Source organism: Mesorhizobium sp. M0923, assembly GCF_040319365.1.
In the GTDB taxonomy this organism is placed as follows: domain Bacteria; phylum Pseudomonadota; class Alphaproteobacteria; order Rhizobiales; family Rhizobiaceae; genus Mesorhizobium.
The window spans coordinates 57,201-172,543 of the sequence record NZ_JAMYNW010000006.1 but is presented as its reverse complement, the minus strand read 5'-3'; the positions used below and the strand labels follow the sequence as shown (position 1 = coordinate 172,543).

Below are 115,343 nucleotides of genomic sequence, written 5' to 3'. Positions count from 1 at the left end.
ACCTTCGGCAAGAGACCGATCGCCGCGCCGACGGAAAGGCCGAAGACGGCGCCGAACAGGAAGCCGACGAACACCCTCCTGAGACTCTGCACCGTATGGTCCAGAAGCGATCCGTCGCGCAGGAGGTCGAGGAAGGTCGCCCAGACGAGGCTCGGAGCTGGCAGAATTTGCTGCGGCAGCCAGCCATAGCGGGAGGAGAGGGTCCAGGCGAGCAGGAGAGCGAGAGGAAAGGATGCGCCGAGTGCAATGTTGGTGAGGATGGGAGGCACACGCGACGCCGCGTCGCGGGCCGCGAGGGGACGGCCTTCCGAAAGAATGAGGCTCATGGGCTTCCCGTCTCGATATGCGTAGGCGAGCCCTCGGCCTGTCGCGGACGACGGGCCGAGAAGATCGTCAGTTGATTTGCTTCTTGTCGAGCTCACCGAGGCGCGCGACAGCGCCTTTGGCGTCGTAGCTCGACCAGAAATTCTCGAGCTTCAAATCCTTGAGCGCCTGGTTGAGATATTTGGGTTCAAGCCACGCATCGACGTCGACGTCGCCCTTTACGAGGCCATAAGCCTTGGCTCCGGCGACCTGGTCCTTGTAGCGGGCGATGACGAAATCATCGATGAGCGGATTGAGCCGATTGGCGAGCGTGTCCCCATCGAAATCGGTCGCGAAGGTGTCCTTCGGAAAGCCCGACAGGGACCAGCCATCGAACACCTCGTCGCGATTGGCCGGCTCGGTGGCGAAAGCGGTCGCCTTGATGAAGGTGGTCACGACCCGCTGAGTCACCTCCGGATTGGCCTTTTCGAATTCCGTCGTCACCAGGTAAGACGAGTTGCGGCCGAGCGTCGGATCATCGCCCTTGGTCGAGTAGACGATCTTCACGATGCCCTTCTTGGCGAGCGCCAGATATTCCGGCCCGCCGAACACCGCGTCGACATTGCCTGACGTCAGGGCCGGAACGGCCGCGTTGGTGTCGAGATTGATGAAACGGACATCCTTCTCGGTGAGGCCATGCACGGCGAGCACGCGGTCTGTGGCCAACTGGAGATTGGTACCCTTGAAGAGCGCCACCTTCTTGCCTTTCACATCCTCGATCGACTTGATTTCGCTGGCCGCCGGCACGGCGAGATAGATCGGCTGGTGCCGGCCTGTGGCGAACAGAAATTTATGATCGAGGCCACGCGAGCGGCCGACGATGGCCGGCAGATCACCGAGCAGGAAAAAGTCGAGCTGACCGGCCGCCACCGACTCATTGAGGGCGGGACCAGCGCCGCGGAAGTAGGTCCAGGTGACCTTGATATTCTTGTCGTTGGCGAATTCCTTCTCGATCCACTCGCGGGCGCGGGCATAGGAGGTCGCGTCGCCCTGCGAATACTGGCGGTTGTCCAAGCCGACGCCCGGATAGCCGAAGCGAATGGTCAGTTCCTCGGCCGATGCGGATGCGAGCGAGGCCAAAAGGGCGGCTATGGTCGCGGCGATACGCAGTTTCATGATCGTGATTCCTTTGTCGTGGGTTCAGGCAGCCTTGGCCGTCGCGGGCTTCGCGACCTTGACTCGGGTGACGCTGCGGCGGCCGTCGACGCTGACTGGAACATCGCCATCGACCGTGGCGCGCCGCACGACACGGTGCTGATCGCCATAGTCATTGACCGCGTAGTGCTGCGTGGCGCGGTTGTCCCAAATCGCCACGTCGCCGGCCTTCCAACGCCAGCGCACGGTGTTTTCCGGCGCGGTGACGTAGGATTGGAAAACCTCGTAGAGCCGTTGCGAATCACTCTTCGAGAGGCCGACCAGGCGCTGAACGAAGTTGCCAAGAAGCAGGGTGCGCTCGCTGGTCTCCGGATGCACCCTGACCACCGGGTGCTCCGTCTCGTAGATCGTGCCGGTGAAGACTTCGTCGAAGTGCTTCCTCTCCTCGGCGGTCGCGCGCGGTCGAACTGCGGCGTAGTCATAGACGTTGCTATGTACGGCCCAGAGCGTGTCGGCGAGACGCTGCAACTCGGTCGGCAGGCTGTCGTAGGCCGCAGCGGTGTTCGACCAGATCGTGTCGCCGCCTGCCGCCGGGATGACGACGCCACGCAGAATGGAGAATTTCGGATAGGCATCCACGAAGGTGACGTCGGTGTGCCATTGATCGGCGCGGCCGCCGCCGCGACTGGAATCGAGATCCAGGATGGACGCCGTTCCCTTGATGGCGCCGACGGTCGGATGGGGGACGAGATCACCGAGGCGCTGGGCAAAGCTTTCCTGCTCGGCATCATCGAGATGCGCCTGATCGCGGAAGAAGACGACCTTGTGCCGCAACAGGATCTGGTTGATCGCAGTGACTGTCTGCGCAGGCAGATCGCCGGCAAGGCGGACGTTTTTGATCTCAGCACCGACACGGCCGGTAAGCGGGATGACATCGGTGTCCGGGATGATCTGATCGACGAGGGTGGGCTTAGTCATGAAAGTCTCCAATCTGTTGAACGGCACGCTGCTTGCAACGCTCCGCCGTGCACCGGCCGCGCAGCGATCGGCGGATGGGATTTGGTGACGTGGGTAACCCGCCGTCATAGGTAATGGCGGGCTGTCTTGCTCGGCAGCCGAAATCGCTAATTGCGATTTGGCCAATCAGGTAAGGGCCCGCCAGGACGCAGCGGGCAATGACGAGTTCTCATCCAAGACTAAATTCTATAAATTCCATAGAAATAGACGTTTAAAGTTCTGCGTCTGGGGGGAAAAGACTTCCGCTGAAGCTCGTTCCCAGAGCCATTCGCTGGCCCGATGTTTCGACGCCAGCGGACGCGACCCTGATCCTGGTCGATAACGGTTCCGCAGATCGAACCTTGGAGGTAATGGAAGCGATCCAACGCGCGAGTCCAGACAGGGTGTTCCTCGCACACGAAACCGAGCGCGGCTACGTCCCACCCCGGCGTCGCGGTGTTCTCGTCGCCAGTGAACGCGCAGCGCGCGAGGTGTTATTCTGCAGGCGGATGCCGATACGCTTTATGACCCTGCCTATGTTTCAGCGATGAGGAAGGCTGCTAGGGCCGCCCCCGGGGCCATGATTGAGGGGGTAGCACATACGGCAAATGAGTTCATCGCCGCCCACCCCGGCTATTACCGACTTGCCGACGCGGCGGATCGCGCGGCCGACCAATTCAGTGTAACCGAGGCCGACGAAGTCATCATCGATGATAAGGTCGCCGGCTACCGACTTTCGGATTACCTGGCTTGGAGCGGCCACCGTCGCGAGTACGACCGCCAGGGCGACGAAACCCACACGGAAACGTCGAGGCTCTATTTACCAGGCAAGATGCAGGGCGCAGATCGCGTACGCGCCGGTGGTGCTCTCGCTTTCCCCTCCCGGCGCAAGATCGATCTGGATCCGCTGCTTTATTTCGCAGCAGCCGGGTTTCCGCGGGAAGAAAGCTGGCGCCGGCGGTGGCAAACCGCTCAAGGCAGCGATGTAAAGCTTGACGACTTCGAGCGGGCGGATGCCGGACAACGCTTCGAGGAGGCCGTTTTCGTCCGACAGGCCCACAGCCTAGTCCTATTCGGCTTGATAGCCGCGGACGAGGACCCCGGGCGACAAGCGCGTCGCGCTGAACTCACCGCACTAAAGGACCAGCAGTGGCTAGCGGGCGTCGCCGAGGACCTCATCGCGGAGATCGAGCGGCGCAAGCAGATCGATGCTTTGGAGAACGCGCTCAAAACACAACCTCCACCGCGATCACCAAGCTCAACACAACGCTCTCGCAAGGGCTGATCACCGATCGGCTGCGCGCTCGCTTTGCCCAGGAAATAAACGACCTCAAGCTGGCCGGGCTCGCGATCGAGCAGACCAAGTCCAATCTGGGTGTCGCCCGCAATTCAGCTTGGCGCTGGAGTACCAGAAGACGGCCGATACCTCACCTTTCAGCGACGCAATCCGGGCCTTTGCCGTCTGCTCGCGCGCTTTCAGGCCGGCTACGACCTTTGCACCACGACCGGAGACATTGAAGATACGCGCGATCTCTTGGATTTCCTGATAGGTCAGTTGCATCGAAAACTTCGGCGGTTCGCCGGTGGCCTGCTTGCCCTTGAGATGGCAATCGGCGGGCGCCGTATAAACCGGAATACCCAGTTCCTCGAACTGTTCGACCTTTGCCACCACGCCTTCCGAACTGATCTGCCATTGGAACTGCGTCGTGATGAAATCAGGCTTCGTTGCCAGGATTCCCTCGAAACTAGGATCGAGTTCGGCAATGCGGGGAACGCGCGCGTCCACCTCCTCGAACCCCTCGAGCACCGGCCCGATCCAAAGGGCGGTGCCCACCACCTTGTCGCCGAGGCCTAGAAGGTAGAACACTTCCGCCGAATTCTGTCCATCCGCGACGGCGCGCTCTGGCGCCTTGTCAAAGATGAGCGTGCGGCCGCAGTTCTCGATCGTCAACGGATAGTGCGTTTCCTGGGCGAACCCCGCCGAAGGATACAGAGTCGAAGCGACAAATGCCGCTGAAATGTATGATGCAAGACTGTATTTCACGTAAGAGCCTTTGTAACCGTCAGCGAGTGAATTCTGGTTGTCCTGGCGCTGTGCCGATAGGACGTGAAGCAACGAGAATGAAGCGACGGTAGAACAGGGTCCGAAGCCTGTTCCTCAGGTCCGCGGTCTTCCGTTGAGCGATGGCGATCGACCGGTGCGAGGGAAGCCCCACGTTTTCGAAGCCTGCAGCTTGCACCAGGGGCTGAAGGCGTTCCGCCGTCAGACCCTCGCAGAAGGGCAGACGTGTCATGACGTCAGCATGCTTCTCGCTCATGGCACCGTCATAATATGGATCGTGGCCGATGAAGTGCTCTATCCACCGGACGGCCAGCGAAGCCAGCCGTCCGACGCGCGTCGGTTTCGTCCAGTCACCGTCGAAGACGAGCAGCTTTCCGCCCGGTTTCAGCACCCGGAACCAGTCGGCGAGCGCCTGTTCGGGCTCCGTCAGCGTCCAGACGAGATGCCGGCAGATAACCGCGTCATAGCTGTCGTCGGGTTCCATGGTGCGCTCGGCATCGGCGAGAACGAAACGTACCCGCGCGTTGCCGGCGTGCTTCGCACGGGCCACGCCGAGCATGGCTTCCGAGAAGTCGAGCGCCGTCACTTCGTGGTCCAGCGAGAGCAGGACATTCGTCACCTCGCCTGTGCCGCAGGCGAGTTCCAGCACCTTCTGCGGGCCCGGCCCGATCGCAGAGTCTACCGCCGCCGCCCAGGCGTCCAATTCCGGGCCCGGCGGAATGCGGTGACCGAACGCGAGATCAAACGTCGCTGAACGCTTTGACCAGTATTCGCGAATATCTTCCTTCAGGTGATAGTTGCGCATCTCCATCGCGTCAGGCTCCCACGGCGGCACGCCTTGCCGAACGGACGACATCGGACCGTGCCTGCGGACGCCGCGCCCGAAAACGGATATGGCAGACGCCGTCGCAATCCTGTTCGATCTCGACATCCACGCCGAACACGTCCCGGACACGGTCCTCGGTCAGCACCTCCTGGGGCGGGCCGAGCGCCACCAGCCGGCCACCCTGCATGACTGCGATCCGGTCGCAGAACATGGCGGCGTGGTTCAGATCGTGGAGCGCCGCGACCACCGTCAGGTCCTGGCGCTGGACCAGATCGAGAAGACGGATCTGGTGACCGATGTCGAGATGATTGGTCGGTTCATCGAGCAGAAGGATCTTCGGCTCCTGTGCAAGCGCGCGGGCGATGTGCAGGCGCTGTCGTTCGCCGCCGGAAAGCGTGTGCCAGAGCCTGCCGGCGAGATGCGCCATGTCGACGTTTTCAAGCGCCGCATCGACGATGTGACAATCTTGCGACGACCATGGCGACAACGGTCCGAGATAGGAGGTACGACCGAGTTCGACCGCCTGCCGCGCCGTGATCCGTTCCCCGGTTTCCGCCTGTTGCTCGACCAGTGCAAGACGTTGCGCAATGACACGCCGGCAAAGAGCCCCGATCGGCGCGCCCTCCAGGAGGACCTCGCCCGACTTCGGTTTGCGGATGCCGGCAAGCAACGACATCAGGCTCGTCTTGCCGGAACCGTTCGGACCGACGATTCCGAGAAACTCGCCGGCCTCCACGGTCAGCGAGACATTCCTGAGTATCTCCATTCCACCGGCGGACCACCAGACGTTTCTGGCCGAGAGCGTCATGCGCGGCCCCTCCTTTGTCCGAGAATGAGTGCGAAGGCGGGAGCGCCGACGAGCGCGGTGATCACGCCGATCGGCAGCACCTGGCCGGGAATCAGCGTCCGCGACAGAATATCCGCAACGATCATGAAGACGGCTCCGATCAGCGCGGCTGCGGGAAGCAAGACGCCGTGGCGGACGCCGACGAGCATGCGCGCCGCATGGGGGATGACCAGACCGACGAAGCCGATCGAACCGACGATGGAGACCATGACGGCGGTCATCATCGCCGAGACGCCGACCAAAGCCAGATAGGTGCGCCTGACCGAGATGCCGAGCGAAGCGGCCGATTCCGAGCCGAACGTGAAGGCATCCAGAGCGCGCGCATGCCAGAGGCAGACGACGAGGCCGACGAGCGCGGCCGGTACAGCCAGCCAGGCATCCGGCCAGCGCACGCCGGAGAGGTTTCCGATCAGCCAGAACATGATGCCGCGGGCTTGTTCCGCCGTCGCCGCCTTGGTGACGATAAACGAGGTGAGCGCATTGAAGAGCTGCGAGCCGGCCACGCCCGCGAGAATGATCGTCGCCGTGCCGCGCCCTGCCTTCACCGCCAGCACGCTGACCAGCACGAAGGCGATGATCGCACCGAGGAAGGCGCCGAGTGGCAACGTCAGCATGCCGGCTCCGAACCCGAGGATCGCAACGCTGACAGCACCCGTCGAGGCGCCGGCGGAGATGCCGAGAGTGTAAGGGTCGGCCAGCGGATTGCGCAGCAGCGATTGCAGCACGGCGCCGGACAGTGCAAGTGCGGCACCGCAGGCGGCGGCGACAACCGCCCTGCTGAGGCGATAGCTCCAGATGATGCCTTCGTCGATCGGCTCCAAAGGATAGCCTGCATTCCAAAGCCGGTTTGCTACCGTCTGTGCCACGGTTGAGAACGGAACGGCCGTCTCGCCGATCGCCGCTCCCATCCAGAGGGCCGTCAGCAGGATGGCGAGCGCGGCGAAAGCCGCGCCTGTTCGTCCGATCGATGTCAGCGTCAGGCTCATTTGGCGAGGCCCGCTTTGGCGATAGCATCGGCCAGCGCCTCAATGCCCTCAATCGTGCGGATCGTGGGGTTCATGGCCTGTGCGTCCATGTCGAAGACATGGCCATCCTTCACCGCCGGCATCAGGGTCGTAACAGGATCGCTCTTCAGGAACTCGAGCTTGGCCTCAAGGCTGTCGAGCGGATAGCGGCGGCGCCCCATCGAGCCTGCAACGATCATCGTCGGATCAGCCTTGGCGATCGTTTCCCAGCCCACCGTCGGCCATTCGTCGTCGGCCTTGATGATGTTTTCGATACCGAGTGCCGACATGATGTAGCCCGGCGCGCCATTCTTCCCCGCGACATACGGATCGGCATCGGCGGCACTCGAGAACCAGAAGACGGCCGAAAGCTTGCCCTCGGCTGACGCGCCCTTGGCACGGGCCGCTTCTTCACGTTCCTTCAGGTCGGCGACCACCTCTTCGCCCTTGTCCTGGACGTTGTAGATTTGCGCCAGTTCGCGGATCTCCTTATAGACGAGATCCATGGTGAAGACCTGGTGGCGCACGCCGTCGCTTGCCGCAGAGTTCTCCTTGCCGACGCAATCGGACGGCGAAGTGTAGACCGGAATACCCAGTTCCTCGAACTGCTCCGGCTTGGCCACCACGCCCTCCGGACCGACCTGCCACTGGAACTGGACGGCGATGATGTCCGGCTTCTTGGCGAGCACGCTCTCGAAGCTCGGATCGTTGTCTGCCAGACGGTCGATCTTGGAATTGACCTCCTCGTAGTCCTTCAAGACCGGGCCGACCCAGAGCGCGGTACCCACGACTCTGTCAGCGAGGCCCAGCAGATAGAGGATTTCGGTGCTGCTCTGGCCGATCGAGACGGTTTGCCCCGGCGCCTTCTGGAAGGTGATCTGGTGGCCGCAGTTTTCCAGCGTCAGCGGATAGGTGGTTTCGGCAGCTTGGGCCTGGGCGGCAAAGGTAGCTGGCGCGAAAGAAGCGACAAGGAGAGCCGCACGCAGCGGCGTCTTGAAAAACGATGTCATGGACTATCCCCGAATACGGATTGGAAGCCGCGCGAGTCGTGACGATCGGAAGGACGGTCAGGCCGTCCGCACGATCGAACAATCGACAGGTTTCGGGAAAGGCAGCGTCGGTCCACGCCGCGAGGCGCTGGTGATCTTCATTTCATGCTCCTGTTCCGGGCTTCCCCGCCCGTGACGATGGATCGATATGTGACGGCAGGTCTCCTGGCTCGCGAATATCCGCCGTCCATCTTCCTCCCGCACGACATGGTGCAGTGGCATGACGCATTCGGCCACGACAATTGGGCGTTTCCAACGTTTACCTCGCGCTCGTATCTTGGAACTGCTTGTTGGTCGACCGAATCGGCATTGCTTTCTTAGCGCGCTCCGCAAATAAGGCAGCACAAAGCACCGTGAAGTGGCACATGGCACACCATCGGCCACTCAAAATCATTGCGGCATAGACCAGTGGCTGGTCGGGCATGGCGATGGCCGTCAGGCCCAGCATTATCGGTGCATTGCGTGCCGCCGTGGTCATGGTCAGCAATGCATGCTCCGGATACGAAGCCCGGTGATCTTCGAGACGACTTCCCCGACGACGAATGTGGCGACGAAGAACAGGAAGATCGCCGCCAGCATGATTGCAAAGATGGAGGCATGTTCGATCATGACACCGATATTGCGAGCGAATATCTCCATTATGAGAAGCGCGATCACGAAGGGGATCGCAACGCCCACCCATGCGAGCAACCGGGAGAAGAGTGCCGGCAGTAGGACGGCTTTCAAGATCTGATGAAGCACAATGGCGGTCGCAAACGGGGCGAGGAACCATTGAAGTAGCGTATCCTCGTTCGCGCTGGCGCCGACCGGTGCGACGCCCTCCGCGAAGAGGTAACGGTAGACTGGATAGAGCAGGAGCTGCGTGATCATGTTGATCGGCAGCAGCACGGCACCGAGCGCCGTGTTTCCCTTGGCAAGGCGGGTGAAGCCGAGGAACCAGTCGGTACAGGGCGCCATGAAATAGATGACCAGCCCGGTGAAGAAAAGCGGCTGCCCGGACAGGAACAGGGATGCGATCACAAATCCGATTGCAGGCACGAAAACGAAGTTCGATATCCAGGCGATCGAGAGAAAGCGGATATTCGACCGGCCCTTGCGCAGCGTCTCGAACCGAACCTCGAGGATCAGAAGGCCGACGAGCAGCAGCACTGTATAGTCGACCTAACCGCCAAGGACCTCGCCGGTCGTCGGAGAGATGCGCCCGAGCATTGCGCCGGTGAAGATCGACGCCACCAGAAGGATGGTGACGCCAAACCCCGCAGGGAAGCGGCGCATTGCCCGACCGATGCCTTTCTTGTGAATGGTTTCGGTCGATGTCGGACCCGCCCCTCCGGCAATCCTGGTCATGCTGCCTGTCTTTCCCAGCTTGGAAATGGATCCGGGAGGTCGCGCCACCGCCCAGGTGAAAAGTCCTTTTCCTCGACGAGGCAGGCATCCAGCTCCGCACGGATTTGCTGCTCGTCCATCGGGTCGCAGCCGATGAACACGATCTCCTGCCGACGGTCGCCCCAGATCGGGTCGAGATAGGGCTTCATGCTGGCCTTCCATTCAGGATGGTCCGGCCACTGGTGCTTCGGCACCGAGGCCCACCACAGGCCGCGCTTGCCGGTGCGAATGAGCGCGCCGGCCTGGCTGATTTCGCCGACATAGTGCGGACGTGTGGCCAGCCAGAAGAAACCTTTCGCGCGCACGACGCCAGGCCATGACTTATTGACAAAGGCTTTGAGTTTCATCGGGTCAAACGGCCGCCGCTCGCGATAGACGAAAGACCGGATGCCGTATTCCTCGGTCTCGGGAACGTGGTCCTTGAAGCCGTTCAGTTCCTTGAACCAGAGCGGGTGCTGCTCGGCCTTCTCGAAATCGAACCGGCCGGTGTTGAGAACCCTGTCGAGCGGCACCTGCGCGAAGTCGACTTCGATCAGCTCCGCATCCGGATTGAGCGAGCGGACGATCTTGCGGGCAAGGTCGAGATCGTGCGGCTCGGCGTCCGAGACCTTGTTCATCACGACGACGTCGGCGAACTCGATCTGCTCGACCAGCAGGTCGACCAGGGCGCGGTCGTCGCCCTCTCCGGCCGTCTCGCCGCGGTCGCGCAGAAAGTCCTGCGAGGAATAGTCCTTCAAAAGGTTGGCCGCATCGACGACCGTCACCATCGTATCGAGGCGGGAGACGTCCGACAGGCTTTCGCCGTTGTCGTCGCGGAAATCGAAGGTGGTGGCGACCGGCAGCGGCTCGGCGATGCCAGTGCCCTCGATCAGCAGATAGTCGAAGCGACCTTCCTGGGAGAGGCGACGCACTTCGTTCAGGAGGTCGTCGCGCAACGTGCAGCAAATGCAGCCATTGGTCATTTCGACCAGCTTCTCATCCGTCCGGGAGAGATTCGCGCCACCATCGCGCACGAGCGAGGCATCGATGTTGACCTCGCTCATGTCGTTGACGATGACGGCGACACGGCGACCTTCTCGGTTGTTGAGGACGTGGTTCAAAAGAGTAGTTTTCCCGGCGCCGAGAAAACCGGAGAGCACGGTGACGGGAAGACGGTTTTGAGGTTTGGCTGTGTCGAGCATGGCGGCCTCTTGGACTGACGGACGTATGGAAGGAGCGCGCCCGGCCTGTGTGGCGCGGGCGCAAACGAGAGCGAAAGACGCTGCGGTCAGTGCGCCATCATCTCGCTCACGATCTCCTTCGCGTTCAGGGAGGATGGATAGTAGGTCGGCCAGTTCGTCACTTCCTCCAGCAGGGCCGCACGATCGTTGCCCCAGTAGAGGTGATAGTGGTCGGCTGCCTCGGGCGCGATCTTGTGGTCGCTCAACTGGATGTATTCTGGCGCTGCTGCGTCACCTTCGGTCTTCTTGAAGATGAAGCGAACGCCACGATTGCCCTTCTTGTAGGTCAGGATCTCATGGCCATCGCTGACATAGCGGGCTTCGAGCGGCTTCCCGCCCTCGAAGAAGGTTACCGTGTCGCCATCGATTTTGATCCGCTCGACGTTGGTCCGATAGCCGATTTCGTAATAGGCGCGATACTCGTCGGCGCTCTGGTCGCCGCCCTCTGCCTTGTGCGCCATGACCGGATCGAGTGTCCCATCCTGCAGATAGGGATAGACCGACTGCCATTCCCCGGCCCAGTCCGACAGGGCGCGGTCCTTCACCTGCCCGTCCTCAAAGTAGCCCTTATAGATCTGCTGGACCGCCGGATCGTGGCTATGTGCGGGATCTTTCTCAGCTTCTTGATCGTGGACCTTGCCGCTTCCGCCGACGGCCACGATGTTGTAGGGCTTGCCTTCGACGGCGATCTCGCCTGCCTTGGCGAAGGTAGCAGCATCGACTAGGTGCAGGACGCCCTTCAGCGGATCGGTGACAACGACTTTGTCGCCGGCGACTGCGACACGCGGACGAGGATCGTTCCAGTGACCCTCCATCGAGTATGGACCGGTCAGCTTGAGCGACTGGGTGATCGTGCCGGACACCACATCGAGCTGGTGCAACTGGCCGTCCTCGGTAAAGACATAAGCGAACTTCGCCCGGATCGGATCGACGGCGAAATGCACGCGGCGCGTCGGCAGCTCGATCAGGCGGAAAGCGTCACTTTTAGCTGTCGGGTCGATCAGCACCACCTTGTCGGGGCCGTAATTGCCGAGGAAATATTGCAGTCCGCGACCACCGATCAGCGTCGTGGACTTGCCGTCCGGCAGACTGTCCGCATAAGGTAGATGCTGGATCTCCGGCGCTCCGTCCCCATGCGTGACGACGAGCAGACCCGTTGCACAGGCGAAGGCCAGAATATTGCCCGACGAGGCCTCGCCATGGAGGTCAGGGCAGGCGGCAGTCTCGTCGACCTGATTGCCGGTGGCGTCAACGGTCCCGATACCGACCGGGAGCTCGTCCGGCTTTTCCTTGTTCGGCACCGACAACAGCACATGCGAGCCATAGGCGACTGCGACGCCGTGCTGCGGCGCGGCGGTCTTCACTTCCCTGAACTCGGACTTCCCCTCCAGCGCTGCCTTCTCCGAAATGATCCTGCCGACACCTTCACCGTCGAAGAAAGCGGCGAACACGCCGTCATGCTCAACGAAGTGCGAGGGCTTCTCACCTGCAATCTCGGTGCCCGTCAGCTTCGGCGCCTCGACGTCGATGTCGCCGTGGTCACCATGGTCATCGAAGGAGATGCCGCTCGAGATCGACGTGACGCTGCCAGCATCGCCCTGCACCGCGAACACGGTGCGGCCGCTCGTGCTACGGTAGAGCGATGCGGGACCCTTGAGCGCAAAAGTATCGAGCACCTCGCCCTTGACGGCATCTATGACGGTCACCTTCGGCTGTTCGCGGTCGGTGACGAAAAGACGCCATGCGGTGACGTCCTCCGCATGGGCAGTTCCTGCCGACAGTGAAAGGACCAGAGCGACTGCCGTGGCTGACGCGAACTTCAACTTCATCTTTCTCTCCTTAATGTTATTACATAACCGAGTTGATCCGAAGAAAAAGGCGGATTTGCTCCGCCTTTTCCAATCGCGCGCAAGCGCTCAGCTTCCGAGGATGGCGCCTTTGATCGTCCTCACATTGTGCTTGATCATGTCGATGTAGGTCGGTGCCGGTCCGCTCTCGTCCGACAGCGCATCGGAATAGAGTTCACCGCCAACCTTCAGGCCAGTCTCGCTGGCGATCTGCTCGGCCAGGCGTGGATTGGTGATGTTCTCGACGAAAATCGCCGAAGCCTTGTCTTCCCTGATCTGCTTGATGAGTGCGGCGACGTCGGCGGCTGAGGCTTCCGATTCCGTCGACACACCTTCGGGCGCGAGGAACTTGATGCCGTATTCATGCTCGAAATAGCCGAAGGCATCGTGCGAGGTGATCACGACCCGCTTGCCTTCGGGGATATCGGCCACGGCCGCCTTGATCTCCGTCTCCAGTGCCTCGAGCTTCTCGCCATAGGCCTCGGCATTGGCCCTGTAAGTGTCGCAGCCGGCCGCGTCGGCCGTGCAGAAGGCATCGGCGATGTTCTTCACATAGACCTCGGCATTATGGACCGATTGCCAAGCATGCGGATCATATTCGCCATGATGGTGATGGCCATGACCTTTCTCATGGCCGTGATCGTGCCCTTCTTTTTGCCTCCTCGGCGGCGTGGTCGTGGCCCTCTTCGCCCTCCTTGGCTTCCTCGCCGCCGTGATGGTGTTCTTCCTCGGCGTTACGCAACACCTCGCCGCCCTCGGTCAGTTCCACGACCGGCGCCTTGGTGCCGCTCGCCTCGACGAGACGCTGCAAAAAACCCTCGAACTGGAGGCCGTTGACCAGCACCACGTCGGCGGCGCCGACGGCGGCGGCATCTGCCGGCTTGGGTGAGTAGACATGAGCGTCGCCGTTCGGTCCCACCAGCGTGGTGATGTCGACGCGGTCGCCGCCGACTTGTCTCGCGAAGTCGGTGATGATCGAGAAGCTGGCGATGACCTTCAGATTCTCGGCCGAGGCGGTGGCAAGTCCGGCGGGAAACGATGTTATGACGCTCACGGCGGCGGCAAGCTTCAGCATTCTGGACATTCGATCGACTCCTTTGTTCAGGCGGTGCGGTGGGATGAGTGCCGGACGCGCGTGGCGAGAACGCCACGCGTGCCGGCAAAAATGGAAAGCAGATAGACCACACCCGCCGACAGGATGATCGCCGGCCCCGAGGGCAGCGAGGCGTGGTAGGAAAGGAGTAGGCCGGAGATGCAGGAGGCGGCGCCGATCACGACCGCCAGCAGGCACATGGGCTCGACGCGCGAGGTCCAGAAGCGCGCGGCCGCGGCCGGCAACATCATCAGGCCGACCGACAGCAGCGTGCGAGCGCCTGGAAGCCGCCGACGAGGTTCAGCACGACCAGTCCCAGAAAGATGAAATGGACCGGCGGTCCGAGACGCGAGACCGAGCGCAGGAACAGCGGATCAAGGCATTCCGCGACCAGACCGCGCCAGAAGATCGCAAGGGCCGCCAAAGTCACAACCGTGATCGTGCCGATCAGGCTCAATGCATCGTTGTTCAGGGCCAACACCGTGCCGAACAGCACGTGCATCAAATCGACATTCGAGCCGCGCAGCAATACGATCAGTACGCCAAGCGCCAGCGAGATCAGATAGAAGGCGGCCATCGAGGCATCCTCCTTCTGTATCGTCAGGCGGGATACGGCACCGGCACCGAGCGCCACGATGACGCCGGCGGCCAGTCCGCCAAGCGTCATCGGAACGATTTGCAGGCCATAAAGCAGGAAACCGGTGGCTGCGCCGGGCAGGATCGCGTGGGCCATGGCGTCCCCGGTAAGGCTCATGCGCCGAAGCATCAGGAACACACCGACCGGGCAGGCGCTGACCGACAGCATCAACGCTCCAGCGAGTGCCCGCTGCATGAAGGCGAACTCAACGAACGGTGCGATCAGGTAGTCATAGACGGCAAGCATCAGGCCGCGCCTCTGTGACCGGCATTGCCCGCTTGCGCCGGCTGCTCGACGGGACCGGGGTGCGGCAGATCGTGATGACCATGCGCAAGATGATGATCGTGGGCATGCGCGTCGCTGGGGACATGTTCTTCGGGCGCGCACCATGGCGCATCCTCATCCCATGCCTCGTGGAACTCCCACGCGCGCAGTAGATTCTCGGGTGCGAGCGTTTTTCGTGCGTCGCCCCAGGCCACGGGACGGCGGGCCAAGAGCAAGGCGTCCGGAAAATGCTGCCGCACGAGATCGAGATCGTGGACAACGACCATGATGGTGCGCTGTTCTCCCTGCCAGCGCTTGATGAGATCGATCAGGTCGGACACGGTTCGCGCATCTATTGCGTTGAACGGCTCATCGAGCAGGATGAGGTCCGCATCCTGCACCAGCACGCGCGCGAACAGCGCGCGCTGCAACTGCCCGCCCGACAGCGTGTCGATCGGCCGCCTCTCGAAACCTTCCATTCCGACCGCCGACAGCGCCTGCGAGACCGCTTCACGGTCCTCCGGACGATAGCGGCCGAGAAGACCGCGCCGTGGCCACAGGCCGAGCGACACCAAGTCGACGACACGGGCAGGAAAGGAGCGGTCCAGTTCCGATTGCTGGGGCTGATAGGCGAGCTTCACGCCCGGCGCGACGGTGCATGCGCCGGCCATCGGCTTCAGGATGCCGACGATGCCTTTCATCAGAGTCGACTTGCCGGAACCGTTGGCCCCGACCACCGCCGTCAGCGACCCCTTGGCGACCACCCCGTTCAGGTGATGAACCGCCGGGTGGCTGTTATAGCCCAGCGTCAGGTTCTCAAAATTCACGCATGCAGACATTCGTTCCGTCCCTGCGGAAGCCGATGCGGCTCCCGCTCTTGACGGTCGACTACGTTATGTTATTACGTTCGTCAAATCGAAAACGTTATATCATCACCCCATGAGCACCACCATCACAGCCCCGCCTGAAGCCACGAACCGCAGACACGGGCGGAATCGTCAGCTCGTGCTCGAGGCTTTGGAGCAAGCCCAAAAGCCGATGAGCGCGTACGAACTGCTTGAGCTTCTGCGTGAGGATGGGCTGCGCTCTCCGCTCCAGGTGTATCGCGCCCTGGAACAACTCATCGAAGACGGCACCGCCCACAAGATCGAGAGCCTCAGCGCCTTCGCGCTCTGCACGCGCGCCGGGTGCGGCTCAGACGGTCATGCGATCTTTGCGATCTGCACGAAATGCGGGCGGGCCGAAGAGTTCCATGATGATGCGCTGGAGTGCGTGCTGCGCCGACTTGCCAGGAAGGAAGGCTTTCGCACGAAGGCCGCCACCGTCGAGTTGTCGGGCCTGTGCGTGACCTGCGCCCATGGATAAGACACCGGTCTTCGTGTTGACCGGCTTTCTCGGCGCCGGAAAGTCGACGCTTCTCAACCGGCTGTTCGCCGATCCCGCCTTTTGCGACACGGCTGTCATCATCAACGAATTCGGAGATGTCGCGCTCGACCATGATCTTGTGCGCGTCGGCGAGACGCAGGTTGCCCGCACGACAACAGGATGCCTCTGTTGCACGATCGGCAGCGACATTCGATGGACGCTTCACGAGCTTCACGTCCTTACGCAAGCTGGCGAGGTCTTCTTCAACCGTGTCATCATCGAGACGACCGGGCTTGCCGATCCAGCGCCGCTTGTGAATCAGCTTATGCCGGGCGGCGCGCCGGCTCTTGGTCTGCGCGATCATCTTGTCGCTCGAAACTACGAACTCGCGGGCGTCGTCACCCTCGTCGACATCGTCACCGGTGAACTGTCGATCGAAAACCATTTTGAGGCAGCCAAGCAGATCGCCTTCGCCGACCGCATCGTTCTGACGAAGTCCGATCTGGCGCGCGATCCGGCCACGATCCGGGATATAGAGAGCCTGAGGGTACGGTTGACCGCGCTCAATCCGGCTGCGCCGATCGACGACTCCCACCAGGGCGGATTCGATCCAGCCGGGCTCTTTCAGCGACGCGTCTATGCACCCGCATCGCTCGGCGATGACGTGATCGGCTGGCTGGCGCTCGAGGAAGCCATCCGCGGTGATGGCGGTCACGGTTCGAACGGGACCGCCAAGCCGGGAGCATCTCCGTTTGCACGTCACGGCGGACGAATCCGCACCTTTGCGATCACCCGCGAGCTGCCGATCGGACGAGACGCATTCCGAAGGTTTCTAGACCTGCTGTCGATGTCCGCGGGACCCCGACTGCTGAGGGTCAAGGGTCTTGTGCACGACCGCGATGAGCCGGAACGCCCCCGCGTCATTCATGTGGTCCAGCACGTCATCTACCCGCCGGCAATCCTCGACGCCTGGCCAAGCGCGGATCGCTGTACCCGCCTCGTCTTCATCACCGACGGCATCGACCCTGAGCCGGTTCGGGAGCTCTTTGAAGCCGCTCTCGACGGCAAGCCGATCAAGGCAGGCCGGGCGCTGAGGCAGCTCGCCTCGGCTGTTGCAGACACTTTCAGGACGGGCGCGACCCAATTGGCGCGCGCCCTGACCAACTGACCAAACGAACAACAGGAGATGACCATGTCCGCCCAACCTGCTGAACAAACGCCCGTCACGGTGCTTACCGGCTACCTCGGCGCCGGCAAAACGACATTGCTCAACCGCATCCTCTCCGAGCAGCACGGCAAGAAATACGCCGTCATCGTCAACGAATTCGGCGAGGTCGGCATCGACAACGACCTCATCGTCGACGCCGACGAGGAAGTGTTCGAGATGAACAATGGCTGCATCTGCTGCACCGTCCGGGGTGATCTGATCCGCATCATCGAGGGGCTGATGCGGCGCAAGGATCGGTTCGACGCGATCCTTGTCGAGACCACCGGTCTCGCCGACCCCGCGCCCGTCGCCCAGACCTTCTTCGTCGACGACGACGTTCGCCAGAAGACCAAGCTGGACGCCATCGTCACCGTGGTCGACGCGAAACATTTACTTGGCGAGATCGACAAGGCTCACGAGGCGCAGGAGCAGCTCGCCTTCGCCGACATCGTCATTCTCAACAAGACGGACCTGGTGACGGCCGAGGAGTTGCCCGCGGTCGAAGCCCGCATCCGCAAGATCAACCCGACTGCGACGATCAGGCAGTCGACGCGCTGCGACGTACCGCTCGACCAGGTGCTCAATCGCGGCGCCTTCGATCTCGATCGCGTCCTGGAGATCGAGCCGGATTTCCTCGATGGCGATCACGACCACGAGCATGACGACCATGTGACGAGCTTTTCGCTGGTGACCGAGCAGCCGCTCGATCCGAGGAAATTCCTGCCCTGGGTGCAGATGATCACGCAGCGCTTCGGCCTCGACATCCTGCGCATGAAGGGCATCCTGTCGTTCAAGGATGATGACGATCGCTTCGTCGTTCAAGCCGTTCACATGCTGCTCGAAGGCGACCACCAACGCCCGTGGAAGCAGGACGAGCCGCGCGTCAGCCGTCTCGTCTTCATCGGCCGCAACATGCCCAGGGACATTATCGAGGACGGCTTTTTGAAGTGTCGGGCGCAACCTGATCCCGCCACCGCGCTGAGCGCATAGGATCAAACACCTGAGCTTGCGGTCTCCCTACGCGGCGGCAGCGACCACGATCATTGAAAGCCACCAGTTGAGCCTCTTTGCAAATCCTTTTGCGCCGCGCCGGGCGCTTCCGGAGAAGTCCCGACAGATCAAGGCCTGGGTCCGGGAGCTTCGCAAGCTCCACGACGACGTCGTCGTCTCCATCACCGAGCTCGCCTGTCGCGACAAGGATTGTCCTGACATCGAGACCGTGATCGGCATCATGCGCCCGGGCGAAAAGATCGAAACGATCCGAATTCACAGGCCGATCACCGAGGTGACAAGTGAGGATGTCTCTGATGCTGGCGGCGGTCCGAATTGAGCTGCCCCAGCCTGAAGGAATCAATCATGCAAATACGACGTCATCGTCATCGGCGGCAGCTATTCCGGAATGGCGGCCGCCCTGCAATTGCTCCGCGCGCGGCGCCAGGTCCTCGTCATCGATGCCGGGCGGCGTCGCAACCGCTTCGCCAGCCACTCGCATGGTTTTCCTGACACAGGACGGTGCCGATCCTGCTGAGATCGCCAATCGTGCACGTGAGCAGCTGTTAAAATACAAGACGTTGAGCTGGATGGACGGAACGGCCGAAAGGGCAGAGGGAATACGTGACGCCTTCAAGGTGACGCTGGCCGACGGGAACATGGCTGAGGGCGACCGACTCTTCTTTGCCACTGGGGTTTCCGATGCGTTGCCGGAAGTTGAAGGGCTAGCGGATCGTTGGCGCGTTGGTGCACGGATCGTTAGGGGTCTGGGTTAGGCAGGACGGAACCGCAACAGCCCTTGTCGTTTAGTCATTTCTTTCAAACACAATAGCGCCCGCCGTCATTGTATCGAGAAGATGAAGTTCAGGGTGACGAACTGGCCAGAATATGAGGCAGGACTTCGTCATCGGGGCAGTTTGACCCTGTGGGTGACGCCGGAAGCCCTGTCCAGGTGGCAAGCGCCAAGACGCAAGACATGTGGCGGCCAGCACCGCTATTCTGATCTGGCGATCGAGACCACCTTAACGCTGGGCCTTGTGTTTGGCCTGCGGCTACGCCAGGCAGAAGGTTTGCTGGAATCGGTGCTGCAGCTGATAGGGCTGGCGCTCGCTGTCCCCGATCATACCACCCTGAGCCGTCGGGCGCGGACATGGCAATCGCCCAACAAACGGCATGATCGCCAGGTTCCGCCGGAGGGACCAGTGCATGTTCTTGTCGACAGCACCGGCCTGCAGGTCTACGGTGCCGGCCAGTGGCTGGAGGAGAAGCACACGGCGCCAGATCCCGTCGCAGTTGGCGCAAGCTGCATCTGGCACTGGATGCCGACAGCGGCGAGATCATTGCCCATACCCTGACTGATCAGGACACTGGCGATGTCTCTCAAGTTGCGCCACTACTCGACCAGATTGGCGGTCCGATCGGACAGTTTACTGCCGACGGTGCCTATGATGGAAAGTCAACTTACGACGCAGTCATCAATCACAGCGCGGCTGTCGCCATCGTCATTCCGCCTCGCGTCAACGCGGTCGAACGGATCGACGATCGACCTTCCGACCAAAGGGACCAGCATATCGCTGCAATTAGCAGAGACGGCCGGATGAAATGGCAGGCCTCCAACGGTTATGGCAAACGCTCGCTCGTCGAGACCGCCATAGGGCGATACAAGTCGATCATCGGGCGGCGTTTGCGGGCACGATCGCTTCCGGTTCAGCAGACCGAAGTCGCCATCGGCTGCACCGTCCTCAACCGCATGCTTGCCTGCGCACGCCCGAAATCCGCCCGCCAGGCAAAGGAAGCGTAGCCCGCGCGTCATCAAAGATCGAGATCCGTCATGCTCCAGATCCGTGCACCAACGCCCCGTTTACCGGGAACGGCACGAGATGCTTGCGGACGCCATCGCGAATAGTTTCGCCGACCACCTGGAGCTCATTCCGTCAGCAACGGGGCTGCATCTCACCGCCCTGGCTCGAACAATGTCAGTCGACCAAGTGACAGCGGTCGCCCGTCGCGCCGCTGATTGCGGCGTCGCTGTCCAGATGCTGTCGTCGTTTGCGGTGAGTGGGACCCCACGAGCCGGGATCATGCTGGGATATGGTGCCATTCCCACGGCAGACATCAAAGAGGGCCTGCGGTTGCTCCAGGCCTGCTTCGACGCCGTGTAAGAAATTCCACCCCGGCACGACTATCTGAACATGACCATGATACACCAAGACACGACAGGCGATGCCGAGCCGGCCGTGCCGGAAGACGTCGATCGACGCTACGCGCTGACGGTAGAGATGCTGGGCAGCGCGCTGGCGCGGCTGGCGGCAGGATATGAATCCGATCCCGCCGAGCAGCAGGACCTTGTGCAGGACATCCATCTTCAGGTCTGGCGCAGCCTGAAGTCTTTCGACGGACGCTGCTCGCTGAGGACCTGGGTCTACCGCGTGGCTCACAATGTGACCGCCGATCATGTCGGGCGAGCCCGACGCCGGAAAGACATGATCAGCCTCGATCAGTCCGCGGCAGAGATTGGAGCGGACCCGCGTCCCTCTCCGGAGATAGAAATCTCCGACAGGCTGGCGCTGGCGCAGATCCACGCAATGCTCCACCGCCTGCGGCCGGTCGATCGGCAGGTGATGATCCTCTACCTGGAAGACGAGAGTGCCGCCACCATCGCCGAGGTCTCCGGTCTTTCAGCGGGCGCCGTAGCGACCCGCATCAGCCGCATCAAACGCCTTTTGGCCGGCCAGCTTACCCTGGAGGCAACGCGATGAGCGACCGATCCCAACATTCATGGAAGGAACAGCCCGTGACGACCGCGACCATCAATCTCAACGAGATCAAGGCGCGACACGCCGCCCTGAGCCGGACCACAAAGCGTCGCAACACCTTGGAATATGTTGCGGGAGGTGTCGCAGTGGCATTTCTTCTGGTCATGAGCGTAGTCACATTCCTTGCCGCCCGTACCGTGGCTGATTGGGTCGTGGGCGCAGGATTTGCGACGCTGGCGCTCGGCATGGTGATCGTCGGGCTGCTTATCTTCAGGAAGAGCACACGCACCGACGCCGACATGGCGGCAAGCGGAATAGACTATCTGACGTTCCGGCTGGAGCGGGAGCGCGACCTTCTTCGCTCGGCCTGGCTCTGGTATGTCGGGCCGATGGTGCCCGGGTTTGTCCTGGTCTATCTCGGCTACTGGATGGCAAATCCCGAGCGTCCGATCTTTGCGCTTGTCGGAGGAAGTCTGACCTTTGCCTTCCTTGTTTTCGTGGTCATACTGAACCGCCGCGCAGCTCGACGGATCGAGACCGAAATACGCAGCCTGAGGAAATGACCTTTGCTTGTTTCACAGGACAAATTCGACAGGGTCGCCGAGTGGTTACCCAAAAGGCGAGCAGGGCTGGTGACCTGCGGCGTCGGCTACAATGGGAGCAGTTCGTTGTCGACTGGCGGTGCGGTGCGGCACCAGAGATCTCTGTGGAACATGGTTTGTTGGTGGTTCTCTTCGGTTATAGGGCGCCTTGCTATCGTAGGTGGCGCGCTGGCTGGCATGAGCTGGAGTTCACACGCGTCGGATGACGTGGAGCCTCGATGGCAAGAAGATCGGATCAAGCTGAGGATCGTGGCGCCGCCCGAGTGTGCACAATTGGCGCTCGAAGGACTGGTGCGACGCACCGTGTTGGGCATCACTATACGCTCTCGCTCAAGAATTGCATGTGGCTGTATGCGAATGCAGTACACCGTTCGGGCAAAGCCGTCGACCGGCGTCGCATCAGATGCCGGGGACGCGGCCACACTGCCCGGGTGGAGTGCATCGCGCCGAGGCACTGTCGCCCAAGGCACTTTCATGGCGCTCAGGGATGTAGATCATCTTGAAATTGTATTGCCGCGTAAACCATCGTTCGAGAACCCATGGCTTGAAGTCTCGATCGGCTGCTTCTCAGTCTCGCCGGACATTTAAACGCTCAACAGCGCCTTGTGGAACAATAGCCTTTTAGGCGGTGCGCGAGTTTTGGCCTGCTGTACATTGCAATAATCACCAGCCACGAAGATGCGTTCATCCATGCAGCCGATTGGTCGCCACCTCGCCACCCTTGCCGAAGAAGACGAAGCCGGTGGCGCGTTCGGATGATCCAAGATCGACCGTTTGCGGCAAAAGGGATTTGATTTTTGGCGGCAAGGTAGGCAAGTGTAGCATCCGGCGGAGGCGTACTGTAGGGGATGCAGATCATCTGAACCATGATTTTATATACCTACTCACTTGAGGCTGAGCCGAGCGAAGACCGCTGGAAAGACACCGGAATCCCAGGTTTCTTCTTTACAGAACTGGACGAGGTGCGGCAGGTCGTCCGCGAGCTCCGCGACGAAGTCACCTCGGATGAGGATGAGGAGCCTTCATGGAGTCCGGTTCGCATCGAGCGGATTGAACTTCTCGCACCGACGACCCAGAACGTCCTGACCCTGCTCAACGAGGGGATTGGGCCGCTGATCCAGCGCTATGAGATCGTGGAAACCATTGCCTAATAACTAAGCCGATAGCTTTCCGGCAAGTCCATGCCCGGACACTTTGCTGACCTTCTGTTGGCCGTTTTCGCAGCGACGTGCGCACTGGGCCACTGGGTGATCGGCTCGAGCGAAAAGCATCTCTCCCGCATCTATGACGCCCTGAAGCTGCGGCTCAGATCGCAAACCCTCATCCATGGCGACGAGACGACTGTTCAGGTCCTGAAGGAAAAGGATCGAGAGGCCGCCAGCACCTCGTATTGTCCTTCGTGGCGCAGTCGGTTGGAGAAACGTAGCTCGGTATGCCGAGATCGGAAAACTGCTCGCGCGTGCCGATCCGGCCCTTCGGGCCGACTGCCGTCAGAAACTGTGCCGCCAGAAAATCCGGATTGCGGGCGACGACCGCTTCGAAATTCGGCGTATTGTTGGCGATGCGCTCCACCTTCTTGTTCTCGGTTTCCAGTTCCGGGAGCACCGGCGACACCCAGATCGCGCTGCCGGCCATTCTGTCGGCGAGGCCAAGCATGAGCATGATCTCGGTGCTGTTCTGCCCCAGGCCCACGGCGCGCTGCGGGGCATGGTCGAAACGTGCTTCGATGCCGCAATTCTCAAGAACCAACGGATAGGTGGTGGGGGCTGCCACGGCAGCGGCTGGAATTGCCGCGACCAACGCAGCGAGAACGATAATCTTCATGTCCTGTCCTCTCTTGAAACTCGGCGATGCCGGGCAGAAAGGCAGGCTGGATCAGTGCCCCTGACACGGACTGATTGCATAACGGGCGATGAAGTCGCTTGCGTCACGGCCCTGCCGGAACCCTCGTCCGGTTTTTGGTTTCTCGCGTAACGGCAGGTCTCCTGACTCGCGGCTCATGCGCTTCACACCTCCTTCCCGTATCCCCGCGGGGGTACAGTGGCTTTAGGCGTGAAGCTCGCCGCTTACAGTTGCGAGGGCAGTCGTGGCATTGGTCAAAAGACCTCACCACATTCCCTTTTAATCTGCGGATGCAGAACCGTAACGCAGCCTTGATAGGCAACCCTGCGGCGCTTGTCAAAGCCAGGCGATCCAATCCTCATCCCAAAAGCGTTGGGTGGATTTTGGCGGGGTTCGACTCGGGTCTCCAACAGCACGGCGGCCCTTCGAAAATTCGGCGTTCGGTCAACGCTGGGGCAAAAATCATGGTGCAGTGCGGTATTGAACATAAATTCCGCTCTGTCGGTTTCATAATTCCGTTACGTCAGCTTCGTAAATGAACGAGACGGCATTGAGCAAGGCCGTCCAAAAAGGATGGAAAACATGTCCAAGATCGCTGACAAGACCACTGACACCATCGAGAACGCCGCATTTCCGACCTTCGACCCGTCCAAGGCTACCGACCAGTTCCGCGCTGTCGCCGAAAAGGGCGTCGAGCAGTCGAAGGAAGCCTTTTCGAAATTGAAGACCGGCGCCGAGACGACCCAGAAGGCTCTCGAGTCGACCTTCGAGACCGCCAAGACCGCCGGCAACGAGCTGTCGCTCAAGACAATTGCCGCTCTGCGCGCCAATGCCGAAGCCGACTTCTCGCACCTCGAAGCCCTGATCGGCGCGAAGTCGCTGTCGGAAGTCGTCGAGTTGCAGACCGTCTTCCTGCGCAAGCGCGTCGAGATGACCGTCGAGCAGGCCAAGGACCTCCAAGCCGTGACCGCCAAGGCCGCCGAGGAAGTGTCCAAGCCGGTCAAGGAAGCCTTCGAGAAGGCTTTCAAGGAACTCAAGGTCGCCTGACATTCTTGTTGGACCGCGATCTTTTCCGAAAACCGGTATCCGCGTTTCGGGATCGTGGACTGAGGCGACGGGAAAAGTACCGGCAAGGCGGCATATCCACCCGCCGTCTTCCGGGGCTAGTAGTGGCCAGCACCTCCTGCCGCCGGTCTTTTTCTTTTTGGCTGGCGGGCTTTGTTCAGCCGGACACGCAAACCCTGCCCGTACCGTTTGAGCAAGCATCATTTTGTCCAAACGTTTGAAGAACTGTCGCGTCGTGTTCGCGATGACGGCGACTGGTTCAGGTGCACGAGCATCGTGACGCCATAGAAGCCGACAGCGCGCGCGGCCCTTTCATTCGGCCGCAATCCGTTTCGGAGTCACGGCATCCGACCGGCGGCTCCATGAGTTGACGCTTCTCCGTATGCCACGCCGAATCTCTTCGTGATTTCGCCGGCGTCAAACAGCCGACACGTACCAGTGCTACCTATCGCTCGAATTTGCACGGAGGTCCGAAGATGCTGCACGTCGACCCCAAGATGCCGGCGACGGTTCTCACACTCTCCCCAGTTCACGGCAATAGAACCGTGACGACACACGTCCGCGGCACGAGCCTCAAGAACGCCGTCCGGTTCGTCATGGAACGCCTGCCAAACGCGGAAAGATCCCGGTCTCTTATCCGGACAGCGACGCATTCACTCTATTTTGCGGAGATCGAAGCGCTCAACCGGCGACCGGAATTTCTCGGTGAGAACACCGGCCCGACATCGGCGCCTATGAGACCTGTTGGAGGAAGAGAGGACATGGGAGTGGGAAAATTGGGCACTCCGGGGAGGAGCACGAAGCCGAGGTTTGAGTTAGGCTGTGAAATCGGCATCCACGGTGGACCGCTGAAGGCGACTACCGTTAACTGCATGAAGTTGCAGGCAAATTCATAACGCTGGCGGGGTCATCATCGGCGCTGACTATGACCCCCATTTCAATTTTCTGGTCTGTAAGTCAAAGCCCTAAGGTCCAATTGCGTGGCGTTGACCTGCCACCGAATTTTCATCCGGCGGCAATTAGAGCCTCGGCGGGTTGTACGCCGTATGGCGCGGGTTGAGCAACGGGCGATCGGCGGAGCTGGTCGGGGTTGTGCAGCTGATCGCCCGTTGCGGTGAGATTGGCGGAATAAGCCGCGGGCGTGATGTAGCCGAGCGCCGAATGTGGGCGCGATCGGTTGTAGTCGTCCGCCCATTCGGCGATCGTCGTCCGGGCATGGTCGAGGCCGAAGAACAAGGTTTCGTTCAAGAGTTCGTCGCGCATCCGGCCGTTGAAGCTCTCGCAGAAGCCGTTCTGCATCGGCTTGCCCGGCGCGATGTAATGCCATTCCACCTTGTGATCCTTCGACCAGGCGAGGATGGCGTTCGAGGTGAACTCGGTGCCATGGTCGGAGACGATCATGCCCGGCTTGCCGCGGCGGGCGACCAGTTCCGTCAGTTCGCGCGCGACACGCCGGCCTGAGATCGAGGTGTCTGGGATCGCCGCCAGGCATTCGCGTGTCACGTCGTCGACGATGTTGAGCACGCGGAAGCGCCGGCCGCAGGCGAACTGGTCGTGGACGAAATCCAGCGACCAGCGGGCGTTCGGCCTTGCCTCGACCAGGATCGGTGCGCGGGTGCCAACCGCGCGTCGTCGTGACCGTCGCTTGCGAACCGTCAGCCCTTCCTCGCGATAGAGCCGATAGATGCGGTTGATCCCCGACGGCTCGCCCTCGCGTCTGAGCAGGATGAACAGCCGCCGATAGCCGAAGCGCCGGCGCTCATTGGCAAGGTCTCGCAAGCGGCAGCGCAGTTCCGTCTCAGGGGGCCGGCAGGACCGGTAACGGATCATCTTGCGGTCGGCAGCGACGATCGAGCAGGCCCGCCGCTCCGACAGGCCCATGGCGGCCCTCAGATGCGCGACGGCTTCGCGCTTGGCGACGGGCCCTACCATTTTTTTGAAAGAAGCTCGCGCAGCGCCGAGGCTTCTAGCAGCTGGTCGGCAAGCAGCTTCTTCAGCTTCGCGTTCTCCTCCTCCAGCGCCTTCAGCCGCTTGGCGTCCGACACCTCCATCCCGCCATATTTGGCCTTCCAATTATACAGCGTCGCCTCCGAGATCCCGTGCTTGCGGGCCAGATCGCCCGCCTTCGCCCCCGCCTCGTGTTCGCGCAAAACCGCGATGATCTGCTCTTCCGTAAATCGCTTTCTCTTCATCAGTCCGTCCTTCAAACGAGGCCGGACTCTAATCCCAACTGGAGGAAATTACCCGTGGCAGGTCAGCGTCAATCTTCGGTGCCGATTCACACGCCGACAAGCGCCTTGCGTTCATCGGCTTTGAGAAGACCGCGACGCGCCATCCACCTCACACGATCGCCCACCCCTCGCTCGCCGAGCGATCATGCACTCTGTCCGAAATCAGCCGGTTCCGTTTAGGGCTCGCGCAGCCCTGTCCACAAATCACAAATTGCTTTGACGGGCGGCAGTCCCAACTTGCATTCGTGCGATACCTTGTGTGGTGGCCTACCTACGTCGGGTCAGGAGCGAAAGTTCACTGTCTGCTCGACCTTGGCGTGTCACCAGGAACAGTTCTTGTGCTCGCCCCAAGGTCCTCGTCAGCCCAGTTCGAAATACTTGGCCTTGGGGACTTCACCGTTCAGCGCACATCCGGCCTTCTCCCCTGCGCTAGCTGTGACGGCCTCATCGATTGAAAAGTGGCGGCGAACGATCGCCAGCCACCCAGATTTCGTGCGCTGGTTGGCTCCTCGAGAATTTGCGTGTGGCCGCTACGCCACGCGCACCTTCTCGCCTCTGCCGTTCCTCATCGTTTATGCAAATATGAGGTTGATCTTGGGGACGAAGTGGATTTGATTGGATCAGTCCTGATTTATTCTTCCAAGAGAAATATTCGTTGCGGCGCCAGATCGCCGGCTCAAAAAATCCTGCAGTGGAAATCATCAGCCCAATTCGGCGATCGTGCAAAGCGCTCGCTCGAGCGAGCCCGTAGGTAAAACGCAAAGGCCTAAAAAAAATGAGCAGAGTGGCGCGCGCAAATCCGGACGCGGTGACGCCAACCACGTTTTCCCCCCTCAAGAATCGAACGTTTCGCTCGATCTGGCTGGCAACTCAAGTCTCATCCCTCGGCTGGATGATGCACACCGTCGCCATCGGCTGGCTCATGGCCACGGTCTCGACTTCCGATCTGATGGTCGCGCTGGTTCAGGCCTCCTCCACTCTGCCGGCCTTCATCTTGTCTGTATTCGCTGGGGCCATCGCGGATAATCTCAGCCGACGCGGAGTCATGCTCGCCGGCCGGTCACTGATTGCGGTGGCGTCGCTCACACTGACTGTTCTCATAGCGCTTGGCTTTGTCGACCCGTGGATCATCCTCGGTGTCAGCTTTTTGATCGGATGCGGCTTCGCCCTCAACGATCCCGCCTGGCAGGCGTCAATCGGCGATATCGTGGAAAGGCGCGATCTTCCGGCGGCCGTCACGCTCATCAATATCGGCTTCAACACCGTTCGGAGCGTGGGCCCGGCGCTCGGCGGCATCGTCGTTGCTTCCTTCGGGCCTCTGACCGCTCTCGTCTTGAGTACGCTCAGCTATGTGGTGCCGTTGGGCGTCATTTGGCGCTCCAAATGGACTGTTCCATCCTCAGCGCTCCCGCGCGAGCGGATGACCACTGCGATCTATGACGGAGCGCGTTTCACGGCGATATCGTCCGAAATCAAGGCAGCAATCGCTCGGGCGGCCCTTCTCGGTCTGGCGGGTATCGCCATTCTCGCGCTGCTGCCTCTCGTTGTCCGTGATCATTTGAACGGTGGTCCGTTCGACTACGGTGTCCTGATGGCCGGCTTCGGGATTGGCGCCTTTTTCGCAGGCGTCACCGCCGGTCGCTTGAGACGGCTCATGTCTCAGGAATGGTTGATCAGGCTTGCATGCCTCGCTTGCGCAGCCTGCTCAATGTCCCTTGCCGTCGCCCCTACCGTTGCGGTGGCAGCGACCGCCCTCGCCCTTGGCGGCGCTGGTTGGGTCATTGCCTGGTCCGGGCTTGGCGTGAGTGTGCAATTGGCAAGCCCGCGGTGGATCGTTGGCCGCACCATCTCGATTTATTATGCCCTGACCTATGGCGGGATCGCGGCCGGCAGCTGGCTGTGGGGCACGGTGGCCGAGAACTATTCACTGACCTGGGCGCTGGTGGGCTCGGCCGGCGCTCTGGTGCTGGTTTCCGCGACCGGGTTCCTGTTGCCGATCCTCGAGAACCAGGAAACGGACCACGATCCCCTAGAGGGATTCAAGGCGCCAGCGGTCGCTGTCGAACTCAGACCGAGAAGCGGACCGATCGTCGTCAAGATCGAGTATCAGATACCGGGCGAGTACACAAAGGCGTTCCTGGCCCTCATGCAGGAACGCCGCCGCGCCCAAAGTCGCGTCGGTGCCCGGAACTGGACCGTCGAGAGAGACCTTCAGGAACCGTGTCAATGGACCGAAAGTTTTCGCACGCCGACCTGGACGGACTACCTTCGCCTCAATCACCGGCTCACGACGGCCGACAAGGAACTGGACGACCGTCTCCAGGCGTTTCACACGGGAGAGCATCCGCCCCGGATGAAACTTTCGATCGAGCGGCCGACCGGACATCCCCGCAAAGCGGACCACATCACGCCCTTTGTCGCTCGAATTTGAGGCGGGCTGGATCATGGCTAGCGCTTCCCGTTGCTTTGAAGCGACACCATCTTCGAGCGCGAACTTGCTGCAATCGCCTCTGCCGGGGATAGACGCTGCTATGCGTGTCGCAGCGATGACGCTAGCGTTCTACCCCGGCGGCAGCAACCTTCAGGCGATCCGCTACGCGATCATGCCACAGGCACTGCCAGTGATTCTCTCTGTCATACTTTACAATTTCGAGTCGAATGCTCGATCCGGCATGATACTGGGTATCGTTGGTGCCGGCGGCACTGGTTTTCTGCTGGCCGACCGCATGCATGCCTTCCGGTGGCCGGAAGCCTGGTCGATCATTTTCATGATCATCGCCATGTCTACGTGATCGATGCCGCCTCGGCCTGGATTCGCAGGCGGCTGATATAATCAGGCGTCAAGGCGCGTAACCGAGCGGTCGGCATATTTGTTGCCCACCATGCCACGCCTTCCGGTGGTGGTGCCGGTAACGAGACTTGGGAAGGCCGAACGGGTCTCGCTTAGATAAATAGTCCGGTGCTCCAACAGCCCAACAGCGTGACGCCCAATGACTGCAAGCGGCAGAGGTTCGGCGTCAGATCGGGAGAGACAAGGTCGGGCCGCAGGCCGTCGAAGCTGACGATGACAAATCGCAGATGTCTTTATTCTAGTCGCGGGGGAGGGATGAGCACAAAAGCCGTCAGTCGCAGATCGCCAGTTCACGCGGCAATGTCCAACAAGCATCCACCGATTGCGCGCCAACAATGAACTGGTCTTCCAGCATGAATGCGCCAAGGCCGCGGATGTACCAGGGCAACTCATAGGCCAGCACCATGCCGGGTTCGATCTCCGTCGGTTCATCCGCCGCGATGAAGGGCCATTCCTCAACGAAGACCGACGCACCAAGACCATGGCCAAAATGGCCGCGGCAATACATGTCAAAGCCGCGAGCATGCATGGCCTTCATCGCCGTCGCGTGGACCTCGCGCAAACGGACGCCGGGACGGAGGCGTTCCAAGTCGGTCTCGAAGGCGTTGCGCAGGGTCATAGATCGCCCGCTGATCCGGATTGGCTCTGTCGCAAACCTTTCGGTAAGCGGAGCATGGCAAGAAACACTCCTCAGCTGTGGAGGAGCACGTGATGTTCAAGGGCCGCCATTTCGACCAGTCGGTGATCCTGCTGTGCGTGCGCTGGTACCTGGCCTACAATCTGAGCCTGCGCGATCTGGAAGAGATGATGGCCGAACGCGGCTTGAAGGTCGACCACTCCACCGTGCATCGCTGGGTCGCCCACTTCTCGCCGCAGCTGCTGGAGCGCTTCAACCGGCGCAAGCGTGCGGTCGGCAGCAAGTGGCATATGGACGAGACGTACATCAAGGTCCGCGGCCAATGGATGTATCTCTACCGCGCCATCGACAGCCTCGGCGACACGGTCGAGTTCTTCTTCAGCGAAAACCGTGACCTGGTGGCGGCCAAACGCTTCCTCCGCAAGGCGCTGACGCGCCATGGCCGGCCGGAGCGCATCGTCATCGACGGCAGCCAGACCAATTACGAGGCGATCCTTTCCTGCGACGCTGAAAGCCGGCTGCGGCAGCGATCGCGGCGACCGCTGAAGCCGATCCGCATCCGCAATAGCCGGTATCTCAACAATCGGATCGAACAGGATCACCGGCGTATCAAGCGCCGCATTCGAGCCATGCTCGGCTTCAAGTCGCAGGCGAGCGCCCTGGTTATCCTCTCCGGCATCGAGATGATCCACATGATGCGCAAGCGACAGGCGAGGTATGCCTACAATCCCAGTCTGTCGATCGCTGAGCAATTCGATATCCTCGCTGCCTGACGGACAGGCCGAAATGGCCGTTCACAACCCCATTTCCAGGTTTGCGACAGAACCGCGCGCTTACGGAGCGCTTTGACGACAGCTTGAGGAAGAGGCAACTGGCGAAGCAGAGCGATAGGCTATGAACGACGCCCTTCAAAGTTCAATCAGGTGCCGGGAGCGAGGTCCTCCACTCCATCAGGTCAAAGTTCGCCATGTGCCCGAAGGAGGCCTGGCTCACCGCAAGTGACATCGACCACGCCTGGCCGATGTTCGGGCGACCGCGGTCGCTGGTCACTGATTCCGCGAGTTCAAAGGACATGCCTTCTATGGCGCAATGCCGGCTCCGGCGGTGGCAGGGTTTGGGATCAATGGCATGATCAAAGATACCTGAAGCCGTCGGGCATTGCCGCACAAAACCACGGTTCATGGAATCGATGACAAATCCACTGCACCGCAAGACGTCGACCATCGAATTTTTGTTCCAAGTGCCGCCGATAGGTCAGTCAATTCGGTCCGTATCGCATCCGTGTCTCCTAGGCTCGGCGTCCCCCGACGAGCACGCGGCTTGTCCCGACCAAGATCAATCGGATAGATCAGTATTTTTGTCAAATCTTCCCCTGAGAAATCGCATACTGGTACAAACGATCGCCATACTCCCGGAATTTTTGTAAACCCCTTTGTTTCCATCGCAGTGCGTTTATCGAGAGCTTCTGCGGGCGACGAACCAACCGGCAGATCAAGAAAATCATAAAACTCCTGCGGAAATTCGTCGATGCTAAAATACTCGAACATGAAATTCCCGAGACTGTAGAATATCGGCTTCTGACGGTAGATTTCTATCCCTCTCAGCTCATGCGATCCATGACATACAACTACATGGGCTCCGGCCTCAATCATGGCGTGTGCAGCATCAACCAAAAACTCCGCTGGTCCGCATGGGTCATTCCACTGCAGCTCATGAGAATGCAGTGACACAACAACATAGTCCGCCTGTCGTCTGGCCTCGCACACCGATGCGATAATTCGATTCAAGTCTTCGGGATTGGGAGTCGTCCTTGGACCTGGCTTCGGTGAGGCCGTAAAATTGAGGGGACCAAACGGCAAGATTTCGGGTGCTGACTTTGTCCCGAAACCCTGGTTAGCAAACCATTCCCGTTCAAAATTCACCTTTGAGATTTCCGCGATTTCTCTAAGAGATTCCATCTGGTTCTGTTCAAGGCCGTATACCGTGTTGTAGCGAAGCGGGTTCACACCTGGCCTCCCGACGATTTCTGCTCCGGCAGGGCCAGCCCGATGTGATTCAAAGAATGTGGATGTGGCCGCAATCAGTGCAACTCGTCCATTGCTTGAATCAAGATATCGCGGCCGGCTCGCCTGCCTCAAGTCAGCCCCGACTCCAGCATGAACAACGCCCATTTCATTGAGCAATTCTGCCGTCTCTTCGAGGCCGCGGTAGGAATAGTCCATAGCGTGGTTGTTTGCCCAGGAAACAAGGTTGAACCCAAAATGCTGTATCATAGCTCGGATGGCCTTGCGGCTAGCCTTCATCCAAGTGCCCCCGCTTTCAGCAGATGCGAAGGCATTACGGCTAGCGGCAACAATCTCCAAATTTGTTAGCCGGGCGTCTGCGACTGCAATCACGGCCTGTAGGTTCGTCGGCGCCTCGGATTGCAAGCGGGCCCGAGTGACTATGGCATCACCCGTAGCTGCAAATTTCATCGATCTAGACATGAATGGTATCCAAACCTTGTCTTTAAACTCTTCGATAATGTATACGTCGCTACGAAACCAGCGACCATTACAGAAGTTTTCCGCTTTCGCCTCGATCAACCGGCCATCGCGTTTCTGCGACGCCATGCATACGCAAGGATCCCGGCAGCAGGATTCACTTACGAAAAGCGCCTTGGACGGACTGAATGCGTTCCGGTCAGGATAACGGGGCTGGACGAGTCCGGACGGCCCCTGCTGGAAATGCTCGGTCGCGAGTCGTCGGCAAGCCTGATGGCAATGTCCCTGGCCGACGCCATTGCAATGCTGCCGCCAGATGTTGTTTCGATCGAGGGTGGCCTGCTGCTGAGCTTGGAATCCCTGTCTTCGAACTGATGGGACCAGTCCGGCCTCAGTCTGCGCAGGCCGGCGATCCTCCGGATCGCTGGCAGCGCTATCTGCCGGAAGGTCACGAGCGCCGCGTTGGGATTGCCCGGAAGCCCCGCGAACAGCATCGGCCCGATCATTCCGATCTTGATGGGCTTTCCCGGCCGCATCGCGACCTTCAGCACGTCCAGCGAACCGCCGTGGCACCCAAGAGCGGACACCACGTGATCTTCTTCGCCCGCCGAGACACCGCCTGTCGTGACTAGGACGTCGCACCTGGGGGCCGCTTCCCCGAACGCTTCGGCCAGCGCGTCCCGCCGATCTGGAATGATCCCGTAGTCGACGATCTCCGCCTATGGCAAGCCCGATCATGGTCGGATCATGACGCGGTTGGAATTGTAGATCTGGCCATGCCCTAGCGGCTCGCCGGGCTCACGTAGCTCGGAACCGGTCGAGATCAGGCCGATGCGGACCTTCCGAAGTGCTTCGACTGCGTCCAGGCCCTGTCCCGCCAGAAGCGCCAGCCGCTGCGGCGACAGCCGGTCGCCAGCGCCCATAAGGAGGTTCCCGGCCCGGACATCCTCGCCGGCGTGGCGCACGTTTTCTCCCCGCCTGGGCAGTCTCGTGACGAGATACGGTCGCCCGCACGCTCGCAATGTTCCTGCATGACGACGGCGTCGAACCCGGAAGGCACGGGAGTGCCCGTGAAGATGCGGATTGCTTCATTGGAATGGAGTATTGTCCGCTATGGACCTCGCCTGCTGCGACCCGGCCGCCGACCGACAGCTCCCACGGACCTGCCCCGGTCAGGTGGGCGGTCCTGACCGCATAACCATCCATGGCGGAGTTGTCGAAGGGCGGAAGGTCGATCGCGGCGTTGAGTTCCCCGGCAAGGACGCGTCCGGTGGCGTCCATCAGCGGAACGCGCTCGGTCTCCGCCACGGTCCTGGCAATCGCGACTGCCTTGGCGGCGGCGATGTCGACGGGAATACCCTTTCTCTCCGTAGCTGCGGCGCAGTTTTCGTTCGTGAGTGGTACCGCGTTTTCCATGTCTGCTCTATTTGGGGGATGCTTTTCAGATAGGCAATGACGTTCTTGACGTCGTCAGGATTCTTCAGGCCGGGGTCGGCTAGGTATTCCGCCAGGTTCGTTCCGTCCCAGACGAGGCCGGCGCCCTCAGCCTTCATCGCCTGCGAATAGGAATACCCCGGCGCGGTCCGGTGGTCCGACCAATGCCGCCCTTCAACGTCGGACCGACCTTGTTCGCATCGGTTTCGACGTTGTGACACCGCTGCCGCCACAGGAGCGGTATGGCAGCCAGGGCTGCGGGAGCCAATCGGCCGGGGCAGACTATGACTGTCATACACCACATATTTGCAAATATATATTACAAATATGTTACTCGTATTACGTTTGGTATAATAATTTGTTGCATAAATGTAATTTAATTATACAGGAAAATAACTTCAATTTTTCTATTGATTTTCTTCGAACGGGCGTTCAGCCTCTGTTTAATGAAGGAGGCAATGATGATGCCTGTAGTGAGTGGGTATGTGGAAACGTTCGGGGCCTCAGGCTATAATTACATACGGCTGCCGCCCGTCCCGGCTGATTACGATGTTCCCACTGGCGCACAAAATCCGGCCGAACTTTTAGGCTTACTTGAGAACTCCATCGGTCGAGCAGTTCATATAACCGGACGGGTGGGTGTTTCACTTGGCGGCGGCATCGATTCCAGCTGCAATCACCGCCCCTTCTGCGCCGGTCTCGTCCCGGCTTACCGTTATCGACATTCACGGTTGGATACGGCCCCGGCGACCCGGAAATTGAACGCGGTCGCAGATTACTTTCACACCGACCATCATGACGTGATCGTTCAGTCAAGCTGTAGCGGCGCAACGGCTTCCCGGGACGAAAGACATCGGTATCCTCGCTCAAAACGTCGAACGAAATTTCCCGAAACGGACCTTCCACTATGCGTGGAACGCCGCTCTTTTTGAAATCTGGAGCCAAATATTCTTGGACGAGGTCAGCGCAAGCGAGCGTCCGATGGCTCATCAAAGAGAAGGTTAGTTTGCTCGCGCGCTGAGTAGCATGATTTGAGGCAGCACGCGGCGATAGGTGCCATTCAGTTCGGCAAATCGAGGTGCCCCCTCTTGCAATACTGAAAATGAGGAAAGCGTCATGAATGATGATGGGCAAATAAAAGACGCTTATAGCGCGTATGGCGAAATATGGAGCGATATTTATGATGAGTATGCGGAGGCGCTCAATAAGTCCGTCGAGATCGATCGAGCGGTGAGTTTTCTTGCTCCATTCACAAAGGACGGCATCGCGTTAGAACTTGGCGTCGGAAATGGTCACATTGCTTTGCCGCTTTCCGAGACAGGAGCTTCTGTTCACGGTCTCGATAATTCGGAAAGGATGCTTGCCTCACTCCGCGCGAAAGGCGGTGGAGATGCAATCACATCACACCTTGGCGACATGGCGCAGTTCGATCTAGGTACGCAATTTGACCTCGTGTACTGCATCAATAACACCTTTTCACATATGGTGACTGTGGAACAACAACTCGGCTGCCTGGCGTCTGTCGCAAACTCTCTGCGGCCGAACGGACGGTTCGTCATACATTTAAACTACCCGTATACTGCTGATTTCTCTGGTGCTGGCATCTATGGTAACCAGCGGACCACGGTCATGCATGTCGATGAGCGGCGCGCCATGGTCCGATTTGCCAGACATGACCGCAATCAGCAGCTTTTTATCTCTCAAGACCTTTGGATTACACCGGCCGGAAGCCGGACGATGCCAGTCAAGATGCGATATTTTTATCCAACTGAGCTCGATCTACTCGCAAGAATTAGCGGACTCGAACTCCTCGAACGCCACGGAGATTGGCAGAAGCGTCCGTTTGACAATGCATCTTGGCGCTACATGTCCGTGTTCCGGAAAGGTGAGTAGATCGGCGCAATGATCCTCGGCTGGTGACCGGGCCGGCGCAGTGTGCGACTGACGAAATGAGCGCTCAGGCGGGCTTCGATCACCTGTTCCACACGCTCCAAATGGGCGGGCAACCGGCCACGGTTGTGCTGGCGAGGACGCGCGCAGGTACCCGACTTGCCCTTGATGATCGCCTCGGCCTTCCTCTTGGGGGCGTCCAGCACGCCTGAGCGATCTCAACGTCTCCAGCGAGCGGCAGATTGTATTGCTCGCGGCTCAGCTTCTCGCTTCTCGGACTTCACGCCGAACTTCTCGCGTCGCAGCCCGCTGACGATCATCTCCAGCCGGTGGCGCGCCTCCTCCGGCTGCGTCAGCGCTTCTCATCCTGATCCTGATCGCTATACGTCGGCATCAATCTCTTCAGCGGCTGGCGCTTGAAACCCCGAACAAGCCGGCAATCAGCCGCTTCTGCCTTGCCTTGCTCATTTCGATGACGGCGCCGATCGTATTATGCTGTTCGAGAGCGGTAGGGGCCGCGGCATGGCGCGCCTCACTCGGCTGAGAGTTGGTTGTAACTCGGTGGACCAGGCCAAGCGTTCAAGGTTACAATGCTGGAGATAAGGGTCGCCATCGACCACGGCCCTCCAGCAAGGTCAAAGCATAGCGCTCTACCCCATGCATACTGTCGGGTTTGTCGGGTCCACGACACAGGCTGTTTAGCCAATCTAATGCTTGCCTCGGGCTTAAGTGGCTGAAAAGAAGTCACAAAGGCTTATGTTCGGCTCGACCAGCCAATTTGGCACGATTGTTGAAGTTCTGCGCTTTAAGGCGGCGGGAGCCGTGACCTGCATTCATGTCGCGGTAAACCGCTCATGGCGAAGTATGGAGCAACGTCTGTCATGAATGTGCGGAAGCGCTTAATGAGTTCGTCGAGGGCGCGCCGGCAGTCGGGTTTCTGGCGCCATTTGCATAATAATGGTCAAACCACAATTTAGTAAGAATGCTCGTTCAGGTGTCCCCGGAGCACGACAAAAACTGCGCAGAACGGTCCATCGGACCATCAGTTATGCCGTGCTCTTGCTTTACCCCAATAAGGACCGCTCGCGCAAAGCAGTGGACGTTTACTGCCGGTCAGGTCATCGCGGTTGTTCCTGCGCCTTTCTGTAAAGAGAAGGTTACAGATGCGAGTCGAAGAAAGTGCTCAGCAATGAAGCGTTGGGAAGTGGTTCGCTCGGCGATCCTCAGTGATATCGATGCGGGTGCGTTCGAGGACGGGCGCTTGCCTGGCGATCTTGTTTTGGCAGAACGATTTGGCGTCAATCGTCACACGGTGCGCAATGCCATCAAGGTGCTGGAATCCGAGGGTGCTTTGCGCGTTCAACATGGTGTGGGAACATTTGTTGCCGATGATTTGGTTGCAGACAGATTCAACAGTGATCGCAGGTTCACTTATAAACTACTTGGTCAGAACAAATCCCTGAAGTCGGAAATACTTTCGATCAGCGAAGCTTCTGTCGAAGCAGATATCGCAAAGCATTTGAACATCGCTCCAATGGCACTGGTCACTGAGCTCAGATCGGTCTCGTTCATGAACGACTCGCCCTTAACGACCGGAACGAGCTACTTCCCAATCGACCGAATTCCGGGTCTTGCCGCTGCGTTCGAGGCGGAAGACTCCGTCGCTGCAGCCTTAAAGCGCTGCGGGATTGCCAAATACAACAGAAGATGGACCCGGATAACCGCCCGGAGGCCCACCCCACAAGAAGCACAGCGGCTGCGAATATCTTCATCCAGCCCGGTACTCGTTGAAACCAGTGTCGATGTAATCCCGGATGGGTTACCGATTAAATGTTCTTCCAGCGCCATACGAAGCGACCGATATGAGTATCTTATTGAAGGCAACAAGGATGATCCCGATCGGAGTGATCTAACATAGGCCGCCAGCCGTGCTTCGGCCGAAACGAGCTGGGTATAAGCCTACCGACGGCGGGCAATCTCACTTGCCGATCATTATCTCTTATCGCTGCGGTCACCTTTGAAGAGGTAAGATCGGGATCGCTGCGCATCCCGCTCGTCGGTTTGCATCAAAAGCAATGGCCGACTTGGACTTGACGATATGGCAGTACCAGAACAACATCGCGAAAGTCGAGGCGATCGATCCTCTCGCCGTGCGCATTACCACAAGGGTTCCTGACCCGGCGACCGAGAAAAAGCTAGTTGCGTGGAGCGCCCAGATCGTCAGTCGTGCTGCCTTCAACGAGGCAGGCAGCTGGGACAATTGGTTCGCCGCGCCCATCGGGGCTGGTGCGTACAGGATTGCGTCCAACAAGAAGGACGTTGGTCTCGCTCTCGAATCCCACGACGAATACTGGGGAGGCCTGCCCCCCGTTCGCGCGCATCGAGTTTCGCGTGACCGCCAGCACAGCCTCGGCCTCAGGAGGCGAGATCATCTTGGAATCCGGGCGCGCAATCATATAGGACCAAAGGGGCGGCTTCGTCGGAAACGGCAGTATAGAGGACGTGATTTAACGCACCTGATGATACGATCTGCGATCCCGTCGAGGCTAGCAGGGTTCGTAACACTCCGGGTAAGGCGCGGGCTGGCATATGCCCAGATGCTCTCCGAGGAGATTAGCATTTTGCGCCGCAAGCTTTTGCACTATTTTGGATCGAAAGAAGAATGCGGGTCAGCGCTTCGCCACCGTCTTCGAGCGATCCGGAATTGTCGATATGCAGCACATCGCCACCTTGGACGCTTTGCTGCTCGTTTCGGATCAGACGCTGTTTGATGCTCATCAGATTTTCGCGTCCCCGTTCGACCAAGCGCTTCGCCAATACGTCCATAGGCGCGGTGACGTTGACCACGAGCAGTTGCGGGTAGCGCTCTCGCGCTTCGGACAGAATGGCCCGGGAGCCGTTGACGACGACGACATCGCCACGCTTCAGCCACTCGTCGATATCCGAGGGTATCCCATAGGATAGGCCGTTTGCCTGCCAATGCAGCGCAAAGGCGCCTTCGAGAACGCGCCGCTGGAATTCGTCATTGTCGACAGGTTCATGGTTCTCTCCGACCGCGATCTGCCGGCTGATGACACGGCGCACGAAATGAACGCGCAGATCCGATCGAAGCCGGCTTCGCGCGTAATCGATCAGCGTGTCCTTGCCAACGCCGCTTGGTCCGACGACAAGGATCAGCCTCCCCTGCCGCGACATCATCGAGCCCAGACCGCCGCTTTGAGCACCGCTCCGCCGTCGACTGTGAACTGCGAGCGGACAACGAAATCGCCCCCGTTGCGCTCCTGCACGAACAGTGACAGTCTATCGATGCGATAATCCTCGGAGAGATAATCCTCAAAGATCGCTTCCAGACGCTTTCTCGTTCGTGCTCGATCCTCTTCGGGAATGCGGTCGGTCAGCGTGATATGAAACTGGAAACGATCGAGCACATAGGGGTAACCCCATTGCACAAGATGGGCGGTCTCGATCTCATCGAGCGGACTTAGCAGCCGCCGTTGGAGTTCCGGCGTGTTCATCGGTGCCCGGAAGCAATCGAATTCATCAACGATCTGCGCAGCAAAACCGCGCAAGGCCGGGGTGGGACTGACGGGAACGAGCGCAAAGAAGCCACCGAGGAGATCGATTTTCAAAGCCCCAATCGGACAAGGGTACCGTGATGCGGCAAACCTACTGAGCGCCTCTTCCAGGTCCTCGACCGAAGTGCCTTCTCTCAGCCGGAACGGTGCCTTGAGCGTGGCATGAAAACCATATCGGCGCGGCTCCGAGGTCAGAAGGGCGTCCGCCTCCGGTCGGGCATCGTCGGCAGCATCAGCCCGGAAGGCATCGCGACCAAGCCATGAACTCGCCGCTACGGTGAGCGGATGTTCCCGAGCCGGTGTGTAATAGATGGCGTAGCGACTGCATGGCTCGGGCATCAGTCGCACGTCCCCGCCACGGCAGCAGCCGGCACAGCCATTGCGGTCGATTGATTGCCGATCTCAAACAGCCTATCGGCAACGGCTTCTTCAACTTCCTCGTCATGGAAGATGGCGACGATGGCGCCGCCGCGAGTGGCCTCTTTGATAAGATCAACGGCGGTCGCGTGGTTCTCAGCAGCGCCCGTCGGTCCACCCTGTTGTTTTCCTACATCATTGCGCATTGTGTTCGTCGTTTCAAATAGTAGGCTCGAGGTCTTCCCTATAATGATCAGTTCGGGCCGAGCAGGTCAGCCCGAACAAAACGTCGGGCACCGTCCATCGCCCATTGCGCCGCCTGCTACGCAGTCGAAAGCGATGCACCTGGTGCAGATACTCCAGGAATCTATTGGGCTTCGAAGAGGGAGGCGGCCGAAAAATCCTTCGGGAGTTTCAGCAATTCGCCGATAGTTGATGCGAATTGCGTCTCATCGGCGATCTCGCATGAGCCCTGCGGGACATGCTTCCCGGAAAATATGCAAATCCGATCGTCGAATGGCGCTCCCGCCCAAAAACCGTGCGTGGAGAGATGCTTCGACTTGCCGAGGAACTGGTCAGATGGCGTGCTCGATGGCGCCGCCTCAAAATCGTGACCAGGAGGAGCAGTAAACGTGCAAATGTTTGTCCGATCATCTTCAGAGACATGGATCGAATCGCAGGGCTCGACGCCAAATTCCGACAACCGCGCTGTAACCGACTGCACATCGGCCTTGCTTGACACCCGAACATGGAGGACCGCGCCTTCGGTCGCCCATGCCGCGTCTGGGATAACGCGATCGGGATAGATTGCCGTGTGCACGGGACCATGGCCGTGATCACTCGTGATTGCGATGGCATATTCAGACAATCGGCCTGCACGCGCTAGCTGCGAAGTGATTTGACCGACGAGCAGATCTGCGAAAGCTACCGAGAAATGCGCCTCCCGGCTCTCATAGCCGAATTCATGTTGATACGTGTCCGTCAGATTCACCTCGGTCAGAATCAGATCGGGCGCGTCGCTGGAGCAGGCAAGTGCGGTCGCGGCAGCAATCATCGACTGATCGCCCCACAGGAAATTTGTTATCCTATAAACGCCGTCTGGCTTACTCGCGGCAGTCGCCTCCAATCCGAGTGGAACGCCTGCCAGGCGAGACTGCGGATCCTTCACGTTGAGTAGACGCGCACCCTGGTCACCTTGCTTCATGAAGCCGCAGCTTCGGAGCCAGCAAGGGGGTACATAGACCGATGTATGCTCTGGGTCTACGAGAGCATGGCCGATACAGGCGACGTCGAGGCCTGCCTCGTGCGCGCGCAGCGCGATCGTCCGAGTCTTAACGTCCTCGGCTTGCGGCGGTACGAACTCGCCGTTTACAAGAATTCGGTTGCCATAGATGCCGTGGCGCACTGTGCTGTCGCCTGTCAGGATCGAAGCACGCCCGGGCATCGACGTGGCCGGAAACGGCGAGCGCATCCTCTTTACAAGGAATCCGTTCTCAGCGAGCGCGGACAAGTTCGGATATCTGTTGCGATGATTGGCGAAATAGTCGGCGCTCACACCGTCGATCATCACCATAAAGACTTTTGCGCGTTGCATATTTTCTCACCTAGCTGGGGTTTAACTCTTCAGGTTCCGTTCAGGGTAGTTCCCGCTGTTTCATTTCAATCGGAAGCCACAATCTCGCTAGCGCTGCAGGAACCTTCCAAGCCTGACGCCGCCAAACTTCCGGTCGTATTGTGCTAGAAGACTTTTCGTCCCTCAGACCAAACCTCGCGCACGACAGGCGTGCCTTCACTAACAGTCACACGGACCAGATCGCCTCGGCGGCCGACTTCCACTGCGCCGCGATCGTTCATACCAAGCGCTGCGGCCGGATTTGCAGAGATGATTCGCACCGCAGTCGGCAGGTTGAGCCCGATGTGTTCCGCGGTCAGTAGGAATGCGGCTTGGAGGAGGCTGCTTGGGATATAGTCCGATGCCAGAATATCCAGCAGTCCTTCCCGGGCGAGTTCCCCTGCTGCGATGTTCCCGGAATGGGATCCGCCTCTCACGACGTTTGGGCCACCCATCAATATCGACAGGCCCGCCTTTCTCGCCGCCTTGGCCGCAGTCATGGTCGTCGGGAATTCGGAAATGGAAATTCCGAGGTCTATCGCCTCTTCTATGTGCGCATCGGTTTCGTCATCGTGACTGGCACATGCGATCGATCGCGCCGATGCACTCTCTGCGATATGAGTTCGATGCTTCGGCCCGAGTTCTTCAGATGCCGCTCGCCATTCATCAATTTGTTGCTCAAGGTTCTCAGATGACAGACCATAGTCCGCGTATTGGTCTTCACGGAACTTCTTCAAATCGGCCGCCTGCCTGTGGCCCGGAGCATGGTCCATGATCGATATCAGCTTTACCAGCGGGTCATCGACAAATTGGGAGAAGAGCGGAAGAACACCCTTGTCTGTTATTTCACAGCGCAAATGCAGGAAGTGGTCCGCTCTGAGGAGCTGTCGCTCCTTCGCGTTTTTGATGCCCGCAATATTCGGCTCGAGATACTTGTTCCGTTCGGGTTTTCGGATGGTTGAGCCGACACATAACGCATCGAAAACAGTCGTCACACCGCCCGCGACGACCAAAGCATCGTGAGCCATGAGGGCAAGCTTTACATCCCACCGGACGCCGGGGCGAGGTGAAACATGTTTCTCCAAATTGTCGGTGTGGAGATCAACAATGCCTGGCAACAAATAGTCACCCTGTAGATCAATTGTGCTGGGTGCGGAAACCGAACCGGCCGAGATGTCGGATATCATTCCTTCCTTCAGGCACACCCCGCCAGATACGATCTCGTTGGGCAGAACGACATTTGCGTTCGTGAATGAAACTTCATGAGTCATGGTATCTCACCAAGCGTTAAATTGAATTCGTTGTGAACGAAGGCCAAGTACAGCTACAGCCGTCGCGTTACCTAGCTAGGTGTGTGATCGCGTTTCGTGCTGATGCGCTCATTGGATGTCTTCCCGCCATCAGCGTGGTGAAGCGCATGGTTACCGGTGCGCTATCCCGATCATCCACATGTCTCCGCTACCGCAGCAGGTGCCCCAGCTTTGGCTCCTGAAGGACTTCCGACCTCGAAGAGCCTATCCGCAACGGCTTCGCGTACCTCTGCGTCATGAAAGATGCCGACAATCGCTGCACCGCGAAATTTGGCCTCGTTGATCAGGTCGACGACCGTGGCTCGGTTGGCGGCGTCGAGCGAGGCGGTCGGTTCGTCGAGAAGCAAGATCGGATAGGTGACGACGAAGCTGCGGGCGATATTGACGCGCTGCTGCTCGCCACCGGAAAAGGTGGCCGGCGCCAGCGACCAAAGACGCTCGGGAATGCGAAGCCGGGTCAGCAGGGTTATGGCGAGGGCCTTCGCTTCTCCGGCCGGCATGCCATTGGCGATGGCCGGCTCGGCGACGACGTCAAGGGTGGCGACGCGCGGAATGACGCGCAGGAACTGACTGACATAGCCTATCGTCCCGCGGCGGATTTCGACCACTTCCCAGGGCTCGGCGGCCAGCAGGTCGACGGTCTCGCCCATGTGCTCGACGAAAATCCTGCCTGCACTCGGTTTGTAGTTGGCATAAAGCGAGCGCAGCAATGTTGACTTTCCCGATCCAGACGGTCCGTGCAGACAAACGCATTCGCCGGCTTTCACGGTGAGCTCGATATTGTCGAAGACAGGAAGGATGGTTCCGCCCTGAGTGTGCAAATGGAAGATTTTGGCGAGGCCTTTGACGTGAATGCGCGTAGTCATCTGAACTGTCCTTACTGCCTCAGACCTGTAAAACGGAGGAAACGAGCAATTGCGTATAGGGGTGATGCGGATCGTCAAGCACCTGGTCGGTCAGGCCTCTCTCGATGACGCGCCCGCGCTGCATGACCATCAGCCGGTCGGCGAGCAGGCGCACGACGGCTAGGTCATGGGTGACGACGATGGCGGCGATACCGAGCTCGCGCACAAGCCCACGCAAGAGATCAAGCAAACGCGCCTGCACGGAGACGTCGAGACCACCGGTCGGCTCATCCATAAAGACGAGCCGGGGACGGGTGACGAGATTCCGCGCGATCTGCAGGCGCTGCTGCATGCCGCCGGAGAAGACCTTCGGTTTATCATCGGTGCGGGAAAGGTCGATCTCCACCTTCTGGAGCCAATCTTGCGCCTCAGCACGGATGTTGCCGTAATGGCGGGCACCGAGCGCCATCTGTCGCTCACCGATATTACCACCGGCGGTAACCTCCATTCTAAGGCCATCCCGCGGGTTCTGCTGGACGAGGCCCCAGTCCGTCCGCATCAGCCTGCGTCGTTCCGGCTCCGACAGGCTGAGAATATCGGTTGGCCCTTTGTCGCGCAGGTCGTAAACCACGGAGCCTGTGTCCGGTGTCAAACGTCCCGAGAGGCAGTTGAGCAAAGTCGACTTGCCTGATCCGGATTCGCCGACGATGGCGAGGATCTCGCCTGGAAAGACATCGAAGGAAATGTTCTGACAGCCGATCGTCTTTCCATAGCCCTTCGTAAGATCGTGTACAGAGAGCAGTGGTTGACGGCGAGCGGACTGGACCTGCATTGCAGCTCTCATAGTTGTTCTGATCCTCTTTTCGAGGTCGAGAGCGACCCAATGGCGGCCGGTCTCTCACCATCCGGCCCAACGTGGCCCTGGTCTCGTCTAGTCGCGCAATAGTCGGTGTCCGAGCAAATGAACATTCGCTGCCCCCTGTCATTCACCACGATCTCGTCGAGATAACTGTCGGTTGCTTCACAAAGCGAGCAACATTGAGTCCATTTCTGCACCCGAAAAGGATGGTCTTCGAAATCGAGATTATGCACCTGCGTGTAGGGTGGGACGGCATAGATTCGCTTTTCGCGGCCTGCCCCGTAAAGCTGGATAGCCGGACTGTTTGCTATCTTCGGATTGTCGAATTTGGGAATGGGCGAGGGCGACATCAAATATCGGCCATTGGTCATAACCGGATAGCTGTTCGTCATGGCAATGTGGCCAAAGCGCGCGATATCTTCGTAAAGCTGAACGCTCATCAGGCCGTATTCCGCATACGCATGCATCTTCCGGGTCTCGGATTCCCTGGGCTCGAGACGACGCAGTGGATCGGGCGACGGCACCTGATAGACTATAATCTGCCCCTCTTTGAGAGGCTTCTCGGGCACGCGATGACGCGTCTGAATGATTGTGGCGGCTTCGGTTTTCTCGGTAGTTGCGATTCCGGCCACGCGTTTGAACAAGCGGCGGATGGACACCGCGTTCGTGGCATCATCCGCGCCCTGGTCGATCACCTTGAGCGTGTCGCTGGGCCCGATGACGCTGGCTGTCACCTGTATACCGCCGGTGCCCCATCCATAGGCCAGTGGCATCTCGCGGCTTCCAAACGGAACCTGAAGGCCGGGCACGGCCATCGCCTTCAAGATGCAGCGACGGATCATCCGCTTGGACTGCTCGTCGAGATAGGCAAAGTTGTAGGCTTGGCGGCGGCCCCGCTTGGACGAACCTTCCTGCGCGCCGGTCATTCCGCGGCCTCCTTGGTTGAACGGCTATCGACCTGCTCGCGGCGCAACTGTCGTATGAACTGCAGGTCACCCTGGAAATCGACATAGTGCGGCAAGGTCAGATGCGAGACGAACCCGGCCGCCTCGAGATTGTCGGTATGAGAAAGCACGAACTCTTCGTCTTGAACAGGATATTTTGGTTCCTCACGGTATTCGTGGCAACGCAATGAGCGATCAACGATCGCCATCCCCATCGCCTTGCGCTCACTCCTTCCAAAGGCGAGACCATATCCCCGCGTGAAGCGCGCAGGCTCGTCGGCGGACCCAGCGAACAAGTCCAACATCTGGCATTCCGTGACAGTGATGTCTCCGACAGAGACCGAAAAGCCCAGTTCCTCAGGAACAATCTCGAGCGCGACGTCTCCGACCCGAGTTTCCCCGACGTAGGGGTGGCCAGCACTGTAGCCGCGCAGGGCGGAATAGGCCAATCCTACGACGAAACCCTCATCGCCACGCGAAAGATTCTGCAGACGCTGATCACGACCGGCCGGCAGGGTCAAAGGCTCTCGCGTCAGATCGAAGACCGATGTCTGGTCAGGCGCAGGCAATTCGGCTTCAATCAGGCCTTCGTCGGAGATGCTGTCGAAAGCACGCGGAAGATTGGGATCAAGGGGGGCGTCCGCAATCTTGGCTTTTGACTCCTCGACGTCAGCAGCATCGAGGAGATCGAAATCAAGCAGTCGATGCGTGTATTCATAGGTTGAACCGAGGACCTGCCCTCCGGGAATGTCCTTGAAGGTCGCAGAAATCCGTCGCTCGATGGCCATCTGGTCTGTATCGATCGCGTTCGACACTGCCAAACGCGCCAGCGTCGTTCGAAAAGCCCGAAGAAGGAAGATCGCCTCGACGGCGTCGCCCTGGGCCTGCTTCAATGCGAGGGCAGCAAGCTCTCTGTCGTAGATAGAGCCCTCGCACATCACCCGGTCGACAGCGAGACCGAGTTGCTCCGAGATCTGCGAAACGGTAAGTTCGGGAACTTCGGGATCGCCCCGCCTATCCTCTGCAATCAACCGATGCGAGTTGAGGATTGCCTGCTCGCCTCCCTTTACAGCCACATAAGCCATTCAGATCTCCACCGATATGCTGCGAGGAAGCGCAATGACTGCATTTCCGGAGGTAAAGAGGACATCGACTCCGATCGGGTAATCGGCCTGATTAAGCTGCCAGTCTTCCCAAAACCACGACGGAAGGCCCTCAATGGCCGCCGAAATCTCATGCTGGATCCCCGGCCCGCGCCATCGTGCAAGTAGCCCTCCTGTAAAGGAGGGCACCTGGACGACAATGGTCGTCGAGGCCTGGGGCTCCAACTCAGTGCCGAGGCAGAACTTTGGCAGGCGTGGCATCGCCATCGGATCCGCCACAATGGCAAATGCCGATCGTTCGGGGCCGTCCACGACAGGCACCCTACAGTGAAACCCAAGATAATTGCGGACGGACGTCAAGTTCGATCGGAGATCGAGCCAGATTGGCGTTTCGAAGTCTGCAAGGGTGAGACAGACCGAGACGGTCGCCGGATCGAGAGGGCCAACTGCCGTGGCTGCGGGGACCAGCGTTTGCGGACGGCCGACATAGGCATAGGCATCCAAGATGCGGCGGAATGTATCCTGGCTACCAAAAACAGGACTCGCGAAGCCAGGTTCGATCGTTGAAGTATCCATAACCCTGCTCATTCGGGGCTCGAATCTCGCGCCATTGCGAAAAATTCGACCTTTGTCGAAGCCGCTCTGCGGCTCCGAAGCTCACGGCGGTCCAATTGCGTTGCCTCAAATTGTGCAACAAACCGGCGGCTCGCGGTCGCGATATCGTCCGCCCTTTGCAAAAGCGCGTCGAAGACGGCCGCCAGTTCTGCATGGCGCTCGTCGCATCCGAGGACGAAAGCGAAGCCCGTCGTACCATCAGTCAACCTGAGAGCACACTGAGTCATCGTAACCTCGCCGAGGTTGAAGAGGTCGCCGGTACCACCGGCGCGCCCCCGCACCAGCACAAGGCCGGTCTCGGGTCGGCGGAGCCACTCAAATTGCGGGGAAGTGCCAAGCTTATTCCGTGCTCGCTCGAGTTCGTCGCATTTGGCCCGGGCAAGGACAGCCATCCATCGCTGCCTGTATTCAACGTCATTCCGCACTTGTGTTCGCCGTTTTGATTGTAGGTCCAGTTCAGAACCGGACCGTTGATAACTAGATGTCTAGGTATCTTCTAAGCGCTGATTGCAACACTTTGATGACAGGAGAAGGGCTCGGCCGATAAATTTGATCTGATCAATCAGGGCAGGGGAGCCAGTGGTGGGAACTGCCGAGCTTCTGACGTCTCGTCGCCGAAGTGCCTTCAGTCGTTACTTTCAATCAGATATTCGTATCGGTCGCTTCGTATAACGCTGAAGGCATATTTGATTGGCAACCCATCCGGCGTCACATCGACATTCGTCTCGAAGAGTACCGGGCTGGAGGAAGATATTCGCAATAGCTGCGCTTCCTGCTGGGTGGGTCTCCGGGCGGTTATCCGCGTCCATTTTCGTTTATATTCAGGGATGCCGCAGCGCTTCAAGGCCGTGGTCGGGGAGTTCAGCCCTTCGAAGGCCGTGGCGAGACCAGGAACTCGCTCCACGGGATAATAGGCCGTCCCGGTCGCCAAAGGCCAATCGTTGATGAACGAAATCGACCGGACCTCCGTGACCAACGCTGGCGGCGCAATCTTCAGATGTTCTATTATTTCAGGTTCGACGGAAGCGTCGGTGATCGAAATTATCTGGCGCTTCACCGACTTGTTTTGGCCAAGGAGTCTAAAAGTGAATCTGGGATCGCTGTCCAGCTTGTGCGAAACGAAATCATCGGCCACGAATGTTCCAACACCATGTTGAACCCGCAGAGCGCCCTCAGATTCCAGTGCCTTGATCGCGTTGCGCACGGTGTGGCGATTGACCCCAAATCGCTCTGCCAAGACAAAATCGCCGGGCAGGCGACCATTCTCGAAGGCTCTCGCCTGGATGTCATTGAGTATACCGGAGCGAACCACTTCCCAACGTTTCATCGAGCACCACTTTCAACTTCGATTCGTTTGAATAGCATTTTACCGGAACCGGCGAAAAAAATCCTTATTGGAACGGCAGTCGATGCAAATTGTGTGAACCGGAATGGTAAGCTAAGGAGAAGTACAAGAGAATCTGTTGCAACCTTTTCCTTACCAGCGCTGTGGCAAGGAGCCTTCGATCATTTCGGAGGGTTGCAATGTTCAAAGGCCGTCAGTTCGACCAATCCATGATCCTGCTTTGCGTGCGCTGGTAGCTGGCCTACAATCTCAGCCTGCGTGATCTTGAGGAGATGATGGCTGAGCGGGGGATCGCCGTCGACCACACGACCATTCACCGCTGGACCGTTCGTTTCGCACCGCTACTGCCGGATCATTTCTACTGCTGGAGCATTTCAACCGGCGCAAGCGTAGCGTGACCGGGAAGTGGCATGTCGACGAGACTTACATCAAGGTCCGCGGGGATCCGCAAGAGTAAATACCTGAATAACCGGATCGAACGGGACCATCGGCGCATCAAGCGCCGCATCCGGTCAATGCTCGGCTTCAGACCACCAGCATCAGCCCCGATCATCCTAAACGGCATCGAAATGGTTCACATGATGCGTAAGCAACGGGCGAGGTTCGCCTTCAATCCGAATCCATCCTTGGCCGAGCAGTTCCAAATCCTTGCCGCGTGATTGGGCTCGTGCCAGACCTCTCTGCACTCCCATTCAGCCGTTGCAACAAAACCAGTTCGCGACAGAGCCCAACGCCACATGCGGCATCAGGGTCTCCTTTGCCCCCAATGCGTATTTCGCCGTCTCAGACTGTGAGGCTTACATTATAGTCGGTCAGGAAATCGTCCAGAGTAAGGATATGCTCCACCCACCTGGTGCTGTCGGTCGCGTTGAGCAACGTGCGGGAGCCATCGACGGAGAGCAGTGGTGCCACTGCCGCATTACGGTCATTCAGGAGCTCGGTGAACCGGTCGCGCAGCATTATGTCGTAGATCGGATCCTGGATAGCCGGATACCCGCTCTTGACGCGCTGGACCACCGACTGCGGTAGCAGGTCCGCGGTTGCGGCCCGCAGCAGACTCTTCTCACGCTTGTCGAAAGTCTTGTGCGACCATGGGCAGCCGAACACGTACTCAACGAGGCGGTGGTCGCAGTAGGGGACCCGCACCTCCACACCCAACGCCATGCTCATCCGGTCCTTGCGGTCGAGCAGCCTCGGCAGGTAACGCGTGAGGAAAAGATAGCAGACCTCACGCATGCGACGCTCGTGCGGATCGGCCGAGGCCGGCCCGGTCAGGGTGGGTACTTCCGCAAGTGCCCTGCGGTACTGCTCGTCGATGTAGCCGGGAAGGTCCAGTTTCTCGAGCAGGTCGGGATCTAGGTACTGCCAGCCGGTATCGACGTCCAACCAGGGAAACGTGTCGGCCTGAACGTGCACCGGATCGTGGAAGTACGAGTAGCCGCCGAAAACCTCGTCGGCCGACTCTCCGGACAGTACCAACGTCGCGTGTTGCCGGATCTCCCGGAACAGCAGATAGAGCGAGCTGTCTTTGTCGCACAAAGTGAACGGCAGGTCGCGGGCGTGGAGGGTGCTGGCCCGCACGCCAGGCTCCATGAGCTCGTGCGCGGACAAAGTGATGTTCATGTGGTCCGTAGTAACGAACTTCGCAACCTCCTGCACGTACGGACCGTCCGGTGTGGCGTACCCCGGGCCGGGGGTAAAGTTGTCGGTATAGCCGACGAAGTCGAGGGCGAAGGACCGGATCCGTTCGTCGCTGAAGCGCGCGGCAAGTGCGGTCAAAGCCGAGGAGTCAAGCCCGCCCGACAACAGCGTGCCTAGCGGCACGTCGGCGATGAGCTGCCGCTGGATCGTGTCCTCAAGCAGCTCCCGGACGCGCCGAACGGTGGTAGGCACGTCATCGGTGTGCCCGCTGTCGGCGAGCTGCCAATAGCTCATCTGCTGGATGCCTTCGCGGGTCACGCGGACGATGTGGCCGGGCCGTACCTCACGCATGCCACGGAACACGGAGTTGTGTGGGTCGGCGACGGAACAGAGGGTGCGACGAAGCCCGTCGGCGTCCAAGGCCCGCTCCGCGAGACTATTGGCGAGGATCGCCTTTGGCTCCGAGCCGAACAACACTCCATGCTGGGTGGGATAGTAGTAAAGCGGCTTGATGCCGAGCCGGTCGCGTACGAGAAGCAGTTCGCGCTTGGCGGTGTCCCAGAGTGCGTAGGCGAACATCCCGTTTAGTTCGCTCACCCCAGTGCAGGGGTCGCGTCGGCCCCACTCGCGGTGGGCGTGCAGCACCACCTCGGTGTCACTACTCGTCTCGAACCGATGGCCCAGGGCGACGAGCCGTTGACGCAGCTCGCGGTAGTTGTAAGTCTCGCCGCCGTAGACGAGCACCAAGGCGGGTTCGCCGTCCTCGTCGAGCGTCATCGGCTGGCGACCGCCCTGGATATCGATGATCGCCAGGCGGCGGTGTCCCAGTGCCGCAGGCCCGTCGATCCAAGTCCCCTCGTCGTCCGGACCACGATAGGCCATGGTGGCCGTCATATCGGCAAGCTCCCGTCGCGCGTCGGGACTTCCTAGGTCACGATCGAAATCAATCCATCCACAGATGCCGCACATATTTTGACTCCTTGCTTGGGTAACTGTCGCGCAACTTCGGGCATCCGGGACACCGCACCCCGCGAACACGCGACATCCTTTATGGCCACCTCATCGGCTCAACTCGAGTAAGCTCGATCGATTGTGACGGGTTTCCAACACGCTGCCCCTAGCTGCACACTCCACGCAATTGCACCGACCCTTTCTAGTAGCTATTCCAGAGATCGTGGCCCCATTGCTTTCAGTTGGAGGCGGGAGCAAGCCCGGCACCTTCTCTGCGGCCACGCCGAGACCCAGGATATTCGCGTCGTCCCTTGGCAGGCCTCGCAGAGAAGCATACGGGCAGACCGGCGCTCATGCGGGCCGGTAGGCTCAAGTCCAGCGCGCCCAACCGCGACCCAAGCTTCATGTTGAAGACGGTCGCGGAGTATTCGTGCTGCGACTTCCCGTTGAGCATGATCTTTTGGCCGGGCGTGTCGCCGTTAACGTTGATCATCATCCAGGCATGACCGTTCTTATCGGCGCGAAGATCGAGTTCGACACCATGGAACCGTACTTGAGCGCGTTGTCGGCCGCTGAAATGGTGTTTTCGAGAATGCACTTGGAATTATCGAACAGGCCGCGGTGCGGCGTACCTGCTTCCGATGCGGATCGATGCTGCGGGTCTCAGTCTCGGTTCTGGTCAGGAAAAGATCCTTCCCGTAACCAGCGTTGTCGGTTTCGTTCTTAGGCGTCGCCGAGAGCGGGACTGTCTAGACCGAAGTTGGATTTCCAATCGGCCTTGTTACCGGCCGCCAACCACTCGGTGATGGTTTTGTTGACGGTGCCGTCGACTGGATCGTTCGGATCACTGGAGCCAAACTTTTGGTCGTCTCCCGACAGGTGGGAATCTGTAGAGCAACGGGTTCGCCGCCCGGCTGCACCCCGCCGATTTGGGTTTGCTCGCCAGCCTTCGCCTTGTCCCATGCGATAGCATTGGTGGCACCTAGCCCTCCAGCAGGCGTTGAGGCGAGAATCATGGTCATAATGAACCCTAGCCGGGCCGACCGCTTGCACCGGTGGCGTGCAATGAAGGCGAAAACGTTGCGAAAGGCGCCGCCACGCAGATCAGTCATTGTGTTACCTTTCTACATTTCATTCATTGCGGTTCGTGCTACAGGAAAGCCGTTCGGCAGCTGTCGCCGCTTCGTACCCAGGCACCGCAAAACCCGTGCCACTTCGGCCGCCTGGGATAATTTGCAGTTTCTTTCCAAGAGATTGGCCGAAGCGATTTAAGAGATGGCCAAGCAAGTCCGTGTCGCGGACCCGACAAAGGCGCCCTTACTCGACCCGGACGCTGCCGATGAAGCACCAAGTGCCCCACTGCGCGCTGTGGCTGAAGATGCGGATTCGCGCGAGGGTGGCCAGGATCGTCCCGCATATCGATCCAGCGAAGAAGCCGGAGCGCGCTTACCGCGCGTGGAAGCCCCATCTGGTTTTGTTGCAACGGCTGAATGGGAACGCAGAGAGGTCTGACACGAGCCCAATCACGCGGCAAGGATTTGGAACGGATCTGTTGCAACCTTTTCCTTACCAGCGCTGTGGCAAGGAGCCCTCGATCATTTCGGAGGGTTGCAATGTTCAAAGGCCGTCAGTTCGACCAATCCGTGACCCTGCTTTGCGTGCGCTGGTAGCTGGCCTACAATCTCAGCCTGCGTGATCTTGAGGAGATGATGGCCAAGCGCGGCATTACGGTCGATCACACGACCATCCACCGCTGGACCGTTCGTTTCGCACCGCTACCTGCTGGAGCATTTCAACCGGCGCAAGCGTAGCGTGACCGGGAAGTGGCATGTCGACGAGACGTACATCAAGGTCCGCGGCCAGTGGATGTATCTTTACCGCGCCATCGACAGTGTCGGCGACACAGTCGAATTCTGGTTGCCCTCGGCCAAGCGGTTCTTCAGAAAGGCGCTGGCACGTCATGGCCGGCCCGAGCGCGCCGTCATCGATGGTAGCCAAACCAACCAGGAGGCTATCGTTTCCTGTGACATCACAAATCGCTTTCAGGATCGTTCCCGGCGTCGGCTGAAGCCGATCCGGATCCGCAAGAGCAAATACCTGAATAACCGGATCGAAGATCGAACGGGACCATCGGCGCATCAAGCGCCGCATCCGGTCAATGCTCGGCTTCAAACCACCAGCATCAGCCCCGATCATCCTAAACGGCATCGAAATGGTTCACATGATGCGTAAGCAACGGGCGAGGTTCGCCTCAATCCGAATCCATCCTTGGCCGAGCAGTTCCAAATCCTTGCCGCGTGATTGGGCTCGTGTCAGACCTCTCTGCACTCCCATTCAGCCGTTGCAACAAAACCGTACAAGAACCGGAGCCAAGCTCGTCGCTGCAGGCCATTCCGTGCCGGCATTTGCAAGCTCTGCCCTAGAGATTGGGTAAACACGATTATCCTCGCCCGATACCTCTGGAGGCATCCAGCGCTCACGCCGTGGATGATGTTCCAAAGAAAGTCTGCGACGCAGCAATTCAAAATTGCCCCTTCAAATCGAAAGGTACACGTTTGATGCATGCCGTCCAATGTCCCGGCGCAACCTGCCGCAGTGCCGTTGAAGCCGTTGCACATTCAGGGCTGGCGATCGGGCACCTGGTTCTAAAGACGCAGCCGGATGGCGGTGAAAGGGCACTCGGCACTTCACCTTTCAGGAACACCCGGTTTCGTCGTCGAAGGCTTGGATGTTCGACCGGCAGTGCGGCCAGCAAGGCTTCGGTATAGGGATGCGCAGGCGCATCCCAGAACATTGCCGAAGGGGCGATTTCCATGATCCGACCGAGATACATGACGATCACCCGGTCGGCGATATGGCTGACCGCGCGCAGATCATGCGAGATGAAAAGCATCGTCAGGGACAACTTGTCCTTCAGATCCAGGAGCAGGTTGAGGATCTGCGCCTGAACCGAAACATCGAGAGCCGAAATGGGCTCATCGGCGACGATAAAATCGGGCTCGGTCGACAATGCCCTGGCGATGGCAATCCGCTGGCGCTGGCCACCGCTGAAGCTGTGCGGATAACGGGAGCCATGCGTGGAGGACATTCCGACCTGGGAGAGGACTTCGGTCACGCGCTCGATCCGTGCTCTCGACGTCAGATGAGCATGATGTATCGACAGCGGTTCACCGACGATTTCCCCGACGTTCATGCGTGGGCTGAGGCTGCTATAGGGATCCTGGAACACCATCTGCATATGCCGCCGAAAGGAGCGCATTTCCTTTGGCGTCAAGGTCGTCAGATCGATCCCTTTGAACCGAACCCGACCCGAACTCGGCGGGGTCAGCCGCAGCAAGCTGCGCCCCAATGTCGTCTTGCCTGAACCGGATTCGCCGACCAGAGCGACGATCTCACCAGGAAATATCGAAAACGATGCCCCGTCGACGGCTTTGATGAATCTCTTGGAACGGAACGGCGACATTCTGCGGAGCGGCAGATGGACGCGAAGATCCTCGACCTCGAGCAGAGACGGAGCGCTGAACGCCGGGACCGCACCGCCATCGGGCGTGTCGAAATGGGCAAAGGACGCATTCATGCTACTGCCTCCGGCTGCGCATCCGCAGAGGTGATTTCACGCCAACGCCAACAACGAACGCTGTGTCCGTCAGCCATGTCGAGTTCCGGCATGTGGCGTGCGCAGTCCGCCACCGCATGGCTGCAGCGCGGACGAAAGGAACAGCCGGTTGCCAGATGAGCAAGTTCGGGAGGGCTGCCGGGAATAGCGGAAAGCCGGCGCGGAAATGCACGGCCGGACTGCAATTGCGGCCGCGCTTTCAGCAGCCCGCGTGTGTAAGGCATCCGTGGCGTGTCGAAGATCTGCATGACTGCGCCCTCCTCGACAATCCGGCCGGCGTACATCACAACGACCCGGTCAGCGATCTCGGCAACGACACTAAGATCATGCGTGATGAACAGCATGGCCATGCCGGTCTCCTGCTGTAGTTCGTGAAGAAGAGCGAGAATTTGCGATTGGACCGTGGCATCGAGAGCCGTCGTGGGCTCGTCGGCGATAAGCAATTTCGGCCGACATGATAGAGCAATCGCGATCATTGCTCGCTGGCGCATACCGCCGGAAAGCTGATGAGGATAGTCATCGAGTCGCCGCTCGGCATCGGCAATGCCGACGCGGTCAAGCAGTTCTCTGGCCTGCCTTCGAGCGTCGCGAAGAGTGCATCGTTGATGGGTCAGCAGAACCTCCATCAACTGGTTGCCGATCGTGTAGACCGGATTGAGCGCCGCGGCAGGCTCCTGAAAGATCATGGCGATGTCGTTGCCAAGAATGCTGCGCAGGCGGCGCGCCGGAATATGGAGAAGGTCCTCTCCTTGATAGAGGACCTTCCCCGCAACGATCCGCCCCAGCGACTTCGGTATAAGGTTCAGGATGGAAAACGCGGTTGCCGATTTGCCTGAGCCGGATTCTCCAACAAGGCAGACCGTACTCCTTTGTCGAACCGAGAATGAGACCCCTTCGACTGCTTTGACAGTTCGGTCATGGGCATAGAAATGGGTGCGCAAATTTTCGACGCGCAGGAGCTCGCTCTCATTCATCCTGGATTCACCTGATTGCTGCGGCTCTGACGGTTCACTTCGTGAAGTGAATGTTGTCTGGGCGGAAATCCATCGTGTACTCCGTGTTCGGAAGCCACTGGATACCGGACTTCACGCCATAGAAATCCGGCGCGCGATAGAGGTAAGTTCCGGGGGCATCTTCTTCGAAGATATCGATCATCTTCTGGTAGATGTTGTAACGACGCTTTACATCGAGGGTGGTCTCGCCCTGCTCGGCCAGCTCGTCAAATTCGGCCTCGTCTTTCCACAGCTGCTTAGACCAGGTCATATAGAGGGTGACCGCGGGATCTGTCGGTACGACCCAGTCCGAGGCGTTTTTGACGGTCAGGATCGGAGCGTCCTTCTTAAGTTTGCTCCACCCTTCATCAACTCTTACACTGGCGTTCACGCCAATCGCTTTCCACATCTCTACGACAGCTTCGGCAACAACAACGCCATTGGTGTAATAGACGGGATGTGTCACGTAGAAGATCGGTTCGCCTTTGTACGACGACTCCTTCAGTAGCTGTCTGGCACGGTCGGGGTCGTAGGCCAAGGCCGGGCGATCGGGATTGTAAAGCTCGGGTCCCCATGCCTCATACTGCGCGGAATGCGGGATGGTGGCCTTGCCATCCCAGAGGGCGTTCGCGAGCAGTTGGCGATCGATTGCAAGGTTCAGGGCTTGACGCAGTTTCTTGTCGGCCATCACCGGGTTGTAGGTGTTGTATTGAATGAAGTGATGGTTTGCCATGGTGCGGCGGATTTCGCAGCAACCAAGATTTTGGACAGCAGCCAATTGGTCCGGCGGCAGGCTGTTGATGATGTCCACTTCGCCATTCGCGAGCGCCGTTATTCGCGCCGAAACCTCAGGGATGGCCTTGAAGGTCAATGTGGAGACTGTCGGCCGTCCGCGGAAATAGGAGTCGTTTGCCTTGAGTTCCATGCTTTCATCAGTCTGGAGTTTGACAAAAGCGAACGGTCCTGTTCCGACCGGCTTCTGTCCGAATCCCGCCTCTCCGACCGACTCGAAATAAGCCTTCGGCACGATGTCGCTGGTGTGATACGCCAACAAATGAAGCAGAACAGGGCTAGGTTCCTTGGTAGTGATCCGCACGGTCAGGTCATCAACGGCGTCGACCCGTTCGATGACCTTCAGAAGGTTTCTGGCACTGACGTAGTCGGACGCCGGATCGAGGATGCGATCGAAAGTGAACTTGACGTCAGCACTCTTGAGTGGCTGACCGTTGTGGAAATGGACATTTGGCCGAAGAGAAAACTCCATCGTGCGGTCGTCGATCCGCTTCCAGCTTTGTGCGAGGCCCGGAACGAGCTCATAGGCCGTCTGGTCCTTGCTTTTGGAGAAGTCTCTCGCAACAAGTGTGTCGAACATGTTGTAGGTGATCGGTATGTCAACATTACCGAGCGCCTGGGCGGGATCGAAGTTCGCACGAACCGTGTTGACGCCGACGGTCAGTGGTGGCCTCGTGTCGTCCTGCGCGACCGCGAAGGTCGGCAACAGCATAGCAACTGCTAGAACTAGATATCGCATTAGGGTCTCCCAAAAAAGGTGGATGATCAGGCATTCCTGCAGGAATAGAGTGAGGGCTGCACCATTTACGTGCGGCTCCGGGGATCGAATCTGTCGCGCAACCAATCGCCGACCATCGATGCTGCCAGCGTGATTGCGACGATGACGACACAGGGAAATGCCGCCAGCCACGGTGTGGTGATCAGGTAGTTCCTCGACTCGCCGAGCAACGAACCGAGAGAAACATTTGGAGGCTGAATACCCACGCCAAGGAACGAGAGCGACGATTCCAGCACGACGAGCTCGGCGAAGCTCAGGCTGGCCAATACGATGACGGGCGACAACGTGTTGGGAAGCACATGACGCATGGCGATGCGCCAGGGGGAAGCGCCCGAGGATCGAGCCGCTTCCACGAAACTGCGTCCGCGCAGGGCATGCACCTGGCCCCGGACCACCCGAGCATATTTGTAGTAGTCCGCGAACCCGATAATGAGCACCAGAACAAGCGGACTAGGTCCGATGAGGGCGACCGCAGTCAATGCCACTAAAGTGACCGGCACCGACGCCTGCGCATCGACCACAGCCATGAAACAATCGTCGATCCATCCTCCGGTGCTTCCTGAGACCAGCCCGCTGAGCGTGCCGGTGATGACCCCGACGAGGACTCCGGCACCAGCAATGAGCAAGGTGGTTTGGGTCGCGAACAGAAGCCGAGAAAACAGATCTCGTCCGAGATGATCCGTTCCAAGGAGGTATTCGGTCGTTCCCCCGGCAAACACCGGTGGCCGAAGTCGGTGTAGGAGGCTCTGGTCGGCCATATCATGCGGTGCGATCACCGGAGCGATTGCGGCGAGCAATGCTATCACCGCAAGGATGAGGCATGAGACGATCGCCACGGTCGGCGGCCGACGACGCCTTCCAATATTGGTGGGGACGATACCTTCGTCGGTTTGGGAAGGGATCAATCCCGGCGCGCTGGTCTCGATGCTCATCATGAGCTCCCCCGCACCCGCGGATCCAGCAAGCCGTAACCCACGTCAACGAGAAGATTGGTGAGTATGATTGCTGCCGAAAACACGAGAATTCCGAATTGCAGCATGGCGAAATCGCGGTTCATGACCGCGTCGATCACAAGGCGTCCTGCTCCAGGCCAGGAAAACACGGATTCCGTCACCACGGCGCCGGCGATCAGGCCGCCAAGTTGCAGGCCCAGAACTGTCAATACCGGGAGAATCGCGTTTCTCAGTCCGTGCTTCACCACGACACGGAACGGGCTCAAGCCTTTGCTGCGCGCATAGCGCATATAGTCCTGCGACAGGACCTCCAGCATGCTGCTTCGAACGAGCCTTGCAATGTTGGCTGAGGTAGCAAGAGCGAGGGTTACCACGGGAAGGACTAGATGTTTCCACGTGCCCATGCCGCCGCTCGGTAGAAGCTTCAGGGACAAGCTGAAGATCAGGATAGCGGCAATGCCGAGAACGAAGTTCGGGATGGCTTGCCCGACGATTGTTCCGGTCGTGAGGAAGCGATCAAAGACCGTGTTGTGATGCAATGCCGCCCAGAGGCCTGCGGACATGCCGATGGCGACGGACAACACGAAAGCTGGAATGGTCAGGAGGAGCGTGTTGGGAACGCGTTCCACGAACAGTTCGACCACGGGTCGGTTCGAGAAGAAACTCTGCCCGAAATCTCCGCGCAGCAGTGCGGCGCTGTACCGGACGTATTGCGTCCCCACATCATCATCGAGTCCGAGCTTTGCCCTCAGCTCAATCCGTTGTTCCTCGGGAAGTTCGGGCGAAATGAGGAAGGACGTGGGATCTCCGGTCATGCGTGTCGCAAAAAACACAATGGTGAGGATCGCCCACAAAGTGATAGCACTGCGCAAGGCTCTCAAGATGAAAAACACCAACTCTCTCCACCACACAGCAACAAGCTAAATTTCATGATATTTCGGCATTCGACAGAGGAGGTAACCAGATGTCTAGGTTTCTTTAGTTTGCCCGTGTTACGTTTTGATGACAGTAGCGATGCGAAGTGGGGGCATAACCTGTCCCTCCAGACACAGGCCGAACGGACCGTGAGCCTTCATCCCGGACACGCATGAGCGTCTGCCGGCTGGTCGCGAACTTTTTGGCGACGGCCGAAACACTCATTCCCGTTGCGAGATTGTCGCGCACGTCCTGCTTCTATTTTTCGTTGATCGTCGACGGGCGCCCGAGAGCCTTGTTGAGGATGGTGGAGGCGATGGCAACTTCTGGGCGGGAAAGGAGAGCTGGCCCCCGCAGACGCTTTCCGATGACGGCCCTGAATCGCCCGATGGGCTGTCTCGACCAGAGACCGCTTGCCGCGGCCGGTGGAGGCTTGCCATTTCATCCGTATCTCTTTGGATCGCTGCAATGTGGTTGTCCCGTCGGTACGGCATTTCAGCATCTGCCAGTTCGACCGCGTTGGCACGCGGCGGAATGACGATTGCGGCAGCAGCGCTGTGGTTGATGACGGAATCGTAGGTTGGCTTCCGTCATAGGCGCCGTCGACAGTGAACTGTCTGATCGGACCGTCAATCTGGTCGAGCAGTGGGCCCACCTGAGAAGCATCGCCGGTGTCCTGGTCGGTCAGGGTATGGGCGATGGTCTCACCGCTATCGGCATCCAGCGCCAGATGCAGCTTGGGCCAGCAACGGCGGGATTTGGCACCATGCATCTTCTTTAGCCATTGTCCCGCGCCATAGACCTAGCCCGCATTATGCAGCCCTTTGACCCGTTCAGCGCGGGCGCCCGGATTTTTGCCGGGAATTTCGGATTTCATAGTCTTCTTGACACACTTCCGCATGCCCCGACTGATTCCGGAGGTTGGATGAAGATGTTTGCGGGTTGACGGGCGGGGTTCGGAGTTTCGGAGGCATTGTGGAGCCCCGCTGCTCAGGTAACGAGGCGGTGGATTCGGGCGAGCGCGATCGGCATGATCGTTTGCACCGGGCACGATGTTGGCAGGTGGATCTTGATCATGGTCTTCAGCTCGACGATGCGGGCCGCGATCTTGACCAGTTTCAGGCGCAGGGCGTCGAACTGCGCCACACGCCATATCGAACGCTTGGGCATGGACATGCGCAGCCCCCACATGACCCAATAGGCGCTGGCGTGCAGAAACAGCCGGACCTGATTGGCCGTCGCCTTCGTGCAGACGTTCGGTCGGCGGCCAGATGCGTCTTCCAGGATTTGATGTGGTTCTCCGCCTGACCGCGCCGACAATAGACATCCTGATAGAGAGTGCGGGGAGTGCCGCGTTTCAGATTGGTGACGATGGAACGCGTGTCCGATCCGTCCGCGCCGACCTCGACGCGGGCGATGATCCGCTCGACACGGTTCCAACTCTTGGCCCCGTCTTAGAAAGACCTGAAGCGGCGGGCTTTCCCTTTCTCCGTTGCTGCCTCGAAGACTTTCTTCGTGCCGGCTTCGAGGTCCAGGATATGACGACGCAGGGGCGCCGTCGGCGCGATGCCCAGGATGTAGTCGATGTGGTTGGCGTGGCACCAGTCGAGCACCTCCGGCCCGCAATAATGACTGTCGCCGCGCAACAGGATTTCCGTCTTCGGCCAATGGCTCCGGATCGCGCGCAGCAGACGGCGAAGAAGGGGCTTGATCTCCTTGCCGCTCGGACGCTTGGCCGGCCGAAGGACGCAGGTGATGAACCGGCCTTCGCCATCGAAGACGACGATGGGCTGAAAGCCATACTCGTCATAATGCGCATTGAACACGCGCAACTGCTGGCCGCCATGGACGGCGTCGAACGTGTCGTCGACGTCGAGCACGATCCGCTTGGGCACCTGATGGAACGAGCCACAGTACAGATCGACCATGGCGCGGGCCATCCGCAGCAGAGCCCGCGTGTCCGGCAAATTTTCCAGCCGCGAAATCGTCGATTGAGAGCACAGTTCCCGGTCGGACGGCGCCAGGGCGAGCGCCATCTTGAACATCGGATCGCTCCGCAAGCCGGAGGCATCGTTGCCATCCTCAGAACCGGCCGCGATCATCAGCAGGCGAAAGCGGATGATGTCGGCCAGACTGTGAGTGATCTGGTCTGGCGCACGCGGATCCTTGATGCAGGCGGCCAGACGCTCGGCCACCTACAAACGTTGCTCGGTCTCACGCAAAAGCAACAAGCCGCCGTCGGACGACAGTTGCCCGCCGTCGAACTTAGCCACAACGGATTTGCCGGCGATGGGTGACAGGCCGGGCAGCATAGGGGTAAGATCGGACATGGCGGATGTGGCCTTGAGAAAATCGTACGAACCGGTCTGGACAACAGATTTTACGATATTTCAATGACTTGTGCCACATCCGCCTACCAGCGCTACCAGCGCTGCATAATCCGGGCTAGAAGGCCAGTGCTGTCGATCAGCACGTGCAATGGTCCGTCCGGTGACGGCTTATGGGCTGGCGTCTGGTGCAAGATTGCCATGTCCGTGCCCGCTGGCTCAGCGTCGCGTGATCGTGAACAGCAAAGTCCAGGTTCATCAACTGCAGAAACCATACCAATAGGCTTTCGACCTGGGGCAGTCGCAGACCAAACACTAGCCCCAGCGTCAGGTCTCGATCGCCAGATCGGAATAGCGATGCTGGCCGCCAATGTCTTGCGCCTCGGCGCTTGCCGTTTGGACAGGGCTTCCGATGTCACCCACAGGGTGAGGCTGCCACGTCGACGTAACCCCGCTTCATATTCCGGCCAGTTTCTCACTTTGAACTTCGTCTTGCCGATACGGTGACGGCGGCCGGAATTGTATTTGAAAGGCATGACAGCGGCACAACTGTCATTAAGGTTGCAGCCTACATATACGTCCAGCACCTAAACGATCCGTGCACCAAAGCCCGAGATTAGCGAACGTCACCACGCCGATAAGATACTCATCGGTCATGCCGATTCGCTCCAAGTCGGGTCTTCCCTGATGTCTTCCTTAGATAGGCTTTGACTGGGACGGTGCATTCGCAAAGGCATCCGTCCAAATCTCAAATATCAGCATGTTCCAAAGGGTCTGGAACCGCGCCTCGGTGAAGTTGTCTTTGCTTTCGGATATACACGCCTGCACATCGTCAGGTGATACGATCGCATGTCGTTCAACACGGTCCTTCGTCAGGTACCGTCGCGAGAGTTCCAATAGGGTGTCGCGCATGTCGGCATCATAGCGCAGTTGTTGAATCCCCTTCGGCCGATGAAGAATTTCAGGAGGAAGCAGACTGCTGATGCTCTCCCGGAAGAAAGACTTGACATGACATTCCGTCACCTTTTGTCGAGCGGGGAGGCGTAGGGACAAGTCGAGCAAGGATCGTCTCGATAGTGGCATAACCAACTGAAGGTCCGCGCGTGAAGCGAGTAAGGTCTGCGCACCGATACGTTCGTCCCAGTCGGTGAGGGATTGGCGAAGATTTTCGAAAAGGAGGTCTTTGGGACCTTTTCCTGATTGGTCCTTGCGCGAAACGTCATCGCGCACGTCGTTCATCCTAAGCCAAAGATCCCTATGGTAAGGCATGCCGCCAAAAAGCGTGTCGCTGAGATTGCCCGAAAAAAGGGTTTGCACGGACCTCGACGCGTCTCGCCACAAGGCGAAAAGGCAGGGAAATTCATCATAGCCGCCCGGATTACCCAGAACTCGTACGACTTGCTGCATGAGGGAAGCCAAGTCTTGCGCGCCGACGATAATTTCGTGATGCTCCAAGCCAAGATGGGAGGCGGTCGCGCGACCTCCTTGGATCTCCGGGTCCTCCTCGCCGTAACCAACGGTGAAGCTCCGTATGACACGGCGCGGATCGGCTTTTTGCAGCAGCGCTGCGATCGCGGCGGAGTCGATACCGCCGCTGAGTGAAACGCCAATATCGCCTTGCGAACGTTGAAGTGATTCCGCCACAGTCCGACGAAGAAGCGACAACAATTCGTCGGACGACAGTGGGTCTCTGGGCTGAGTATACTCAATCGCCTGAGGCTGCAGGCGACGAAAACAGTGCAACTCATGACCGAATATCTCGACGAAGCCAGCTCGCGCTGGCCGTATATCGCGATGGAAGGTCAATCCAGCCGGCGCCCAACCACGCTCGATGAATGCACGAACGGCAGCGACATCGAAGGCGGGATGAAGTTCCGGCAGCTTGCATAGTGGTGCGTAGGTCGTGGAAAATGCAATGCCAGACGGGAGATGTGCGATGAATAGCGGGCGGGTCCCGAAGGTATCCCGTGCAATGTGCAATCTGCCACTCGCGGCGTCGTGCAGGGCGATGGCAAATTGACCATCAAGGTCGTCGAACGCGTCTTGTCCGCGTGATCGATATTCCTGCACGAAACGATCAGGATCGAATGCGATGCGCTGACGCTCTTTCGTCGCAATATAAGCCACTTCATCGAACAACAGACTCACACTACCACGCCGGAATTGCGAAAGTTCATTTGGCAGATGGTCACCGTCGTAACGAGCTTTACCTTTTTCGCTGAGCTCGCGGCTGCCGAACTCGCTGGTCACGGAGAACTCGCCGTGCTCGTACCTCCCTACGATCGCTATCATTGCATTCAGCCCCCAAACTATGATTCCGCGGCGCGCGGCAAAGGCCAGAAGGACGCCAAAAAGCTGGCGTAAGGGAATGTCCGTTCGCGAATCGGGGCCCGGACGCCGTCCATGTCGGAAACGTTCAAAACCGGCAAGGTAGCGACCCTCTTAAATACGTTTACGTAGGCTCGGCAAAGAGTTCGCAAGGGTCTGGCAGCCTACAGCCGGCTACCGGGCATGCGAACATATTGGCTGTGCTGTGATAATGGGAACCCCGGTCCCGATCAGTGCGATCTCGTTCATCCCATTTCCCCACTTGCTCATCTCGCGAAACTCAGTTTGCCGGAACCGAAGCTCCGATTTCTTGCAGGGCAACCAAGGCCATAGATGCAGCGATAGCGCAGGCGGTGGCTATCGGGACCGCCCTTCCCCGGATCGACGGGACACGAATAATTGTCGTGACGTGGAGCACTGCCAACGCGATGAACAGCATCGCCACCGTTGCTGCGAAAGAGGTCGGCGAGAGAAAAGGTCTAAGGAACAGCAGTAAAGCAAGGAGCGGAGTGTCGTAAGAGACTGGAATGCCGGTGAAGCGCGCGTCAGCCGTCAATCCAACGTTCTCGAAATAGCTGAGCCTGATGGCGCCCGCCAACACAAGAATCAAACTCGCTATCAACGATAGGACACTCCCCTCGCCGATGAGAATTATCACGGCCGCCGGGAAGACCACTCCATGAAGGAAGTCGCCGAACCCGTCGAAGCTCTTTCCGAAATCCGCCACCCCCGGACGGCGAAGGTGGCTCGTCTTGCGCGCAACGTGCCCGTCCCAATGGTCCAAAAACCAGGTCCAGAGCATGGCTGCGACACCGAGCTCGATCCTTCCATTGAGGGCGAGGTACAGCCCCACGACCGCGAACAAGAAGGCGAGCGCCGTGATGGCATTCGCGTAATCACGCAGGTAGCCGATCATCTCCTTGCTCCTGCCGCGAGTTTGGCTGAGGATGCACCGGGTAATGCAAGTGCCGGCGGCAACCTGAAAATCTCCTCTGCCAGCCGCAGATCGACTTCGCTGTCGATCTCGAACCAGCGGGTGTCGCTGCAGTCAGCCGCCGAAAGCAGCAGATCGCGGTTATCCACCAGAAGGGCCAGAATCTGTTCGACATAGGCGGTCCGTTGCCCGCTTTCGACTGCGCGATGTAGCGCCGGCACCAGCTGCTCATGCAGTGCCGCCGCAGAGAAATGGACCAGATTGATCGTCTTGAAGAGACTGTTTGCCTGCGCCTGGGCCGGCGTCTGGTTCATCACGAACGTTGTCACAGAGTGATCTCCGGCCAATTCGACCGCCGACCCACTCATAGCTTCGGTGAAGACGGCTACCGCCGCCACATTCTTTCTCGTCGCCGAGACAGTCCGAAGCGTCCGTTCCAGCACCTCGCGCTCAAAGAACACGTCGCCTTCGAGGAGGACAGTGTCGCCGGCAAGCATTGTGTTCCGCGCCAGCCAGAGCGAATAGGCGCTGCCGGTCCGGTCAAAAATCGGATTGTTGACATACTCGATTTCCACCTCCTCGAACCGTCGGCCGCACGACTGCTCGATGGCTTCCTTGCGGTAGCCCACGACAATGGTCGCTTCGCAAATCCCGAGCTCGGAGAGCTGATGCAGCGCGTTGTGCAGCATAGGAGTGCCGTTTACCTCCACCAGAGGCTTCGGAACGGCTTCCGTGTACGGGCGCAGTCTCGATCCCACGCCTGCGGCGAGAATGACGGCCCGAGTACGGTTGCTCATATCAAATGTCCTTCTGATGGGAGGCTCAGCCAGCCACTTGTCTGGTCTTGAGGCTGTTCAACGTCTCGACGACCCTCTTCAGTCCCTGCCCCAGCTGGCTTGGGGGCACCCCAAATGACAGACGCAGACCATTCGGATCACCGAAGGCGCCGCCAGCGACGGAGCCCACGTCGGCTTCCTCAAGGAGCAACCGGGCAACGTCGTCCGTGGTCCGCACGTGCCCCGCCTGCGGCAGCGAAGTGATCAACGTGCTCAGGTCGAGATAGAAGAAAAACGAACCCTCGGCGGGCGGCGCATCGACATCGCGCAGGCCGGACAGAATGCGCAGCCCCATGATGCGAGCATCCGTCAATCGCCGGTGCATCTCCCGTTCAAAACGGCCATCACCAACCTGTAGGTGATGCAGAATGGCATGTTGCGCAATCACGTTGGGGTTTGAAGTCGTGTGACTCTGCAATTTCTTAGCTGCGGAAACGATCTCCGGCGGCGCCGCAAGATAGCCCAGGCGCCATCCAGTGATCGCCAACTCCTTAGAGAAGGCATTTACCAGGATTGTCCGCGACCGAACCCTGGGATGGGCCATGACAATGGACTCATGGCGTCCGCCGGTGAAGACAAAGCTGGAATAGCATTCGTCGGAAACGATCCAGAGCTGGTAGTTGATTGCTAGGTCGCCAATGTCCTGGAGCGTCGTTCGATCGTAGACAGCGCCTGTGGGATTGTTCGGCGAGTTGATGATGATGGCTTTCGTGCGCGGTGTGACGGCGGCGCGGATTGCGACAATGTCGGGAACGTAGGTTGGCGGCCGGGCATCAACGAATACGGGCTTTGCGCCGGCAAGAAGAACTTGGGACGGGAATGTCGGCCAGCACGGGCGAAAGATGATGACCTCGTCGCCTGGGTCGAGCACAGCCAAAGCAGCATCGAGCAATCCTTGCTTTGCGCCCGCCGTGATGACGATATCGCGGGTATTCCAGCCAAACCCTGTTTCGATCGTCAGTTTTTGCGCGACGGCTTCCCGGAGCGGTGCCAGGCCGATTGAGTCCGTATAGCGGTTGGTGCCGGCATTGATTGCGGCGATCGCTCCGTTGCGAACTGACGTAGGCGGCTCGATGATCACCTCGCCGGCCGCCAGATCGATGAACTGACGGCCGGCCGCAGCAGCAATCTTGGCTGCCTCACGGGCGGCGGCAGTGCCCGGACCTGAAAGCAAAGACATCCGTTGCGCAAGCATGTGCGCCCTTCTTGAGCTAATTGTCGATTGTTTGAAATTGGTCCGAGTCGCTCTGACGCCGCTCTACTGTCCGCTGCGGCAGATACTGTTCTTCCGCCTGAGACAGTTCGTCGTAGCCGATTAGCCTGAACAGCTCGTCGAGGCCGGCAATTTGGTCCTCGATCCCGGCGACGCTTTCTTCCGACCGAATGCGGCCGCAGATGTCGCGCATGCCAGCGATCGCCGCCCGCATCGAATGGTTGGCCCAGATGACGGTCGAAATGCCGGCATCACGATAGACCGAAGCCGACGTTTTGTAGTATTTGGTGGGGACGATGACGACCGGCAGCTTGTTGTTCCATTCCTTCGCGAAGCTCAGGATCTCGTCTGCAACGGCCTCGCGGGAGTGGATGAGGATTGCGTCGGCGCCGGCCTCTGAATAAGCGTCGGCCCGGCATAGCGCCTCATCGAGACTGTGACCGGCGATCAGCGCCTCGATGCGCGCGACGACGACGAAATCCGGTCCCGTCGTGTCTTTCACAGCCTCGAGACGGCCGCAGAACTCGTCAATGTCAGCGAGCAGATGCCGATCGCCGACGAAGGAGTTCATTTTCGGGAACCTCTTGTCTTCAAGGCAGATGCCGCTGGCGCCGCGTTGCTCCAGCTTCCGCGCGACCAACCGAGCATTGTTGAAATTTCCGAAGCCGCTGTCACCGTCGACAAAAACAGGGATGTTCGTCGCATCGACTATGTGCTCGACGACGTCGACGACTTGCGTCCAACTCGCTTCGTTGGCGTCCCGATAGCCAAGCGCCGAGGCGATGCAAAGACCAGAGGCCCAGAGCCCTCGAAAGCCGGCACGCTCGGCAATCGCTGCCGAAAGCCCGTCATGCGCTTCCATCAAAAACGTCAGTTCGTTCGAAACAATGAGCTCGCGAAGGGACGTCAATGATGCGGTCACCGGCAAGACTTCCGCCCCGAACGAAATCGCCTTGCTCATTGTATGACCGCCTTCATAAACTCAGGTCCAATGAACTCGGTGAAACGGGACGAATACTCATCGACGCCCTGACCTCGCTGGAGAAAAGTCCTTGGACCTATAGATGCGCAACGAATCTCTGGAAGCGGCTCCGGAGCGCATGCTACAGTTCAGGCAGCAAGAGCCATGCCAGCTAAAAGGCCGTCGTTATTGCAATAGGTTGGCTTTGCGCGGCTGGTTCCGTTTGTTAGCCACGATACAATTCTGTCGGGATCGCGACAGAGGGAAGCTAGATCACAGTGCCAGGGTAGCAGATGCCTCGTAGGCGTATGTCCAGGGCCAGGCGAGTTCTTCGCCGGCAACACCAGCCAGCGTCCCCCAGATCAAGCAGCAGATCGAGGAGACCACCTCGGACTACGACAAGGAGAAGCTACAGGAACGTCTCGCCAAGCTGGCGGGCGGCGTTGCGGTGATCCGCGTCGGCGGTGCGACCGAGATCGAAGTCAAGGAAAAGAAGGACCGCGTCAATGACGCCCTCAACGCGACCCGCGCGGCCGTCGAAGAAGGCATCGTTCCCGGCGGCGGCGTCGCCCTGCTGCGCGCTTCGCTGAACATCAAGGCTGTCGGCGCCAACTCCGACCAGACCGCTGGCATCAACATCATGCGTCGCGCGCTGCAGGCTCCGGCCCGTCAGATCGTGGCCAACGCCGGTGCGGAAGCATCGATCGTTGCCGGCAAGATCCTCGCGTGGCCATGGTTCTCGCCTCTACGTTGGCGGGCGGGCTGAATGCCACAAATGCTATTGCATCAGACAAGGCGAAGACTGGCCTCCAAACTCGGAACAACCCGCTTCAGCCGGGCGACGAGGTCGTCGCTTTATCAATTTCGGCCCGTTGCGAGACGACCGCAAGATTTGGTTCCAATGATCCGAATGATCCGGTCGACGGCACCGTCAACAAGACCATCACCGAGTGGTTGGCGGCCGGCAATAAGGCCGAGTGGAAAGTCGACTTCGGTCTGGACGGCCCCGCTCTCGGCGACGCAGAAGACGAAATTGACGATTCCGGCTATGGCACGAATCTCTTCCTGACCCGGCCGGAGACCAAGACAGCGGCATTGATCCACACCGAACGCAGGTACTGCCCCACCGCGGCCTGTTCGATAATTCCGAGGGCATTCTCGAGAACACCATTTCAGCTGCCGACAACGCCCTCAAGCATGGGTTCCATGGTGTCGAATTCGACCTGCGTGCTGACAAGAACAGCCATCCCTGGATGATGCACGACGCGACGCTCGGGCGCGTCACCGGCGATCCGAACAATTGCCAGATCTCGGAGGTCTCTTCCGAGGAAATCAAGAATATGAGCCTCTCGATATGGAATCCCATCACGAACGAACACACGCCGGCACTCGATCGCAACGGCAATCCGCAAAAGACAGAAGACCTCCAGAGTATTATCGATTATGTTCGCGCGACAAAAAAAGGCGGCGACGAATTCAACGTCCTCATTGACCCAAAGGACGAAGGATCGACGATCGCCGCAATCAAGTCGGTCTCGGCACCTGGAAATGCTGGACGTGCGCAGCCACCTAGGCATCAAGATCTATTCGACCTATGTCCCCACTACCGATCGCGTCATTGCGAACTGGGACAAGAAGACCACGAATGTACTTAATGCGCTGGAGCTGGCCAACGTCGCCGTCCAGGACAACAAGCTAAACCTGATCCCGGTCCTCATCACGACCGAAGACGTCCGGTCTTCTCACATCATAGACGACTCAGTCACCCAGGCCGTCAATTGGCTGACCTCCTTCGACAAGCTGGGCGACCTCGCCATGGTAGAAATCTCCCGCTTCAAGGGAATCGCTACCTCAGAGGAGATGAATCAGGTGCCCAAGAGAATCAGGCGGCGGGCGAGAAGTTCGCCAGCACGCCTCTCACAATGTCCTATATCTCAGAAGCTTTCTCCGTGAACGGCCGGAAGTTTTACTACGGCCGTCAGGGAGTGCCGATCACGCTGCCCGGCCGTCCCGACATGGATTTGCGTGCCACTTTCGGCGCGCTCGAGCGTTATGCAGACGTGCTAGTGAGCGACAATCCCTATCTAGAGACGCTCTATGCGGGTGGCTTTATCAGCGAAGGCAATCACGCGGATTATACCTTCCCGACGGACCCCCACTACAATCCGGCCTCTATCCTTGACGCGCCCAAGGATATCGTTGGCAAGCCAAGCTGGAAAGCGCCGGCGACTGGTCGATAGCCACGCCAACTCAATTGGCTGCCGTTGAGCCGGCGCCAAACCTGCCTTGAATCGGGCTGCCGGCCGTTTACAAGTACGGCCGATCCGACGGGGAGATCCTGCGAACCGAAATGATGACGAAGGAGAGTTGTCGGTAATGACCACTACGGCCGCCCGCTCCCCCAGACGGGTGCCGTAAACCGCCAGCAACAGAAGGCCCTGGAGCCGTCAGGCAGTCTTGAGTGAAGGTTCTGCCAAACTCCTCGATCTCAGCGGGAGGCCTCTGCGCATTGGAGAGAGTGGCGAGCCCGAAAAGATCGTCGCGATGCCTTGGCGGTCTTCAAATCGACCGCGACCTTCGGCTACAACGCCCAGACCGGCGAATATGGCGACATGATCGCCATGGGTATCGTCGATCCGGTCAAGGTCGTGCGCACGGCTCTCCAGGACGCGGCCTCGGTCGCCGGCCTGCTGGTCACCACCGAAGCCATGATCGCGGAGGCTCCGAAGAAGGAGTCGGCTGGCGGCGGCATGCCTGGCGGTATGGGCGGCGGCGGCATGGGCGGCATGGGCGGCATGGGCGGCATGGATTTCTAATCCACGCATCTCAACAATTTCGGAAGGGCGGCAAGCAATGCCGCCCTTTCTTCGTGCCCATTCCGCCGGTTGTCGGCGACCCGCAAGCCGGGGTATATGCCCGCCAAGGGTGTGCTTATGTTTGAACGGATTCTGCCTTTTTTCCTGGGGCTGGCTTTACTGTTGGGTAGCGGCTGCGCGCGCAGCGACGATGGTACGGTGATTATTCCGAGATCGCTTGATGCCAGACGATTCTTTGACAAAGAGCCGCCACGCCTGCAGCAGCCACAGATCGAAACCAGCGTGTTTCCGGTTGCGCCACAGCCGGAGAGGCGCGAACCGCGCCGTTCGGCAAGTCAAAAGACATCAAAGAGAGGCGTTTGGCGGGCCGCAAGTCCTCCGCTCTCCTCTTCCGAACCACACAAGCCGCTTGTCTGCAAGAACGTCAGCGAGCCCGGCAAGCGCTACCGTGTGGTTTGCGAATAAGACACTTGGTTTGGCCAGCATTCTACCCTCAGAGCGTCGCGGTGCCTTTCCGGATCAGGTTGTCCTGAGCGACGTCTCCCTTCTTTCCCCATGATCCAGTCATTCATCAATCCCAGCTTCACGAAACGGAACGAGTTTTGCCGGCGGCTTCCCGCGAAGCGCTTGGCTACCGATCAGAACAGTCTTTGAAAGAAAAGGCCGCGCTCTGCCGCGATCGCAACCGCATGGGCCAAGCTCTTGGCACCCAGCTTGGCCCGTGCCAGATCAAGATGAAATCGGACCGTGCGAGGGGATAGCGACAGTATCTCTGCGGTCCGTTTGACCTTCTTCGGGCTTTATATCGCCGCCTGCGCGTCAGGTACGGCCACTGGCGACAAAAAGCCCAACACCGTTTCAACCATTGAGCGCCGCCTTTCGTCACTCTCCTGGAATTTTGCCCAGCGCGGCGAACCGCTGAACCGCAAGGATCGGCATATCGCCACGGTGATGGCTGGCATTCGCAACACCCACGCCTCCCCTCCCCGGCAGAAGGAAGCGATCCTGCCCGAGGATCTGATCGCCATGCTGGAAACCCTCGACCGCGGCACGCTGCGCGGGCTGCGCGACTGCGCCATGCTGCTTCTGGGTTTTGCCGGTGGGCTGCGGCGCTCGGAAATCGTCGGGCTCGACATTGGTCGCGACCAGACCGAGATTCTTCTGGCTGGATTGAGTTTTTTCCTGACAAGGGCGTGCTGGTGACCCTGCGCGGCAAAACCGGTTGGCGCGAGGTCGAGGTCGGCCGCGGCTCCTCCGACGCCACCTGCCCGGTGGTCGCGCTGCAAACCTGGCTGAAGCTGGCGCGGATCGGCCATGGCCCTTTGTTCCGAAGGGTAATAGGGCAAGGCAAAAAAGTCGGCGCCGATCGGCTTAACGACCAGGAAGTTGCGCGGCTGGTCAAGCGCACGGCGCTCGCAGCCGGCGTGCGTGGCGATCTGTCGGAGGGCGAACGCGGTCAAAAGTTTGCTGGCCATTCGCTGCGCGCCGGCCTCGCGTCCTCGGCCGAGGTCGACGAGCGCTATGTGCAAAAGCAGCTCGGTCACGCCTCGGCCGAGATGACGCGAAAGTATCAGCGCCGGCGCGATCGTTTCCGCGTCAATCTCACCAAGGCGTCCGGGCTCTGAAAAGCCCCCTCCCCTGCCCCGTTTTGTCCGCTGGGATGAGGCGGTCAGATCTCAGGCGATAACAATACCTCATCGAGCACAGCGAGCGCTGTATCCAGACTATCGGCGGCCGACGCTTCCGTCAGGCATGATCATCAACTGCGTTATGGCACGGCCCACAAATTCCGGGTTTAGCTTTTCCAACCGATCCTTGGTCCGGGAGACCTGTTCCGGGAATGCGCGCAGATTGAAGCGAACAAGTGACGAGGTCTCTTATCCCCGACACGAATAGCTCGCGATCTCATCGGGATTTCCCTTACCGTCATAGGCAGCTTGAGTGGGATAAGCGCAGATCGGCTGGTGCTTGCCAGGGAATGCCTTGCTGCCAGCCGCGAGAGAATCCGGAGCCTTGTCTTGGTTTATCCAGCCCTCGATGGCGGCCAAAGGATCAAAGTCGTCGAAGGCTTGGCCATCGCCGCAGTGGGTCATCCCCGGGATTATGAACATGCGCACGAAACGGCGAGTCGCTTCCAAATCGCCGCCGCCTGTGACCTCGACGACTTGCTTGTACCAGCGCACCAGATCGTTGGCCGAGAAGACCGGATCGGAAAGTCCCTGAAACAAGAGCAGCTTTCCACCGTGGGCAGCGAAGCTGGCGAGATACGTGCCGGTCGCATCATTGAGCTTGGCCGTATCCGCAACGCGTGCCGGATCCTTGTCGAAGTCGAATTTCAGGGGGGCAAAATTCGGCGCCGGGGGCGTCATGAAGTAGTATTGAAGCGAGCGGGCTCCCAGAACGATGTTGTTTGCATCCGACTGGGAAGTGGGGGAATTGCCCAGCTTCCACATTCTCCAGTCCGCGCCCGCAACGCCCGTATCATATGGCCAATCGCTGTAAAGCTTTTCGCCATCGGAGCTTTCCGGACCCGCGAACGCGCGGCTGATGGCCTGCACTTGACCAGCCGTGAGGCAGCTGTCCGTCTTATCGCCTTGGCAGGACAGGACCTTTGGGTCGAACCGGCACTGCTGCCAGGCGTTGATGACGCCATCCTCAATGCCATCGCGGGCATCACAGGCAGCGAGAACCGCGTTGGCGACGAGGTTCAGATCCTGCTGGGAGAAGGCGCGGGATAGAATGGGATGGCCGGCCTCATCCTTGGGAGCGATGCTCATGTACTCGCGAGTATCCCAGGCTTGGGCAATGTTGGCGGCACTGAGACGAAAACCCGGGCTACCTGCAACAATGCCGTCGAACTCGAGCGGATATCGCTGAGCCGCTATCAACGCCTCACGACCGCCATTCGAGCATCCCATGAACACCGACTTTTTCGGAGCCGCCCCATAGAACTTGGCCACCACCTGCTTCGAGACCGAAGTGACTTTGCCAATGGAGGCGTACGCAAAATCGATGCGTGCGGCTTGATCGACCCCGAAAGCCGGATCGGGGCTTGGGTGCCCGCCATCCATGCTTACAACAGCGTAGCCGCGCAAGAGCCCGGGAGCCGCGGTCGAGTTCCGGCAAGGAATGGTCCCGACGGCCGGCGCCAGGAAGCCATCAACTGCGCCGCCGCCCTGGAAAAGGAACATGTCGTTCCAGGTCGTCGGAAGACGCACCTCAAACCGGGTGCCATATGATTGACCATCGACCCCCTGGCGTTTCCCGATAACACCTCGGACAAGGCAGTGCCCGCCCACTTTTACCGCCTGAGGCGAGGCGCCGGTGAATGCAGTGAAGGGATCTGCGGGGATTTCCTGCGGCTTTTGAAGGCTAGCCTCGGTAAAGATCACGCTTGGAATTGTGAGCTTGGCGATGGACCGGCACGCCTGATCCGACGCGTTTGCCGCCAGTGCAGGCGCACATACACATATGATCGCCAAAATCAGTGCCAGGGTGCACCCGCGGTCCCGCAGCTTGAGCCCGTTAGCCAAGAACATACCCATCCTCCCTGGATGCCCCGATAGCCCGAAAGCTGATCGCATTGGTAGCTAGTTGTGAGCTTTCAGAAGGTTATCCATCCGGTCCGAACCGGGAAAGCTGAGGTTGTCGAAGCTTCAGTGATTCCAGGGGGAGCGGATGAACATCCATAAGAATACCCGTCTGACGCCGCTCGGTCGAGAGCGAATTGTAATGCAGGTCGAGAGCGGACAGACGCCTGAGGCCGTCGCCAAAGCCGCAGGCGTCTGCCCGCGGACGGTTCGCAAATGGCTCGACCGGTATCGCGCCGAGGAAATGCCATTGCGGGATCGCTCATCTCGCCCTCATCGGCTGCGCCGGCCGACGCCTCAGGCGGTTAATGAGACGATCGAGCGGCGCGGTACCCGTGATCTGCGGGATTGGCTTTTCGATCAGGCTGAAGATGCCAGATCGAACGAGGACCTTGCTCAGCGTTTTGTCGCGCGGTGGAGGGAGACTTTGACTATCTTGCCAGCCGTGTCGACAATCGAGCGCTTGTGCGCGGACGCCCTGGTCGACGCCGAGCGCCGGATCGAAACGCGGATTGCGGAAAAGCTGGATGCTGGTGCGCGCGAGCGGTTGGATGGGCTTCTGACCGAAATGTTGGCCGGTAACATCAGCCGCTTCATCTGGCTTCGCAAGTTCGAGGTCGGCAACAATTCCGCGGCGGCGAACCGGCTGCTTGACCGACTGGAGTTCCTGCGCGGCCTGGATCTTGATCCGCAAGTGCTCGCCGGCATCCCGCAACACCGCATCGCTCGCCTGCGTCGGCAGGGTGAGCGCTACTTCACCGATGGCTTGCGCGATATCAGCTCGGATCGACGCTGGGCGATCCTTGCCGTTTGCGCCGTGGAATGGGAGGCGGCGGTCGCCGATGCCGTGGTCGAGACCCATGACCGGATCGTGGGGAAGACCTGGCGTGAGGCGAAACGACTACACGATGAACGGATTGCCGATTCCAAGACAGCCGTCACGGACACGCTGCGCGCCTTCACGGCGCTGGGCGCCTCGTTGCTCGAAGCCCGCAATGATGGCGTGCCGCTGGAAATGGCGCTCACCAAATCGGCGGAGTGGCATCGACTCGATCAACTGGTCGCGACAGGCGCCCAGCTCAGCAATACGCTGGCCGTCGAGCCACTGGCTCCTGTGCTCGCCCGTCGAGGCAGGGGCTCGGTTGTGGCAGACGCTGCCGGGCCGTCAACCCTGTTCCGCACCAGTAACCGAGAACAGAGTGTGACGGCCCGGCTCGCCGCGTCCGCCCCTGCCGCTTCGCCCTCGACGGAGAGGGCGAGCACAGGAGGCACCCATGACCACCGATCGCAACAGCCAGGCCGGACCAACAACGATATCTATGAGCGCGTCACCAACCAGATCATCGCCGCCATCGAGGCCGGCGCCGGCGACTACCGGATGCCCTGGCACCATGACGGATCGGCCATCACCACCCCGTCAACGTCGCCTCACGCAAGACATATCGCGGGGTCAACGTCATCACCCTTTGGGCTGCGGCACATGCGGCTGGCTACCCCGCCGGCATCTGGGGCACCTATCGCCAATGGCAGGAGATCGGCGCTCAGGTTCGCAAGGGCGAGCGCGGCCACCTTGTCGTGTTCTGGAAGATGAGTGATCGCGACAGCGGCGCCGAGCGTCAGGAAGGAGCCGACGATCACGACGAGCCCGCACGCGGCATGTTCGCCCGCGGCTACACGGTCTTCAACTGCACGCAAGTCGACGGCTATACGCCACCCACAGTGCCGGTGCTGCCCGAGGCCGAGCGGATCGAGCGCGCCGAGCGCTTCTGCGCGGCGCTGAGCATCGACATCCGCCACGGCGGCTCGCGGGCCTGTTACATCCCCTCCAGGGATCACGTGCAGATGCCCGAGTTCGCCTGTTTCCGGGACGCCGTTGCCTATTACGCCGTCCTGCTCCACGATGCGGGCACGCTTCTGGCGCCAGGCACCGCCTCGGCCGCGATCTCACCGGGCGGTTCGGCTCGGCCGCCTACGCAATGGAGGAATGCACGGTCGAGCTTCTCAGCGCCATGATCTGCGCCGATCTCGACCTCAGCGTCGAGCCGCGGCCCGATCACGCCCGCTATATCGCCTCCTGGTTGGGGTGCTCCGCTCCGACAAGCGCGCCATCTTCACCGCCGCGAGCAAGGCGCAGCAGATCGCCGACTGGATGCACGCCCGGCAGCCGTCACATTAGGCGGAACGCGGGCCGAAGATGATGACGGCGGCGCCGACGAGGCTGATCGCGGCGCCCAAAGTGTCCCAACAGTCCGGCCTCACCCCTCGATCGCCCAATGCCAGCGAGGCGGCGATGTAGACGCCGCCATAAGCCGCGTAGGCCCGCCCGGCCGCGCTGCTGTCCACCAGCGTGAGCAGCCAGGCGAACACGACGAGCGAGACCAGCCCCGGCGCCAGCCACCAGCTCGGCTGGGCTCACAAAGCCACAGCCAGAAGCTGAAGCAGCCGGCGATCTCCGCGATGGCGGCGGCGACGAACATTCTGACAGCTTGGTCGATCGCCGGACGTATTGCCGCAAAAACGACGTCACTTTCCCTCGAATGTCCTTGAGATGATCACCGTCAATTTGTCGGCTAGCCGTTTAGGTGCGTTCGAAGAGCTGGTGAGCATCAGATGTGTTTCTCCTAGCTGCGGCAGTTTCTCATCGGCAACCGTTCGCATTTGATCCGTCAATGCGCGTTGCGGCAAGACGCCGATCGCGATGCCGGCCGCGATCGCGGCCCGAACGCCAGAAACGCTCTCACTGGTGCAAACGATCTGATGCTCCAGCCCGGATTTCCGAAGAAGATCGAGACAACGTTCCCTCCACCAGCAGGTTTTGTCGAATAGAGCCACCGGCAGGGGCCGTCGTGTTTCGATATTGTGGAAAACGGAGCCGGCCCACACGGCGCGTTCACTATGAACAACAACGTCGTCCTTTGAGACGCGCTCAGGTGAGTGCAGAGCGATGTCCAACTCGCCGACGGCCAACGCATGTGGAAACTCCATGCTCGAACTGCAGCGCACAAAAATACGGCTTGTGGGCTCCTCTTCGGTGAAGGCTGCCAGGATAGACGGCAGGATCGTATCACCATATTCCTCGGGAATCCCGAAGCGGATTTCTTCGTCCGCTTGCGTTCCGCGCAGATCGGCGACTGTCTGATCCAGCATTTCGACAACACGGCGAGCGACGGGCAGCAACTGCTCGCCGGCAGCAGTTATGGTAACCCCACGGCCATGCCTTTCGAACATGCGCTGTCCGACAGTACCCTCCAGTTTCTGCACTTGCAGGCTAACGGCAGACTGTGTGCGGAGCAGGTGCGCCGCGCCGCCGCTGACACCTCCCTGCTTTGGCTACAGCGAGAAACGTACGCAGCAAATCGCTGTCCAGTTGTGCCGATCTTCCATCGTTCAAGCTCATAGCTGATATTTATGCTATTCGTTTTCCGTATGGAAGCCGGCAATGTATGAACGTCACCAAAAAGGATGGTGCCATGATTGTCACGCTCCCGAGGCCCCAAAGAAAGCAGGTCATCTGGGCGACGGCTGCCGTTTTGACAGTCGTTGTCGCCCTTACGTGGCCGCAAAGGGCACAGGAGACGCTTCGTTTCGTCGTGCAGAGCTTCCTCGATGTCGCGCCGATGATTGCAATTGGGCTAGTCATCTCGGCATGGGTTGCGGCCAGCGGAGCGGCGACCATAACGGCACGGTGGTTTAAGGGGCGCCCTATCTCAACTGTCGTCATCGCGTCGGCAATCGGCACCGTGACACCTGTGTGCGGCGTAACGGTGCTGCCGCTCACGACCGGGTTTCTTTCATCCGGCGTTCCGCTCGCGCCCATCATGGCATTTTGGCTTTCCTCGCCTGTTACCGGACCCACAATGTTCACCGCGACGTGGGCGCTCCTCGGCCCTGGATTCGCCCTCGGAAAGATGCTTGCGGCCTTTGCGCTTGGAGTCTTTTCAGGCGCGGGAACGGCTCTCCTTGCGCGCACGCAGATGGTTCAAAACCCGTTAAGGCCGCAGCGATTTATGGATAATGGGCAGTGCGGCACGTGCACGCCAACGGATTTCTCTTTCCGAATCTGGCGAGAGCCAGCTCGCATTCGAGCATTTGGAGCGAACCTTATTTCCACAACAAGGATCGTCGTGATCTGTTTGATATTTGCTTTTTCGGCCGAGTTTCTGCTGCGCGACCTTCTACCGTCTCATCTCCTCACCACCTATGTCGGCGAGGGCTCCCCATATGCTATCCCACTTGCGGTGCTGGTCGGTGCACCAATGTATCTCGATGGTCTTGCGGCACTGCCCTTGGTTCGAGGATTACTTGATCTCGGCATGTCACCCGGTGCGGCAATGGCACTCCTCGTTTCAGGCGGCGCGGTCAGTATTTGGGGCGTCTTGGCCGTAGCTTTGGTCCTTAGGCCGTCAACCATCGCCCTCTTCGTGGCGCTCGCAGTTTCGGGATCATTGGTGATCGGCTATGTCTTCCAGGCGCTCTGGACGTTTTTTTCGTGAGCATCGATTCCATCATGGAATCTGTCTCATGCCGATCCGCTGATCGAAAATCCGGTGAATTCTCGGATTCAGCGCCAAGAAGGCCCACTGAGACAGGTTGACTGTTCAGATAAGTCGCCGAGCTCGCGGCATCATTCCTTTGCGCCGATCTCGGCGTGGCTCATGATCCGCGCGATAACACCGCCGCCTACCTGGCAAGTTGGCTCGCCGTCCTGAAGCACGACAAGCGCGCTATCATCACCGCCGCCGCCAAGGCGCAGGCCGCGGCCGACTGGATGCACGCTCAGCAGTTGCATGTAACCCGGCCTGAGGTGCAGGGCGCGCCGCAATAGGTGCCCTGCTCGAAGAACTCGGCAGTGAACCCCTCGAACTCGCGCCAGTGTATCTTGTCGCTCTTGGATCGTGATCGAGACTTTGCTGTCTGACGGCGTGTTGCCGAGGCGATCGTAACCACCGCTCGAACGGCCAAGCGATACCAAAATGATGAGAGGGCCGTAGAAGCGCACTGGCCTAATGGCGATTATAAGCCAGAACTGTACTCCCTCTTGGCGACTTGTTGCGATGAGATAAGGTGAACCCAGCAGCACCCTCAATTAATGACTGAAGACGAATGTCGTCTTCGTCGGGAACTCGCGCCACAATTGTCTGTGCGCGGTTGATGATGTCGGTAAAGATGCGATCGGCCTTCTCTTGGCCCAATCCCCTGCGGACATGCTGATAAACGGCGAGGAGAAGAACGATATCGTACCTCTCCTGTAGAACAGACGGAAGCTTTCGGCTCCCCAGGTTCATGGCGTCAAATCGGCTTTCGACGCTTGACCCTAGAAAGATCGAGCGAGCCACGCCGATGTGCGGCTTCAGGATGTCAATTCCATGGATGTAAGCTGGTTTGTGTTTGGCGATTTCATAAGCGACAATCCCCATACTGCAGCCAACATCGAGAACCGTCTTACCGGAGTAGTCCACGCCGCACGAAAATAACCCGTCGAGCCGATCGTCCCACGTTCCCGCGAATTTCTTGTGGGAATTCCCAAACAGCATGAATTATCCTCTCGTGGCTGGACCAAGCTGGCATTGTATATCTGTCGAGATCGCGTTGCGCCAGCAAGGAGGCAGGCCTCAGGGCCTCGTCACTGAAACTCAGCAGCCAGGCGTGGCGTACGTGGCTGTCCTCGGGGTTGTTGATGACGACGGGAGCGATAGCCATCGAGTTTGATTCGTCACGGCCGAATGAATGCCAGCCGGCCATTGCCGGCACTCATTTGTTAGGCACGGGTTCGAGTCTAGGAGTCTAGGCCCACACGAGCGATGCGATCAAGCATCGGGTGATAAGCGTCTCGTATCTGTGAGTGGTAGATCCGAGCCGACGCACGGCTCGGATCTGTCAATCGCTCAACTCAAGCTGCCGCCCAGGACGACTGCATGGCTGCTGCGATAGTGCCTGTCTGAGCCGGATTGCCAAGCAGCGGGTCACCAGGCTGGATGCCTGACCCCGTCGGCGACGTTGCGGGATCAAACCCGGCCATTGCAGCGACCAGCGTTGCCACGTCGGAGTGATTGAGCACCTTTCCATCGCCGGACTTTATCGTCTCGATGACGTTTCCTGGCCCGGCGAACCAGTCGTTGATCGTCACCTTGTCGGTTGTTCCCAGCACCGAGACGACCAGGTTGTTGCCCTGCTGGCTGAACCAGAGCTCGTTCGCGTCGATGCCCGCCCCGAAATCCAGCTCGTCATTGTCGCTATAGGAACCGGATTCGACGATCGTATCGGCGCCGCCGCCCGCCTTGAAATGATAGCTGTCGTTACCTGTCCCGTCGCCGGTATCGGCTTGCCCGTCGCCATGTTGCTGCTCATCGTGGGCGATGGCACTTATTGGACGGTCGTCGGCTTCATCCTGCTCTATGGCCTGGGCAGCGGCGCGCTCGCGGTATCTCGGGCCACCATTCCTTTGGTGTTCTACGACAAAGCCGAATTTGCCAAAGCAACGTCGCGCATCGCGCTGCCGCTCAATCTAATTTCGGCTGCGTCCCCTCCGACCCTCATCGGTTTGCTGACACAGTTTGGCAGCCATGCGCTCCTTGGCCTCGCCACACTGTGTTCATGCGGCGCGCTCCTGATCCTGTTTTTGCTCAGCCGCCGCCGACCGTCGTTCGAGGCAACAGTGTCGCAGAAAGCCTGACTTTTTCAGCATTGGCCCGGCTCACGAGGACACCGCTGTCACGTGTTGGACATGTGACAGCTGCTAATCGAAAGTTGCGGACGCTCTAACACTACCGAACACGGAGATTTATGTGACAGCCGGCGTATTTATGATGGTTTTTGGCGCGGCTGTTTTGCATGCGGCATGGAACGCCTTGGTCAAGGTGAATGCTGACAGGCTGGTCATGATAGCAATCATGATGATGAGCCAGGTTGCCGTCGGCATCGCGGTTGTTCCATTTGTGGCGTTCCCAACGGCAGAAAGCTGGCCCTATATTTGGGCTTCATGTGTGCTGAACACTGCCTACTGCGTGTTTCTGATCAAAGCATATCGTTACGGAGACCTGAGCCACGTTTATCCCATTTCTCGGGGTTGCTCACCGCTGATCGTAGCGTTCATATCCATTGCGATCGTGGGTGAGACACTAACCTCGCAGGCAGGTTTTTCGGTCGTTGTTATCGCGCTGGGTATCATGAGCCTAGCCCTGACGCGCGGAGCGAATGGCTTCCGGGAACCAAAGGCAGTGCTGTATGCAGTGGGCACAGGCATATTCACCGCCGGATATACGGTCGTAGATGGTTTAGGTGCCCGTCTTGCCGAAACCGCAGAGAGCTACACTTTCTGGTCTCACCTCTTCAACGGTATACCGATAACCTTGGTGGCGTTGTATCTACGAAGGGGGCAGGTTCGTGTCTCGCTGCGGAAATGCTGGAAAGTCGGAATTCTCGGGGGCATGATTTCTCTCTTGGCGTACTGGATCGTCACTTGGGCAATGACGCAAGCGCCTTTGGCTCTGGTATCCGCCGTCCGGGAATCCAGCATGGTGTTCGCTGTGCTGTTTGGTGTCTTCTTCCTCAAGGAGCGGCTCGACCTGGCGAAGTTGGCTTCCATCGGCGTTACGTTGATCGGGACTGCAATGCTCAAAATGTCCAAGTGAGCGCAGTTTCAAATTCGACCAAACCCGGCGCGCAGCCGCCCGGATTCCGAGCCGCGAAGTGTCGCAAATGTCTGTCGCAGAACTCCTGATTTTCAAACCTGGCAAAGGTGGATCGGGCGAACCGTGCCCCTCGGCCAAGCACGCTGTAGCTTCAGTTCCTTCCTCTTCCGAGTGTCGTATTCAGCAGCGCGATTGTGGCGGCACTCGCGTAGGCGGGAACCGCGAGAACGTAGTTACTGCTTAGGAACTGGTCGGCTGCTCCGGACTCCGGTAACTGCCGAACGTCGTCATCTTCGATCGCGGCGCGCAGCGCATCGATAATTTTTAGCGAGTCGATGAACCGGTACGGTCGGGCATGAAGGGAGCCAACAGCCGGAGCGAGCGCGCCCGGTACACTTTTTGCAATTTGCAGCTCGGCCATGAAGTGGCAAGCCTCCAAGAGACCGGCTTCACGCTCCTGCCAATTCTGTGCCATCATGACACGCTCAAGGAACGGCGTGAGATCGGGTGCGCAGTCCAATCGGGAAAAGGCCGTACCGAACCACTTGGGGTAAGGCGAATAACGGCGCTCGATCAGCATAGCGAGCCGCATGATATTTCCGACCATGCGCGCCGCGATCACGCGAGAGCCCAGTTCGTCCCCAACGTCGCCGGTGCGGCCGACATAGGCGCGTTCTTCGGCAATGCGTCCCCATTGAGCTGCGAGTTTGTAAAGCCACACATCGCGGGGGAAGTAGGCAAGTCGGGTCCTGAGCGCAGAAAGCCCGCCTATATCATCGCGAAACACCGCGCCAGTGGTCACGGTTAAGAACATTTGCTCCGAATAGGATAACCACTCGCTTGCAGTGAGTTCCGCTGCGAACTGGCGTCCAGGAAACTGGTCGCACCAAGCGGATACTGTATAGAGCTCAACGCCATGATAGGAGCCCAGCACGCCCTTGTCGGCGTGCCCGGCCGGTGGGCGTACATTCGTGGGGTAACGAACTGCCCGACCCTCAAAGGAAGCGGGCAAGCTCCGATCGAGAGCCTGCATGATGTCCACGGCTACCGTGGAAAATCTCTCTTCACGGAGAAAGAGTTGAACGCAAGGACCGTAGTCGTGATCTGCGGACATTTCGGTGTCGTAGCCGAGGACTTCCGAGCCTAGGCCAATCCTGCATGCGGCGTGGGGCAGATTGGGGAAATGTTCTTGGAGAATAGGAGCGACGATGCTTTCATAGAACCGTTGCGATGTTTAAGTCCGATCCCCTGCATCATCGAATGTACCACCAGAATACGGTTTCATGCGAGCTGATGCGCCTGCAAAGCCTTCGGCACGCCTTCTACATATGTAGGGGTTGTCTCGATATGTAGGGGTTGTCTCGCAAATCCTGGAAACCTGCACCACGTCCGCAGCGGCCCGGATTCCGGGCCGCGAAGTGTCGCGAAAGTCTGTCGCACAAGTTTGACTTTTGCACCTGACTTTTGCGACAGATTTTTACCTGAAAATTCAGCGCCGGTCATTTTGTCGCGAAACTTAGGACTTTTGCGAAAACCAGGCCGCCGGAATCGACGCTAAGCGGAAGCTCGCTTGCTCCGGGTCAATTCACCGCCATGACCCAAACCAGCCTTTGCCACGCCGATTTGGCCGCTCGTAAGCGGACCTTCGCCGGAACGGGCATCTCTGGCGCGCTTCTTTCTCGTTCCGATCGAGGGAAGCTACGGAAGAAAACCTGAAGGTTTTTCGATGCGGGCCGCAGCGCGACGTTTGCCGCTGGCATTGGCGGCCCGCGTTGACAAACCTTCAGGAACTTTGCCGTCTGGGCCGGGCTATCGGAACGGGCAGGCAACGCACACAAAAGCGGACGTCCTGTTAGAGCGAACGGGACCTTCCTGTCTACGGTCCTCAAAAAGAATTGGCGTCGATCTCGGCAGCGACCAATCTTTGTAGGCGCCACAAATAACGGTCGCGAATACCGCGTGCCTCCAGTTGGACTACGGTGTTGTAGAGATACTCGGCTCCCGAACCCCAGTGCCCACAAGCCGTGGACAACCTCTCGGCCGTCATTTCGAGCGAAAGCTTTCCGACATATCCGCGTCCGTTGCGGTTCGCGACAAAGGCGATCGCGCGCACCGACTGCCCACCGATTGCGACAGTGAGCCACCGCGGCATGTTGGTGGGAGGCTTTGCACCCATCTCTCGGCGAAACAGCTTGTTGAGTTGAGCCTGCGCTGTTGCGCTGGTGAGCCGGTACGCCACGCCTTTGCACTGGCCGCCTCGATCGAGAGCCATCATGAGGCCAGGCTGATCTTTGGTACCGCGCCATCTCGTCAAACTTAGGCAGAACGACCTGTGCCAGCCTCGAACCGTCCCGATCCGCTCTTCGATATGATTCACTTCCGGCTTCCAGATCAAAGAACCATAGGCGAAGATCCAAATGTCTTCCTCGTTCGGATGAGAGGCCAGGATCTGCTCGACAGCAGCGCCGTAGTCCGCATCCGTGTGGTAGACGAGCGCCGGATCCGGGCCGGGATCCGAAACCACCCGATGGACAAGGGCTACCTTATCAGGAGTAAGCTCCATTGAATGCACCCTTCATTGATCACCACGGCCGCGGAGAAATCGCTGCGCCCGCAGACACCGCGTGATTCCTTTTGCGGCAGATGAGGCCAGGCGTGTGACGACCCCGCGTGAGTTGAAATCACAGTAAAGTTCATGCGGGCGATTCCGCGATGGTATGTACTCCGAGAGGTCCACCACCGAGCCCTGCATCGAAAGGATCATGAGATCGCCTATGTCCAGGTGTGCCCGGTTGTAACTGCTTGGTTCTTCGTCGCCTGAAATATGCTCTGCCGACGGTTCCCACCATTTGCGTGATAGCGTCATGGCACGCTCCGATCTGATTTACAGTCGGACTATCGCACCTGCTCGTGAGAGGAGCGTCGGCCGGCCATTCGCGCTTCGTTAGAAGCGTGTTAAAAACGGCGCCGTAAGGCTGAGGAGCGCAAAAATCGGATGGCTGCTATCAGCATCGAAGTCTTGGGCGCGTTCAGCGTTCGGACAGAGTCAGGCAGAGCCGTTATCTTCGGCACCCGAAAGGCGCAGGCATTATTTGCCTATCTTGCATTGCCGCCGGGCCGCCGTCATGGCCGGGCTGCGCTTTACGGATTATTCTGGGGCGAGTGTGAAGAGGAGCAGGCTCGTGGCAGCCTGCGTTATGCCCTCACCGATATTCGCAAAGGATTGGTGGAGTACCGCACCATTCTAACTGCGGAACGCGACGCTGTCTCCCTGCAGGCTGACGGCGTAGTTGTCGATGCGTTGGAGTTCGAGCGCCTCGCCCGCTCTCGCGTGCCGGCCGAGCTGCGGCAGGCGGCAGCGCTCTTCAAGGGCGATCTTCTTGCTACTCTTGAGATCCACGCGCCTGCATTCAATGAGTGGCTGGAGTTAGAACGCGAGAGGCTCCGCAGCCTTTTCGTCCAGGCAATCGACCATCTGCTCGAAACGGAGTCGGACTATGACCTGGCCCACCGGCTGCTAGCTCTCGATCCTCTCAGCGAGGGAGCCCATCGGGCGTTGATGCGCCACTATGCCGAGCAGAACCAGTGGACGCTCGCTGTGCGTCAGTTCGAGGCCTGCGCCGCCATCCTGAAGCGCGAGCTCGGCGCGAATCCGGAACCAGCTACCTGCAAGCTGCGAGATCGCATAGTTGAACGTCGGCTTGACTCCGGTCGGCGGGCGCAGTCGCCCACGGGCGGGGCTGCAATCGGCGGACGCCCGGGTGTCATGGTCGCCCCATTTGATGGCGTTGACGCGCCCGCCGGAACGGCAGGCTTGGCGTCAGGACTGAGTGAGGCAGTCGCGACCGAACTTGCTCGGTTTCGAGACGTTGCGGTTTTCCGCAGCAGTCCTGCTGATGATGCCCAATTCGAACTCGAGGGGACCCTCCAGCAGTTAGGCTCGCGCCTAAGAGTAACGGCGAAGTTGGTCGAGAGGGAAACGGGCCGTCAAATCTGGGCCGAACGCTATGACCGGGCGGCGGACAATCCGTTCACGATTCAGGACGAGCTAGCGGCGACAATAGCCACAACGGTTGCTGCCCGCCTGACGATGCTGGTGCATGAGCGAGCGCAGCACCGGCCAGCGCAGGATCTGCGCGCTTACGAATGTTTCGTGCGGGGCAACCGATATGTGGATCAAGTCGATAGCCCTGAAGCTCAGGCGCAAGCGCGACACTGGTTCGAGAAGGCTCTTGAGATCGACCCGACCTTCGCGCGGGCCCATAATGGGCTGGCGTTCGCCAGCGTGCATGCATTCATCGCCGATGTGGGCGTGCAGGCATCAGCCAAGCTGGATCAAGCGCTCCGCCATGCTGAAGCGGCTATAAATCTCGACACCACGGACCCGCGGGCTCACTACGCGCTCGCATATGTCTGTCTGAACCGCCAAGAGTTCTCGCGGGCAAAGCGCCACTATGTTCAGGCGCTTGAACTGAATCCGAATGATCCGACAATATTGGCCGGATGGGGCTACGCGCAGGCTTGCCTGGGCGATGCAGATTCGGGCTTAAAGACTTTGGAGTCGGCATTCCGACTCATGCCGGCACCTCCGGAATATTACTTCATCCATCGGGCCCGCGTTTTGCTTCTTGCCCGTCGGCCGGCCGAGAGTGTGGCGCAGATGTCGAACCTCGCGCGACCGGACGGCCCACGTGATCTGGCTTGGCAGGTGATCAGCTGTGCACATGCGGGACGGCACGAGGATGCTAGTCACCTTGCGGCTGCCTTTGTTGTGGCGACGCGGGCGGCTTGGCGTGGCACTGCAAGCGCGGGGGCGCGAGAGTTCGCTTCTTGGTTTCTGGATTCGGCACTACTTGCTCGGTCAGAGGATCGTGAATACCTACGGCTCGGCCTCAGTCTCGCTGGTCTGCATGTGTGACAACGCCACTGCGACCCACTCTGAGTGTCTTGTGCTGGGTCATTCAAGCCCAGGAGGCCGACAGAGTGGGTACGCCATGTTGCCGCCTTTCCGGGAGCGGCTGCAACCCGTTGACGCGCGAGCGGGGATCCGGGTTAATCCGCTTCTTTCTCGTTCCGATCGAGGGAAGCTAAGGAAGAAAACCACCTCGCGCGACCCTCCCTTGTCGCGAAAACTCCCGATCAAAGCGACGGTTTTGCAACTGACTTTTGCACAGTCGCAGAACTCAACTTTTGCGACAACATTTCCGGCTTCCCGCTTTCCTTCTGATGTCGAGCCCAGACGCGCTTCACCTGCGCTTCGCTGCAGCCGGTCAGCTTCGCCGTCCTGCTGATACTGTTGCCGCCAGATCGGAAGACAATGATGCGTTCGTGTGTCACCAGGTCAGCTTGGCGTCCGGCATATTTCCCGCCCGCCTTGGCCAATTCGATGCCTTGCCTCTGGCGTTCGCGGCGATCCTCGAAATCGTCTCGAGCCATTTGCAGGGCGAGCTTCAGCAACATTTCCTGAATGGACTCCAGCACGATCTTGGCAACGCCGTCAGCGCTGGCCGCGATGTCGCTAAGATCCACCACACCAGGTACGGCAAGACGAGCACCCTTATTGCGAATTGTTTCGATCAGCTTTTCAGCTTCAGGCAAAGGCAGACGACTGATGCGGTCTATCTTCTCCGCAACGACAACCTCCCCCGGCTGAAGGTCCGCGATTAGGCGAAGCAGCTCCGGCCGGTCGGCGCGAGCGCCGGATGCCTTCTCGCGGTAGACCCCGGCGATGTAGTACCCGGCATCCCTCGCCTCAGCGATGATTGATTCCTGGCGATCGAGATCCTGCCCTTGCGTACTGACCCGCAGATAAACACGAGCAACGTGCATATCCCCCTCCCGCTCGGCTCATTGAGATATACTTCAATGCGCCCAGCTTACTGCCCTTGCTCAAAATCGAAAGTAGCAATCCTATTTGGCCACAGCTTCATGAGCTAACCCTTTTGAGCCGTGTTTGTTCATCAGCACCCTCGCCACGTCGCGACAATTGTCGATTCCTATGGTCTATTTGCATCGCTCGGGGATGACGGAGAGGAAACTTCTTTCAACGCTACAATCATGAAGGTTCTGATCGCGTCTCCTTCCGACCTCGGCGAGGAGCGCGACGCCGCGGAAGCCGCGGCGAAGCGATGATCAATCCGCACGAACGCTTACGCAACACCATTCATGGCCTCACGTTATTACACCGTAACCTGTCAAAAGAAATCTAGGGAGAACCGCGCCCCGTGCACTTCCCGGGTTGCAGCATCTGCCCCGGCCTGTTCTATGGCTGAAAACCAAGGAGTTAGTCCAGCCGGACCATGATATTGTCAAGGAGCGGATCGTGCCACGACGTTTTTTGATCGATAAAGAAAGCCTGCCTGATCTGGCAGGCATGATGTTGGTAACAGTCGAGGCGCTGAAAGCTATCGGCGGTTCTGCCACGATCCAAGAGTTGGATGAAAAGGTCATCGAACTAGAAGGTCTTACGGAGGCTGAACAAGCCTACGTCATGTCCAACGACGATACCCGCCTGAGGGTAAGCTACTATCTTGCATGGGCACGAACCTACCTTAAGCGAGGCGGAGCATTGGAAAACTCGGCACGCGGCGTTTGGTCTCTGACGGACACGGGCGCAGCAATCTCGACATATGAAGAGACCCGCGCAATTTACGAGAATGTCGGGCGAGAAGAGCGCGAACGCGCTCGCTTGAAACGACTTGCAGCGAAACAGAAGCCCGATCTCCATGAAAAGGTCGAGCAGCCCCAAGACGACGAAGGTCCGGAGGGCGAAGAGAACTGGAAGTCCTCGCTCTTGGCGGTGCTCGGCAAAATGGACCCCAGCGCATTCGAGCGCCTGTCGCAGCGCTTGTTGCGCGAGGCCGGCTTCATCAAAGTCGAGGTGCGTGGAAAGTCTGGCGACGGGGGAATTGACGGTGTAGGCGTGCTGCGAATGAACCTCGTGTCTTTTCAGGTCTACTTCCAATGCAAGAAATGGAAGGGCAGCGTCGGATCGAAAGAAATTCGCGATTTTCGCGGGGCAATGCAGGGGCGAGCCGACAAGGGGCTGTTTATCACGACTGGGCATTTTACCAGCCAGGCGTCGGACGAAGCGACCCGTGACGGAGCGACGGCCATTGACCTTATCGACGGCGACCGCCTGTGCGATCTGCTCAAGGAAAACCGCCTGGGTGTCGCTACAGAAATGATCGAACGTGTGACGATCGACGCGCAGTGGTTTGACGGAATTTAGGCCGAGATCGTGTCGCGATTGCCAATTTCCGTTGAGAGCGGCGAGGCGGAACCGTGCCCATCGCGATCAGGCAAAGCAACACAGACTATCTAGCCGCAGCGGCCGTCACGGGCCAGAAGCCATGTATAAGCACAATGCGGTGGGGCCCACCCGACTGCGGATGCTCGCTCTCGTAGGCTCGGCCGAGGCGCCAACGCGGGGCAGGTCGCAAGCCCTGGTCAGAGCCATACCGTTGGCGCAGACGATCATCGACGTTCTCGATCGTCCGGCCGATCGGGCCGGTTCGTTCCAGGCCCACCATGATCGCGAAGCCGTGGCCTCGCGCGTAGGCTCCAGTTACGATCCGATCGACGCCTTCGGCGACGTACTCGTCATCGCACCTGCGATTGTCGGCTTCAAGATATTTGCATTCGATACAGAGATAATCGCCACGGCGGCCGACCTGCTGGCTAAACAGGATCCGAATGTCGAGCCGCCGAAACGCAATAACCCGCCCATCTTCATCTAAGACCGGCAACTCGCCTTGATGTTCGATGTGATACCGAATTCCGCCGGCCGCATCGCGTGCTTCCTCGAAGCAGGACGCGAGCTGACGGGTGAACCGCGGCTCGAGGTAGCGGACATCGCCCAGCAGCTCTACCGTGGCGAGGATGGCGTCGTTCAAAGCGGACAATACTCTGCGCAAGACCTGCGGTTGAATCCGATGGAAATTGTTGGGAAGGACAGTCGCGCCTGTGGCCCGGAGGTGGTCGGCAAGGGCACTCACGCAGCCTCACCGCCATAAGCAGAGTTCTGCATGGGCTGCATCAGGTCCGCGAGCAAGCGGTCGCCGTCAGACCAGGCTGCGGCCGGTGTGAAACAGCGATAGCGGGCCGGTTTCGCAACGATGAGCGTGTCCTGGATGTAGAGGCGCAGACTTCGAAGCGGCTTCAGGTATGGCAGCTCCGGGCCTCCGAAAGCAGCCGAAAGATCCTGCGGCGCGACATCGGACAAGGGTGCGGAAACTAGGTCTCGGGCCTGCGCTTCTGCTTTCCTGGTCAAGGCGAACCGCATCACTACAAGGTCATTGGCTGCGGGCGCATAACACTGCGGCACAAGAGCCAGGTCGTCCTCATCTTCGGCATATTCGTTCAACGCGGCGCACAGGTTGCGACCGTAGGCGAGGATCTCGTCGTGGCGCGGTTCAATGTCCATTGATGACCTGTCGTCGGCGGTTTCGAAGATGATCGCTCGGGCTCGCCGGACCGCGTCGCTGAGGAGCGCCCGTTCCGCCGCGACGAATCCGCAGGTGTCACAGACGAGATCGTCGAGTTCCCGGAGAATATTTCCACGGGCCTTGGCCGAGACGAGTTCGGCCTCGAGCTCGGCCAGCCGCTCGATCACCGGAGGGCTGATCTGCTCCAGCCTTGGAAGCCGCACGTTGTTGAGATCGACGCGCTCGACCTTCGTCTGCTTGATGCCCAGCGTGCAGCCGATGAAAGCGAGTTGATAGGCGACGAATGAGGAGTTCATCACGGCCGTCAGCGCACGGGCCATCAGATTGCTCGACCCGGCGAACGAGACTCCGATGAAGGATTCGTTGTAGACGAGGTCGCGTTCGTCGAATGCTGCTGTGTACCGACCGCGCTCCAGTGCAATCGTCAGACCGCCCTCTGGCAAAAGGACCAAAGGCCCCTTGTAGCGGTCCCGGCTGTAAGCGCGATAGGCCCGCGAAGTCTCAAGATCTGGAAGGTCACGAGCCACACGCAAGGCCCGAAATTGCCGAGCGGTCAGCAGTGGTAAACCTCGAAGGTGCTCGGCGGAATATTTGGTTCCCGGCTGGTAGCCCTGGCCTGCGGGAAGAGCGAGATCCGTGAGCATCGCGGCAAACGTCGTAAGACACTTGTTTCGCTCGAGACGCTCCAAAAACCAAAGATCCCGCTCCTCTCCATAGACCGCGGTCTTCAGCAGTTCGGGGCGATTCGAGAGCAGATCTAGCGGTACGCTTTTGGCTGGATCGGCGGGCAACTCGAAGATGCCGGTGTTCTGAAATGTCGGAGTCCAGGGCAAGTTTATGACCGTGGCTGTGTCAGAATCCACAGGAAGGCAGTTTGAGAAGAACAGCAGGGCCGGCCCAGCCGCCGCTTTTGTCTCTCCCGGGTCGGCCTCATATTCTTGAAACAGCCGCGACAGACGAAGTTGGGCCATATTGACTAGCCCGACGTTGGGAAATGCGCGCAGCAATTGGTCGCGACGCTCGGCGGCACCCCGCTCAAGACTGAAAAACGGGGTCGATTTCATTACGAGCGCCAAGCGAGTCTTCGGGTGGGAGAAGTCGCGGCAGCGCCACAGAAACGCCCAATCGTTGGACCGCTGAGGAAGGGGCACGCCCGCCAAACGGGCGTAGGTGATGCCAGATCGCCGCTCTGATTCCGGTTCAATCTGCTCCGGGTCGTCGCCACGCGCTCTAGCCTCTCGTTCCCTTTTGACTAGTGCGCGGTCCGCTTCCTTTGCCATGGGATCGTGCGTCCACGGCGGATTGCCAATAATGGCGTCGAACCTAGGTTGCCCAAATTGGCCGTTCTTCGCCATTTGCTCCGGTAGCTTTGGATCAAACGTGCTGGTCGGAAACAGTACGCGGTTGTGAAGTGGCTCGAACTTCAGGCAATCCAGGGCGTCGAGCCCGCGCGGCGGGGACGGATCGAGTTCAAGGAGCGCGAGATAGAGACTGAATGCAGCAACCGACAGGGCCGCGGGACTGATGTCGACGCCGCGAACCTGATGCATGAGAGTATCACGGACCAGCTCGCGCGTGATCGGCGCCTTCCGGGACTGGAGCCAGACGAGGCGACGCAGACTTTCGACCAGAAATACGCCCGAGCCGCAAGCAGGATCGAGCACCCGCGCGGTAGGCTCCAGACCTTCGAATACCGGATCAAGCACGAGGTCGACCACATTGATCGGCGTATAGTGGACGCCTAGCTTTTGCTCGCCGTCCGTGTCCGCCATATGGACGAACTTCTCATAGATCGAGCTGATCAGTTCTACGGGGATAGCGTCAAAGCGAAACGGAAACAGCCGTCCCTGCTTGTCCGAAACATTGAAGTGCCCGAAGAAATCGCTCAACGGCGCCAGCAAATCGGCCGTCTGGCCAAGTTGCTCTCGCTCGGCGGCCTCATTCTCGATCGGGAAGAGGTCGCCGTTGAACGTTGTTCGGATCCACCGGAAAAGCGCATAGGTGCTATCGAGATTCAAGAGGATGCTGTGAAGCTCGCCGCCCCCGAACCGAGCCTTGAGCTCCGCCTCTGTTACATAACCTCGGTGGACAAGGTACTGAAAGAAGATGCACCGACCGACCAGCTTCTGTGCCAGCGCGGGCCGGACGCCGCAGCCCACAAGGTCGCGAAGGAGGGCAGTAAGCTCGCGCAAGAGCACGTTGTCGATCCGCGTGCGCCGATCGATGGGCCGGGCGAATTCGGAGCGCCAAAAGCCACCCATAGCAACATGGCGTCGTCCGCACACCAGACTCATCTGCGCAAGGGCGGCGTCAATCCCGTTCGAGAGGGAGAATTCTCCCAGCAGCGGTGACTCGTGCCCGAAAGCCTCCGGCGGCTGATAGGCATTGTAGATCCTGACGTACTGCGGGGTCGTCACCCAAAGCAGTGGCGCGACGCCGAAGTTCCAGGCCAAGCGATGCCATTCCGTCTCGCTGTCGGCCAGCCCCTCCGAGGATTTGAAAACAATGACTGGCGCGGTGCCCATCTTGAAAACAGCGTCGGCTGACAGACCGCCACGGTCGGCGGACATCAGGGGGGCCACGCGCGCGCCGTCGCCGGCGGACATGCCGTGAGCGCCAGGTAGCACGAGACCTTCAGACGGCGTCCCACCCTGGCCGAGATAGCCGGTCCCCTCAAGGATTTGCATGGCGAGCGGCGTCATCTCACTCATGGCGTGCGCCTATCCGGACCGCGCGGCCAGGCATGCCTTGCGTCCGCGTCGCAGGTCTACTCATCATGATCGCCCCAGGCCGCTCGCGACGACAGATGGCGGGAATTGCAGATGACCCTGCGCGCCGTCGACCTCCGCCGCAATCAGGCTTCCACGCAGACGCTTAACAATAGGCGCGCAGGGGATGACCAGCGCAGTCGCGCCTATCTCACGTAGCCTAATAGCGTCGGCAGAGCTGACGCTGGCCGTATCGGTGTCGATTACGACATAGCAGGACTCTAGTGTTAACCAAGATAAGCCATGGCACGCCTCGACGACCTTGTTTAAACGTTCGCTGACGGTTCCAATCCGGACGCCGTAACCGCGTACAACCTCGGCGATAACGGCCATAGCCACCACATCGCCGGGCGCAAACGTGGGTCCGTGGCCGCGATGCTGGGCGAGTACGGGAAGGGCATCGCGCCAAGTCCGGAATGTTTCTACCGGAATAGCGAGCAGGTCTCGAATCTGGCCCTGAGTATAGCGCATGGTTTCAAGCTAAAGTGGTTTGCGCCCCGGCACAACCCGTTGCAAACAACGTATCTTCCTGGACAGCGGGAATCTTGACTTGGCGATATCAGCGACCCACCGAGACAAGCCGATTTTCGCACGGGTCAAACCTCCACCCCCAATCCCGAAACAATAAATCTGAAGCCGTCAGATGTCCCCGGTCTGGAAGAATTGCCGGACCTTCGTCATAAATTGCTGGAAATCCTTGTACTCGACGGCGAGTCTGGCTGCACATCGCGCACTCAAGACCCGGCCGCTCCCCCGTCGACGGCTGCGATACGGCCTCGCGACTAAATCAGAGCCGGCCGGTCGAGCCGGCAATGCATCTGGATTTCATTGAAGCTATTTTGACGGGGGGAAACGGGCGTCGGCTCGCGAGTTCACATCCGCTCAAAATTGTTGTGCCATTGGAATTTCAAATTTCCCGACATCTGTGGCATTACGGGCTTGGGGCGAACAGGTCGCGTGACCGCAGCAGCGGCAGGCGCATATCTAGGGGAAGCGATTGCCGCGAATATTTGACAACATTGAAACAGGCTTGCTTCCCGCATTGCGTCAGACGCTTGAAGTTTCGGCGCGAAGCGATTTCTGCGTGGGCTATTTCAACCTCCGCGGCTGGAAGTCGATCGATGACTTGATCTCGGCGTGGCCAGGCGACGAAGGGAACCAATGCCGACTGCTCGTCGGGATGCAGCGCCTTCCGCAGGACGAATTGCGGATAGGTTTGGGCACTGGCAAGGAAGAACAGCCTCTCGATAATCAGACCGCGATTCGGCTGAAGAGGAAGCTCGCTGAGGAATTCCGGGTTCAGCTGACGCTCGGCATGCCAAACAACCTCGATGAGGCAGGATTGCGGCGCCTTGCAGCGCAGCTCAAATCGAAGCGGGTTACGGTTCGGCTCTTTCTGAAGCACCCGCTGCACGCGAAGCTTTACCTGTTGTTCCGGCCTGATCCGAACAACCCGGTGACGGGCTTTCTAGGCAGCAGCAATCTCACCCTCTCAGGCCTTTCCAAACAGGGCGAACTGAACGTCGACGTGCTCGATCACGATGCCACGACAAAGCTCGCCAAATGGTTCGATGACCGCTGGGCGGACCGCTGGTGCATCGATATCACCGAGGAACTGATCGAGGTCATCGAGGAGAGTTGGGCGCGAGAGGAACCGCTCGATCCCTACATGATCTACGTCAAGATGGCTTACCATCTTGCCCAGGAAGCGCGCGCCGGCCTCAACGAGTTCCGAATTCCTCCGGAGTTCGGTAAGCGGCTATTCGCCTATCAAGAGGCCGCTGTCAAAATCGCGGCTCATCACCTCAACAAACGCGGTGGCGTTCTGATCGGTGACGTCGTCGGTCTAGGAAAGACCCTGATGGCGACGGCCTTGGCGAAGATATTCCAGGACGATCATTTCACTGAGACGTTGATTATCTGCCCGAAGAACCTTGTGAAGATGTGGGAGGACTACGTTTCGGAGTACCGGCTGATCGCCAAAGTTCTCTCGGTCACACGGGCTACCCGCGAATTGCCCGAGCTCCGTCGCTATCGTGTCGTGCTGATCGACGAGAGCCACAACCTGCGGAACCGGGAAGGTCGCAGGTATCGGGCGATCCAGGAATATCTTACTGAAAACGAAAGCCGCTGCATCCTCCTGTCGGCTACGCCCTACAACAAGACTTACGGCGACCTTTCGAGCCAGTTGCGACTGTTCGTTCCCGAAGATCGCGATATCGGCGTGAGACCGGAGCGATTGCTTCAAGATATCGGCGAAACGGAATTCATAAGGCGCCACCAATGCCCGGTCAGATCCCTCGCGGCCTTCGAGAAGAGCACTTACACGGATGACTGGCGCGAATTGATGCGCCTCTACATGGTTCGGCGCACACGCACCTTCATTCAGGACAACTATGCCCAGACCGACCCGGCCAGCGGTCGGAAATTCCTGACGTTCGAAGACGGGTCGCGCTCCTATTTCCCCGAACGTGTGCCGCGCACGCTGCGTTTCAAGATAAATGACAAGGACACCAGCGATCAGTACGCGAGCCTCTACGCAGCGCCGGTTGTCGATGCCATCAACCAGATGCACTTGCCGCGCTACGGCCTCGGGAACTATGTCGCGCCCAAACCTCACAGGCCACCGACGCCGAATGAGGCGAAGCAACTCGACGACCTTTCTCGCGCGGGTAAGCGCCTCATGGGATTCTGCCGTACCAACCTCTTCAAGCGGTTGGAAAGCAGCGGTGAGGCGTTTCAGCAATCGCTAGAACGCCACGTCCTCCGGAACTACATTTTCCTACACGCGATCGAGAACGATCTTCCTCTGCCGCTCGGCACGCAAGATGCCGGTCTCTTGGACACCGCGAACTATGACGAGGATGTCGACGATCAGAGCGCCGACGCCGAACTTTTCGCAGAAGGCGAGGACGAGGATACGCAGGATTCCGAGAAGCTTGATCTGCGCGACGAGGCCGCCTTTCGGGCGCGGGCCGCGGAGACCTATCGCCTCTATGCCGGCCAGTTTAAGCGTCGGTTCAAGTGGCTTCGGGCCGATCTATTCGTCGCCCAGTTGAAGAAGGATCTGACGACCGATAGCGGTCGACTTCTGAAGATTCTCGACGAATGCGGCGACTGGGACCATGCGAAAGATACCAAGCTCGCCGCGCTGATCGAATTGCTGACCAAGAAGCATCCAAAAGAGAAGGTGCTCGTTTTCTCGCAGTTTGCCGACACGGTTCGCTACCTCGAGCGCCGCTTGAATGGCGCGGGTCTCAAGGCAATGGCGGCTGTCTCCGGGGAAACGTCGGACCCGACCAGTGTGGCCTGGCGGTTCAGCCCGGGCAGCAACAACAAGCGCGACAAGATAAAGCCCGAAGATGAGTTGCGCGTCCTGATCGCAACCGACGTGCTCAGCGAAGGCCAAAACCTTCAGGACGGCGCGATCTTGGTAAACTACGATCTGCCTTGGGCGATCATTCGGCTAATCCAGCGAGCGGGCCGTGTGGATCGTATCGGGCAGAAGGCCGATAAAATCCTCTGCTATTCGTTCCTGCCGGCCGATGGTGTGGAGCGCTTGATTCAGTTGCGCTCGCGCGTCCGGCAGCGCCTGAAGGAAAACGCGGAAGTCGTGGGGACCGACGAGGCGTTCTTCGAGGACGAAAGCGAACGTCAGGAGCTTGTCGATCTCTACAACGAGAACGCGGGGATCCTCGACGGCGAGGCCGATACTGAGGTCGATCTCGCATCCTATGCCTACCAGATATGGAAAAACGCGATTGATGCGAACCCGGTGCTGCAGAAGGCCATCCCGCAGCTTCCATCGGTTGTATATTCAACTAAGGCGTACACGCCTCAGGACGGGCGCCCCTCCGGAGCGCTGGTGTATTTGCGTACCGCCCAAGGTAACGACGCTCTCGCATGGGTGGATAAGGATGGCGCCAGCGTCACCCAATCTCAGTTCGAAATCCTGAAGGTCGCGGCCTGTGAGCCGAATACGCCTGCGCTGCCGCGGCAGGACGAACACCATGCGATGGTCGCCAACGGCGTCGAGCACATCGCCGCCGAAGAGAAGCAGGTCGGTGGGCAACTTGGCCGCCCGTCCGGCGCGCGCTTCCGAACCTACGAGCGGCTCAAGCGCTATGCCGACAAGGTAAAAGGGACATTGTTCGACCCGCCTGAACTCGGCAAAGCCATTGAAGAGATTTACCGTTTCCCGCTGCGGCAATCAGCGACGGATACTTTGAATCGCCAGATGAAGACCGGGATCAGCGACGACAAGCTCGCCGAGCTGGTTTTGGCGCTGCGAGAGGAGGATCGGCTCTGCCTGATCCAAGACGAAGAACAATCCGGCGAACCGCAGATCATATGCTCGTTGGGGCTTGCGCGTCTAACGGCGTGAGGAAGGGGACGGGATGGATTTCAACGCCGCGAACGCCAGAAAACTGCTGGAGCAATTCGATTTTGCCAGCCTCTTCGCCGAGGAACTGGGATGGGATCGGCATAAGGCCGAACTGTCTGTGGTTGTTTCAGACGAGACATTCACCCTTAGGGCGGCCGCCGAAAAACGCGGAGCGGTCGCGTGGGTCTGCCTCGTCGCAACTGGCTCCGGGATTCCGGAACGGTCCGTTCGACAGAAAATCGATCGCGAGGTTTCGAAAAGCACGTTCGAGCACCTGATCATCTTTGTCGATGCAAGCCATGCGTCCCAGGTCTGGTCGTGGCCGCGACGCGAATTCGGCAAGCCAGTCTCGCTGGTCGACCATGTCTGGTACGCTGCAAGTCAGAACACGGCGTTTATCCAGAGACTCCATGGCATCAGCTTCAGGCTGAGCGAGGAGAACGAACTTACCCTGCCGAAGGTCACGGCCCGCCTCGAAGGATCGTTGAACGCGGAGCGTGTCACCAAGCGTTTCTACGACCAGTTCACAAAGGAACATGCCGCCTTCCTCGGCTTCATCAGCGGTATCGCGGACGTGGCGGACAAGGAATGGTACGCATCGCTGATGCTGAACCGCCTGATGTTCATCTATTTCATGCAGCGGAAGGGATTTCTTGACGGTAAGCCCAATTATCTCGCCGACAAACTGACTGCCTGCCAGGCTCAGTTGGGCAAGGACAAGTTCCATTCATTCTACCGTACTTTTCTCATACGCCTCTTTCACGACGGGCTCGGGGGCAAGCCGCCGCGCGATCCGGAACTCGACACGTTGCTCGGCCGCATTCCCTACTTGAACGGCGGCCTGTTCGAGAAGCATGCGATCGAGGAGCGCTACCTGGATATCAAGATTCCGGACGAGGCTTTTGCGCGCATCTTCGGCTATTTCGACCGCTACCAATGGCATCTCGACGAGCGCCCGCTGCGCAAGGATGACGAGATCAACCCGGATGTTCTCGGTTACATTTTTGAGAAATATATCAACCAGAAGCAGATGGGCGCCTACTACACCAAGGAGGACATCACCGAATACATTTCGAAAAACACGGTGATTCCCTTCCTGTTCGACGCCGCCAAGGCCGAATGCAAGGTGGCCTTCGAAAATCCGGGCGGGCCGACGATCTGGGATCATCTGCGAGACGATCCTGACGGCTACATCTACCCGGCCGTCAAGCACGGATTGACGTGGGACGTTCACGCGAACGCGGCCCTCGAACGACCGCTTGATCTGCCGCCCGAAATCGCGGCCGGCATCGAAGACGTTTCAGCGCGTGCCGAGTGGAACAGGAAGGCGCCAGCCGAATTCGGCCTGCCAGCGGAAATCTGGCGCGAGGTCGTGGCGCGGCGTGTTCGCTATGCCGAGATCCGCGCGAAGCTCGCGGCGGGCGAAGTGCGGGAGATCAACGATCTAATCACGCTCAATCTGGATATCTGGCAATTCGCCCAGGACGTGATCGAGCGCAGTGAAGGATCGGAACTGGTCCGCGCTTTCTGGAAGGCGATCGAGGGCGTTACGGTTCTTGATCCGACATGCGGTTCAGGGGCGTTCCTGTTCGCCGCGCTCAAGATACTCCAGCCGCTCTACGAAGCCTGCCTCGATCGCATGCAGGAATTCGTTCTCGACCATGAACGTGTCAGTGGCAAAGTCGAGGACCGGCCCAAAGGATTCCGGGCGGTGCTCGACAACATCAAGAAGCACCCGAACCGGCAGTATTTCATTCTGAAGAGCATCATCCTGAAAAACCTCTTCGGCGTCGATATCATGGAAGAGGCAGTCGAGATCTGTAAGCTCCGCCTGTTCCTGAAGCTCGCCGCGCAGGTCGATGCCGACCAGAAGCACGAGAACCTCGGCATCGAACCGCTACCCGATATCGACTTTAACATCCGCGCGGGGAATACGCTGGTGGGCTACGCAACCTATGCGGACGTCAAGAAGGCCCTGACGAGCAAGCTCGATCTGGATAATTCCCTGGAAAAGATTACGACGAGCGCTGCGGACCTTCAGCAGACCTTCGACGCGTTTCGCAGGCGACAGGTTGAGGGAGACGGCTCTGTTCCCGCGGCCGACAAGGCGGAACTACGCGCGCGGCTAAAGAATCTTGAGGTACAACTGAACGTTCAATTGGCATCAAGTTACGGCAAGGCGCGTGCCGGCGATGCATTAGAAGGGTGGGTGAAGACACATCAGCCCTTTCATTGGTTCATTGAATTCTATGGCATAATGCATAATGGCGGCTTCGACGTTCTGATCGGAAATCCTCCATACGTTGAGTATAGAAAGGTTAAACAACAGTACACGCTGCCAAGAGACACCTATAGCTCGGAAAGTGCCGCGAACCTCTATGCATTCTGCATGGAGAGATCGTGCGATCTTGTGCGAGCTAACGGTCGATTTGGAATGATCGTTCCCACTGCCGTTTTAGGACTTGATGAAACGGAACCGCTCAGAGCGTATCTAACGCAGGAACTGGCTCTGAATTGGTGCTCAACGTTTGCTATCCGACCTTCAAAATTGTTCGATGGGGTCGATCAGCGACTTTGCATTTGGATATCTGAAAAATCGAGGTCGGATCGAGCGCAGATTTGGACGACTCGTTATCATCATTGGTACGCAGAGGAGAGGGAGTCACTTTTTTCCTGCATCGGCTATACGCGGTCATTTGTCTTGGCGCGCCTCAACCGCATTGTGCAGCTGGGTAGCAACGACGCTGCGCGCGTATTAGAAAAGATTGAACGTGGATCGGCAAAGACGATTGCTCACTACTTGAGAAAATCACCCGGTGGAGCATTGCTGCATTATCACCGGAGTCCACGCTATTGGATTCGCGGTATGGATTTCGAGCAATATTTTCGAAGCGAAACGAAAGCTAGGTCCGTTCATCACTTCAGGGATATTCATGTCTTTGACGCGGAGAATGCAAAGTTTGTCGGATCTATTATCAATTCAACCTTGTTTTTCTTCTGGTTCGTCTCGGTTGGCAATGGACGAAACATTACGAGTGTCGACGTATCTGCATTTCCAGTCGGCAACATAGAGCGAGGGGCGCTTCGAACGATCGGACCGATATTTGATCGGCTCATGGCCGACTATAAGGCCAATTCAATTATTCGCGTTCGAAAGGACTGCGAGTTTCAGGAATTTCGGCCGAGCCAATCTAAAGGAATCATAGATGAGCTCGATCGGAAAATTGCTAGGCACTTCGGCTTCGAGGCGAGCGAAACGGACTTTATTGTAAATTATGACGTCAAGTACCGAATGGGCCAAAGTGATGGTGATGACGAGGCAGACGATGACGAATGAAGATCGCCATTCTTGCATGGGGCTCTACGGACGCGCGACCGCGCAAGGCTGGGAGGCATGGAAGGATTGGGAACGGCTACACGTTCCAGACCGATCGCGCCGCACTCAGCAATAAACGGACAATGCCGCTCTTTCGAGCGGATCGATCCTGATAAGAATGGTGGCGCTCGCGCGCCACCATTCTTGCTTTCTTACGTGAAATACCTATTATAGGTACTTCACAAGGAAATACGGCGATGAAGCAATTCACATTCTCGGACATGAATCGCGTGTCAGGCGAAATCCTCGAAACCGCATTGATCGAGCCGGTGGCCCTGACCAAGCGCGGCAAGGAAAAGCTCGTCATCCTGTCCGCTGCTCAGTACCACCAGCTCGTCGGCCAGCCGCATTCGGTCGCCTATACGCTCGAGGACGCACCGGATGAAGTCCACAATGAACTCATGACTGGACTGGATGCAATAATTTCCGGCGACAAGCCGCATGCTTAAAGCCGGCGATCTGCTCCGATATTATTACCTATGGGCGCGGGAAGCAGACGCCGGCGAGGAATCCGGACGCAAAGCGAGGCCGGTTTGCATCGTTGTCCGGACGCCAGCAACGCCCGCAGCCTTGTTTCTCTTTCCGCTGACTTCGCAAAAACCCGACCGGTCGCGCCCGCATCTCGCCATCAGCGAAATCGAATGCCGCCGTGGCGGCCTCGACTATCCGTCATGGCTGATCCTGGACGAATATAACCGCGTGCAGGTCGATGAAGCCTATGATCTGGTGACGACGACGCCGATCGGCGCGTTCAGTCCGGCATTTGTCCGCAAGATTGCTGGCGTGATCAAAGAGACGGCGGCGCAGCGTCGATTGCGCGGCATCGTTCGCAAATAGCCGGACCGATTTTCTTGGCAGACCTCCGATCCTTACCCGCATCGAGCGGGCAAGGACCGGAGCGAGGGGCGCCCCTCCGCCCCTCCCCTCGCACTCCCCTCCCCGACCACGGCCGCCGCTCCGTTTCATGATGCGGGGTCACTTCGGCTTGTTGTCTGTCATTGCCGGCAAGTCGAACGCCGTAGCCAGGTCCTGGACCACTCCAGCGAGAAGGCGACGGAGAACCGGCCTGCTGCCGGTTGGCGATTTGCCGATTGATGATGCTGATAGGCGGCCGGGGCTCCGAAGGCCGCGTTATCCGGCAGCTCCAAAGTGGCAGTTCGCAATCTTTATGCTGCGCACGACGCGGCAGGCCCTGCCCCGGCGCAACCTAAAGGGTTCTCCTCTGCGCTTCGCTCCGTTGCGACCGCTGACGCGGTGCACTTGGCAGTTCCAGCCGAATTCGAGCTTCGCGACTGCGCACAACTACTTTGGAGGATCTACCTCATGAAAACGCTCGTAACCTTCGCCGGAAGACCGGCCGCCGCCTTCGTCTGTATATCAATCGGCAAATCGCCAAACTGTCCCATGACTGGCGAGTATCTGTGGCCGAAGGAGCAGAACGCTTAGGGTGTCATTTCGCCCCCTACCGGAACTGACCCCATGGATGCGGACAAGTCCGGAGCAGGCCTCGGTGTTCCGGATATCGTCGCCTTGTGCGGCGGCCTCCTTGGACGCAACACGCGCGGCGGCGGCGCTATCGTCGTCGGCGCGCTCAACCTCGGCGGATCGATAGAGATGATCCCGAACGCCGTCCGCATCGCGGAGCTTGCCATCGATAAGCAGGCGCAGACGCTATAGATGCCCGTTTCTGCACGCCGACAGCTCAATGATCTTCCGGACGAGCTTGGACCAAGATCAGTATCGAATTCTATAAGGACGCTGCTGATGCGGTGTTTAAAGCATTGGCTGAATGACGTTTTGATGTAGCGCACTACTACACCAACTAAACTTAGACAATATCGCCCTGCATTGCCCTGCTCCAAGCTTCCAATTGCCGAGCTAAGGATGGCATCGACAAAGGCCCTTTGCACACTGGCGAACCAGCTTTTTCACTCGGGCTTGGCGCCCCTAGAAGTGCAGTCCGACACCCGGCCGACCTGACGCCTTATCTGGCGACCGGCTGCTCGGCAGCGTCTATCGGTATGGATCCGACCATGTCGATGCCAGAGACGCGATCTAGCCAGCGGCAAAATGGTGTCCAGGGTATCGACCGACGCTTCTCATCCGCGGCCAAGCGGTTCGATAGCTCGCCCATAAAGCGACTGGGGCTTGCGAACTTCGCGGCCACACTAATTGGGAAGTCATTGGCTCGTTCAGCCTGCGACGCCAGCTCCCGAACGCCTTCGACCGATATCATCACCGCAGACACCGGGCCCCCGATGCCGACGTCGGACGGCAGGAACCGCCGTCCCGTCGCCTCGCGCATGAGGAGGGCGGCGAGCAGAGTGTTGAACCGCACGCCTCCCCAAGTCACCAGCCTGGCTCCCTCCTGCTGCCACCGGGTCGGATCATGGCCGTGTTGACGCGCGAGGCCCCATACGACGCTGCGGCTTACCGGCAAACCCGAACCGGTCGCTTTGATGCGGGCTAGAGGCTGGGAACGGGACACCCCTTCCCCAAGGAACGCGCCGCCTTCGGAGCCCACCACCAGCTTACGCATCGACCCGCCGATGAACACTGCACCCCCCGCGCTGGACTCGTCTGCGTCGCGGATCGCTGTTTCTCCGGTGCGAAGGTCTAAGACGGCGGAGCTCGGTTGTCCCGCAATGACGGTGTGGATGCGCCCCGCATCACCTTCGTCCATCAGACGGTCGGAGGGAATCAGGGCTCCGCGGGCGCTGGTTAAGCAACCGGTGTCGATCATGTCGTCGACGACGGGCTTGTGCGTATCCGTGCCCGCCTCCGCGGCTAGAGCCGCAACGGACAGAGCGCGATCGTGCCGCGTGGCCCGCCAACATAGGCTGAGGATCTGCTGAACCCGGACCGAAGGCCGATCATACTCGTAAGCATCGTCGAGGTCGCCGCGCCGCCCGCAGTCGACCAGGGCGCGCATCATCCGCTCGTCATCTTCGGAGGTCTTGAAGGCGGCTACTCGGCAGATGCCGCTGCGACGATTGCCACGACCAATACGTTGGAGAAAGCCGCTGACAGTCGAGGGCGGGTCGGCCAGGACGACAGCATCGATGTCGCCGATATCGATGCCTATTTCCAGTGTCGATGTAGCGACGCAGATACCATACCGATTTGCACGCATCTCGTCTTCGACTCGCTCCCGATGGGACGCAGACAATGCACCGAAATGGAGATGTACCGGCCATCGCCTGCCGTTGAGCTCTCGGTGCAGATGCGCCGCTAATGCGTGCGCGGCATTGCGGGAGTTCGTGAATACCAAGATCTTCTCAAGACCCGCCTCGTCCACCCATCGGGCCAGAGATCTGGCTCGCGCGAGGTACGGATCGACACTGGCATCCGCGGCTATCCGAATGAGCTGGAGGTCTATCTCCCTTGGTGAACCGTGTGCGATAAACTTGGCATCGTCGCCCAGCCAGATCCGGGCAACGCCTTCCATGTCGTCAAGCGTTGCCGTCATCCCAACAACTTGGAAGCTGTCCCGTGCTGATTTCGGCGTCACGGCGGCTCTTCGGATCCGTTCGATCACATGGCGCAGTTGTTGGCCACGAGCCTGACCATGCAGGAGGTGAATCTCATCGATGATGACGGCGCGCACCCCCGCAAGCGCTTCCGGACGACGCAATTGCAATGAGTCGAGTGCTTCAGGGGTTGCCAGCAAGCAGAACACGCCGGAAGCCGATCCGAGTTCGTGGCGGTCTCCCGTGTAGCGTGAAATCGCGCTCGGGAACCTCGTGCCGAGATACCCGACCAGCCTTTCGTGTAGATCGTTCACGAGCGCCTTGGTCGGCGCGACATAAACCGTCGAGAGAGACTGGCGCGCGAAGGACATGTGCCGTTGAAAGAGCGGGGTGACTGCGGCTTCAGTCTTGCCCGATGCAGTGGGCGCCGCGAACAGCACTTGATGCCCCCGGACGATCTCTGACATCACGGCTGACTGCCCCTCGTACGGCTGCCGACCGTCGAAGAAGATCGGGAAGCCGTCTGGCATCATTCGCGCCAGGTGGGAGCGAGTTTCAGTCATCCCAGGGGAGTATCTCGCCGGCGATCTGTCGCGCCGCCTCGTCGACCAACGCGACGAGCTCGTCACTATCAGTCGCTCCGTCGCGGCTCATTAGGACGGCAGGCGCGAAGCCGGCCATCTTGGTCCAATTGCGCAGGATCCGCTCAGAAACGGGCGTTTGGTCAAAGTGGTGGCGGAGTGTTGCTGCGATCCGCGTCCTCAGCCCGGGGTCCGCGAGCAGTTGCACCTTCGGACCAAGGCGTCCTGCACTTTCGGCAAGGAAGGCCTCGCACCACTTCTCGTAGTCACTCTCGCATGGCGGTTCGAGATGAACCACGTCTTTTGGATCGTGGATTAAGACGCTCATCTCACCCACCTTTCGCTTCAGGTCATGGGTATCCTCGCCCTCAGTCAAGCCCACGAACAGCGTAAAATGGGGGCCTTCCTTCCAGAAGGGTGGCAGGTCGAAATGCTCGTAGTCGCTCTGCGGCTTCTGGAGGTCCTTTCGCGGCGCGTGAGCACAACGCGCGATTATATCGAAGAAGTTGTTCGCCCGAATGTAGCGGTTGAACGAGTAGCTTCGGACATGTTCGGCCTCGTCGATAATGAGGGCCAAGCCTTTATAGCCAAGCGCCTTTAGAATTTCGTGGAGAACGACGAGATTGTAGGCATAGATGAGCCCCGTGTCTTTCGTCTGAGGCAAGATTGGGATCTGGGTCTTGTGACCGCCTCGCCAGCTGAGCGAGCGAATGGCGCCGATCTGTTTTACCTGGCCGGCAAGCCAGCTCACCGCAGCCACGTAGTCCGTGTCGTCGCGACGATGAGAGAGATAAAGGAGGGCTTCCAACCCCTTGCTAAACCAAGGCGACCTCTTGAAATAGGGAAGGTCGCGAACGACTGACCAATTGTCTCGGATCTCTTTAATAAGATCGAAGAAATCTGCGCTTCTGCTGCCGTCGGCACGCATCGGAAATTCAAGCCCGCCCACGAGACCTTGGTAAACGGTAGCAGGCTTGGCCGGATCGGCCGCCTTCGGATCAAGCTCAAGCGATGCCGTGACCCAGCCGTCGCGAATGGCGACCGCTTTGACAAGGTGCAGGTGATGCGACTTGCCGGAACCGTAGTACCCCATGAAGATCCGGCAAACGCCATCCTTCGAGGCGTTCGCTAGTAGTGAACCTATGTCGTCCGACGCCTGCTCACCGCCTATCGTGAGGTCTACAAGTTGGTCGGGGTCAGTCGGCACCACACCGAGATTGACCGCCTCGAACGACTTCCGAAAGGCGAAGTCCGTCGACGTTTGCCCACAGGCCGGTGGAGGTGCAGTCTGTTTGGACTGCTGGCGAGGCATGAGTTCGCCGGCGACAACGTCCAGCGCCTCGCCAAAGAACTCGACGGTAGCCACGTCACCGAGGACCGCCAGAACTGTTCCTATTCCGTATTCCGCGTGTTCGACTTGGGTGCCCGATACGATCATGTGCCGTCACCATCAAGCGGAGGTTCATTGTTGTTGACAAAATCATTCGCCCGTTCGGCACTGATCGGGCGCTGCTCGTCCTTTTGTTGATCGAGAAAACGACAGTACTGATAGACGAAGAAGCGCGGCTTCGGCGTCTCGAACAACAGGTCCTTCTGCGCCGCAACAATTGCCCGCATGTTGGCTACCTGGGTCGGCACATCCCATGCCATGCCGTGGGCTTGACCGAAGACGCTCAAAAGCTTTTCACCAATGCTGTAGATTACCGCTTCGGAGTTGGCCTCCTCGATATTGATGAGCGGCACCATGGGGCTGCCCTTCGAGAAGGCCTTGGTGCCTATCCGATCTTGGAGTGCTCGATAGGTGCTGATCACTTCTGAGCGAAAGTCGGGTGTAGCGGCGTAGAGGAACATGACCCCGCCGAACTCGCCGTCGGCGTTTTGGTTGATCATAGTGAGCAGGTTTTCGATCGCCTGCCTCTGCTTCGCCGAGCCACGGCGGAATGAGGACGTACGCGTTCCTTCATCGAATGCGATGAAGAAGCCTTTATACCCCATGCGGCTGCGCAGAAATGAGATGACCGTCTTGAGTCGCCGAAACGCATTTTCATCGCGTGCCGGCTCGAACAGACCCATACTTTTTAGGACCGTCGATCGAACATTGTCACCGCGAATCCACGAGATCAACTCATTATCGCTGACGGAATCGGCTGCGCCGCACGCCAGCTTGAGCAAACGCTGGCTAAGTGCAGTGAGAGCAGAGGCCATTTGTTGATCTGGAGCACCTCTCCAGAGTCCTCCGATCTGCTGCTCAATCTGACGTTGGACAAGCTCAGGCACATCACTGCCGGGCTGCGCGCCGAGCTGCTGAATTCGACGCACGACCCAACTTTCGATAAGGATTTCGATGCCCTTGGAGTCGTTTCCATTCAGTTGGTTTTCGATCGGCGGCTGAAATGACTCCATGATCGCGCGGAATATGGCCACCGGTGAGTTGAACGGACATTCGGCCCCGACGGTAACCAGGGCCGTGACGACATCCTGCTCGCTTGCACGACTGGCTAAGCTGTTGATGAACTGTGTCTTGCCGCTTCCATAATCCCCTTCAAGATACTTGAAGCAGCCAATTCCCTCGGCGAGGTCACCGCGGAAATAGTTGTGGTCAAGAGCGTCGAGGATGTGATCCGTACCGACGTTGATGAAATGAGAATACTTGCCCGGCGCGATGGGCGAATTGAGCAGGCCTCTCACAAGGTGCTTCGCGTCGATCTTGTTGATTGCGACTTCCATTGGACCCTCCCTCTCAAACAGTTTGGCGACGCATGTAGATCATCGGCCGAACGACCGTGCCTTCGGCATTTCCTGGTACGAAGAAGGCCCGTGACCTGGGACCGTGCGCTTGGTTTAGGGTCGCCGGCACGAGTTCAAATTCGAAGCTGTCGCGTGACGTTGCTGAATCCTTGTTGCGACGCCAGTTAATCAAGTTCGCGATGAAGACTGCTTCGGGAACATCTTCGAAGTTCCGCCGCGCTGGCGTACCCCAGAAGCGCTCGTTCTGCGCGGCGATCTTGAATAGTCGTGCGACATCGGCAATGAAGATGTCATCGCCGCTCGTGAAGTGCTTGGCCATTGTCCAGGCCAGCAGCAGCCTGTCGAGGAAGAGATCGACCGGCAATGTCCAGTCGTCGACGATGCGCTCAGCTGATTTGTAGGCGTTTACGACGTAGTCAATGTCAGCCGGAATCTTACCGATGACCGGGTAATGGGCAGTCATTGACCAAGCCCAGTTCTGGCCGCTTTTGTCAGGAACGAGGACCAAGCGGCCGGCGAAGAAATGATTGTCCTTGTTGCCCGTCTGAACGCCTTCCAGATGATGGAGCACCTGCATGGCAAAACGCCTGCGGTTGTCAGGATGGCGCATATGTTCGGCATGCGCCTCGAGGGCGCGCTTTGCGTCGGCGATCTCGTGCCGAACCGCGGGGTCGGGCGTGGCAGAGTCGGGCAGTGATAGCGCGTATAATTCCTGCTGCCGCTCAATAACCGCAGGCGGCATGTTTAGTCCTTCCGCTCGCGTTTGTCCTTGACCAAGGATTCGCGGAAGTCTCGCGGCGAGGATGCCCTTCGCATTGGCGAGGAGTCCATTGCGCTCGACGAAGCGCTCGAAGGCGGGGAAAAGGGGTGGGGTGGCGGTATCGGACATGTCGAACCTTGGTCGGAGGTCAGGAATGCGTGATATCGAAGAGATCGCGATCAACTCGACGCAGCAGAGATGGATATTCGTTGGAAATGAGGGCGAGGCGCCGCGCAGGGCGCGAGAGCGCGACATAGGCGCGGTTCAATGTGAAATTCAGTGCGGCGCTCTCGACATCCTCCAGGCCCAAGACGATACATGCGTCGAACTCAAGCCCCTTTATCCGCTCGACTGACGTAGTGACGAGGCCGTCTCCCGCAGCTGACCAGAGAGGCGCGAGAGGAACGCCTTCCTGGTCAAGCGCGGATCGCAATTGTTTCAAAGACTGCTCGTCCTCGTTGATCTGGAGAAGCGCGATGCTGCGGACGACATGGGACCTTCGCAAGACGGAAACGAGCTGCTTGATTCGCAAAGCCTGATCCTGCGGCGGCGCGATGATGAGCTGAGGCTTCTTGTCCTGCAAGGTGGTATTCACCTCAAACGTGGGGCGCTCCTTGAACGCGATCTCATAGAACCCCTGTAGGAATCGCCCTATCTGAAGGCTCTGCCGCATGTTCCGGGCAAACGGGTAGATCTGCTCGGCTCCCTTGCCACGAAGAGATCTGCCGATGCGAAGTGCATCGGTTGTTCTCATTCCGTGTACCGGGCTGACGATCTGCCGAAAGTCGGCCGAGACTGTCAGTGCACCGTCCGGGTCCACCAACGAACCAATGAGTGATGCTTCGGCTACGCAGAGATCCTGCGCCTCGTCGATCGCAACGTGCGTCCAGCGCTCGTGGCCTGAAATAGCCGGTGCAATAGCCGAGGGCAATTCGCGGAATCGCAAGTCGGGATCAGTTGCTTCAGGTAGTGCAAAGCGCAGGAGCCAAGCGAGCCAAGATCGGTCTTCGGGGCCAAACCCGCGCTCAGCCCATTCAGAGATTGCATTCTTTAGGATCTCGGCTTCGTCAACGCGAGCGCCTGTGCCCCGCCTCATTCTGTGGGCCGCTTCCGATCCGCGGGATCCAAAGTACGTTGCCACGGACGAGAGCGGGTCGTAGACGAAGTACAGCCATTGCTGAAAAAGCTCGTCAAATCGGCTTCTTACTTTTGCGGGCATTCCTTCGCGTGCTGCAGTGTAGCTGCTCGTCACCCCCCGGAATATCGCTCCCATCGTAAGCTTCGACCGCAACGGGTCGCTACCGGTGGTTGCTCGTTCGGCAATGGTTCGAAGACTGTTCGCCAACGCGGTCAAACTCTCGACACTGTTTCCATCAACCCCCGCCCAAGGCGCTTCCGCGCCAGATCCGAGACGATCTGCGACTTGATGTTCGTATACCTCCCAGAGGCGAGTGAGATCGTGGTGATCTGAAAGGCCGAGCACAGCCATTCGCGCAGCGATATCCAACGGAGGCAGCTTTCGCTGACGCGGTCGGGCATTGTGCTTGTACAGCCAAACTTGGTCCAAATAGCTCGCGATGAAGTCATCTACGGGCTGGACGACGAAAGTCGGGATGTTGAGCTGGTCCGCTAGAAGAGCCTTGGCTTGATCGGCGAGGTTCTGGTTAGCGAGGAAGACGCGTGTGAGCTCCGGCTTGTAGGGCACCAAGCGTCCACCATTCTGTCGTTGCTCCTGCTGGTCGAACAGAAAGCGAATACGCTGAAAGGCAACCGTCGTTTTGCCTGACCCAGGGGCGCCAGTGACCACCATAAGCCCCGACATCCGGGATACAAAGGCAAGCACCTGGTCCTGAGTCATGTGGAGCTTAACGGCTTTTAGTCCGGTCTTTGCTGGCGTAGCTGCCTGCGGACGAACGGCGCCACCCGGTTCGTAGACTGCCGATACCATCGGCAAGGTTTCGTCGAAGCGTGCTTTCGCGAGCGGCTCAACGCTCAGAAGCCGATAGCCGTTGGCCCGGACGTCCCGCAAATCGCCGAGGTTAGTCCCTAGCGCCAGCTGAAGGCCTGGGTGGGTCCAGGCGAGGACGGCGACCGTCGTGCTGCCGTACTTGAAGACTTCGTTCGCGGAGGACCCAGCGTTGGCATACCACAGCTGCTCCTTTTCGATCACTTTCCCGTCCTCACCTGCAACCTCGGTGTAGGCTTCCACCATCACTTGGAACGGTTGCGCTTCTATCGCCTCAAGAGCAGCCTGCCTTCGGTCGGCATAATCCATTCGGCCTCGATCGTGGTCCGTTAGACCGAAGCGGCTATCTACCGGAGCCAGCGCCGGGCGAAGACTTACAAGTTCAGCCCTGGCTGCGCTGGCCGCGATCTCGGCATGGCGCTGGTCACGTTCAACGCGCTCGTCGAGCTTTGAGATTGAGCTGATAGAATTCATTGCCCCCCCAGATGTTACCCCGGCGCACCATCGCCGAGACGAAATTCGTTTGCAAGCCGACCTGACAGCGAATATCTACACTCCTCGCGCGCGCGCGCGAGGATCGCCAGCGCCGTCACATCGGAAATCGGCCGTGACATGGAAATCAGCTGAGACGATATGGGCGGGATCTCCGAGGCTGGTAGCGCCCCGAATTCCCTACTCGGCTCCCACGTCTCACGCCGCACGGCTTTCCAGAGCGAGCGGCGGCGCCAACTCGTGTATGCGCGCATTGGGACAAACGCGCCTGGCGATATCGCAAAGATGCTGGTGATGCGTCAGGTAGATTACCTGACCCACTTTCGCCATGTCGGCGAATAGCCGGAAGGCTTCCTCGGCACGGAAGTCGTCGAACGTCTCCATGATGTCGTCGGCGATGAAGGGAACAGGGGTGCGAGATTGGGCGAACTCGTGGTAGCCGGCGACTCTGAGCGCGAGATAGAGTTGGAAGCGCGTTCCCTTTGACATTTCCTGCGCCAGCTTGGAACTCCCATCAGCCCCGATGCCAATAAGCACTTCGGCGTCCTTGTCGGGCTGGGTCGCCAGACCGCGATAGGCTCCGCGGCTGATCACATGAAAAGCCTCCGAGGCGCGAAGCATCATCGAACTGCGATGCTTGTCGCGATAGAGGCGCAAGGCTTGCTCGGCCGCGACGATGCCGGCCATGAGGCGGAAGTAGCTGAACGCCTTATCCTCGATTTCCAGGAGGACCGTGCGCCGTTGCTCTTCAAGAGCAGCCACGGCACTATCGCCGTCGACGGCATCCACCTCGTCGGACGCTTTGCAGTATGCCGTAAACAACTCTCGCACACGCCGATCCTGATCCTCAAACCGGGCCCTGAGTTCTACCTGCTCGACCTCCAGCGCAGGCCGATCCGCGGCGTCAAGCATCTCTTCGACATCGGCCATGTCCTGGATTGATAGCGCGTCCCGTATTTCGCGTTCGATGGTATTGCAACGCCGGCGCAAGTCTCTCCTTTGCTCGATCATGCGCAGCTTTTTCTCTACCTCCTGCAAGGATGATACTCCGAACAGCTGCGTCATTTCAGATTTGCGTCGCTCGCAAATCGCGATTTCCGCCTCCAGGTCCCGGGTTTTGAGAATCTGACCCTCCAGAGCAAGGTGCTTGGATTCCCTTTCCGCCTTTTTCGATCGGGCCTCTTCCACTCTGGCGGACATCAGCGCCCAGAGACCCAGCGCACTCTCCGCTGATCTCTCCAATCCCAGCTCTGCAGCCATGACTGCAAGCTCGCGTGAGAAGGCCGCCTGATCTTCCTCCATCTTGGCGATGCGATCTGCCAAGCCGGCTTGTCGTTGAGCGGCCGGGCCGAGCTCGGCAAGTCTGTCCATGACCTCCTTGACGGTGGCGAGGCTGGGGATAGTCCCTCCTGCGCCGAGCCAGCAGCTCTTGCAAACCTCAGCCCATGACGCGTCCCATTGCGCCTCGTCGGCAGTTGCCGTTTCAAGTGCTGACTGGCGGGAAGCCTGCTCCCTTTCGCAGCGTTCAAGTTGCTCCCTCAAGTTCTTGTGTTCGACTTCAAGATCAACGGCGGATTGGGCCCTGGCCAAAAGCGCTTCATAGGGGTCAGAGTGATCCTGGGAAACGGCTGCCGCCGATAGTGCCGCCGAGAGCCGGTTGCGCGCCGCCGAGCCGTCCGCTTCCGCCTGGCGCAAGTCACCCTCGGCCTCCCCGAGCAAGTCGGCTGTCGCGAGGACCATTTCGCGGCGTCCCAGCCATGCCTCAAGCCCACCTAGCTTGATCTCGCCAGAAACGGTCAGAGCCATTTTCCGAGCGGACTCCAGAATTTCGGCCCTGATAGCTTCGCGTTTCGACTTCGCCGCGTTCAGCAACTCCGCTGAGCGCTCCAATTCCGCTTCCGCGACGGCGAGCCTCTGATAAGTTTGATTCAGCTTCGCCAGGTCGCTCATCTGTCCCAGCCGTGCGCTGGTGATCAGGTCGTCTTTCCGCAGCTCGATCTCAAACGCCGCAGCGGTCGATTCATCGAGCGCGTCACGATGCGTAGCCCATGCCGCTTCACGCGCTGATCGCGACGTCGCCGCCTCATGATCAGCCACAACGCGGGTGATATTCTTCAGTGCATCCAGTTCGGCTCGCAAACGCCGCTGCTCACTCGTGAGGCGCCCGCTGTCATCGCTGTAGCGATCGATCTCGGCTTCCGCTTTAGACAGAGCTGATTTCCAGGCCTCCAGCTCAGAAGGTGCCGGCACTCTCATTTGCCGTACCTGGTCAACGCTTTCACCCCACGGTCGGAGTTCCGACATCTGCTGCGCCAGTGTTTCTTTAAGATCCACACGGGAGCGTTCGGCGACACGGCGACGGGCGGCATGATCGTTCTCTCGAAGAGCCGAGAGCTCCCTCGCCAGCGCCGCAATGGCTTTGCCGTTTATGGAGACAGCGGCTTCGCTCGACAGCTTGCTCCGCAACTCGATCAGACGGCGGTTCGCCTCTTCGGCTTCGCGCTTCGCGTTTTGAAGTGTCGCGTCAATACCAGACCGGCGTTCAACGAGATCTCTGATGCTCCCGGAAATGCGACTTCCGAGCATCAGGCTGCTCGGCTCGTCTTCTTCAAGGCACTCGAGAAGCCGCAGAATATTCGCAATTTCCCGATCGACTTCCATCAATTGCAGACGACGGTCCGGCAGATCCCTCTCAGCGGTGACATAACGGGCGTGCAACTCGCCGATAGCGTCCATTCTTTGCCCCAAGCTGAGCGCGATCTCGTCGATGGCAATGGCGTTGAGCCCTTTCTCAAGCTCGCTCATGGACGCTTTCGCGGTCTCCCGCTTCACGGCAAGCTCGATGTCGTCCTGACGAAGCGCCGGCAGTTCGTTTCCCCACGAAGGCGGCGCTTCGGGAACATCTTGCAACTCAGCGAGACTGTCCCGGATTTCCCGCAATTCCGCCAGTCGTGGCAGTGCGGTCAGCAGGTTCTTGATCTCGTCCACCCGCAGCTGCGTCCGGGTTCGGTCAGCCATCGCTTCGTCATAATGTGCCAGTGACCGCTCCTTGGTTTCCACCATCTGGCGGAAATGGATAGCGAGGGTGTCAATCTGCTCCTTTCGCTCCTTCAGATCGGAAAGCCGACTTTTCAAGTCGCCGATTTCACTGCTGCGGGCACGGAGCTTGAAAAGGCCGTCAGCCTGCGAACGCAGTTCAACAAGTGTCTGACTTAGTGCAGCCAAACCTGTGCTTGCCGAAAACAGAAGCTGTCCGAGATCACCCCTGCTGGCCAGGATGCTCTCGCCGCCTTCCTCAAGGGTGTCATCGTCGAGGGAAAACATCGCGCAATAGACGTCGCGCTCAACTCCACCAAGCTCGCCGAGTATCAGATGTTCGCCGATCGGCTGATCACCCGGACCGAGCAGACTGTTTTGGGGCTTCTTGATCCGGACAAGCTCCCGGGCAACACCACCGATGTCCAATGCGGCCCCGATGCGCATCGTTGCGTATGGGTGGAGGAAATCATAGCGGCTGCGGGATTCGATGCCGAAGAGGAGATCGAGGAATGCAGATAGGGCGGTCGATTTGCCCGCCTCGTTCGGACCGTAGATGATATGTAAATCTGGACGGCCCGGCTCCGTGGACCCGAAGTCGATGTGCTTGTCGGTGAATTTGCCGTAACGGGTAAGGTCAAGCCGGTTGATGCGCATCATGCTACCTCATCCTGCTTCCGACGTTGGAGCCGTGCGAGCACATCTTCGACCCCCTCCTGCGCGAGCAGGCGCAACGTGGCCCGAAATTCCTCCTGATCAGCACCGAAACTGCCTCTGCTTTCAGGTGGCAGATGACCACGAAGCTCCTCCCCAATATCGATGAGCGCGGCGTGGTAAGCTTCCGAGCCGATGATATCGCTTCCGACAAGCTCTCGAAGTTCGACGAGTGGATCCCCGTTGGACCCATCTGCGGAAACGAGGTCGGTGCACTGGATCTCCACTTTCTCGATCCAGGTCCGGCCAATGACAGATGCCCTGTGCTCGGCATCGGTCTTGACGAGATCGGCATCGTTACGGAGCCGCCATGCAAGCGGCGTTCGTCCGGTGAAGGAGAGCCGGACCACAAGATGTTCGGAATTTGCAGCTTCCCGCGCAGCCCCCAGCGTGCCCGCTACAGTGGTCACCATGTGACGCCAGTCTGCGATGCCATCGAGGTCGACCACGACGCGCTCGAACTGTGCGATGCTCGTGAACTTCTCCTCAACACGGACTGTTCGGTCATCAGCGATCGTAACAAGACTCACCGATTTCGGACCGGATTCGTTGATGTCGCGCCCCTGGGGCATGCCAGACATCACGATCGTGCAGCGTCCGTTACTGATTGATCGCTTGTGAATGTGACCGAGCGCCCAATAGTCGAACTCTGTCGCCTCCAGATCCGAGACGTCGCAGGGTGCGTAGGGATCGTGCCCCCGCGTTCCTGCGAGGCTGGTG

Annotated in this window: 92 protein-coding genes, 26 pseudogenes and 1 riboswitch (2 of these 119 cut by a window edge); of the genes and pseudogenes, 47 read left to right on the top strand and 71 right to left on the bottom strand. The window is 59.3% G+C overall.

Features of this window, described 5'->3' with window-relative positions; all coding sequences use genetic code 11:
• The 3 genes from NKH89_RS12815 to NKH89_RS12805 form a co-directional block, all read right to left on the bottom strand.
• A protein-coding gene (locus NKH89_RS12815) for an ABC transporter permease (protein ID WP_023803117.1) crosses the window boundary here: on the bottom strand, positions 1 to 326 show its beginning. The gene continues 505 nt to the left of window position 1, outside the view; the window shows 326 of its 831 coding nt (coding positions 1-326); the start codon lies at positions 324 to 326; the stop codon falls past the left edge of the window.
• Between the two features lie 67 nt (positions 327 to 393).
• Entirely contained in the window at positions 394 to 1,479 is a 1,086-nt protein-coding gene (locus NKH89_RS12810) for an ABC transporter substrate-binding protein (RefSeq protein ID WP_023803118.1), read from the bottom strand.
• A 24-nt stretch (positions 1,480 to 1,503) separates the two neighbouring features.
• Positions 1,504 to 2,436: a TauD/TfdA dioxygenase family protein gene (locus NKH89_RS12805; protein ID WP_023803119.1), complete on the bottom strand. Its 933-nt coding sequence runs from the start codon at positions 2,434 to 2,436 to the stop codon at positions 1,504 to 1,506.
• A 598-nt stretch (positions 2,437 to 3,034) separates the two neighbouring features.
• Here NKH89_RS12805 and NKH89_RS12800 point away from each other — a divergent pair.
• Positions 3,035 to 3,739 carry a hypothetical protein gene (locus tag NKH89_RS12800; RefSeq protein WP_023803120.1) on the top strand — a complete coding sequence of 235 codons (705 nt, stop codon included), beginning with the start codon at positions 3,035 to 3,037 and terminating at the stop codon, positions 3,737 to 3,739.
• 45 nt (positions 3,740 to 3,784) lie between these two features.
• Here NKH89_RS12800 and NKH89_RS12795 read toward each other — a convergent pair whose 3' ends face one another.
• The 14 genes and pseudogenes from NKH89_RS12795 to aztA all read right to left on the bottom strand — a co-directional run bounded on the left by NKH89_RS12795 (position 3,785) and on the right by aztA (position 15,528).
• A complete protein-coding gene (locus NKH89_RS12795) occupies positions 3,785 to 4,498 on the bottom strand; it encodes an ABC transporter substrate-binding protein (RefSeq protein ID WP_352908999.1) in 714 nt (237 codons plus the stop codon).
• A 19-nt stretch (positions 4,499 to 4,517) separates the two neighbouring features.
• Complete coding sequence (locus NKH89_RS12790; protein WP_023803122.1) at positions 4,518 to 5,327, bottom strand: class I SAM-dependent methyltransferase; 810 nt, start codon at positions 5,325 to 5,327, stop codon at positions 4,518 to 4,520.
• A 4-nt stretch (positions 5,328 to 5,331) separates the two neighbouring features.
• Positions 5,332 to 6,150, bottom strand: a complete 819-nt coding sequence (locus tag NKH89_RS12785; protein ID WP_023803123.1) for an ABC transporter ATP-binding protein — start codon at positions 6,148 to 6,150, stop codon at positions 5,332 to 5,334.
• A complete protein-coding gene (locus NKH89_RS12780) occupies positions 6,147 to 7,175 on the bottom strand; it encodes a FecCD family ABC transporter permease (protein ID WP_023803124.1) in 1,029 nt (342 codons plus the stop codon). The genes NKH89_RS12785 and NKH89_RS12780 overlap by 4 nt, the downstream gene beginning before the upstream one ends.
• Positions 7,172 to 8,203: an ABC transporter substrate-binding protein gene (locus NKH89_RS12775; RefSeq protein WP_023803125.1), complete on the bottom strand. Its 1,032-nt coding sequence runs from the start codon at positions 8,201 to 8,203 to the stop codon at positions 7,172 to 7,174. The genes NKH89_RS12780 and NKH89_RS12775 overlap by 4 nt, the downstream gene beginning before the upstream one ends.
• Before the next feature lie 298 nt (positions 8,204 to 8,501).
• A complete protein-coding gene (locus NKH89_RS12770; RefSeq protein WP_023803126.1) occupies positions 8,502 to 8,729 on the bottom strand; it encodes a hypothetical protein in 228 nt (75 codons plus the stop codon).
• Positions 8,723 to 9,391 carry an arsenic resistance protein gene (locus NKH89_RS12765; RefSeq protein ID WP_023803127.1) on the bottom strand — a complete coding sequence of 223 codons (669 nt, stop codon included), beginning with the start codon at positions 9,389 to 9,391 and terminating at the stop codon, positions 8,723 to 8,725. The genes NKH89_RS12770 and NKH89_RS12765 overlap by 7 nt, the downstream gene beginning before the upstream one ends.
• A gap of 12 nt (positions 9,392 to 9,403) precedes the next feature.
• Entirely contained in the window at positions 9,404 to 9,589 is a 186-nt protein-coding gene (locus tag NKH89_RS12760) for a hypothetical protein (RefSeq protein ID WP_023803128.1), read from the bottom strand.
• Positions 9,586 to 10,809 (bottom strand): zinc metallochaperone GTPase ZigA, encoded by a 1,224-nt coding sequence (gene zigA / locus NKH89_RS12755; RefSeq protein WP_352908995.1) that lies wholly within the window; start codon positions 10,807 to 10,809, stop codon positions 9,586 to 9,588. The genes NKH89_RS12760 and zigA overlap by 4 nt, the downstream gene beginning before the upstream one ends.
• Before the next feature lie 86 nt (positions 10,810 to 10,895).
• A complete protein-coding gene (locus NKH89_RS12750) occupies positions 10,896 to 11,510 on the bottom strand; it encodes a ZinT family metal-binding protein (protein ID WP_502896891.1) in 615 nt (204 codons plus the stop codon).
• Positions 11,505 to 12,677, bottom strand: a pseudogene (gene aztD, locus NKH89_RS12745) (zinc metallochaperone AztD); the annotation flags it as partial. The gene NKH89_RS12750 and the pseudogene aztD, both read right to left, overlap by 6 nt.
• A gap of 87 nt (positions 12,678 to 12,764) precedes the next feature.
• Positions 12,765 to 13,779, bottom strand: a pseudogene (aztC, locus tag NKH89_RS12740) (zinc ABC transporter substrate-binding protein AztC).
• A gap of 17 nt (positions 13,780 to 13,796) precedes the next feature.
• Positions 13,797 to 14,671, bottom strand: a pseudogene (gene aztB / locus NKH89_RS12735) (zinc ABC transporter permease AztB).
• Positions 14,671 to 15,528 (bottom strand): zinc ABC transporter ATP-binding protein AztA, encoded by an 858-nt coding sequence (gene aztA, locus NKH89_RS12730; protein ID WP_023803136.1) that lies wholly within the window; start codon positions 15,526 to 15,528, stop codon positions 14,671 to 14,673. Before aztA ends, aztB begins: the two are co-directional and overlap by 1 nt.
• 100 nt (positions 15,529 to 15,628) lie before the next feature.
• Here aztA and NKH89_RS12725 point away from each other — a divergent pair, with 100 nt between their 5' ends.
• The 13 genes and pseudogenes from NKH89_RS12725 to NKH89_RS12665 all read left to right on the top strand — a co-directional run bounded on the left by NKH89_RS12725 (position 15,629) and on the right by NKH89_RS12665 (position 25,412).
• Complete coding sequence (locus NKH89_RS12725; RefSeq protein ID WP_023803137.1) at positions 15,629 to 16,054, top strand: Fur family transcriptional regulator; 426 nt, start codon at positions 15,629 to 15,631, stop codon at positions 16,052 to 16,054.
• Positions 16,047 to 17,222, top strand: a complete 1,176-nt coding sequence (locus NKH89_RS12720; protein ID WP_023803138.1) for a CobW family GTP-binding protein — start codon at positions 16,047 to 16,049, stop codon at positions 17,220 to 17,222. Before NKH89_RS12725 ends, NKH89_RS12720 begins: the two co-directional genes overlap by 8 nt.
• Before the next feature lie 24 nt (positions 17,223 to 17,246).
• Positions 17,247 to 18,251: a CobW family GTP-binding protein gene (locus NKH89_RS12715; protein WP_023803139.1), complete on the top strand. Its 1,005-nt coding sequence runs from the start codon at positions 17,247 to 17,249 to the stop codon at positions 18,249 to 18,251.
• A gap of 67 nt (positions 18,252 to 18,318) precedes the next feature.
• Positions 18,319 to 18,591, top strand: coding sequence for a hypothetical protein (locus NKH89_RS12710; RefSeq protein ID WP_023803140.1), 273 nt, complete (start codon positions 18,319 to 18,321; stop codon positions 18,589 to 18,591).
• A 69-nt stretch (positions 18,592 to 18,660) separates the two neighbouring features.
• A pseudogene (locus tag NKH89_RS12705) lies at positions 18,661 to 18,991 on the top strand (thioredoxin reductase); the annotation flags it as partial.
• Between the two features lie 72 nt (positions 18,992 to 19,063).
• Positions 19,064 to 20,052: pseudogene (locus NKH89_RS12700) on the top strand (IS5 family transposase).
• Between the two features lie 79 nt (positions 20,053 to 20,131).
• Positions 20,132 to 20,413: a hypothetical protein gene (locus NKH89_RS12695; RefSeq protein ID WP_023803145.1), complete on the top strand. Its 282-nt coding sequence runs from the start codon at positions 20,132 to 20,134 to the stop codon at positions 20,411 to 20,413.
• 36 nt (positions 20,414 to 20,449) lie between these two features.
• A complete protein-coding gene (locus NKH89_RS12690) occupies positions 20,450 to 21,010 on the top strand; it encodes an RNA polymerase sigma factor (RefSeq protein ID WP_023803146.1) in 561 nt (186 codons plus the stop codon).
• A 35-nt stretch (positions 21,011 to 21,045) separates the two neighbouring features.
• On the top strand, positions 21,046 to 21,570 hold the full coding sequence (locus tag NKH89_RS12685; protein ID WP_031256686.1) for a hypothetical protein: 525 nt from the start codon (positions 21,046 to 21,048) through the stop codon (positions 21,568 to 21,570).
• A gap of 905 nt (positions 21,571 to 22,475) precedes the next feature.
• Positions 22,476 to 22,760 (top strand): hypothetical protein, encoded by a 285-nt coding sequence (locus NKH89_RS12680; protein ID WP_352572661.1) that lies wholly within the window; start codon positions 22,476 to 22,478, stop codon positions 22,758 to 22,760.
• 81 nt (positions 22,761 to 22,841) lie between these two features.
• Positions 22,842 to 23,018 (top strand): annotated as a pseudogene (locus NKH89_RS12675) (IS66 family transposase); the annotation flags it as partial.
• A gap of 549 nt (positions 23,019 to 23,567) precedes the next feature.
• A riboswitch (cobalamin riboswitch) is annotated at positions 23,568 to 23,769 on the bottom strand.
• A gap of 264 nt (positions 23,770 to 24,033) precedes the next feature.
• Positions 24,034 to 24,498, top strand: coding sequence for a phasin (locus NKH89_RS12670; RefSeq protein ID WP_023804248.1), 465 nt, complete (start codon positions 24,034 to 24,036; stop codon positions 24,496 to 24,498).
• A gap of 494 nt (positions 24,499 to 24,992) precedes the next feature.
• Entirely contained in the window at positions 24,993 to 25,412 is a 420-nt protein-coding gene (locus tag NKH89_RS12665; protein ID WP_023804249.1) for a hypothetical protein, read from the top strand.
• Positions 25,413 to 25,521: 109 nt separating this feature from the next.
• On the opposite strand, the gene NKH89_RS12660 is transcribed toward NKH89_RS12665, so the two are convergent.
• Together NKH89_RS12660 and NKH89_RS12655 are read right to left on the bottom strand one after the other, a co-directional pair.
• A complete protein-coding gene (locus tag NKH89_RS12660) occupies positions 25,522 to 26,589 on the bottom strand; it encodes an IS3 family transposase (RefSeq protein ID WP_352908991.1) in 1,068 nt (355 codons plus the stop codon).
• Positions 26,556 to 26,708, bottom strand: a pseudogene (locus NKH89_RS12655) (transposase); the annotation flags it as partial. The pseudogene NKH89_RS12655 and the gene NKH89_RS12660, both read right to left, overlap by 34 nt.
• 814 nt (positions 26,709 to 27,522) lie before the next feature.
• On the opposite strand from NKH89_RS12655, the gene NKH89_RS12650 reads away from it, so the two are divergent.
• Both NKH89_RS12650 and NKH89_RS12645 read left to right on the top strand, forming a co-directional pair.
• Positions 27,523 to 29,178, top strand: a complete 1,656-nt coding sequence (locus tag NKH89_RS12650) for an MFS transporter (RefSeq protein ID WP_031257127.1) — start codon at positions 27,523 to 27,525, stop codon at positions 29,176 to 29,178.
• Positions 29,179 to 29,191: 13 nt separating this feature from the next.
• The gene (locus NKH89_RS12645) at positions 29,192 to 29,539 is read left to right on the top strand and encodes a PhnE/PtxC family ABC transporter permease (RefSeq protein ID WP_156942781.1); all 348 of its coding nucleotides are present in this window, start codon (positions 29,192 to 29,194) and stop codon (positions 29,537 to 29,539) included.
• Between the two features lie 330 nt (positions 29,540 to 29,869).
• Here the strand turns inward: NKH89_RS12645 and NKH89_RS12640 are convergent, their stop codons facing one another.
• On the bottom strand, positions 29,870 to 30,217 hold the full coding sequence (locus NKH89_RS12640) for a M24 family metallopeptidase (protein WP_245277893.1): 348 nt from the start codon (positions 30,215 to 30,217) through the stop codon (positions 29,870 to 29,872).
• A gap of 92 nt (positions 30,218 to 30,309) precedes the next feature.
• Here NKH89_RS12640 and NKH89_RS12635 point away from each other — a divergent pair, with 92 nt between their 5' ends.
• Entirely contained in the window at positions 30,310 to 31,008 is a 699-nt protein-coding gene (locus NKH89_RS12635) for an IS6 family transposase (protein WP_352908988.1), read from the top strand.
• A gap of 142 nt (positions 31,009 to 31,150) precedes the next feature.
• Here NKH89_RS12635 and NKH89_RS12630 read toward each other — a convergent pair whose 3' ends face one another.
• Both NKH89_RS12630 and NKH89_RS12625 read right to left on the bottom strand, forming a co-directional pair.
• Positions 31,151 to 31,459 (bottom strand): hypothetical protein, encoded by a 309-nt coding sequence (locus NKH89_RS12630; RefSeq protein WP_352908986.1) that lies wholly within the window; start codon positions 31,457 to 31,459, stop codon positions 31,151 to 31,153.
• Positions 31,414 to 32,847 carry a CapA family protein gene (locus tag NKH89_RS12625; RefSeq protein WP_023803518.1) on the bottom strand — a complete coding sequence of 478 codons (1,434 nt, stop codon included), beginning with the start codon at positions 32,845 to 32,847 and terminating at the stop codon, positions 31,414 to 31,416. Before NKH89_RS12625 ends, NKH89_RS12630 begins: the two co-directional genes overlap by 46 nt.
• On the opposite strand from NKH89_RS12625, the gene NKH89_RS12620 reads away from it, so the two are divergent.
• The gene (locus tag NKH89_RS12620) at positions 32,788 to 33,093 is read left to right on the top strand and encodes a hypothetical protein (RefSeq protein ID WP_245277855.1); all 306 of its coding nucleotides are present in this window, start codon (positions 32,788 to 32,790) and stop codon (positions 33,091 to 33,093) included. The two genes, NKH89_RS12625 and NKH89_RS12620, sit on opposite strands and share 60 nt — an antisense overlap.
• A gap of 101 nt (positions 33,094 to 33,194) precedes the next feature.
• On the opposite strand, the pseudogene NKH89_RS12615 reads toward NKH89_RS12620, so the two are convergent.
• The 3 genes and pseudogenes from NKH89_RS12615 to NKH89_RS12605 all read right to left on the bottom strand — a co-directional run.
• A pseudogene (locus NKH89_RS12615) lies at positions 33,195 to 33,392 on the bottom strand (molybdopterin-binding protein); the annotation flags it as partial.
• 60 nt (positions 33,393 to 33,452) lie between these two features.
• The gene (locus NKH89_RS12610) at positions 33,453 to 33,683 is read right to left on the bottom strand and encodes a hypothetical protein (protein WP_023803516.1); all 231 of its coding nucleotides are present in this window, start codon (positions 33,681 to 33,683) and stop codon (positions 33,453 to 33,455) included.
• A 214-nt stretch (positions 33,684 to 33,897) separates the two neighbouring features.
• Positions 33,898 to 33,999, bottom strand: a pseudogene (locus NKH89_RS12605) (hypothetical protein); the annotation flags it as partial.
• Between the two features lie 1,269 nt (positions 34,000 to 35,268).
• On the opposite strand from NKH89_RS12605, the gene NKH89_RS12600 reads away from it, so the two are divergent.
• The 3 genes and pseudogenes from NKH89_RS12600 to NKH89_RS12590 form a co-directional block, all read left to right on the top strand.
• Positions 35,269 to 36,045 carry a class I SAM-dependent methyltransferase gene (locus tag NKH89_RS12600; protein WP_023803515.1) on the top strand — a complete coding sequence of 259 codons (777 nt, stop codon included), beginning with the start codon at positions 35,269 to 35,271 and terminating at the stop codon, positions 36,043 to 36,045.
• Between the two features lie 1,186 nt (positions 36,046 to 37,231).
• Positions 37,232 to 37,960 carry a phosphonate metabolism transcriptional regulator PhnF gene (phnF, locus tag NKH89_RS12595; protein WP_352908984.1) on the top strand — a complete coding sequence of 243 codons (729 nt, stop codon included), beginning with the start codon at positions 37,232 to 37,234 and terminating at the stop codon, positions 37,958 to 37,960.
• Positions 37,961 to 38,117: 157 nt separating this feature from the next.
• Positions 38,118 to 38,402, top strand: a pseudogene (locus NKH89_RS12590) (ABC transporter substrate-binding protein); the annotation flags it as partial.
• A 253-nt stretch (positions 38,403 to 38,655) separates the two neighbouring features.
• Here NKH89_RS12590 and phnN read toward each other — a convergent pair.
• The 12 genes from phnN to phnF (NKH89_RS12530) all read right to left on the bottom strand — a co-directional run bounded on the left by phnN (position 38,656) and on the right by phnF (NKH89_RS12530) (position 48,589).
• On the bottom strand, positions 38,656 to 39,240 hold the full coding sequence (gene phnN, locus NKH89_RS12585) for a phosphonate metabolism protein/1,5-bisphosphokinase (PRPP-forming) PhnN (protein ID WP_023803511.1): 585 nt from the start codon (positions 39,238 to 39,240) through the stop codon (positions 38,656 to 38,658).
• Entirely contained in the window at positions 39,237 to 39,956 is a 720-nt protein-coding gene (locus tag NKH89_RS12580; protein WP_023803510.1) for a DUF1045 domain-containing protein, read from the bottom strand. Before NKH89_RS12580 ends, phnN begins: the two co-directional genes overlap by 4 nt.
• Positions 39,956 to 40,180 (bottom strand): hypothetical protein, encoded by a 225-nt coding sequence (locus NKH89_RS12575; RefSeq protein ID WP_023803509.1) that lies wholly within the window; start codon positions 40,178 to 40,180, stop codon positions 39,956 to 39,958. Before NKH89_RS12575 ends, NKH89_RS12580 begins: the two co-directional genes overlap by 1 nt.
• 161 nt (positions 40,181 to 40,341) lie before the next feature.
• A complete protein-coding gene (locus NKH89_RS12570) occupies positions 40,342 to 41,568 on the bottom strand; it encodes an alkaline phosphatase family protein (protein WP_352908983.1) in 1,227 nt (408 codons plus the stop codon).
• Positions 41,569 to 41,711: 143 nt separating this feature from the next.
• Positions 41,712 to 42,857: an alpha-D-ribose 1-methylphosphonate 5-triphosphate diphosphatase gene (locus NKH89_RS12565; RefSeq protein WP_352908982.1), complete on the bottom strand. Its 1,146-nt coding sequence runs from the start codon at positions 42,855 to 42,857 to the stop codon at positions 41,712 to 41,714.
• A 170-nt stretch (positions 42,858 to 43,027) separates the two neighbouring features.
• On the bottom strand, positions 43,028 to 43,762 hold the full coding sequence (phnL, locus tag NKH89_RS12560) for a phosphonate C-P lyase system protein PhnL (RefSeq protein WP_023803506.1): 735 nt from the start codon (positions 43,760 to 43,762) through the stop codon (positions 43,028 to 43,030).
• Positions 43,763 to 43,781: 19 nt separating this feature from the next.
• Positions 43,782 to 44,573, bottom strand: coding sequence for a phosphonate C-P lyase system protein PhnK (phnK, locus tag NKH89_RS12555; RefSeq protein ID WP_023803505.1), 792 nt, complete (start codon positions 44,571 to 44,573; stop codon positions 43,782 to 43,784).
• An 8-nt stretch (positions 44,574 to 44,581) separates the two neighbouring features.
• Positions 44,582 to 45,526: an alpha-D-ribose 1-methylphosphonate 5-phosphate C-P-lyase PhnJ gene (locus tag NKH89_RS12550; protein WP_023803504.1), complete on the bottom strand. Its 945-nt coding sequence runs from the start codon at positions 45,524 to 45,526 to the stop codon at positions 44,582 to 44,584.
• Positions 45,523 to 46,629 carry a carbon-phosphorus lyase complex subunit gene (locus NKH89_RS12545; RefSeq protein WP_023803503.1) on the bottom strand — a complete coding sequence of 369 codons (1,107 nt, stop codon included), beginning with the start codon at positions 46,627 to 46,629 and terminating at the stop codon, positions 45,523 to 45,525. The genes NKH89_RS12550 and NKH89_RS12545 overlap by 4 nt, the downstream gene beginning before the upstream one ends.
• Positions 46,630 to 47,235, bottom strand: a complete 606-nt coding sequence (phnH, locus tag NKH89_RS12540) for a phosphonate C-P lyase system protein PhnH (protein WP_031256902.1) — start codon at positions 47,233 to 47,235, stop codon at positions 46,630 to 46,632.
• Positions 47,232 to 47,654: a phosphonate C-P lyase system protein PhnG gene (gene phnG, locus NKH89_RS12535; protein ID WP_036270458.1), complete on the bottom strand. Its 423-nt coding sequence runs from the start codon at positions 47,652 to 47,654 to the stop codon at positions 47,232 to 47,234. The genes phnH and phnG overlap by 4 nt, the downstream gene beginning before the upstream one ends.
• 233 nt (positions 47,655 to 47,887) lie before the next feature.
• Positions 47,888 to 48,589 (bottom strand): phosphonate metabolism transcriptional regulator PhnF, encoded by a 702-nt coding sequence (phnF, locus tag NKH89_RS12530; RefSeq protein ID WP_023803500.1) that lies wholly within the window; start codon positions 48,587 to 48,589, stop codon positions 47,888 to 47,890.
• A gap of 254 nt (positions 48,590 to 48,843) precedes the next feature.
• On the opposite strand from phnF (NKH89_RS12530), the pseudogene NKH89_RS12525 reads away from it, so the two are divergent.
• A pseudogene (locus NKH89_RS12525) lies at positions 48,844 to 49,266 on the top strand (DDE-type integrase/transposase/recombinase).
• Between the two features lie 124 nt (positions 49,267 to 49,390).
• Here NKH89_RS12525 and asnB read toward each other — a convergent pair.
• Complete coding sequence (gene asnB, locus NKH89_RS12520) at positions 49,391 to 51,217, bottom strand: asparagine synthase (glutamine-hydrolyzing) (protein ID WP_352908978.1); 1,827 nt, start codon at positions 51,215 to 51,217, stop codon at positions 49,391 to 49,393.
• Positions 51,218 to 52,869: 1,652 nt separating this feature from the next.
• Between asnB and NKH89_RS12515 the strand changes: the two are divergent.
• Positions 52,870 to 53,500: pseudogene (locus tag NKH89_RS12515) on the top strand (IS6 family transposase).
• A 220-nt stretch (positions 53,501 to 53,720) separates the two neighbouring features.
• On the opposite strand, the gene NKH89_RS12510 reads toward NKH89_RS12515, so the two are convergent.
• From NKH89_RS12510 to aepX, 14 genes and pseudogenes are all read right to left on the bottom strand, one after another.
• Positions 53,721 to 54,662: an ABC transporter ATP-binding protein gene (locus NKH89_RS12510; RefSeq protein ID WP_198032934.1), complete on the bottom strand. Its 942-nt coding sequence runs from the start codon at positions 54,660 to 54,662 to the stop codon at positions 53,721 to 53,723.
• Between the two features lie 110 nt (positions 54,663 to 54,772).
• A complete protein-coding gene (locus NKH89_RS12505; RefSeq protein ID WP_023803494.1) occupies positions 54,773 to 55,789 on the bottom strand; it encodes an ABC transporter ATP-binding protein in 1,017 nt (338 codons plus the stop codon).
• A 34-nt stretch (positions 55,790 to 55,823) separates the two neighbouring features.
• Positions 55,824 to 57,311: an ABC transporter substrate-binding protein gene (locus tag NKH89_RS12500; RefSeq protein WP_023803493.1), complete on the bottom strand. Its 1,488-nt coding sequence runs from the start codon at positions 57,309 to 57,311 to the stop codon at positions 55,824 to 55,826.
• A gap of 92 nt (positions 57,312 to 57,403) precedes the next feature.
• Positions 57,404 to 58,309 (bottom strand): ABC transporter permease, encoded by a 906-nt coding sequence (locus NKH89_RS12495; protein WP_023803492.1) that lies wholly within the window; start codon positions 58,307 to 58,309, stop codon positions 57,404 to 57,406.
• Positions 58,309 to 59,223: an ABC transporter permease gene (locus NKH89_RS12490; RefSeq protein WP_023803491.1), complete on the bottom strand. Its 915-nt coding sequence runs from the start codon at positions 59,221 to 59,223 to the stop codon at positions 58,309 to 58,311. The genes NKH89_RS12495 and NKH89_RS12490 overlap by 1 nt, the downstream gene beginning before the upstream one ends.
• A 157-nt stretch (positions 59,224 to 59,380) precedes the next feature.
• Positions 59,381 to 59,542 (bottom strand): annotated as a pseudogene (locus tag NKH89_RS12485) (helix-turn-helix domain-containing protein); the annotation flags it as partial.
• A 139-nt stretch (positions 59,543 to 59,681) separates the two neighbouring features.
• Positions 59,682 to 60,017: pseudogene (locus tag NKH89_RS12480) on the bottom strand (transposase); the annotation flags it as partial.
• Positions 60,018 to 60,235: 218 nt separating this feature from the next.
• A pseudogene (locus NKH89_RS12475) lies at positions 60,236 to 61,575 on the bottom strand (IS1380 family transposase).
• Positions 61,576 to 61,694: 119 nt separating this feature from the next.
• A pseudogene (locus tag NKH89_RS12470) lies at positions 61,695 to 62,108 on the bottom strand (transposase); the annotation flags it as partial.
• A gap of 160 nt (positions 62,109 to 62,268) precedes the next feature.
• The gene (locus NKH89_RS12465) at positions 62,269 to 63,822 is read right to left on the bottom strand and encodes an asparagine synthase-related protein (RefSeq protein WP_198032932.1); all 1,554 of its coding nucleotides are present in this window, start codon (positions 63,820 to 63,822) and stop codon (positions 62,269 to 62,271) included.
• A gap of 358 nt (positions 63,823 to 64,180) precedes the next feature.
• Positions 64,181 to 64,816, bottom strand: a complete 636-nt coding sequence (locus NKH89_RS12460) for a CDP-alcohol phosphatidyltransferase family protein (RefSeq protein WP_023803482.1) — start codon at positions 64,814 to 64,816, stop codon at positions 64,181 to 64,183.
• Entirely contained in the window at positions 64,813 to 65,631 is an 819-nt protein-coding gene (locus NKH89_RS12455) for a phosphocholine cytidylyltransferase family protein (RefSeq protein ID WP_031256887.1), read from the bottom strand. Before NKH89_RS12455 ends, NKH89_RS12460 begins: the two co-directional genes overlap by 4 nt.
• A gap of 25 nt (positions 65,632 to 65,656) precedes the next feature.
• The gene (locus NKH89_RS12450; RefSeq protein ID WP_352908973.1) at positions 65,657 to 66,865 is read right to left on the bottom strand and encodes a pyridoxal phosphate-dependent aminotransferase; all 1,209 of its coding nucleotides are present in this window, start codon (positions 66,863 to 66,865) and stop codon (positions 65,657 to 65,659) included.
• Positions 66,866 to 66,881: 16 nt separating this feature from the next.
• Positions 66,882 to 67,844 carry a phosphoenolpyruvate mutase gene (gene aepX / locus NKH89_RS12445; protein ID WP_023803479.1) on the bottom strand — a complete coding sequence of 321 codons (963 nt, stop codon included), beginning with the start codon at positions 67,842 to 67,844 and terminating at the stop codon, positions 66,882 to 66,884.
• Positions 67,845 to 68,190: 346 nt separating this feature from the next.
• On the opposite strand from aepX, the pseudogene NKH89_RS12440 reads away from it, so the two are divergent.
• From NKH89_RS12440 to NKH89_RS12410, 7 genes and pseudogenes are all read left to right on the top strand, one after another.
• Positions 68,191 to 68,568: pseudogene (locus NKH89_RS12440) on the top strand (TCP-1/cpn60 chaperonin family protein); the annotation flags it as partial.
• Positions 68,569 to 68,570: 2 nt separating this feature from the next.
• On the top strand, positions 68,571 to 69,101 hold the full coding sequence (locus NKH89_RS12435; protein WP_245277851.1) for a hypothetical protein: 531 nt from the start codon (positions 68,571 to 68,573) through the stop codon (positions 69,099 to 69,101).
• On the top strand, positions 68,999 to 69,499 hold the full coding sequence (locus NKH89_RS12430) for a glycerophosphodiester phosphodiesterase family protein (RefSeq protein ID WP_352909103.1): 501 nt from the start codon (positions 68,999 to 69,001) through the stop codon (positions 69,497 to 69,499). Before NKH89_RS12435 ends, NKH89_RS12430 begins: the two co-directional genes overlap by 103 nt.
• Positions 69,393 to 69,797, top strand: a complete 405-nt coding sequence (locus tag NKH89_RS12425) for a hypothetical protein (protein ID WP_023803476.1) — start codon at positions 69,393 to 69,395, stop codon at positions 69,795 to 69,797. Before NKH89_RS12430 ends, NKH89_RS12425 begins: the two co-directional genes overlap by 107 nt.
• Complete coding sequence (locus NKH89_RS12420) at positions 69,794 to 70,084, top strand: hypothetical protein (RefSeq protein ID WP_023803475.1); 291 nt, start codon at positions 69,794 to 69,796, stop codon at positions 70,082 to 70,084. Before NKH89_RS12425 ends, NKH89_RS12420 begins: the two co-directional genes overlap by 4 nt.
• A gap of 330 nt (positions 70,085 to 70,414) precedes the next feature.
• Positions 70,415 to 70,660, top strand: a pseudogene (locus tag NKH89_RS12415) (TCP-1/cpn60 chaperonin family protein); the annotation flags it as partial.
• 117 nt (positions 70,661 to 70,777) lie between these two features.
• A complete protein-coding gene (locus tag NKH89_RS12410; RefSeq protein WP_031256886.1) occupies positions 70,778 to 71,125 on the top strand; it encodes a hypothetical protein in 348 nt (115 codons plus the stop codon).
• 173 nt (positions 71,126 to 71,298) lie between these two features.
• Here NKH89_RS12410 and NKH89_RS12405 read toward each other — a convergent pair whose 3' ends face one another.
• On the bottom strand, positions 71,299 to 71,427 hold the full coding sequence (locus NKH89_RS12405; RefSeq protein ID WP_245277853.1) for a LuxR C-terminal-related transcriptional regulator: 129 nt from the start codon (positions 71,425 to 71,427) through the stop codon (positions 71,299 to 71,301).
• A gap of 28 nt (positions 71,428 to 71,455) precedes the next feature.
• Between NKH89_RS12405 and NKH89_RS12400 the strand changes: the two are divergent.
• Positions 71,456 to 72,285 (top strand): annotated as a pseudogene (locus NKH89_RS12400) (site-specific integrase); the annotation flags it as partial.
• Positions 72,286 to 72,537: 252 nt separating this feature from the next.
• Here NKH89_RS12400 and NKH89_RS12395 read toward each other — a convergent pair.
• A complete protein-coding gene (locus NKH89_RS12395) occupies positions 72,538 to 74,199 on the bottom strand; it encodes a tannase/feruloyl esterase family alpha/beta hydrolase (RefSeq protein WP_352908969.1) in 1,662 nt (553 codons plus the stop codon).
• A 139-nt stretch (positions 74,200 to 74,338) separates the two neighbouring features.
• Here NKH89_RS12395 and NKH89_RS12390 point away from each other — a divergent pair.
• The 3 pseudogenes from NKH89_RS12390 to NKH89_RS12380 all read left to right on the top strand — a co-directional run.
• Positions 74,339 to 74,575, top strand: a pseudogene (locus NKH89_RS12390) (leucine zipper domain-containing protein); the annotation flags it as partial.
• Positions 74,576 to 75,370 (top strand): annotated as a pseudogene (locus NKH89_RS12385) (Tn3 family transposase); the annotation flags it as partial.
• Between the two features lie 154 nt (positions 75,371 to 75,524).
• Positions 75,525 to 76,426: pseudogene (locus NKH89_RS12380) on the top strand (ArdC family protein).
• On the opposite strand, the pseudogene NKH89_RS12375 reads toward NKH89_RS12380, so the two are convergent.
• The 3 genes and pseudogenes from NKH89_RS12375 to NKH89_RS12365 form a co-directional block, all read right to left on the bottom strand.
• A pseudogene (locus tag NKH89_RS12375) lies at positions 76,423 to 76,727 on the bottom strand (YnfA family protein). The pseudogenes NKH89_RS12380 and NKH89_RS12375 overlap by 4 nt on opposite strands.
• Before the next feature lie 46 nt (positions 76,728 to 76,773).
• A complete protein-coding gene (locus NKH89_RS12370) occupies positions 76,774 to 77,397 on the bottom strand; it encodes a LysR substrate-binding domain-containing protein (RefSeq protein ID WP_280811222.1) in 624 nt (207 codons plus the stop codon).
• Between the two features lie 45 nt (positions 77,398 to 77,442).
• Positions 77,443 to 77,562: pseudogene (locus NKH89_RS12365) on the bottom strand (LysR family transcriptional regulator); the annotation flags it as partial.
• Positions 77,563 to 77,693: 131 nt separating this feature from the next.
• Here NKH89_RS12365 and NKH89_RS12360 point away from each other — a divergent pair.
• Positions 77,694 to 78,743 carry a permease gene (locus tag NKH89_RS12360; protein ID WP_023802415.1) on the top strand — a complete coding sequence of 350 codons (1,050 nt, stop codon included), beginning with the start codon at positions 77,694 to 77,696 and terminating at the stop codon, positions 78,741 to 78,743.
• 113 nt (positions 78,744 to 78,856) lie between these two features.
• Positions 78,857 to 79,075 (top strand): annotated as a pseudogene (locus tag NKH89_RS12355) (zincin-like metallopeptidase domain-containing protein); the annotation flags it as partial.
• 178 nt (positions 79,076 to 79,253) lie between these two features.
• Here NKH89_RS12355 and NKH89_RS12350 read toward each other — a convergent pair.
• Both NKH89_RS12350 and NKH89_RS12345 read right to left on the bottom strand, forming a co-directional pair.
• Positions 79,254 to 79,784: a class I SAM-dependent methyltransferase gene (locus NKH89_RS12350; RefSeq protein ID WP_023802413.1), complete on the bottom strand. Its 531-nt coding sequence runs from the start codon at positions 79,782 to 79,784 to the stop codon at positions 79,254 to 79,256.
• 356 nt (positions 79,785 to 80,140) lie between these two features.
• Positions 80,141 to 80,377 carry a hypothetical protein gene (locus tag NKH89_RS12345; RefSeq protein WP_352909100.1) on the bottom strand — a complete coding sequence of 79 codons (237 nt, stop codon included), beginning with the start codon at positions 80,375 to 80,377 and terminating at the stop codon, positions 80,141 to 80,143.
• Between the two features lie 165 nt (positions 80,378 to 80,542).
• On the opposite strand from NKH89_RS12345, the pseudogene NKH89_RS12340 reads away from it, so the two are divergent.
• Together NKH89_RS12340 and NKH89_RS12335 are read left to right on the top strand one after the other, a co-directional pair.
• A pseudogene (locus NKH89_RS12340) lies at positions 80,543 to 80,923 on the top strand (MFS transporter); the annotation flags it as partial.
• A 112-nt stretch (positions 80,924 to 81,035) separates the two neighbouring features.
• The gene (locus NKH89_RS12335) at positions 81,036 to 81,881 is read left to right on the top strand and encodes a DMT family transporter (RefSeq protein ID WP_031256293.1); all 846 of its coding nucleotides are present in this window, start codon (positions 81,036 to 81,038) and stop codon (positions 81,879 to 81,881) included.
• A gap of 151 nt (positions 81,882 to 82,032) precedes the next feature.
• Here the strand turns inward: NKH89_RS12335 and NKH89_RS12330 are convergent, their stop codons facing one another.
• Together NKH89_RS12330 and NKH89_RS12325 are read right to left on the bottom strand one after the other, a co-directional pair.
• Positions 82,033 to 82,995, bottom strand: a complete 963-nt coding sequence (locus NKH89_RS12330) for a DUF4037 domain-containing protein (protein ID WP_023802410.1) — start codon at positions 82,993 to 82,995, stop codon at positions 82,033 to 82,035.
• A 771-nt stretch (positions 82,996 to 83,766) separates the two neighbouring features.
• Positions 83,767 to 84,444, bottom strand: a complete 678-nt coding sequence (locus NKH89_RS12325; RefSeq protein WP_023802409.1) for a gamma-glutamylcyclotransferase — start codon at positions 84,442 to 84,444, stop codon at positions 83,767 to 83,769.
• 432 nt (positions 84,445 to 84,876) lie between these two features.
• On the opposite strand from NKH89_RS12325, the gene NKH89_RS12320 reads away from it, so the two are divergent.
• On the top strand, positions 84,877 to 86,799 hold the full coding sequence (locus tag NKH89_RS12320; RefSeq protein WP_023802408.1) for a BTAD domain-containing putative transcriptional regulator: 1,923 nt from the start codon (positions 84,877 to 84,879) through the stop codon (positions 86,797 to 86,799).
• A gap of 221 nt (positions 86,800 to 87,020) precedes the next feature.
• Here NKH89_RS12320 and NKH89_RS12315 read toward each other — a convergent pair whose 3' ends face one another.
• Positions 87,021 to 87,710, bottom strand: a complete 690-nt coding sequence (locus tag NKH89_RS12315; RefSeq protein WP_023802407.1) for a recombinase family protein — start codon at positions 87,708 to 87,710, stop codon at positions 87,021 to 87,023.
• Between the two features lie 409 nt (positions 87,711 to 88,119).
• Here NKH89_RS12315 and NKH89_RS12310 point away from each other — a divergent pair, with 409 nt between their 5' ends.
• From NKH89_RS12310 to NKH89_RS12300, 3 genes are all read left to right on the top strand, one after another.
• Positions 88,120 to 89,112 (top strand): restriction endonuclease, encoded by a 993-nt coding sequence (locus NKH89_RS12310; protein ID WP_023802406.1) that lies wholly within the window; start codon positions 88,120 to 88,122, stop codon positions 89,110 to 89,112.
• Between the two features lie 232 nt (positions 89,113 to 89,344).
• Positions 89,345 to 89,620: a hypothetical protein gene (locus tag NKH89_RS12305; protein ID WP_352908964.1), complete on the top strand. Its 276-nt coding sequence runs from the start codon at positions 89,345 to 89,347 to the stop codon at positions 89,618 to 89,620.
• An 18-nt stretch (positions 89,621 to 89,638) separates the two neighbouring features.
• A complete protein-coding gene (locus NKH89_RS12300; protein ID WP_023802404.1) occupies positions 89,639 to 89,896 on the top strand; it encodes a hypothetical protein in 258 nt (85 codons plus the stop codon).
• Here NKH89_RS12300 and NKH89_RS12295 read toward each other — a convergent pair.
• Together NKH89_RS12295 and NKH89_RS12290 are read right to left on the bottom strand one after the other, a co-directional pair.
• Positions 89,875 to 93,039: an HsdM family class I SAM-dependent methyltransferase gene (locus tag NKH89_RS12295; RefSeq protein WP_023802403.1), complete on the bottom strand. Its 3,165-nt coding sequence runs from the start codon at positions 93,037 to 93,039 to the stop codon at positions 89,875 to 89,877. The genes NKH89_RS12300 and NKH89_RS12295 overlap by 22 nt on opposite strands.
• A gap of 63 nt (positions 93,040 to 93,102) precedes the next feature.
• Positions 93,103 to 93,567 (bottom strand): hypothetical protein, encoded by a 465-nt coding sequence (locus tag NKH89_RS12290; protein ID WP_023802402.1) that lies wholly within the window; start codon positions 93,565 to 93,567, stop codon positions 93,103 to 93,105.
• Positions 93,568 to 94,093: 526 nt separating this feature from the next.
• Between NKH89_RS12290 and NKH89_RS12285 the strand changes: the two genes are divergently transcribed.
• From NKH89_RS12285 to NKH89_RS12265, 5 genes are all read left to right on the top strand, one after another.
• Positions 94,094 to 97,480: a helicase-related protein gene (locus NKH89_RS12285; RefSeq protein WP_031256282.1), complete on the top strand. Its 3,387-nt coding sequence runs from the start codon at positions 94,094 to 94,096 to the stop codon at positions 97,478 to 97,480.
• Positions 97,481 to 97,493: 13 nt separating this feature from the next.
• Positions 97,494 to 100,817: an Eco57I restriction-modification methylase domain-containing protein gene (locus NKH89_RS12280; protein ID WP_023802400.1), complete on the top strand. Its 3,324-nt coding sequence runs from the start codon at positions 97,494 to 97,496 to the stop codon at positions 100,815 to 100,817.
• Positions 100,818 to 101,053: 236 nt separating this feature from the next.
• Positions 101,054 to 101,305, top strand: coding sequence for a type II toxin-antitoxin system Phd/YefM family antitoxin (locus tag NKH89_RS12275; RefSeq protein WP_023802399.1), 252 nt, complete (start codon positions 101,054 to 101,056; stop codon positions 101,303 to 101,305).
• Complete coding sequence (locus NKH89_RS12270; protein ID WP_023802398.1) at positions 101,298 to 101,693, top strand: hypothetical protein; 396 nt, start codon at positions 101,298 to 101,300, stop codon at positions 101,691 to 101,693. Before NKH89_RS12275 ends, NKH89_RS12270 begins: the two co-directional genes overlap by 8 nt.
• Positions 101,694 to 102,335: 642 nt before the next feature.
• A complete protein-coding gene (locus tag NKH89_RS12265; RefSeq protein WP_023802397.1) occupies positions 102,336 to 102,533 on the top strand; it encodes a hypothetical protein in 198 nt (65 codons plus the stop codon).
• Between the two features lie 307 nt (positions 102,534 to 102,840).
• On the opposite strand, the gene NKH89_RS12260 is transcribed toward NKH89_RS12265, so the two are convergent.
• The 7 genes from NKH89_RS12260 to NKH89_RS12230 all read right to left on the bottom strand — a co-directional run.
• The gene (locus NKH89_RS12260) at positions 102,841 to 104,856 is read right to left on the bottom strand and encodes a DEAD/DEAH box helicase (RefSeq protein WP_198032890.1); all 2,016 of its coding nucleotides are present in this window, start codon (positions 104,854 to 104,856) and stop codon (positions 102,841 to 102,843) included.
• Between the two features lie 25 nt (positions 104,857 to 104,881).
• A complete protein-coding gene (locus NKH89_RS12255) occupies positions 104,882 to 106,345 on the bottom strand; it encodes a BREX system ATP-binding domain-containing protein (RefSeq protein ID WP_023802395.1) in 1,464 nt (487 codons plus the stop codon).
• The gene (locus NKH89_RS12250; RefSeq protein WP_023802394.1) at positions 106,342 to 107,634 is read right to left on the bottom strand and encodes a BREX system ATP-binding domain-containing protein; all 1,293 of its coding nucleotides are present in this window, start codon (positions 107,632 to 107,634) and stop codon (positions 106,342 to 106,344) included. Before NKH89_RS12250 ends, NKH89_RS12255 begins: the two co-directional genes overlap by 4 nt.
• A gap of 13 nt (positions 107,635 to 107,647) precedes the next feature.
• On the bottom strand, positions 107,648 to 108,544 hold the full coding sequence (locus tag NKH89_RS12245) for a hypothetical protein (protein ID WP_352908959.1): 897 nt from the start codon (positions 108,542 to 108,544) through the stop codon (positions 107,648 to 107,650).
• A 19-nt stretch (positions 108,545 to 108,563) separates the two neighbouring features.
• Positions 108,564 to 110,855: a helicase domain-containing protein gene (locus NKH89_RS12240; protein ID WP_352908957.1), complete on the bottom strand. Its 2,292-nt coding sequence runs from the start codon at positions 110,853 to 110,855 to the stop codon at positions 108,564 to 108,566.
• Between the two features lie 216 nt (positions 110,856 to 111,071).
• Positions 111,072 to 114,569, bottom strand: coding sequence for an AAA family ATPase (locus NKH89_RS12235; protein ID WP_023802389.1), 3,498 nt, complete (start codon positions 114,567 to 114,569; stop codon positions 111,072 to 111,074).
• A protein-coding gene (locus NKH89_RS12230; protein WP_023802388.1) for a metallophosphoesterase family protein crosses the window boundary here: on the bottom strand, positions 114,566 to 115,343 show its 3' portion. It continues 494 nt past the right edge of the window; only the last 778 of its 1,272 coding nucleotides appear in the window; its start codon lies beyond the right edge, outside the window — the gene reads right to left on this strand; it ends in the stop codon at positions 114,566 to 114,568. Before NKH89_RS12230 ends, NKH89_RS12235 begins: the two co-directional genes overlap by 4 nt.

Excerpts from the sequence above, each read along its gene's own strand:
- asnB (WP_352908978.1), bottom strand. The coding sequence starts at position 51,217 with ATGTGCGGCATCTGTGGATGGATTGATTTCGATCGTGACCTAGGAAGT.
- NKH89_RS12665 (WP_023804249.1), top strand. The coding sequence starts at position 24,993 with ATGCTGCACGTCGACCCCAAGATGCCGGCGACGGTTCTCACACTCTCC.
- NKH89_RS12270 (WP_023802398.1), top strand. The coding sequence starts at position 101,298 with ATGCTTAAAGCCGGCGATCTGCTCCGATATTATTACCTATGGGCGCGG.
- NKH89_RS12800 (WP_023803120.1), top strand. The coding sequence starts at position 3,035 with ATGATTGAGGGGGTAGCACATACGGCAAATGAGTTCATCGCCGCCCAC.
- NKH89_RS12235 (WP_023802389.1), bottom strand. The coding sequence starts at position 114,569 with ATGATGCGCATCAACCGGCTTGACCTTACCCGTTACGGCAAATTCACC.
- zigA (WP_352908995.1), bottom strand. The coding sequence starts at position 10,809 with ATGCTCGACACAGCCAAACCTCAAAACCGTCTTCCCGTCACCGTGCTC.
- NKH89_RS12510 (WP_198032934.1), bottom strand. The coding sequence starts at position 54,662 with ATGTCGCCGTTCCGTTCCAAGAGATTCATCAAAGCCGTCGACGGGGCA.
- NKH89_RS12600 (WP_023803515.1), top strand. The coding sequence starts at position 35,269 with ATGAATGATGATGGGCAAATAAAAGACGCTTATAGCGCGTATGGCGAA.
- NKH89_RS12255 (WP_023802395.1), bottom strand. The coding sequence starts at position 106,345 with ATGATCGTATCGGGCACCCAAGTCGAACACGCGGAATACGGAATAGGA.
- phnH (WP_031256902.1), bottom strand. The coding sequence starts at position 47,235 with ATGAGCAGGGTTATGGATACTTCAACGATCGAACCTGGCTTCGCGAGT.
- NKH89_RS12645 (WP_156942781.1), top strand. The coding sequence starts at position 29,192 with ATGGCTAGCGCTTCCCGTTGCTTTGAAGCGACACCATCTTCGAGCGCG.
- phnN (WP_023803511.1), bottom strand. The coding sequence starts at position 39,240 with ATGATGTCGCGGCAGGGGAGGCTGATCCTTGTCGTCGGACCAAGCGGC.
- NKH89_RS12425 (WP_023803476.1), top strand. The coding sequence starts at position 69,393 with ATGCTGGACGTGCGCAGCCACCTAGGCATCAAGATCTATTCGACCTAT.
- NKH89_RS12450 (WP_352908973.1), bottom strand. The coding sequence starts at position 66,865 with ATGCTTGCGCAACGGATGTCTTTGCTTTCAGGTCCGGGCACTGCCGCC.
- NKH89_RS12495 (WP_023803492.1), bottom strand. The coding sequence starts at position 58,309 with ATGAGCATCGAGACCAGCGCGCCGGGATTGATCCCTTCCCAAACCGAC.
- NKH89_RS12575 (WP_023803509.1), bottom strand. The coding sequence starts at position 40,180 with ATGCGCAATGATGTAGGAAAACAACAGGGTGGACCGACGGGCGCTGCT.
- NKH89_RS12775 (WP_023803125.1), bottom strand. The coding sequence starts at position 8,203 with ATGACATCGTTTTTCAAGACGCCGCTGCGTGCGGCTCTCCTTGTCGCT.
- NKH89_RS12395 (WP_352908969.1), bottom strand. The coding sequence starts at position 74,199 with ATGTTCTTGGCTAACGGGCTCAAGCTGCGGGACCGCGGGTGCACCCTG.
- NKH89_RS12330 (WP_023802410.1), bottom strand. The coding sequence starts at position 82,995 with ATGTCCGCAGATCACGACTACGGTCCTTGCGTTCAACTCTTTCTCCGT.
- NKH89_RS12275 (WP_023802399.1), top strand. The coding sequence starts at position 101,054 with ATGAAGCAATTCACATTCTCGGACATGAATCGCGTGTCAGGCGAAATC.
- NKH89_RS12370 (WP_280811222.1), bottom strand. The coding sequence starts at position 77,397 with ATGCTGGATCAGACAGTCGCCGATCTGCGCGGAACGCAAGCGGACGAA.
- NKH89_RS12290 (WP_023802402.1), bottom strand. The coding sequence starts at position 93,567 with ATGCGCTATACTCAGGGCCAGATTCGAGACCTGCTCGCTATTCCGGTA.
- NKH89_RS12580 (WP_023803510.1), bottom strand. The coding sequence starts at position 39,956 with ATGCCCGAGCCATGCAGTCGCTACGCCATCTATTACACACCGGCTCGG.
- phnF (WP_352908984.1), top strand. The coding sequence starts at position 37,232 with ATGAAGCGTTGGGAAGTGGTTCGCTCGGCGATCCTCAGTGATATCGAT.
- NKH89_RS12715 (WP_023803139.1), top strand. The coding sequence starts at position 17,247 with ATGTCCGCCCAACCTGCTGAACAAACGCCCGTCACGGTGCTTACCGGC.
- NKH89_RS12545 (WP_023803503.1), bottom strand. The coding sequence starts at position 46,629 with ATGGCTTATGTGGCTGTAAAGGGAGGCGAGCAGGCAATCCTCAACTCG.
- NKH89_RS12785 (WP_023803123.1), bottom strand. The coding sequence starts at position 6,150 with ATGACGCTCTCGGCCAGAAACGTCTGGTGGTCCGCCGGTGGAATGGAG.
- NKH89_RS12410 (WP_031256886.1), top strand. The coding sequence starts at position 70,778 with ATGTTTGAACGGATTCTGCCTTTTTTCCTGGGGCTGGCTTTACTGTTG.
- NKH89_RS12500 (WP_023803493.1), bottom strand. The coding sequence starts at position 57,311 with ATGCTGTTGCCGACCTTCGCGGTCGCGCAGGACGACACGAGGCCACCA.
- phnK (WP_023803505.1), bottom strand. The coding sequence starts at position 44,573 with ATGCAGGTCCAGTCCGCTCGCCGTCAACCACTGCTCTCTGTACACGAT.
- NKH89_RS12650 (WP_031257127.1), top strand. The coding sequence starts at position 27,523 with ATGAGCAGAGTGGCGCGCGCAAATCCGGACGCGGTGACGCCAACCACG.
- NKH89_RS12350 (WP_023802413.1), bottom strand. The coding sequence starts at position 79,784 with ATGCTGTTTGGGAATTCCCACAAGAAATTCGCGGGAACGTGGGACGAT.
- aepX (WP_023803479.1), bottom strand. The coding sequence starts at position 67,844 with ATGAGCAAGGCGATTTCGTTCGGGGCGGAAGTCTTGCCGGTGACCGCA.
- NKH89_RS12460 (WP_023803482.1), bottom strand. The coding sequence starts at position 64,816 with ATGATCGGCTACCTGCGTGATTACGCGAATGCCATCACGGCGCTCGCC.
- NKH89_RS12810 (WP_023803118.1), bottom strand. The coding sequence starts at position 1,479 with ATGAAACTGCGTATCGCCGCGACCATAGCCGCCCTTTTGGCCTCGCTC.
- NKH89_RS12295 (WP_023802403.1), bottom strand. The coding sequence starts at position 93,039 with ATGAGTGAGATGACGCCGCTCGCCATGCAAATCCTTGAGGGGACCGGC.
- NKH89_RS12640 (WP_245277893.1), bottom strand. The coding sequence starts at position 30,217 with ATGACCCTGCGCAACGCCTTCGAGACCGACTTGGAACGCCTCCGTCCC.
- NKH89_RS12670 (WP_023804248.1), top strand. The coding sequence starts at position 24,034 with ATGTCCAAGATCGCTGACAAGACCACTGACACCATCGAGAACGCCGCA.
- NKH89_RS12280 (WP_023802400.1), top strand. The coding sequence starts at position 97,494 with ATGGATTTCAACGCCGCGAACGCCAGAAAACTGCTGGAGCAATTCGAT.
- NKH89_RS12725 (WP_023803137.1), top strand. The coding sequence starts at position 15,629 with ATGAGCACCACCATCACAGCCCCGCCTGAAGCCACGAACCGCAGACAC.
- NKH89_RS12245 (WP_352908959.1), bottom strand. The coding sequence starts at position 108,544 with ATGTCCGATACCGCCACCCCACCCCTTTTCCCCGCCTTCGAGCGCTTC.
- NKH89_RS12790 (WP_023803122.1), bottom strand. The coding sequence starts at position 5,327 with ATGGAGATGCGCAACTATCACCTGAAGGAAGATATTCGCGAATACTGG.
- NKH89_RS12250 (WP_023802394.1), bottom strand. The coding sequence starts at position 107,634 with ATGGAAGTCGCAATCAACAAGATCGACGCGAAGCACCTTGTGAGAGGC.
- NKH89_RS12570 (WP_352908983.1), bottom strand. The coding sequence starts at position 41,568 with ATGCAACGCGCAAAAGTCTTTATGGTGATGATCGACGGTGTGAGCGCC.
- NKH89_RS12780 (WP_023803124.1), bottom strand. The coding sequence starts at position 7,175 with ATGAGCCTGACGCTGACATCGATCGGACGAACAGGCGCGGCTTTCGCC.
- NKH89_RS12635 (WP_352908988.1), top strand. The coding sequence starts at position 30,310 with ATGTTCAAGGGCCGCCATTTCGACCAGTCGGTGATCCTGCTGTGCGTG.
- NKH89_RS12240 (WP_352908957.1), bottom strand. The coding sequence starts at position 110,855 with ATGAATTCTATCAGCTCAATCTCAAAGCTCGACGAGCGCGTTGAACGT.
- NKH89_RS12505 (WP_023803494.1), bottom strand. The coding sequence starts at position 55,789 with ATGAATGAGAGCGAGCTCCTGCGCGTCGAAAATTTGCGCACCCATTTC.
- NKH89_RS12455 (WP_031256887.1), bottom strand. The coding sequence starts at position 65,631 with ATGAGCAACCGTACTCGGGCCGTCATTCTCGCCGCAGGCGTGGGATCG.
- NKH89_RS12630 (WP_352908986.1), bottom strand. The coding sequence starts at position 31,459 with ATGGTCGACGTCTTGCGGTGCAGTGGATTTGTCATCGATTCCATGAAC.
- NKH89_RS12805 (WP_023803119.1), bottom strand. The coding sequence starts at position 2,436 with ATGACTAAGCCCACCCTCGTCGATCAGATCATCCCGGACACCGATGTC.
- NKH89_RS12690 (WP_023803146.1), top strand. The coding sequence starts at position 20,450 with ATGATACACCAAGACACGACAGGCGATGCCGAGCCGGCCGTGCCGGAA.
- NKH89_RS12565 (WP_352908982.1), bottom strand. The coding sequence starts at position 42,857 with ATGACTCATGAAGTTTCATTCACGAACGCAAATGTCGTTCTGCCCAAC.
- phnG (WP_036270458.1), bottom strand. The coding sequence starts at position 47,654 with ATGGCTGTCCTTGCCCGGGCCAAATGCGACGAACTCGAGCGAGCACGG.
- phnL (WP_023803506.1), bottom strand. The coding sequence starts at position 43,762 with ATGACTACGCGCATTCACGTCAAAGGCCTCGCCAAAATCTTCCATTTG.
- NKH89_RS12695 (WP_023803145.1), top strand. The coding sequence starts at position 20,132 with ATGCTTGCGGACGCCATCGCGAATAGTTTCGCCGACCACCTGGAGCTC.
- NKH89_RS12550 (WP_023803504.1), bottom strand. The coding sequence starts at position 45,526 with ATGACCGGCGCGCAGGAAGGTTCGTCCAAGCGGGGCCGCCGCCAAGCC.
- NKH89_RS12680 (WP_352572661.1), top strand. The coding sequence starts at position 22,476 with ATGATTTTATATACCTACTCACTTGAGGCTGAGCCGAGCGAAGACCGC.
- NKH89_RS12315 (WP_023802407.1), bottom strand. The coding sequence starts at position 87,710 with ATGCACGTTGCTCGTGTTTATCTGCGGGTCAGTACGCAAGGGCAGGAT.
- phnF (WP_023803500.1), bottom strand. The coding sequence starts at position 48,589 with ATGAAACGTTGGGAAGTGGTTCGCTCCGGTATACTCAATGACATCCAG.
- NKH89_RS12760 (WP_023803128.1), bottom strand. The coding sequence starts at position 9,589 with ATGACCAGGATTGCCGGAGGGGCGGGTCCGACATCGACCGAAACCATT.
- NKH89_RS12320 (WP_023802408.1), top strand. The coding sequence starts at position 84,877 with ATGGCTGCTATCAGCATCGAAGTCTTGGGCGCGTTCAGCGTTCGGACA.
- NKH89_RS12265 (WP_023802397.1), top strand. The coding sequence starts at position 102,336 with ATGGATGCGGACAAGTCCGGAGCAGGCCTCGGTGTTCCGGATATCGTC.
- NKH89_RS12360 (WP_023802415.1), top strand. The coding sequence starts at position 77,694 with ATGAACGTCACCAAAAAGGATGGTGCCATGATTGTCACGCTCCCGAGG.
- NKH89_RS12625 (WP_023803518.1), bottom strand. The coding sequence starts at position 32,847 with ATGGCGTCGCAGAAACGCGATGGCCGGTTGATCGAGGCGAAAGCGGAA.
- NKH89_RS12300 (WP_023802404.1), top strand. The coding sequence starts at position 89,639 with ATGTTCGATGTGATACCGAATTCCGCCGGCCGCATCGCGTGCTTCCTC.
- NKH89_RS12325 (WP_023802409.1), bottom strand. The coding sequence starts at position 84,444 with ATGGAGCTTACTCCTGATAAGGTAGCCCTTGTCCATCGGGTGGTTTCG.
- NKH89_RS12260 (WP_198032890.1), bottom strand. The coding sequence starts at position 104,856 with ATGCCAGACGGCTTCCCGATCTTCTTCGACGGTCGGCAGCCGTACGAG.
- NKH89_RS12720 (WP_023803138.1), top strand. The coding sequence starts at position 16,047 with ATGGATAAGACACCGGTCTTCGTGTTGACCGGCTTTCTCGGCGCCGGA.
- aztA (WP_023803136.1), bottom strand. The coding sequence starts at position 15,528 with ATGTCTGCATGCGTGAATTTTGAGAACCTGACGCTGGGCTATAACAGC.